Source organism: Roseovarius litoreus, assembly GCF_900142765.1.
GTDB classification, from domain to species: Bacteria; Pseudomonadota; Alphaproteobacteria; order Rhodobacterales; family Rhodobacteraceae; genus Roseovarius; species Roseovarius litoreus.
This window is the reverse complement of record NZ_FRCB01000006.1, coordinates 168,489-250,560: the sequence shown is the minus strand read 5'-3', so window position 1 is coordinate 250,560 and position 82,072 is coordinate 168,489. Positions and strand designations below refer to the sequence as shown.

Sequence of the window (82,072 nt, the reverse complement as noted above, 5' to 3'; positions counted from 1 at the left end):
CCGCCCCGTCAGACCGTCCAGCTGCCCAGCACCGCCTCAGCGCCGCTGGTGAAGGCGTATTTACGTCCAACAACCAAACCCTGCAACCCCTTTTTCGAACTTCTTTCGATTCTTTTTTCAGGGGGCCGGTTTCCAGCGAAATTCGGCCTGACGGACCGCCGGATCGCCCCCGTATGTCACCGGCCCGGAACGGTCCCGGCGCGCGTGATCCAAGCGGTTTTCCAGCAAAACAAGCTATATTCACAGATATGCGGTCAAGCATGGCCTGCGCATGGCGGCATCTGTGATCTCTGCGGATGGCCCGCCTCTTGGTCCTGATGGCGCCCGCGTCGCGCCGGGCCTGCCCCCCTTGCCCCTGCGTCAGCGTGCCAAAATGCGATTCGTCCGCGCGTCGGCGAGCGAATCCCGCGCCCTTGGGGCGACTCGATCCCGACTCACCATCACCTCATCGCGCGCATCATCCAGCTGGTGCCTGCGCACACTTACGCTCTGCGGTCCCGGCTCAGCCCTGCAGCACGCTTGGCCAGTTCTCGTCCGCGCTGCGAATCCGTCCGGGAATGTCTCTGGCCCAAAGGGCGCGGACCGCGCGATTGTAGTTCAGATAAAGCCGCCCCTCATGAATGGACCACGCGCGCGGATCGGTACTCGCGGTGTAGCCCTGCGAGACCGCATAGGCGCAATAGCCGCCATATTGCGGAGCATAGGCTTCGGGGTCCGCCTCGAAGGTGGCACGATTGGCCTCGCTCGAGAATCGCCACTCCACGTCTTTCCAGACGAGCGCATGCTCTGCCCGGCCCTCAACCGCCTTGCCTTCGGTGAAATAGGCCACCGGATCATGGCCATTGGCCGCAAGGCCGTCTCTCAGGAACACTTCGGGTTCTGCTGCATGAGCGGGCTGCCCCTTCAACAAAAGGGCGGCCGGCACGCCGGCGGCAAGCCCGGCAAGTAGCAAGCGTCTGGTCAACATGGTCTATCCTCCGCAACCACTGAACGATGCACATAACATGCCCCGCCCTGACCACCTGCAAAAGACCGCCCACGGCGAAGTGATCGCCCGTGACGCCGGCCCTTGGATCAGAAGCTCAGCGTCGCGGCGACGGCTCGTTGCCAGGCACCGTATTTGCGCGCCCGTTCCCCTGCGTCCATCGCCGGAGTGAACTGCCGCTCGAGCGCCCATGTCCGGGCGAAATCCTCGCAGCCGGGATAAAGCCCGATCTGCATGCCCGCCAGCCATGCCGCGCCAAGCGCCGTGGTTTCCAGAACCTCCGGGCGATCCACGGGCGCATCTATGATGTCCGACAGAAACTGCATCGCCCAGTCCGATGCGCTCATCCCGCCATCCACCCGCAAGGTGGCGACCTGCCCCTCGCCCGCCTGCGCGGCCCAATCGGCGCGCATCGCCTCGAGCAGGTCGCGCGTCTGGAAACCGACGCTTTCAAGCGCGGCGCGGGCGAACTCCTCGGGGCGCGAGTTGCGTGTCAGGCCGAACACGGCGCCTCGGCATTCGGCATTCCAGTAAGGCGCGCCAAGCCCGGTGAACGCCGGCACCAGCACCACGTTCTGCGCCGGATCCGCCTGTTCCGCCAGCGGCTGCGTTTCGCTGGCCTGCCGGATGACTTTCAACCCGTCGCGCAGCCATTGCACCACGGCCCCCGCAATGAAGATCGAGCCCTCCAGCGCATAGGTCGGCTGGCCATCCAGCTGATAGGCGATCGTCGTCAAAAGCCGGTTCTGCGAGGCGACGGGCACCTGCCCGGTATTGAGCAAGGCAAAACACCCCGTGCCATAGGTCGATTTCATCATGCCCGGCGTGAAACAGGCCTGCCCCACGGTCGCCGCCTGCTGATCGCCCGCGACGCCCCGGATAGGAATGTCGCAACCGAAAAGGTCGGCGCGTGCCACGCCGTAATCAGCGGCAGTGTCGCGCACCTCGGGCAGCATCTGCATCGGGATATCCAGCAGCTCGCAGATCGTGGCGCTCCAGCGTCCCTTGCGGATGTCATAAAGAAGCGTGCGCGCGGCATTCGTGGCGTCGGTCGCGTGCACGGCACCGCCGGTCAGTTTCCAGATCAGGAAACTGTCCACTGTGCCGAACAGAAGCTCGCCCTTCTCGGCCCGCGCGCGGGCGCCGTCCACGTTATCGAGAATCCATTTCAGCTTGGTGCCCGAAAAATACGGGTCCAGCAGCAGGCCGGTGCGATCGTTGACCATCGGCTCATGGCCTGCTTCTCGCAGCTCGCGGCAATATCCTGCGGTGCGCCGATCCTGCCAGACAATCGCATTATAGATGGGCACCCCTGTCTTGCGATCCCACACAAGGGTGGTTTCCCTTTGGTTGGTGATCCCGATGGCGGCGATATCCGTGCCGCGCAACCCGGCGCGTTCGATCACTTCGCGGCAGGTGCCGGCGGTGGTCGACCACAGATCATTGGGGTCATGCTCGACCCAGCCCGAATCCGGGTAATGCTGGCGAAATTCCTCCTGCGCGGTGGCAACCAGTTTCATATCACTGTCGAACAGGATCGCCCGGCTCGATGTGGTGCCTTGGTCGATGGCTAGGATATGCGTCATCTGTCTTGTCCTGCGCAGTCTGTCTTGTGAAAAAGCGGCCGCCACTCTTGTAGCGGCCGCAGTCTGGCCGGGCCAGTCTGTCATGCGTATCGCATGTCCGGCCAACAGGGAGTTGAAACGGGGCGACGTTGACCGTCGCCCCGTCAAGCAAGGAGCTTACTTCCAGCTTGCGATCAGCTCGTCATAGCTGACGGTGATCGGCTCTTCTTCCTCGTTTTCCAGCTTGGGCTTGGGCGAACCGGGCTGTGCCAGCCAATACTCCTCGCCCTGCTCGTCGTTCATGACCGGACCGATATCGCCCTGAACGCCGGCACGCTCGAGACGCGCCATGACGTTTTCCATGTCGCTGCACAGGCTGTCCAGCGCTTCCTTGGCGGTCTTGGCGCCCGACATGGCGTCACCGATATTCTGCCACCAGAGCTGTGCCAGCTTGGGATAGTCGGGGACGTTGGTGCCGGTGGGCGACCACTGGGTGCGCGCCGGGCTGCGGTAGAATTCCACCAGACCGCCCAGTTTCGGCGCCCGCTCGGTGAAGCTGTCGTGCTGGATCGTGCTTTCACGCACGAAGGTCAGGCCGACATGGCTTTTCTTCACGTCGATGGTCTTGGATGTCACGAACTGCGCATAAAGCCATGCGGCCTTGGCACGATCGACAGGTGTGGATTTCATCAGTGTCCAGCTGCCCACATCCTGATATCCGACCTTCATGCCGTCCTGCCAATAGGCGCCATGCGGGCTGGGGGCCATGCGCCACTTGGGCGTGCCGTCCTCGTTCATCACCGGAAGATCAGGCTCGACCGAGGCTGCGGTGAAGGCGGTGTACCAGAACATCTGCTGGGCCACATTGCCCTGAGCGGGGATCGGGCCAGCCTCCGAGAAGGTCATGCCCTGTGCCGCGGGGGGCGAGTATTTCTGCAGCCATTCGATCGCCTTTTCCACCGCATAGACAGCCGCCGGGCTGTTCGCGGCACCGCCGCGCGCAACGCAGGCACCCACGGGCTGGCTGTTCTCGTTCACCCGGATGCCCCATTCGTCGACCGGCAGGCCGTTGGGTTCACCCACGTCGCCCATGCCGGCCATCGACATCCACGCATCGGTATAGCGCCAGCCAAGGCTCGGGTCTTTCTTGCCGTAGTCCATGTTGCCGAAGACTTCGCCCTCGACCCCAAGATGGCTCAGATCGCGCCCGGTGAAGAACTCGGCGATATCCTCATAGGCCGACCAGTTGACCGGAACGCCCAGGTCATAGCCATAGGCGGCCTTGAAGTCGGCCTTGTTCTTTTCGTCGTTGAACCAGTCATACCGGAACCAGTAGAGGTTCGCGAACTGCTGGTCGGGCAGCTGATACAGCTTGCCATCAGGTGCTGTGGTGAATTCCGTGCCGATGAAATCGTCCAGATCGAGACCGGGGTTGGTCACGTCGCCACCTTCGCCGGCGATCCAGTCGGTCAGGTTGCGCACCTGCTGATAACGCCAATGCGTGCCGATCAGATCGCTGTCGTTGACATAGGCGTCATAGATGTTCTCGCCCGACTGCATCTGCGTCTGCAGCTTTTCCACCACGTCGCCTTCGCCGATCAGGTCATGGGTGACCTGGATGCCGGTGATCGCGGTAAAGGCCGGGGCCAGCACCTTGGATTCGTATTCATGCGTTGTGATGGTCTCGGACACCACCCGGATATCCATGCCCGCAAACGGCTGCGCGGCATCGACGAACCATTGCATCTCGGCTTCCTGCTCCTCACGGGTCAGAACCGACATGTCGCCGATCTCCGAGTCCAGGAAGGCGCGCGCCTCGTCCATTCCGGCAAAGGCCGGGCCGGACATCAGCGTCAGGGCAAGCCCCAGGGCCGTTGTTGATTTCAAGGTCAGGTTCATTGGTCTATTTCCTCCCTTTTGAACCGTTCAATCGTCTTTTGTCGAGGAACTGCGTGATAAGCGCGCCGGGTCTCCTCCCTCCCCGGCCCGCTGCCTGTTCCTAGACCCAGCGAAACACCGCAAAGGCATAGATCAGGCAAACCAGCAGCGCATATGGCTGATGCGCGCCGACGATCCCGAGCCAGCCCAGATTGATGAAGGCCGACCCCAGAAGTGTGATGAAAAGGCGATCTCCCCGCGTCGTCTCGATCCGCAGAATGCCCGTGCGCGGCGTTTCCGGGAACTTGATCGCAAGGATCGAAAAGATGATGAGAAGCCCCGCGATGCTCAGAAAGAAAATCGCTGTCGGCCATGTCCATGCCATCCAGTCCATGACGTCTCTCCTTTCCTAGACCCGGCCCAGGGCAAAGCCCTTGGCGATGTAATTGCGCACGAAGTAGATGACCAAGGCGCCCGGCACGATCGTCAGCACACCCGCCGCCGCCAGCACGCCCCAATCCAGCCCGCTGGCCGATACCGTGCGCGTCATCGTCGCCGCGATGGGCTTTGCGTCCACCGATGTCAGCGTCCGGCTCAGCAGCAGCTCCACCCATGAGAACATGAAACAGAAGAACGCCGCGACCCCGATGCCCGAGGCGATCAGCGGCATGAAGATCTTCACGAAGAACCGGCCGAAGCTGTAGCCGTCGATATAGGCGGTCTCGTCGATCTCCTTGGGCACGCCGCGCATGAATCCTTCGAGGATCCACACCGCCAGCGGCACGTTGAACAGGCAATGCGCCAGCGCCACGGCGATATGCGTATCGAACAGGCCCACCGACGAATAAAGCTGGAAGAACGGCAGCGCGAACACAGCAGGCGGCGCCATCCGGTTGGTCAGCAGCCAGAAGAACAGATGCTTGTCGCCCATGAAGTGATAGCGGCTGAACGCATAGGCGGCCGGCAGTGCCACCGCCACCGAAATCACCGTGTTCATCACCACATAGATCAGCGAATTGACATAGCCCATGTACCAGCTGGCATCGGTCAGGATCGTCACATAGTTCTGCAGCGTCAGATCCCGGGGCCAGAGCGAGAATTCGCCAAGGATCTCGGCATTCGTCTTCAGGCTCATGTTCACCAGCCAGTAGATCGGCAGCATCAGGAACACCAGATACAGCGTCATCACCACGGCGCGGCTGTTGATCTTCGGAAGGCTCAGACCGCGTGCGGGGGCTTGTGTGCTCAGATCGGCCATTTACTTGCCCTCCCGCCGGTCAAGATTGGTCATCACCGTGTAGAACACCCACGAGATCAGCAGGATCACGAGGAAATACATGATCGAGAACGCCGCCGCCGGGCCGAGGTCGAACTGCCCAAGCGCCATTTTCACAAGGTCGATCGACAGGAAGGTGGTGGCATTGCCCGGCCCGCCCCCGGTAACCACGAAAGGCTCGGTATAGATCATGAAACTGTCCATGAACCGCAGCAGGATCGCGATCATCAGAACCCCGGCCATCTTCGGCAGCTCGATATAGCGGAACACTTTCCAGCGGCTCGCCTGATCGATCTTGGCTGCCTGGTAATAGGCGTCGGGAATGGATTGCAGACCAGCATAGGCCAGCAGCGCCACAAGCGAGGTCCAGTGCCAGACATCCATCACGATCACCGTGGCCCAGGCCGAGATGAAATCCTGCGTGTAGTTGTAGGGAATGCCCAGCTTGTCCAGCGTGTGGCCCAGCAAGCCGATATCGACCCGGCCGAAGATCTGCCAGATCGTGCCGACCACGTTCCACGGGATCAACAGCGGCAGCGACATCACCACAAGACAGAAGCTGGCCCAGAACCCGCTTTTCGGCATGCTCAGCGCCACCAGAATGCCAAGCGGCACCTCGATCGCGAGGATGATCGCCGAGAAGGCCAGCTGACGGCCAAGCGCATTCCACATCCGCTCGGAATGCAGCAGATCGTCGAACCACTCCAGCCCCGCCCAGAAGAACTGGTTGCCGCCGAACGTGTCCTGAACCGAATAATTGACCACCGTCATCAGCGGAATGACCGCCGAGAAGGCCACCAGCACCAGAACCGGCAGCACAAGGAACCATGCCTTCTGATTGACCGTTTTTTCCTGCATCACGCGGCCTCCCCGGCAGATCCGTTTCCTGCACCCTCGGGCGACACGCGCCAGTCATTGGCGTAGACATTGACATGCGCGGGATCGAAGACCACCCGCGTCATGTCCGCGCCGATCCGGTCCCCCTCGCCGGCGATGATGTTGATATCGTTTCCGAAACACTCGGCCCGGACGATCTTGTGGCGGCCCACATCCTCGACGCGGCGCACTTTCACCGGCAAGCCGTCGCTATCGGACAGGCGGGCGAATTCCGGGCGCACGCCGATCTCCACCTTGCCATCGAGCGCGCCATATCCGCCACTCAGCTCCACCGATGATCCGTTGATATAGGCGTGCTTTCCTTCGACCTTGGCGGGGATCACGTTCATGCCCGGCGAGCCGATGAAATACCCCACGAATGTATGCTCGGGACGTTCGAACAGCTCCTGGGGCGTGCCGATCTGCACCACCCGCCCGTCATACATGACCACCACCTTGTCCGCGAAGGTCAGCGCCTCGGTCTGGTCGTGGGTCACATATATCATCGTGTGCCCGAATTCGTGATGCAGCGACTTGAGCTGCGTGCGCAGCTCCCATTTCATATGCGGGTCGATCACCGTCAGCGGCTCGTCGAACAAAAGCGCGTTCACATCCTTGCGCACCATGCCCCGGCCAAGGCTGATCTTCTGCTTGGCATCCGCCGTCAGACCCCGCGCCTTGCGGTTGAGATCGGCCTCCATGCCGATCATCCGGGCAACCTCCTGCACGCGTTCGGCCACATAGGCTTCGTCGCGCCCGCGATTGCGCAGCGGGAAGGCAAGATTGTCATGCACGGTCATCGTGTCATAGACGACCGGAAACTGGAACACCTGCGCGATGTTGCGCTCGGCGGTGGGCGCGCGCGTCACATCGCGTCCATCGAACAGAACCCGGCCCTGACTGGGATGCAGCAACCCCGAGATGATATTGAGCAGCGTGGATTTCCCGCATCCCGACGACCCGAGAAGCGCATAGGCCGCGCCATCCTCCCAATCGTGGTTCAACTCCTTGAGCGCGTAATCCTCCTCGCCCGCAGGTTTGGGCAGGTAGGAATGCGCAAGGTTATCGAGCGTGATCTTCGCCATTCTTCCCCTCCTCCTCAGGCCGCCAGCGCATAGGCCGCGGGCGCCACCAGTGCCCCGTCCTCGCCGAACACATAGACATGTCGCGGATCCAGAAAGACCTCCAGATCGGCACCAAGCGGCAGATCGTGGACCCCGTGGATCAGCCCGACCCAACGCTCGCCGTGGTGATCCAGATGCACGAAGGTTTCCGAGCCGGTCAATTCGGTCACCGTCAGGCGCGTGACGAATTTCATCGCATCGGCGGTATGCTTGCCGATCTCCAGATGGTTGGGCCGGAACCCGGCGGTATAGCGACCGTCGGGGATCTCGGCCAGCTTGCCCACGGCAGGCGCGCTTTGCCCGTCGCCGAACAGCAGCTTGTTGCCTGTCTTGCTGACCTGCAGGAAATTCATCGGCGGATCGCTGAACACCCGTGCGGTGATCGCATCCACCGGACGGCGATAAACATCGGGCGTCGGCCCGAACTGCGTGACCCGGCCTTCCCAAAGGGTCGCCGTGTTGCCGCCCAGCAAAAGCGCCTCCTCCGGCTCGGTCGTCGCATAGACGAAGATCGCGCCGGATTCCTCGAAGATCTTGGGGATTTCCACGCGCAATTCCTCGCGCAGCTTGTAATCCAGGTTGGCCAGCGGCTCGTCCAGCAGGACCAGCCCCGCGCCCTTGACCAGCGCGCGCGCCAGCGCGCAGCGCTGCTGCTGGCCACCCGACAACTCCAGCGGCTTGCGGCCCAGCATCGGGGTCAGCTTCATCAGCTCGGCGGTCTTGTGTACGGCTGCGTCGATCTCGGCCTTGGGCTTGCCCATCAGCCGCAAGGGCGACGCGATATTGTCATAGACGCTCATCGAGGGATAGTTGATGAACTGCTGATAGACCATCGCGACATTGCGGCTCTGCACACGGATGCCTGTCACATCGTCACCGTTCCACAGGATGCGCCCCGCGTTCGGCACATCGAGACCCGCCATCAGGCGCATCAACGATGTCTTGCCCGACAGGGTTGGCCCCAGAAGCACGTTCATCGTGCCCTTCTCAAGGCTCAGGTCGGTCGGGTGGATATGCACCTGCCCGTTCACCACCTTCGACACACCGTCCAGTTTCAGCGTCATCCGCGTCGTCCCTCCCTCATGCCCTAAGCGCCGCCGAACTCTTGGCCGGCGGTGTCGTGGCATCGTCTTGCGTTGCCGCCTCGACCATCCACGCCTCCAGCGCGGCGATCTGGTCGGCACTCAATCTCAGCCCAAGCCGCGTGCGCCGCCAGACCACATCCTCGGCGCTGCGCGCAAATTCATGACGCATCATCCACGCCACTTCCCGCCCAGTCAGCGTCGCGCCGAAATCCGGCCCCAGATCTTCGGGGGTTTTCGCGTCACCCAGCATCACCGCCGCCTCGGTCCCGTAGGCCCGGATCAACCGCCTTGCCCAGAATGCATCCAGAAACGGATACGCCCGGCGCAGATCGGCGGTCAACTGCTCCGCCCCGTCAACGGCGAAATCCCCTCCCGGCAAAGCCACGCCCGCCGTCCACTCGCGCTCGGCACCCTCGAAGAACGGCGCGATCCGGGCCATCGCCGCCTCCGCCAGCTTGCGATAGGTCGTGATCTTGCCGCCGAAGACATTCAACAGCGGCGCCCCGCCCATGTCATCCAGCGTCAGGACATAATCCCGCGTCGCCGCCGTGGCCGATTTGGCGCCGTCGTCATAAAGCGGCCGCACGCCCGAATAGGTCCAGACGATATCCTCCCGGCTGACCGGCGTGCGGAAATACTCCGACGCGAAGCGACACAGGTACTCGGCCTCTTCCGGGGTGCATTCCGGCGTCGCGGACACATCCTCGTGCTCGGCATCCGTGGTGCCGATCAACGTGAAATCCGTCTCATAGGGGATCGCAAAGATGATCCGCCCATCCGCGCCCTGAAAGAAATAGCATTTGTCGTGATCATACAGCTTGCGCGTCACGATATGGCTGCCGCGCACCAGCCGCACACCTTCGGAAGAATTCTGGCGCAGGGTATTCTGGATCACGTCCTTGACCCACGGCCCCCCCGCATTGACCAGCGCCCTTGCCCGCGTCTCGCGCGTCTCGCCCGTCTCGGTGTCTTCCGTCCGGATCAGCCACAGCCCGTCCTCGCCGCGCTGCGCCGAGACAACCCGCGTCCGGGTCCGGATCACCGCACCGCGGGCCTCAGCGTCGCGCGCGTTCAGGATCACCAGCCGGCTGTCCTCGATCCAGCAATCGGAATATTCGAACGCCCGGGTGAACTTGTCTTTCAAGGGCCGCCCCGCCGGATCGCTCGCCAGATCGACGCTGCGCGTGCCCGGCAGGATCTCGCGCCCCCCCAGATGATCGTAAAGAAACAGCCCCAGCCGGATCAGCCAGGCGGGTCTGCGCCCCTTCATCCACGGCATGACCAAGTTCAGCAACCGCGATGTCGGTGTCTCGCCCTCGAACCGCATGTCGCGATGATAAGGCAGCACGAAGCGCATCGGCCAGCTGATATGCGGCATCGCCCTCAGAAGCGTTTCGCGCTCGATCAGCGCCTCTCGCACCAGCCGTATCTCGAAATACTCAAGATACCGCAGCCCGCCATGAAACAGCTTGGTGGATGCCGAAGAGGTGGCCGAGGCCAGATCATTCATCTCGGCAAGCTCGACACTCAGCCCACGGCCCGCCGCATCGCGCGCGATCCCGCAGCCATTGATGCCGCCTCCGATCACGAACAGATCGATACTTTCATCGCCCTTGGCTGATGGCACCTGAGCCTCCCCCTCTCATGGCCGGATGTGAGCGCAAACGAAACACGGAAGCCACGATCAAGTCAATGACGAATGTTCGTTTATTTTCGCTTTGCAATTTCACCTTGTTATTGAATGGTTTTCTCCGCCATTTCGCACCTGCAGAAACCTTGAAAACCAGAAAATCGCATCCATAACGAAACGAATCGAACGCCAGACTTGAACGCCCGCCCAAAACGAACATAATCGAACAACACAGCAGGAGCCGCGCCGACGTGTCCCAATCCTTCCGCCATCCCGACATCCTCGAAATCGCTCGACTCGAGGGCAAGGTCATGGTCGAGGATCTGGCCGAACGCTTCGATGTCACCGTCCAGACGATCCGCCGTGACCTGACCGAACTGGCAAATGCCGGCAAACTCGAACGGGTGCATGGCGGCGCGATCCTGCCCTCGGGCGTGACAAACATCATCTACGAGGAACGCCGCCGCCTGAACGAAGACGCCAAGCAGGCCATCGGCCGTGCCTGCGCCGCAGCGATCCCCGCCAGCGCATCGGTCTTTCTGGATATCGGCACCACGACCGAGGCCGTGGCCCGCGAGCTTCTCGATCATGACAACCTGATGGTGGTCACCAACAACATGAACGTGGCCAATACCCTGCTGGCCAACAAAAGCTGCGAAATCGTGGTGGCCGGCGGCACCTTGCGCCGCGCCGATAACGGGCTGGTGGGAACCCTGACCGCCCGCACCATCGAGAATTTCAAATTCGACTACGCGATATTGGGCTGCTCGGCCATCGACGAAGATGGCGACCTGCTGGATTTCGACATTCAGGAGGTCGTCGTCGGACAGACGCTCCTCAAACGCTCCCGCGAGGTGTTTCTGGTGGCCGATCACTCGAAATTCAAACGCAGCGCGCCGGTGCGGATCGGCTCGCTGCGCGACATCGACCACGTGTTCACGGATCGCACCCTGCCCGGCAGCCTCTCGGAAAACTGTGCCGCCTGGGATACAGCCGTGACCGTTGCGGCCTGATGGACTGAAGCGTTCCGCCTTTGATCTGAGGCATCAGCAAAAGGCGGAACGGTTTAGCTGCCGTAGACCTCGCACCAGCGCTCGATCAGCTTTTGCTGCAATGTCTTCGACCTTGCATTCCAGCTGGCAGAGCCCGGCGGCCTCCCGGCCGCGCCCCGGTCGATGCGGGCGCGCTGTGCGGTATTGGCGGAAAAAATGGCGAATGCCATCTCGGTGCCGTCCGGCGCGGTGACATAGCCTGCCAGCGTGCTCACGAAATAAAGCGTGCCGGTCTTGGCCACCACCTTGATCGGATGGCGGGGATCCACCCGGCCATTGCCATCGCGCAGCGGAAAATCCTTGAGGATCGGGTTCAACTGCCCATCGCCGCGCACCCGCACCAGCGCGCGCGCCATGGCCTCCGCCGACAGCCGTGACCGCTCGCCAAGACCGGAATGATCCACCAGCGCGGCACCCTCCATGCCCAGATCGCTGCGCGCCCAACGGCTCATTTCCCGCGCCGAGGCCGACAGCGACTGCGCGCTCCCGACGCGCTTTGCCGTAGCCGCCATACCGACCAGCTCTGCCGTCAGGTTGTTGGAATATTTCAGCATGTCGCGCAGCACTTCGGTCAGCGGCGCACTGCGATGCACCACCAGCGCCTCGCCTTGCTGGGCGCGCGTCACGGCGCCGCCCGGCTTCAGGACGATCCCGTGCGAGCGCGCGAAGCTGGCGAAGACCTCGCCGGCATAGGCTTCGGGCTTGCGTACCGGCAGCCACCGCGCGCCGCCATTGCCCAGCGCGCCGCTCGCCACCGTCCATGCGTCGTGATCGCCGCCATCGCGATAGGTATAGACCGGCCCCTCGCGCCGCGCGATCGCCATGCGGGCGATGGTCACCGCCGGGCGGTGCGCGTTCGAGCGCGCGTCCATCGTCACGCTGTAACCGTTGCTGCCGCGTTTCCACTCGAAATGCACGCGGTTGAAATTCAGGCTCAGGCCAGACACCGACGGGTTATAGCCCACATGCTCGGGTTGGGTCGGGTCGATCACCCGCTCGAACGGCAGCGCGCCACCCCAGACCCGGAACGCACCGCGCACCTCGCGCACGCCCTTGCGTTTCAACTCCGCCGCCATCGCCGCCAGGGAATCCGTGTCCAGCGTGGGATCTCCGCCCCCCGCCAGAATGAGATCGCCCTTCAGCACACCATTCTCGATCGGCCCCGTCGCCAGCAGCCTCGTGCTGAAGCGGAAATCGCCGCCCAAGGTCTGCAGCGCATAGATCGCCGTGATGGCCTTCGTGACGCTGGCCGGCGGCTGCCCCTCATGGCCGCCCCGCCCCTCGAGGATAAGCCCGCTTTTCACATCCATCACGCTGAAGGTGACCCGCCCGCCCAGGTTGGCCGCATCGATCAGCGCCTCGGCGCCCGGCGCAACCCTTTGCCCGGCCCCTGTGGGCCGCGCCACGGGGCGCAGCGATGTCGCGGGCGCCTGCGAGCATGCAGCCGTTCCCAGCCCGCTCAGCGCGGCCCCAATGAAAAATCGTCGCGAGAAACGCTGTGTGCCCATGGCGCGAAACTAAGCCCCGGAACGCATCTGGACAATCGAATTTCTTGGCGCGGGCATCAATTTTCAGTCACCACGTGGCCAAGCGCCCCCGCTGCGCAGCCGCGTCGAAGACAGCGCCATCATCGGCACGTTCACAAAGCACCACGCCGGCGCCTCACGTCGGCCCAGACACCGGCTTGCCCGTCCCGGCAGCCGTGCGAAGTCATAGATCCGCGCCGCTTTGGACATGCGCGCCGAAATGCGCTGCCCGGGCCGCGCCAACACCCCCAACGGCACCCGTCCCACGATCTCGTGCCAGTCCTGCCACTTGTCCAGCTGCGCCAGGTTATCGGCCCCCATCAGCCACACGAACCGCACGCCGGGCCGCAGCGCCTGCAACCGCCGCAGCGTCTGCGCGGTATAGCGCGTGTTCAGCTGCGCCTCGATATCCGTCACCGCGATGCGCGGATGATCCAGCATCGCCCGGCACGCCGCCATCCGCCGCGCCAGCGGCGCCGGCCCATGCGCCTTGAGCGGGTTGCCAGGGCTGACCACCCACCACACCCGATCCAGCCCGAACCGCTTGAGCGCCTCGCGGCTGATATGCACATGCCCGGCATGAGGCGGATCGAACGACCCGCCCAACAGCCCGATCACCTGCCCCGGACGCGTCATCGGCATATCAATCTTCATGCCCCCCCTTTTGCCAGCCCCGCCTGCCGTGTCCAGAAGAAAAACCGACCACCCCAGCCGCGCGCGCACAGACGATTGCGGCGGGCGCCCGGATTGACTAGATACGGGGCCAACACATCTTCCAACCCATCCCGGAGCAGTCCCCATGGCAGCCTATCAATATGTCTATCACATGCAGGGCGTCTCCAAGACGTATCCCGGCGGCAAGAAATGTTTCGAGAACATCCATCTCAGCTTTCTGCCCGGCGTGAAGATCGGCGTGGTTGGCGCGAACGGCGCGGGCAAATCCACCCTGATGCGGATCATGGCCGGCATCGACACCGACTATTCCGGCGAGGCGTGGTCCGCCGAAGGCGCCAAGGTCGGCTACCTCCCGCAGGAGCCTGAACTCGACCCCGCGCTGACCGTGCGCGAAAACGTGATGCTCGGTGTCGCCGAAAAGAAGGCCAAGATGGACCGCTTCAACGAGCTCGCCATGAACTACTCGGACGAGACCGCCGACGAAATGGCCGCCCTTCAGGACGAGATCGACAGCCAGAACCTCTGGGATCTCGACGCGCAGATCGATGTCTCGATGGAGGCGCTGCGCTGCCCGCCGGACGATGCCGACGTGACCACGCTGTCGGGCGGTGAAAAACGCCGCGTCGCCCTGTGCAAACTGCTGCTCGAAGCGCCCGACATGCTGCTGCTGGACGAGCCGACCAACCATCTGGACGCCGAAACCATCGCCTGGCTGCAACAGCACCTCATCGACTACAAGGGCACGATCCTGATCGTCACCCATGACCGCTATTTCCTCGATGACATCACCGGCTGGATCCTCGAACTGGACCGCGGCCGGGGCATCCCCTACGAGGGCAATTACTCAAGCTGGCTCGAACAGAAGGCCAAGCGCCTCGAACAGGAATCCCGCGAGGACAAGTCCCGCCAGAAGACCCTGGAACGCGAACTGGAGTGGATGCGGCAGGGGCAGAAGGCACGGCAGGCCAAATCCAAGGCCCGGATCAACGCCTATAACGACCTGGCCAATCAATCCGAGCGTGAAAAACTCGGCCGCGCCCAGATCATCATCCCCAACGGTCCGCGTCTGGGTCAGAAGGTGATCGAGGTGAACGGCCTGAAAAAGCACATGGGCGACAAGCTGCTGATCGAAAATCTCAGCTTCTCGCTGCCGCCCGGCGGCATCGTCGGCGTGATCGGCCCCAACGGCGCGGGCAAGTCCACGCTCTTCAAGGTGCTCACCGGACAAGAGGCGCCTGATGAGGGCACCGTCGAATATGGCGACACCGTCTCGCTCAGCTATGTGGACCAGTCGCGCGACGACCTGAAGGATGGCGACAACGTCTGGGAGGCGATCACCGGCGGCGCCGAGATCATTCAGCTGGGCGATGCGCAGATGAATTCCCGCGCCTATTGCTCGGCTTTCAACTTCAAGGGCGGTGATCAGCAGAAAAAGGTCTCGCTCCTGTCGGGGGGTGAACGCAACCGCGTGCATATGGCGCGCCTGCTGAAATCCGGCGGCAACGTGCTTCTGCTCGACGAACCGACCAACGATCTCGATGTGGAAACCCTGCGCGCGCTCGAAGACGCGCTTGTGGATTTCGCCGGTTGCGCGGTGGTCATCAGCCACGACCGCTTCTTTCTCGACCGGATCTGCACCCATATCCTTGCCTTCGAAGGCGAGGCCCATGTGGAATGGTTCGAAGGCAATTTCGAGGATTACGAGGAAGACAAGAAACGCCGCCTCGGCCCCGACGCGCTGGAACCCAAGCGGATCAAGCACAAGAAATTCGCGCGCTGATCCGCGTCGCCGGCACAAGGGTCGCTGACACAAGGATCGGTCTTTCGCCCGCGCCGGACCGCCGCGTGAGACCGATCCCTACCCGTGCCTGACCTCTGCCCACTGACCGCTGCCCGAGATGACCCCGCATCGCCTCGGGCGCGCAACGTCTCGGCCCACATGGTCTCGGGCCACCGCGCAGCCTCGGGCCGCCGCCCGTGACGCAAGACAAGCCCGACACAAGACAAGGCTGCGATCACCCCGGCGGATCGGCCCGGCACCCTGCCCGCCTTGCCGTCTGGCAAAGACAGCCGCCATTTTCGCAAGCGCCGCATGATCCCTGCCCGGATCGCGCGCCAGTCTTGCGCGTCTGCCGTCCCGCGCGGGGCCAAGCCCGCCATGCCACAAGACATCTTGAACCCGACACCACGTTCAGCGCGCCCCGCAAGGCGCACCATGCGCCATGCGCCTGCCGGCATGACAATCGGCATGGCGGCCCGCGCCGCCAGCCATCTCACGAACAAAAGGACGGCCCCAAGGAACAGGGGTGGGAAATGACTCGACATGGCGGCATCTAACCAGAGATGCCTTAAGATCCGGTTACCGGGCGAAATCCCCGATTTTCCTTGCAATCATCGCCGTCACCTGTCATATGCGCCCCTGCTAAGTTATTCTTTTTCGACCCACTGTCTCCCTTCAAACGGCGCTCAGTCAATCGATCCAGACGACGACGCCGGGTTGCCGCAGTTCCGCGGGCAGCACAAATCCAAGGAGACGACGGATGGCCAATGGCACCGTGAAGTGGTTCAACTCAACCAAAGGCTTCGGCTTTATCGCACCTGAAACAGGTGGCAAGGACGTTTTCGTTCACATCAGCGCCGTCGAGCGTTCGGGCCTCACCGGCCTCGCAGACGACCAGAAAGTGACATACGACGTCGAAGCAGGCCGTGACGGCCGCGAAAGCGCGACCAACCTGCAGCTCGCATAAGCGACTGCTCCGGTCCCTTCCGGACCGTGTTCAAGACTTTGCGGGGGCGGGCCAATGGCTCGCCCCTCTATCTTTTCGGGGCGGCATCGTGGCCTCTCTGCGTCAAACACGAACTTCGTTACTCTCGTGTGTCTCGCGCCTTTTCACGCGCAAGGTCGCGCGCCTCGCGCTCCAATGCGCGGCGGCGATACCCCTCTTCCAGCGCATCCTGTTCGGCCTTGCGGCGGCGCTCGTCTTCCAGCCCGACACGTTCCCAGACGCTCATGCTGTTTCTTTCGCGCTCCTGCTCCTCGGCCTCGCGCGCTTCCTGCGCCAGCCGCTCTGCGCGGATTTCCGCAAAGGCGACTGCGATTTCGGGATAAATGAGCGGGCTGCCATCATCGTCATCGTCATCGTCATCACCGCTGACGGGTTTTCCTTCTTTTGCCGGGGTCACTGTGCTCTCGGGTGCTGATGTGCCGTCCTCGGCCGATCCCTCCTTGCCGGCCACAGGCGCCCTCACGCGCTTGTCCAGAAAGTCATCCAGCTTGATTTCCTGCGCGATCTTCATCTGCACCCATGTGGCCAGCAGCCGGTTGATCCGTGCCTGGTACCCGTTGCCCATCGCCCTGAAGACCCGCAGCACCGAGCGATCCAGATAGAGCGTCACCTTCTCTTTTTTCTCCTCGACATCCAGATCGGCCTCCAGCGTGTGCCAGGCGTCGGGGATCACGTCTTCGAGCATCGACGAGATCCAGCCGTCGCGGTTGAGATGTATGAGGTTCTTCATCAGCCCTTCGCGGGCGATCCGTTCGGTCTTGGTCATGCGGGCCATGTGCTCTCTCCATCTTGCCTCGCGAACATGCCTGGCAAAGGGTTAACAGGCGCCTGCCGGAGCGCGCGCTGCACCGACGTGATACCGACGTGATACCGATGCCATACCGCCGCGGATTTTCGCACCGTTCACCGGGTTTTGATTTTTTCGGCACGGGGTGGCATTCTATACGTCGGCGTGTGTTTTGAAGGGGACCTCATATGCTCAACCGTCGTCATTTCATCGCGACCGGCCTTGCCGCCACCGCACTGCCTGCCGCAGCTCAAGCCTTTGAACTGGAAGAGAAATTCAAGCCCACCACGGTGAGCATCTCGAGCCAATACGCGCCCGGGCAACTGCTCGTCCTGCCGCGCGCGCACTTCCTCTACTTCGTGACCGCCCCCAACGAGGCCATCCGCTACGGCGTCGGCGTCGGCAAAGCCGGCCTCCAATTCACCGGCACCGCCACCATAGACGTCAAGAAAAAATGGCCCACCTGGCGCCCCACCGACGAGATGATCGAGCGCGATCCGAGTGCATATGGACGTTTCAAAGGGAATGATTATGTCCAGCCCGGCGGACCGGAAAATCCCCTTGGAGCAAGAGCGCTGTACCTGTTCCAGAACGGGCGCGACACCTATTTCCGCATTCACGGCACCAACGCGCCGCGGTCCATCGGGCGATCTGTGTCGAACGGCTGCATCCGGATGCTCAACGAGCATGTCCAGGATCTCTACGAGCGAGTGCCGATCGGAACAGTCGTGACCGTCCTTTGAGCATTGGGTGATGGGCGCAAGGCCCCATCACTTTTTTTGGTTTATTTTCTCTTGAAGAGGGCCAAGGCCAGTTCCATATTGCCTACCGCGACGTTACCTCTATCGACCATCTGCTCCGACCACGGCGCTGTCACTCGATCTTGCTCTGACTGCGCCGGGCTGCCGCACTGAAGCGGGCAGCGACATCAAAAGGAGAAAACGGATGGCCAACGGCACCGTCAAATGGTTCAACACCACCAAAGGCTACGGCTTCATTGCGCCTGAAGGTGGCGGCAAGGACGTCTTCGTGCATATCTCGGCAGTGGAACGCGCTGGTCTGACTGGTCTTGCAGACAATCAGAAAGTGACCTTCGACATCGAAGCAGGCCGCGACGGCCGCGAATCCGCGGCGAACATCGCTCTGGCCTGAACCGCCGCGCGCACAAGAACATGGGACGGGCCCCCGGCAGGGCCCGTTTTTTTATGTCCGCAGTTCACTCAACCCGCTGGACCAGATCGACAACAGCAGGTCCAAGCACCTCCACGATCCGCTCGACACCTTCGGAATTTGGATGGATTCCATCGGGCTGGAAATAACGGCGGGCTTGCGCCGGATCATCCTGACCCAGACCGGCAAAGAAATTCTCGAAATAAAGCGTGCCGAATTCCTGCGCCAGATCGGGATAGATGCTGTCGAATGAGGTCTTGTACTCGGCGCCGTAATTGCCCGGTGCCTTCATGCCCACCAAAAGAACCTCGACATCACGAGAGCGAGCCGTCTCTAGTATCGCACGCAGGTTGCTCCGAGCATCTGAAGGATCCAGACCGCGCAGCAAATCATTGCCGCCGAGCGTCACGATCATCGCGTCCACTTCGGGCGTCAGACTCCAATCCACGCGCGCGGCCCCACCGGCGGTCGTATCCCCCGATACACCTGCATTGATCAGGTCAACCTGAACCCCGTTGGCCGCGAGCCAGGCATCAAGCTGCGGCACCAGCCCTTGCGCTTCGGGCAGGCCGTAGCCTTGTGTCAGGCTGTCGCCAAAGGCCAGCACCGTGACATCCTCGGCCATCACGGGTGTTGCGACCAAAAGAAACATGGTCGCAACCTTGCCGCGCATAGACCACACACCATATTCAAAAAAGTCGTTTGCAATCAGGCTGAAACCCATGACCGATCCTGTTATTTCCCTCAAGGATGCCACGCTGTCGCTGCAAGGCAACGCGGGGCTTGTCCAGATACTCCACGGGATCTCCCTGGATGTCCATAAGGGTGAGACACTGGGATTGGTGGGGCCATCGGGGTCCGGCAAATCTTCGCTGTTGATGCTGATGGGTGGGCTTGAACGGGCGAGTTCAGGGCGGATCACCGCACTTGGCCACGACCTGTCTAACATGAACGAGGATCAACTGGCCCGCCTGCGCCGGGATCATTTCGGAGTGGTGTTCCAGTCCTTTCACCTGATCCCGACGATGACGGCGCTGGAAAATGTGGCCGCCCCGCTGGAACTGGCCGGGCGGGCGGATGCCTATGAGCGCGCCGCCGAGGAATTGGCCGCTGTCGGGCTCGCCGGTCGTGCCGAGCATTACCCCTCGCAACTCTCTGGTGGCGAGCAGCAGCGCGTGGCGCTTGCCCGCGCCGCGGCCCCACGGCCCGATATCGTGCTTGCTGACGAGCCGACGGGCAATCTTGACGGGGCCACGGGTGCGTCAATCATTGAACTTTTGTTCGATCTAAGCCGCCGTCATGGTGCAACCATGATCCTTGTGACCCATGCCCCGGATCTGGCTGCGCGCTGTGACAGGGTTGTGGAGTTGGTGGATGGCAGGCTTTCGGAAAGCGCCGGAGTTCCCGCATGAGCCTTGTCACTGCGGCGCGATTTGCCCGGCGGGAGCTGCGCGGCGGCCTGCGGGGATTTCGCATTTTCCTGGGCTGCGTCATCCTTGGCGTTGCGGCGATTGCCGCTGTTGGAACAGTCCGCGAAAGCATCACCGTTGGACTTGGGCGGGAAGGCGCCACGCTTCTGGGCGGGGATGCGTCGATCGAGTTGACCTATCGTTTCGCCACCGACGCCGAACGCGCCTGGATGGACGAAACAGCCGATGCGGTGTCCGAGATCGCAGATTTCCGCTCGATGGCCATAGCACCGGATGGCGAACGCGGCCTTACCCAGATCAAATCCGTCGATGCGGCCTATCCTCTGCTTGGGAGCGTGGAATTGCAGCCCGACATGCCTCTCGCGCAGGCTTTGGATGGGCGCGACGGATTGCCCGGTGCGGTCATGCATCCCATTTTGACCAACAAGCTGGGGCTGGAACCGGGCGACATTTTCAAGCTCGGCACTCAGGATTTCATTCTATCCGCAGAAATCCTGCGCGAGCCGGATAACGCTGCCGGAGGCTTCACCCTTGGGCCACGGACCATCGTGCGCACCGAGGCACTTGGCGCCTCCGGGCTCTTGGCGCCGGGATCGCTTTTTTCGACCGAGTATCGTCTCGATCTGCCAGTCGGGGCAAATCTGGACGCCATCGGCGCCGAGGCGGAAGCGGCCTTTCCCGATAGCGGCCTGCGCTGGCGCGACGCGCGCAACGGCGCGCCGCGCGTGGAAGAGTTCGTCAATCGGCTTGGCGCGTTTCTGATCCTTGTGGGCCTGTCGGGCCTCGCGGTAGGTGGCGTCGGAATATCGGCAGCGCTCAGGGCGTATCTGGCCACGAAAACCGAAACCATCGCAACGCTGCGCACACTTGGCGCCGACCGGCAAACGATCTTTCTGACCTACTTTTTCCAGATCGGCGTTCTGGCCTGTCTTGGGCTGGCGGTTGGCCTGATGCTTGGTGTCGGCATTCCGGTCTTGCTGTCACCCCTGATCGAAGCCCGTCTGCCGGTGCCCGCCGTTTTCGGCGCCTACCCCGGACCTATCTCCGAGGCGGTGCTCTACAGTGCGCTGACGGTTTTGATCTTCACGCTCTGGCCGCTGGCCCGCGCGCAGGATATTCGGGCGGCCACGCTCTTTCGTGATGCTATGGAAACGGGGCGCATTCTGCCCCGATGGCCATATCTGGTGGCGATTGCCGTGTTGGTCATGGCCCTTCTTTCGGCAGCAATATGGTTTTCCGGGGATGCGCGGCTGTCGCTTTGGACAGCGGGCGGGATCGTGGGGTCACTGGCGCTTCTGAGCTTGGCGGCAATCGGGATCAAACAGCTTGCCCGACTGCTGAAACCGGTCATTCGCGGGCGGCCCTCGCTTGGCTGGGCACTGGCCGCGATCGGCGGACCGGGCACCACGGCAGGGCCGGTGGTGCTGTCCCTAGGCTTGGGCCTTTCGGTGCTGGCGGCTGTCGGACAGATCGACCAGAACCTGCGCAGCGCCATTTCGCGTGACCTGCCCGAGCGGGCGCCCTCCTATTTTTTCGTCGATATCCAAAAGGATCAGATGCCCGGCTTTCTGGAACGGCTGGAAAACGATCCCGAGGTCAGCCGGATCGACTCGGCCCCGATGCTGCGGGGCATCCTGACCCAGATCAATGGCCGTCCAGCCGAAGAGGTGGCGGGCGATCACTGGGTCGTGCAGGGCGATCGCGGCATCAGCTATGCCGCCGCTGTGCCGGACCGCACCACCATCACCGATGGCGAATGGTGGGGCGCGGATTATGACGGACCACCGCAGATCAGCTTTGCGGCAGAAGAGGCCGAGGAAATGGGGCTGGTTCTGGGCGACGTTCTGACGCTCAACATCCTGGGCCGGGACATCACCGCCACGATCACATCCCTTCGTGAAGTGGATTTCTCGACCGCCGGCATGGGCTTCGTCATGCTGCTCAACCCCGCAGCGATCGCCGGCGCACCGCATACCTTCATCTCAACGGTCTATGCCGAAGCGCCGGCCGAAGCTGCGATCCTCAATGACCTCTCGGGCAAATTTCCCAACATCACGGCGATCCGGGTGCGCGATGCGATCGATCAGGTGTCGGACCTTCTGGCGGGGCTGGCCTCGGCCACCGCATGGGGGGCAGCGGCCACCTTGTTGACCGGCTTTCTTGTGCTGATCGGCGCTGCCGCCGCAGACCAGACCGCTCGCACCCGAGAGGCGGCGATCCTGAAAATCATCGGCGCGTCCCGCGCGCAGATCTTGGCGAGCCTTGCCTTACGCGCGTCGCTTCTGGGGGCAGCAGCGGGGATCGTGGCACTTGCGGCGGGGATTACCGGAGGTTGGGCGGTGAGCCATTTCATCATGGATACCGATTTCGAGATTGCCTGGACCTCGGCCCTGCTGATCGTGACAGGGGGTGCGATGGTCAGCCTTCTGGCAGGTCTGGGCTTTGCGTGGGCCCCAATGCAGGCGCGTCCTGCGCGTATTCTTCGTTCACGCGAATAACGTCTTAACCGTCGTTCTGGGGCAGAGCACGATCAGCCCCGATCCAACCGCGGGATACAGTTCAAATTCAGGACTGATCAGTCGGCGGCCCTAACGGGCCACCGACATCGTCAGACACCGCTTATTCAGCGGCTTCGGCGTAACTTTCCACAGGGGGACAGGTGCACACGAGGTGCCGGTCGCCATAGACATTGTCCACCCGATTGACAGGCGGCCAATACTTGTCCACGCGGAAGGCACCGGGCGGGAAACATCCCTGCTCGCGGCTATAGGGCCTGTCCCAATCCCCCACGAGATCCTCGACCGTATGCGGCGCATTCTTGAGCGGATTGTTCTCGCGGTCGATGCGACCTTCTTCGATGTCGCGGATCTCCTGCCGGATGGCCAGCATCGCATCGCAGAACCGGTCCAGTTCGGCCTTGGTTTCGGATTCCGTCGGTTCGACCATCAAGGTTCCTGCGACGGGCCAGCTCATCGTCGGGGCGTGAAAGCCACAATCGACAAGGCGCTTGGCGATATCGTCCACAGTGACACCGGCGCTTTCGGCGAATGGGCGGGTGTCGATGATGCATTCATGCGCCACGCGCCCGTTGCGCCCTTTGTACAGCACCTCATAGGCGCCTTCGAGGCGCTTGGCGATATAGTTGGCGTTCAGGATGGCCACCCGCGTCGCCTGTGTCAGGCCCTCGCCCCCCATCATGAGGCAATAGGCCCAGCTGATCGGCAGAAGCGACGGAGACCCGAAAGGTGCAGCCGACACCGGACCCTGCGCGCCTCCGGTGACAGGATGCCCCGGAAGGAACGGCGCCAGATGCTCTTTCACACCGATCGGCCCCATACCCGGACCACCCCCGCCATGCGGGATGCAGAAGGTCTTGTGCAGGTTGAGATGGCTGACATCCCCACCCAGATCACCCGGACGGCTGAGCCCCACCATGGCGTTCATATTGGCCCCGTCGATATAGACCTGACCGCCATGCTGATGGGTGATCTCGCAGACCTCCTTGACCGTTTCCTCGAACACACCGTGCGTCGAGGGATAGGTGATCATGCAGCCCGCCAGATTGTCCGAATGCGCCTCGGCCTTGGCGCGGAAATCGGCCAGATCGATATCACCGTTCTCATCGGACTTGATGACCACCACATCCCAGCCGACCATCTGCGCGCTGGCCGGGTTTGTGCCATGCGCACTCATTGGAATGAGGCAGACCTTGCGATGGCCCTGACCGTTGGCGCGGTGATAGGCGGCAATGGTCAGGAGCCCGGCATATTCGCCCTGCGCGCCGGAATTGGGCTGCATCGAGATGGCGGCATAGCCGGTGATCTCGCACAGCTTGGAGTTCAGGTCTTCGATCAGGTCATGATACCCCTTGGCCTGATCCGCCGGTACAAAGGGATGGAGCAACGAGAATTCATTCCAGCTGACCGGCATCATCTCGGCCGCCGAATTCAGCTTCATCGTGCATGAACCAAGCGGGATCATCGCGCGATCAAGCGCCAGATCACGATCCGCCAGACGGCGCATGTAGCGCATCATCTCGGTTTCGGCGCGGTTCATGTGGAAGATCGGATGCGTGAGATATTCGGACCGCCGCAAAAGACCATCCGGCGTCCGGTATTCGGATGTGAAATCGCGGTCTTCCATGATGATACCGAAGGCACGCCACACCGCTTCGATGACGGCCGGGCGCGTGCGCTCGTCCAGCGTGATGCCGATCTTGGTCTCGCCCACGCGGCGCAGGTTCACCCCTTCACGGACCGCCGCCTGAAGAACGCCACGCTGCAAGAGGCCCACATCCACCGTGATCGTGTCGAAGAACTGATCCGGTTGCACCTTGAAGCCCGCCGCCTCCAGCCCCTTGGCCAGACGCACCGTCTTGCGGTGGATGCGTTGCGCGATGGCCTTGAGACCTTTAGGACCATGGAACACCGCATACATCGACGCCATAACCGCCAGCAGCGCCTGTGCGGTGCAGACATTCGAGGTCGCCTTTTCACGGCGGATATGCTGCTCGCGGGTCTGAAGGGCCAGCCGGTAGGCACGGTTTCCGTGACTGTCGACCGACACACCTACGAGGCGACCGGGAAGCGCGCGCTTGTAGCTGTCCTTGGTCGCGATATAGGCCGCGTGCGGCCCGCCAAAGCCCATCGGCACGCCAAATCGCTGCGTCGACCCCACAGCGATATCGGCCCCCATGGCGCCCGGCTCTTTCAGCAGGGTCAGAGCCATCGGATCGGCGATAACGATGCCAATCGCCCCAGCCCCGTGCAGAGCTGCCATTTCATCGGTGAAATCGCGCAGATGCCCATAGGTGCCGGGATACTGAAAGATCGCGCCGAACACTTGCTCGGGGTTCAGCGTCTCTGGGGACCCGACCACCAGTTCGATATCCAGCGGTTCCGCGCGGGTGCGCATCACGGCGATGTTCTGCGGATGGCAATTCTCATCGACGAAAAATGCCTTGGCCTTGGATTTGGCCACACGCTGAGCCATGGTCATTGCCTCTGCCGCAGCGGTCGCCTCGTCGAGCAACGAGGCATTGGCGATTTCGAGCCCTGTCAGATCGCTGACCATGGTCTGAAAGTTCAACAGCGCCTCGAGCCGTCCCTGGCTGATCTCGGGCTGATAGGGTGTATAGGCGGTATACCAAGCCGGATTTTCAAGGATATTGCGCTGAATTGCCGGAGGCGTGACTGTGCCATGATACCCTTGGCCGATCAGCGAGGTCAGCACCTTGTTGCGGTTGGCCACCTCGCGCATGTGGTGCAGCAGCTCGCTTTCGGACATCGGCTTGCCGAAATCCAGCGGCGTCTCCTGGCGGATCGATTTCGGTATGGTTTCATCGATCAGCGTCTGCAGGCTGTCCGTGCCCAGAACGTCCAGCATTTCGGCCATTTCCTGCGGCGAGGGGCCGATATGGCGACGGTTGGCGAAGTCATAGGGCAGATAATCGGTCGGTTCGAAAGGCATCATGTCCCTCGTGCTGTCACGGATAAAGGCCGGCCTGCCGCCTGTGCCTCACCCTGGTCGGAATGGTGCCGCCCGAAGGCGGCTGCGGTCAGCCGATGAACGACTGATAGGCGTCTTCGTCCATGTACTCGTCCATCTGGGACGGATCGGTGGCCTTGATCTTGAAGAACCACGCATCCCCAAGCGGATCGGAATTCACCTTGGCCGGATCGTCGATCAGCGCCTCGTTGATCTCGACGATCTCGCCATCGATCGGGGCAAGGATATCGCTGGCCGCCTTGACGCTTTCGATCACGACGATCTCATCGCCCTTGGCCACCATGGTGCCGATCTCGGGCAGTTCCACGAACACCACATCGCCCAACTGCTCGCTGGCATGTTCGGTGATGCCGACAACGATCACGTCATCCTCGTCGTTGCGCAACCATTCGTGTTCTTCGGTGAATTTCATCTCTCGCTCTCCCTGAGTTTCAGCGTTTGAAATTGGCGGGTGTGAAGGGCAGCTTGGCCACTGTCACCGGCATGTGTTTGCCCCTGACATCGCCATGCAGGCCGGTGCCGGGACTGGCCAGCGCCGCCGGCACGTATCCCATCGACATTGGCGCGCCGATGGTCGGACCGAAGGCACCCGATGTGACGCGGCCGACAGCTGTGCCAGCGCCCTGCGTTTCGAACAGCTCCGTCCCTTCGCGCATCGGTGCGCGGCCTTCGGGTCGCAGCCCCACCCTCTGTCGTGGCGCGCCGCTTTCCAATTGATCGAGAATCACAGCGGCGCCGGGGAACCCACCCTCGCGGGTCCCACCGCGGCGGCGCACCTTCTGGATGGCCCAGCCAAGAGCCGCCTCGATCGGGGTGGTCGTCTCGTCGATGTCGTGACCATAAAGGCAAAGCCCGGCTTCCAGCCGAAGGCTGTCACGCGCCCCAAGACCGATCGGCTCTACCGCGTCGTGGGCCAGCAAGGCACGCGCCAGTTCCTCGGCCCGCGCGGTCTCGACCGAAATCTCGAAACCGTCCTCTCCGGTATAGCCCGAGCGCGACACCCAAAGTGCCCCGAAAGAGCTTTCAAAAACGGCCACGTCCATGAAGCGCATATCCCGCACGCCGGGCAGAATGCCCGCCAGAACCTCTTCGGCCTGCGGCCCCTGCAGTGCCAGCAAGGCGCGGTCGGAAATCTCTTCGACCGTGCAGCCGGGCAGTCCGTTCTGCATATGAGCGATGTCAGCCGCCTTGCAGGCGGCGTTCACCACGACAAACAGATGGTCGCCGCGATTGGCCAGCATCAGGTCATCCAGAATGCCGCCCTGATCGTTGGTGAAAAAACCATATCGTTGCCGCCCCTCGGGCAAGCCGGCCAAATCCACCGGCACGAGCGTTTCAAGCGCAAGGGCCGCCTCGTCATAGCCTTGGGCGGAACGAACAATGACCTGCCCCATATGGCTGACGTCGAACAGGCCCGCGGCCGCACGTGTCTGAAGATGTTCCTTCATCACCCCGGCCGGAAACTGGACCGGCATCTCGTATCCCGCGAAGGGCACCATCTTGGCCCCCAATTCGACATGCAGGTCATAAAGCGGGGTCTTGCGCAGCGTATCGCTCATCGGGCCTCATCCAAATGGCGCCAGTTGAGTTCGGATGAATCCAGCCGGCATCTCTGCACGACCCTGTTGGTCGCGCCTTGATGCCCCCTCTGTCCTTTGGCCTGAGATCGCTATCCCTTCGGCGGGCGCCGCGAAGGCACCACTCTCCAGAGTTCTGAAATCGCATCGGTCCCTTGGGCCTGAGAGTTTCCGGGGCGGTTGCTCCTTCGGCACCGGACTGGCCGGTTCTCCCGATACGATATGGCGGCAAGCTAGTATACGAAATCGGCGACTTCAAGCCTGTTTCACGCAGCGCCCCGGCATGAAAATATCCAGCAGCGCGACGTTGTCACAAACCAGCACATCCAGCGTAATTTTGTCGAGATGCGCATAAAACGCCTCTGCCGCGTCAGCGATGGCGTGCCGCAAACGGCAGGCGGTGACCAGCGGACAGGTATTGTCCACATCGGCAAAGCACTCGGCGATAGGAACGTTCGATTCGAGCTGGCGGAACACATCCCCAATGATGATCTCGTCCATCGGACGGGCCAAGGCAATCCCGCCACTACGACCACGTTGGGTGTGCAGAAAATCAAGCTGCGCCAGACGATTGATGACTTGCGCCAAGTGACTTTCGGACGTGTTGCAGCGCGCCGCGATCTCGGATTTGGTGACCAGCCGGTCGATATTGGCGCCACAGAACATGAGAACGCGAATGGCGATATTCGTGCGTTTCGTGATGCGCATTCCGTTTGTGACCCTTTGCTTGAATTCAATCCATCCTGCGGTCAAACACGGCAGCAGGACATGATGCAGATCAAGCGGTACAGGAAAATATACATGGGACATGCATATTTCTTCGGATATGGCAGCCTGGTGAACCGCGACACGCATGACTTCAAAGAAGCGCATGCCGCACAGCTCAGCGGATGGCGCCGCGTGTGGCGGCATACCTCGCTCAGAAAGGTGGCCTATCTCACGGTCATCCCGGACGAGACATCCCGCATCGACGGGCTGATCGCCGCTGTTCCCGGACAGGATTGGGCGGCCCTCGACGCGCGCGAGCGGGCCTATGACAGGGTCGCCGCCGCGCATCAGGTCACCCATGCTCTTACCCACAGTCCCGATATCGCGGTCTACGCGATCCCCGAGGGCCGCCATGCCGTGCCGACCGAAACGCACCCTGCCCTCTTGAGCTATATCGATGTGGTCGTTCAGGGCTATCTGCGGGAATTCGGAGAAGACGGCGCCCGACGCTTTTTCGACACGACGGGAGGCTGGCAGCAAACCCCGGTTTTGGACGATCGCAGCGATCCCGTCTATCCACGTCACCGCCGCCTCAGCCTCGACGAATACGGCTTCGTCGACACTCAGTTGCGCGAGAGGGATATCCGCATTCTTCGCCGTTAGCCGCCGGCGGGCGGTGGACTGCGCGGTGGACTGTGGTCCGCGCATGGCGCATGATTTGCGTCTGAAAGGTCCAAAATGGCGAACACCAAGACAATCTCCAAGACGCTGCTTGTGATCCTGCGGATCAGCCGGATGCTGTGGGTCCGTGTGACCTTGATGGCCTGTCTTGCCGTGGTGGCCTCGATGGCGGCGATGCTGCTGGACAGCCTGATCCCCGAGGTGCTGCGCGAACGCTTCACGCCGGATGCGGTGATGCCGATCCTGACGATCCTTGCCTCGGGGATGCTGGCGGTCAGCACGTTTTCACTCAATGTGATGGTCACCGCGCATAACGCCGCCGCCGCACAGGCCACCCCGCGCGCGCATCGCATCCTTCTGGCCGATACGACCACGCAAACGGTGCTGGCGACGTTCATCGGCGCCTTCGTCTATGCGCTCAGCTCGATCATCCTGTTCAAGGCAAAACTTCACGCGCCCGGTGCGTCGGTCGCGGTTCTGGCCGTGACGGTCGTGGTGGTCATTCTGGTCATTCTGGCGATGCTGCGCTGGATCGACCATCTCAGCGATCTGGGCAGCATGGACAAGACCTTGCACGACACCGAACGCCAGGCGCGGGCCAGCCTGATGCTGGCACGGCAGACACCCGCGCTTCGCGCCAATGCGCTCACGCCCGAGACGGTCATGCCCCAAGACGTCGTGCCGGTCCCGGCGCCGCGCTCGGGCTATCTGCAATTCATCGACCTGCGCCGCATGAGCGCGATCCTGCAAGACAAGGATGCGCGGCTCTATGTCCATGCCCCGCCCGGCCGCTTCGTGCTGCAGGGAACTCCGGTCGCCTATGCCAGCGGCCTTTCGGGCAAGGCACTTGAAACCGTCAAGGAATGCCTGACGATCGGCGACTATCGGTCGTTCGAGCAGGATGCGGCCTACGGGCTGCTGGTGCTTTCGGAAATCGCCTCGCGCGCGCTGTCGCCCGGCATCAATGACCCGGGCACCGCCATTGACGTGATCGGGCGTCAGGAACGGCTTTTATGGGATTGGGGAAGAACTCCCATAGAAGACAAAGAGCCGATATTTCCCCGCATTTTCATACCCGACACCTCGCCCGAGCAACTGATCGAAGGCGCCTTTGCCAGCACCGCCCGCGACGGCGCCGCGCTGGTCGAGGTGGCCACCCGTCTGCAACAGGCGCTTCAGACGCTGGCAGAAGGGCCGGATGCCAATCTTGCCAGCGCCGCTGAAGATATGGCGGAGCGCGCGCGCGCCTATTCCGAACAGGCCATGGTTCTGGAAGAGGACAAGATCAAGCTTCGCGCGCGGCAAAGCGCGGGCGGGGTCAATCCCTAGCCTTGATCCTCTGCAAAAGCGGAAGCACCTGGCTCATGTCCGGGCCTTGGGCCTGTCCTGTCAACGCCTTGCGAAGCGGCATGAACAGGCCCTTGCCCTTGCGGCCTGTCGCGTCTTTGACGCGCGCGGTCCAGTCGCCCCAGGTGCTGTCGTCATAGGGTGCATCGGGCAGCAGCGTCATCGCCTCAGCCACGAACGCGCGATCCTCATCGTCGATCACCGGCTCGGCGCCATCGCGGAACATCGCCCACCATGCCGGCAGGTCCTGCAGCGTGGTGATATTGTCGCGTGTCACCGTCCAGAACCGTTCGGCCAGGTCATCGGGCACACCGATCGCCGCGATCTGATCACGGACCTCGTCATAGGCGCGGTCATGCAGCAGGCGTGCCGTCAAGGGAAACAGGTCCTGCACATCGAACTTGGTCGGCGCGGCGCCGAAGCGTGAGATGTCGAAGCCCTCGATCAACTCGTCGATGCTGGTGCGCAATTCGACCGGATCGGCGGACCCCAGACGCGCCATCAGGCTGAGCAGCGCCATCGGCTCGACCCCTTGGGCACGCAGATCGCGCAGTGAAAGGGTACCTAGACGTTTGGAGAGCGACTCGCCCTGCAGCCCGGTCAGAAGTGAGTGATGCGCAAAGCTGGGAACGGTTCCGCCAAGCGCCTCGATGATCTGGATCTGCGTGGCGGTGTTGGTGACGTGATCGCTGCCACGCACCACATGGGTCACACCCATTTCGGTGTCATCCACGACGGACGCAAGCGTATAGAGAACCTGCCCATCCCCCCGGATCAGCACCGGATCGCTGACACTGGCCGCGTCGATCGAAATATCGCCGAGGATGCCGTCATGCCACTCGATCCGCTCCTGATCCAGCTTGAAACGCCACACGCCGTTGCCGCGCTCGGCGCGCAGTTTGGCCTTCTCATCCTCAGACAACTTCAAAGCGGCACGGTCATAGACCGGCGGCTTACCCATGTTGAGCTGCTTCTTGCGCTTTAGATCAAGCTCGGTCGGGGTCTCGAAGGCCTCGTAAAAGCGGCCCATCTCGCGCAGCTTGTCGGCGGCCTCGGCATAGCGGTCCAGCCGCCCCGACTGCCGTTCCACCCGGTCCCAATGGAGACCCAACCACTCAAGATCCTCCTTGATCGCGTCGACATAGACCTGTTTGGAGCGTTCAGGATCGGTGTCGTCGATGCGCAGGATGAACGTGCCACCTGCCTTGCGCGCGATGAGAAAGTTCATCAGCGCAGTGCGCAGATTGCCCACATGGATGTAACCGGTGGGGGACGGGGCGAAGCGAGTGGTTGTCATGGGTCTCTCCTGATTGGCGTGGGCCATGTCACAGCCGCAAGCGATTGTCCAGATTTCACCGTCGTCAGCCTTGTGTCGGCCAGACGCGATGCTCGTCATCTATGACGAAAACATGGGCATGCCGTCTCTGCCCATGATGGGCGCGCAGATGCGGGTGATCCTGCGGCAGGTCCGGGTGCTCGTGCTCGAGCTCTCGGGTTGACTCCGCCGGCCACAAGAGACGGGCAAGCACCAGGCCCGTCAGGGCAATCGCGCCAAGCAGACCAAGCGCGACATCCATGCCAAACGCCTGTCCAACCCATCCCGCCAAGGGATAGGTCAACAGCCAGCACGCATGGCTGAGCGCAAATTGCGCCGCGAACACCGCCGGGCGATCCTCGGAATGGGCCGACCGGCGCAGCAGCCGTCCTGAGGGCGTCATGACGCAGGAATAAAAGAACCCCAGAACAGCCCAAAGCCCTAGAAAGCCAAGCCATTGCGGCAGCCCTGCGACCGTCAGAATAACGGCGGCCAAGATCGCAAACCCAGCCAAGAATGCCGCCCCCACCAGCATCACGGGCCTGTCGGGCAATCTGTCGAGCAAAGCAGGAAGAAGCAGTGCAGCCGTCATTGACCCCGCGCCGAAACAGGCCATGGCCCGTGCGAGGTCGGTCTCGGTTCCGCCATATCCCGCACGCACCAGAACGACCGTGTTGACCAGCACGAACGCCCCCACCGAGGCCGCGGCAAGGTTGAGCGCCAGAAGACCGCGCAAACGCGGCGTGGCAAGATAGATGCGCGTGCCGCGCGTCAGTCTTTCGCTGAAAGGACGGCTGATCTGATGCCCCCCAACCGGCGGCACGCAGACCGACCAGACCAGCGCCGCAGAGGCGGCAAAGCCCAGCACTGTTCCCAGAAACAACCAATTGTAGCTGAGGACTGTCAGCAACAGCGCCGCCGCCGCGGGACTGATCAGGTTTTCAAGATCATAGGCCAGACGCGACAGCGACAGCGCGCGGGTGTAATCCTGTTCGGCCGGCAGGACATCCGGGATCACCGCTTGAAACGCCGGCGTGAATGTAGCTGACGCGGATTGAAGCACGAAAACAAGCACATAGACCTGCCACACCTCGGTCACGAATGGCAAGCATAGCGCAACCGCCACACGGACAAGATCCGCACCAATCAGGACGGCCTTGCGCGGCAGGCGATGCACCAGGGCCTGTGCAATGGGCGACAGGCCCACATAGGCCACCATCTTGATCGTATAGGCCAATCCCAACACCAGCCCGGCCCGCTCACCGGCAAGATCGAAAGCCAGAAGGCCAAGCGCCACGGTCAAAAGCCCGGTGCCGATCAAGGCGATGACCTGTGCTGAAAAAAGCGCGGCATATGTGGTATTGCGAAGGATCGAGATCATCTGAAAAGGCCACCTTTGCCCGATCGGGCCAGTGCAGGGACGCGGCTCATCACATTGGCGTGAATTGCGCGCCGCTCCGCGATCTGCACACTATCCTTCAACATATAGCAACAGGAGATAAGTCATGTCAGCCACGCAATTTTCCCGCCGCACACTGCTTGCCGGGGCCGCAGCCATGCCATTCACGGTCGCTGCGGGCGGTGCCGCCCGAGCGGCAGCGCCGATGATGGGAATGGGTATGTCCAAGTTCAATCGCGTGGGCCTTGGCGACTTCGAGGTCACGACGATCCTCGCGGGCACCATGCCCCGCCCGGACCCTCATTCGATCTTCGGATTGAATGTCAGCGCCGAGACGTTCGAGACCGCCTCGAAGGCGGCACGTCTGCCCACCGATGTCGCACAGTTTTTCTTCACGCCGACGGTGGTCAATACCGGTAACGAATTGATTTTGTTCGATACCGGGTTGAATGCCGAAGGCACGACTGCGGCCCTGGCCGAAGCGGGATACACGCCCGATCAGGTCGATATCGTGGTGATCACCCATATGCATGGCGACCATATCGGCGGCTTGATGAATGGCGACGCGCCGACCTATCCGAATGCCCGCTACGTGACCGGGTCCGCGGAGTTCGATGCCTGGGCCAAGATGGAAAACGAGAATTTCGAAGCCAAGGTCCGGCCACTGGCCGAGCAGATGACGATGATCGGAGACGGTGACAGCGTGGCGTCGGGGGTGACCGCCATGGCGGCGTTCGGGCACACGCCGGGGCACATGACCTATATGCTGGAAAGCAACGGTCAACAACTTGTGGTGGCTGCGGACTTTGCCAACCACTATGTGTGGTCTCTCGGCTATCCCGATTGGGAAGTGAAGTTCGACATGGACAAAGCTGCCGCCGCGCAGACACGGCGGAGGATTCTCGGGATGCTGGCGGCGGATGGAATTCCGTTCATCGGGTATCACATGCCGTGGCCCGGAATGGGGTATGTCGAGGCGGCGGGAGACGGGTTCCGCTATGAGCCGACCAGTTACCAGCTGATGATTCAAGCCGGATAACAAAATGAAAGCATGGGCTTAGCGAAAAGCTGGCCCATGCGCCCAGACCGTCAGGGAATAGCGCATCCCGGAAGTGACCGGGGTGACGCGATGCAGGACGAAGCCGGGGAAGACTGTGGCGGCACCCTGCTCGGAGCGGGCCGGGATGATGCCCGCACCGGGCATGAGCTGTAGCTCTCCACCACTATATGTTGACGGGTCCGAAAGCTGTACGACCATCGTGAGCTTGCGCCGCGCCGCCAGGGGACCGGCACCGATGTCGCTGTGCCAGTCGAAATGACCCTCGCGCGCCGCATCATAGCACGCCACCTGAGGACTTTCCTCGAACGCGTTGATATCAAACATGAAAACACTCGCGTTGGCACGCCGCACAACTTCGATGATGCGGCCCATGACCCAATCCGCGCCGGGCACGTCATCCAGCCAGACAAGATCGGCGCGGCGCAGATTGTGATCGCGCTGCTGGCGCACCAGACCGGCATCCTGTGTGGGGGCCGAGGCAACAAGCCCAAGGATTTCAATGCATTCCGTGGCGCTGAACGCAAGCGGATCGGTGTGCACGGCGATCATGACGACAAAACCCCAGATGTTGTGTCGCGCATCCTTATCACGCAGCCAAGGCCCCCGCCCGCCGGTCTCCGACGCGGGCAGAGTCGTTTTTTCGCTGTCTTCTCAAAGGGATGTTGCAGGTCGCACATCACATGGGATATCGAAAAAACCATGGATATCAACGAGATGGAAACCATTGCCCGCGAGACGGTGGAGGCGCTGCCCGAACCGTTCGCAAAACTTGCGCGCGACGTGGCGCTGCGGGTGGTGGACTGGCCCGCGCAGGACATGCTCCGGGAGCTGGATATCGACGACCCTCTGGAGCTGACCGGGCTTTACGAAGGCATTCCCGTTACCGAAAAATCATATATGGATCAACCGCTTGCACCCGATACCGTCTGGCTGTTCCGGGAGCCGATCCTGGCCGAATGGCGCGACCGGGAGGATGTGGATCTGGACCGGCTGATCGCCCATGTGACGATCCACGAATTCGCCCATCATTTCGGCTGGTCGGACGAGGACATCGCGACGATCGACCGCTGGTGGGAATGACCGGCGGCCTTGTGTAGGATTTGTACGAAACCTACACGCGTTTGGGACCAAACTGACCGTGAACCTGGTGAGTTGTGTCCATCCCGTACACAAATCGCCCCCTCAGTCCCCGGCGCGCGCAGCCTTAAACCGAATCTTAACCCATGCGCTGTCTACTGCCCTTCATCGACTCACCAATCGAACCGAAGGATACGGGATGACTGCATGATGAATGACGCGACACGGGATGCTCCGGGCGCCCCCCTATTGCAGGGGCGGCAGGGTCACGTCCCATTCAATGGTGGCAGGTACAGGTGTCGTCCCAACGGCGACGCTGCGGTTCGGGGGATAGCCATCGAGCCGCAGGAACGTGCCCTCGATCTTGCCGGACACGACACTGTCCTCCAGTTCGAAGGAGACAAGCTCGCCCCGCCCGCCATCGCCGCCCATGACCAGTGGCGCCCCATAGCCCAGATCGTCGAGGAGTTCGGCAGACACAAGTGACATTTCGCCCTCGCGCTTCTGCAGCGTGACCTGAAGAATCGGACGGTCGGGTGTTCCATCCTGCGCCACCACATGGCCGAGGAAGTTGATCGTCAGGAAGGTCCCCATGATCGCTTTTTGTTCGGCATGAGGGCGGTTTCGGGCCACGTCATAGGGCACGACCATGCTGTAGGTCGTGTCGCCCACCCGGGCCTCTATCGTGCCCATCGTCTCGTAGCGCTCGGTCAGGGTGTGCGGCTCGGCGATCGCGAGGGTGCAAAACCAAGCGGACAGCGCGACAACCGCGCTTGCGAAACGGATCATGGACTTCTCCTGCCATCCGTCTGGCGAAAAAAATTCGGGAAACCGTTGGGTGAATCACTGAATAAGAAAACACATCTAAAAGTGGATATAAGTTGAAAACAGAGACATACAAGACCGAATGCCCGGGCGGATCAGCCTTTGTCGCGCCAGCGATTGGCGATCGGATAGCGCCGGTCCAGCCAGAACGCCCGCTTGCTCAGCCGGGTGCCGGGCGCGGACTGAAATCGTTTATATTCAGATATATAAAGCAGATGCTCCACGCGGCTGGCATCGGCGCGATCAAAGCCCGCCGCGACGCAATCGGCGATCGATCCGTCCTGATCGACGAGAATCTCAAGAATGCCATCCAGCACCGGATAGGCGGGCAGGCTGTCTTCGTCGCGCTGATCGGGGGCCAGTTCGGCGCTTGGCGGCCTGTCGATGATGCGCTGCGGGATGACCGCGCCCGCAGGACCCATCATCCAGTCGCGATGCGCCGTGTTCCGCCAGCGGCAGGTGTCGAAGACGCGGGTCTTGTACATGTCCTTGAGCGGGTTGTAGCCCCCGGCCATGTCGCCATAGATCGTGGCATATCCCACGGCCACTTCGGATTTGTTGCCCGTGGTCAAAAGCATCTCGGCGAACTTGTTGGACATCGCCATCAGCAACAGGCCCCGCAGACGGGACTGGATGTTTTCCTCGGTGATATCGGGCGCGGTGCCTTCGAAGAGCGGCGCAAGCGTGCGGGTGATGGCCTGCCGGCCCTCGGCGATCGGGACCGTGTCGTAGCGGCAGCCAAGGGTCCGGGCCAGCGTCTCGGCATCGTCCAGCGACGCCTGCGAGGTATATTCCGAAGGCAGCATCACGCAGCGCACATTCCCGGCGCCCAGCGCATCGACGGCGACACAGGCCACCAGCGCGCTGTCGATGCCCCCCGAAAGCCCCAGCAGAACCTTGCGAAAGCCGGTTTTGCGCAGGTAATCGCGCAGGCTGAGCACCATGGCGTGGTAATCCTGCTCCATCGCGTCCGGGACCGGCGCCAGATCCGACGGCGTGATCCGCCAGCCATCCTCGCCGCGGATGAGGTCCAGATGGGCGGTCGCCTCCTGCATCAGGGGCATCTGCAGGGCCAGCGCGCCGCCGGGATTGAGCGCGAAGCTGCCGCCATCGAACACCTGATCGTCCTGCCCTCCCACGAGGTTGAGATAGATCAGCGGCAGCCCCGTCTCGATCACCCGCGCGACCATGATCTGATGGCGGTTTGACAGCTTCTGGCGGTAATAGGGCGAGCCGTTGGGCACCAGAAGGATCTGCGCGCCCGTCTCGGCCAGGGTTTCGGCGACATCCTCGTACCAGCTGTCCTCGCAGATCGGGCTGCCGATGCGCAGACCGTCCACCGCATAAGGGCCTGTCACCGCGCCGGCGGCATAGATGCGCTTTTCATCGAATACGGTCTCGTTGGGCAGGTGATGCTTGAACACGCGCGTGGCGACGCGGCCCTCCTGCAGGATGTAATAGGCGTTATAAAGCACACCATCCTGCAGGGCCGGGCCGCCGATGGCCAGTGCCGGACCATCGGCGCAATCGCGCGCGAGGCTCTCGATCGCGGCGATGGCGGCGGTATGGAAGGCGGGCTTCATCACCAGGTCCTGGGTGTTGTAGCCGGTGATGAACATCTCGGGCAGCGCGACGAGATTGGCGCCTGCCTCGCGGCCCGTCCGCCACGCGCGCCGCGCCAGATCGGCATTGCCGTCCAGATCGCCCATCGTCGGGTTCCATTGCGCCAGCGTCAGGCGAAAGCTGTCGGCCATGCGGGTGCCTCGTGCTTGCATTCGGGGTTTGATTTAGCAGATCGGTGCGCGAGGGAAAGCCGATTTGGGCAAAAGCCGTTGTCAGCCCTGCGACGCTCCACTAGGTTTTGCGCGACCCCGCATGGCGCGGGCTTCGGGATCCGGGAAGTGACATGAGCTTTACACGCAAGGGCATCGTCTGTGCAGGCGCCATTCTGGCGGCCGGCACCGTGGCAGCACAGGACGGCGAGCTGCGCACGAAGCAATATGACGATGGCGGCATCTATGAGGGCACATTCCGCAACGGGCTGCAGCACGGCACCGGCACCTATACGCTGCCCAATGGCTATGAATATTCGGGCGAATGGGTGGATGGCGAGATTCGCGGTCAGGGCGTGGCGCGCTTTCCCAACGGCTCGGTCTACGAGGGGGAGTTCGCCAAGGGCAAACCCGAAGGCGTGGGCCGGATCGTCTTTGCCGATGGCGGCACCTATGAGGGCAGCTGGCTGGATGGCAAGATCACCGGTCAGGGCGTTGCGGTCTATGCCAACGGCGTGCGCTACGAAGGCGGGTTCCGCAACGCGATGCACCACGGCAAGGGCCGGATGGAAAGCCCCGGGGGCTATGTCTACGAGGGCGATTGGGTCAATGGCGTCAAGGACGGGCGCGCCACGATCACCTATCCCGACGGCGCGGTCTATGACGGCGAGGTCAGCCGCGGCGCCCGCGAGGGCCAGGGCAAGCTCACCATGCCCGACGGGCTGATCTATGAGGGCCTGTGGAAAGCCGGCCAGATCGATGGCGAGGGGCGGCTGACGCAGCCCAATGGCGATGTCTACGAAGGCACGCTGGTGGCGGGCCGCCGCGAGGGTCAGGGCAAGGTCACCTATGCCAATGGCGACATCTACGAGGGCAGCTTCCAGGACGACCGCCGCCATGGTCAGGGCGTGTTCACCGGCACCGACGGCTATCGCTACGAAGGGTCATGGGTTGCGGGCAATATCTCGGGCGAGGGGCAGGTCACCTACCCCGATGGCTCGATCTATATCGGCGAGTTTCGCGACGACCTGGCCAATGGCATGGGGCGGATCACCTATCCCGACGGCTCGACCTATGAGGGCGAATGGCGCGGCGGCGTGATCGACGGGCAAGGGCGCGCCACCTATCCCAACGGCGTCGTCTATGAAGGCGCCTTTGAAAACGCCCGCAATCACGGCTTCGGCGTGATGACCTATGCCGATGGCTACCGCTATGAAGGCCAGTGGGAAAACGGCCAGCGCCATGGTCAGGGGATCGCCACCTATCCCGATGGCACCGTCTATGAAGGCACCTTCCGCAACGGGCAGCGCCATGGTCAGGGCAAGATCACCATGCCCGACGGCTTCACCTATGACGGCGAATGGCAGGAGGGCGAAATCTCGGGTCAGGGTGTGGCCACCTATACCAATGGCGACATCTACGAAGGCACCTTCCTCAACGGCAAACGGCAGGGCAGCGGCACGATGCGCTATGCCTCGGGCGAAGAGGACAGCGGCACATGGGAGAACGGCGCGCTCACCTCCCAGACCCGCAGCGCAGAAGACGCCGCCACCACCACCCCCGCGCCGCCCGAGGCGGAGACGCCGGCGGCCGATCCTGAAACCGCCACCCCCGAGACACCCGCTGCCGACTGAAGCGTGCCGCCTTTGACCCGAGGCATCAGCCAAAGCCCGACTGTGGGAGACGATTGACCGGAGCACTGCATGTCGCGAAAGGCTTCAGGTACCGGCCAACAGCTCGTCCGACTGCGCGTTTCTTCTGGCCGAAAATATCCCGGGGGAGTCGTTGAAATCCCCAAGGATTTCAACGGCGGGGGCTGGCCCCCTGCCCGGCGCGACACGCAGCGAAACGTCAGACCGCCTCGCCCGCCTCGAGCCGTGCCAGAAACGCCGCCGCATCGGACAGCACCGTATCCCGGCGCGCCTCGTCCATCCGGTCCCATGTGCGATACATCTGCGCCATGCGCGGGTTGCGCGCGAAGCGGTCGCGGTGGCGGATCAGGAAATCCCAATAGAGCAGGTTGAACGGACAGGCGTGCGCGCCGGTCTTGTCCTTGACCGCATAGGCGCAGTCCGAGCAGTAATCGGACATCTTCGCGATGTAATTGCCCGAGGACACATAGGGTTTCGATCCGACGATCCCGCCATCGGCGAACTGGCTCATGCCGATGGTGTTGGGCGCCTCGACCCATTCATAGGCGTCGATATAGACGGCGAGATACCATTCATGCACCTGATGCGGGTCGATCCCCGCCAGAAGGGCGAAATTGCCGGTGACCATGAGCCGCTGGATGTGATGGGCATAGGCCTCGTCACGGGTCTGGGCCACGGCATGCGAGAGGCAATTCATCCGAGTCGGCGCGCCCCAATAGAGCGCGGGCAAGGCGCGGTCATGGCCCAGCGCGTTGCGCGCGGTATAGTCCGGGCCTTCGCGGAAATAGATGCCGCGCATGTATTCGCGCCAGCCGATCACCTGCCGGATATAGCCTTCGGCGGCATTGATCGGCACGCGGCCCGCCTGCCATTCGGCCTCGACGCGCTGGCAGATCTCGAGCGGGCCGAGCAGACCGAGATTGAGATAGGGCGACAGGATCGAATGATGCAGGAACGGGTCCTGCATCAGCATCGCGTCCTGAAAATCCCCAAACCCTGCCAATAGATGCGTCGCGAAATGATCGAGCGCGCGCAGCGCATCGGCGCGGGTTACGGCATAGTGAAACGGGCGCAGAGTGCCGAAATTGTCGCCAAAGCGCGTCTCGACCAGATCGAGCACCTCGGCGGTGATCGCATCGGGTGCGAAGCGAAGGGGTTTGGCACGCAAGAGATCGCCCGAGGCGGGTTTGCGGTTGTCATGGTCGAAATTCCATTTGCCGCCCGCGGGTTTGTCACCCTCCATCATCAGGCCGGTCTTGCGGCGCATCTCGCGGTAGAACCATTCCATGCGCAATTCCTTGCGCCCCTCGGCCCATGTGTCGAACGCCTCCAGCGAACAGACGAACCTGTCATCGGGCAGCATCGTCACCGACAGGGGCGCGTCTTGCAGCGCCGAGATCAGGCGCCATTCACCGGGGCGGGTGGCGATCACCTCGCTTGTGCCGTGCTCCTGGCCCCGGCGCATCAGCTCGCCCACGATCGAGCGCGACGCATCCGCGTCATCGAGCCTGGTATAGGCCACCTGCCAGCCATCGGCGATAAGCTCATCGGCGAAATGGCGCATGGCCGAAAAGACGAGCGCGATTTTCTTCGGATGGTGGGGGACATAGCCCGCCTCGTCCCCGACCTCGGCCATGACGATGAGGTCATGGGCCTTGTCGGCGGCGCGCAGCGCGGGCAGCGCATGGCTCAGCTGATCGCCCAGCACCAGAACAAGGCGTTTCACCATGGCACGGGTGTCCCGGCCCAGTCGAAGAAGCGCCCGGTATCGTCCGGGGTCAGCCTATCCAGCACCGACAACAGGTTGGCGGCGGCGGTGTCGGGTGTCACGGTGGGATGGCCACGGGCGTATCTGGCGGTGAGCGCGGTGTCCACGGTGCCGGGATGCAGCGTCACGCAGATCGACGCGCGATGCGAGCGGGCCAGTTCGATGGCGCCGGTATGGACCATCTGGTTGAGCGCCGCCTTGGCGGTGCGGTAGCCATACCAGCCGCCATAGCCATTGTCGCCGATCGAGCCCACCCGCGCCGACAGGGCGGCGAACACCGCGCGCCGGTCGCGCGGCAGAAGCCGGGGGGCGTGTTGCAGCACCAGAGACGGGCCGATGCAATTGAGCGCGAATTGATCCTGAAGGGATTGGGCGGTCACTTCCTTGAGGGATTTTTCCGGGCGCTGCCCGTTGATTTCAAGGCCCCCCGTGGCCACGAAGATCAGGTCGAACGGGCCGGTGAGCGGCGAGAGGGCCGCCTCGACCGAGGCCGGGTCGGTGATATCAAAGCCATGATCGCGGCGCGACAGGCCGGTGACGGCCGTGCCGCGCGCGGTGAGGGCCGTTGAGAGGGCCTGGCCGATGCCGCCCGACGCGCCGATGATGAGTGCTGTGTCCATGAGGCTGGCAGCTAGGCTGGCGGGGGCGCGGTTCAAGCCTTGCAAGCGGAGTATAATCGGGGGTTTTCATCGGGGCACGCGATGCATATACTTTGGCGCATGAAACCGCAGGATCATATCGCTTTCGCCAGCACGCCCGGGGCTTTGCCGCGCGCTGCGGGTTGCGTTTGCGCCCTGCTGATCCTAAGCCGCCTCTGAGCGTGCCATCCCGGCGCGACCGCTCAGAGGCTGTGCCGTTTCGCGCCAAGAGGCTTAGGACAACAAACGAGACCCGACATGACTGACAAGATCACAGAGCGTGCATCGCAGGATTCAGGCAAGGACCGTGTGCTGATTTTCGACACGACCCTGCGCGATGGCGAGCAGAGCCCCGGCGCGACCATGACCCACGAGGAAAAGCTGGAGATCGCGGGGCTGCTGGACGAGATGGGCGTGGATATCATCGAGGCCGGTTTCCCGATCGCCTCGGAGGGGGATTTCCGCGCGGTGAGCGAGATCGCCAAGCTGTCGAAGGACGCGACGATCTGCGGGCTGGCCCGCGCCAATCTCAAGGATATCGACCGGTGCTGGGAGGCGGTGAAACACGCCAATTCGCCACGCATCCACACATTCATCGGCACCTCACCGCTGCATCGCGCGATCCCGAACCTGACGCAGGACGAGATGGCCGACCGCATCCACGAGACGGTGACCCATGCGCGCAACCTGTGCGACAACGTGCAATGGTCGCCGATGGATGCGACGCGGACCGAGTGGGATTACCTGCGCCGCGTGGTGGAGATCGCGATCAAGGCGGGCGCCAGCACGATCAACATTCCCGACACGGTGGGCTATACCGCGCCGGTGGAAAGCGCCGATCTGATCCGCCGCCTGATCGAAGAGGTGCCGGGTGCGGACGAGGTGATCTTCGCCACCCATTGCCACAACGATCTTGGGCTGGCGACGGCCAATGCGCTGGCCGCGGTCGCAGGCGGAGCGCGGCAGATCGAATGCACGATCAACGGGCTGGGCGAGCGCGCGGGCAACACGGCACTCGAAGAGGTGGTGATGGCGCTGAAGGTGCGCGGGGACATCATGCCCTATGTCACCGGGGTCGACAGCCGCAAGATCATGAACATCTCGCGCCGGGTCGCCACGGTCAGCGGGTTTCCGGTGCAATACAACAAGGCGATCGTCGGCAAGAACGCCTTTGCCCACGAATCCGGCATCCATCAGGACGGGATGCTGAAGAACGCCGAGACCTTCGAGATCATGCGCCCCGAGGATGTGGGCCTGTCGGAGACCAATATCGTCCTCGGCAAGCATTCGGGGCGGGCGGCGCTGCGCGCGAAGCTGAAGGATCTGGGCTATGAGCTGGCCGAGAACCAGCTCAATGACATGTTCGTGCGGTTCAAGGATCTCGCCGATCGCAAGAAGGAAGTCTATGAAGAGGACCTGATTGCGCTGATGCGCGCGGGCGAGGACGAGGCGACCGACCGGCTGGTCATCAAGTCGCTGCGGGTCGTCTGTGGCACGGGAGGGCCTGCGGAGGCCGATCTGGTCATGACCATCGATGGCGTGGAAAAGAGCACCCGCCAGACCGGGGACGGCCCGGTGGATGCCACGTTCAAGGCAGTGCGCGACCTGCACCCGAACGAAGCGCATCTGTCGCTGTATCAGGTGCATGCCGTGACCGAAGGCACCGATGCGCAGGCGACCGTGTCGGTTCGGCTGGAGGAAGAGGGCAATATCGCCACCGGCCAGTCGGCGGATACCGATACGGTGGTGGCCAGCGCCAAAGCCTATGTCAACGCGCTGAACCGGCTTTTGGTGCGGCGCGGGCGCGTCGGCGAAAACCGCAAGGAAATCAACTACAAGGATGTGAGTTGATCGAAAACTGAAACCGCCGCCGCACCCATGCGAGGCGCGGCGGCGGGGTCAAAAGCCTGTGTCAGAGGCCAATTTCAGAGGCCGGTGTCAGGCGGCTTCGTCCTGAGCCGCGTCGGCCCATTCCCAAGGCCGGGTGAACTGCCCCAGCACATGCCCCACCTGCGCCTCATCGACATTGCCGGTGCGTTCGAGCCGGGCCACAAGGCCACGTTTCTTGGAATCGATCACCTCGGACACGCGGGCCTCGAGCCCCGCCTCGGCCAAGGCGGCATCATAGATGCGGGTGATGGCGCGCTTGCGCAGATCGGGCTTGAACACCTTGCCGACAGCCGTCTTGGGCAATTCATCGAGCACTTCGACATGGCGGGGCACAGCGGCGCGTTCATGCACATGGACCTTGCAATGTTCCAGCAGCTCTTCGGCTGTGGCGGTTGCTCCTTCGACAAGCTCGACATAGGCGCAGGGCAGCTCGCCGGAATGGGCGTCGGGCTGGCCGATGGCGCCTGCCATGGCGACATCGTGATGGGCCATCAGCGCCTCTTCGATATCGGCGGGGTCGATATTGTGGCCACCGCGAATGATGAGATCCTTGGCGCGCCCGGTGATCCACAGATAGCCATCGGCGTCGACGCGGCCCAGATCGCCGGTGCGCAGATAGGTGTCGTGGTGGTATAGATCGGCGTTCTTGGCGGCTTCGGTATAGGTGTTGCCGGCATAGACACCGGGATTCGAGATGCAGATCTCGCCCACTTCATCGATGGCGCATTCGACAGGCGCGCCCGAGGCGTCGGTCTTGTAGATCCGCACATCCGTGTAGGGGAAGGGCACGCCGACGGAGCCCACTTTCTTGGAGCCTTCGGGCGGGTTGCAGGAGACAAGGCAGGTGGCCTCGGTCAGGCCGTAGCCTTCGATCACGGTCATGCCGGTGGCGGATTCGAAACGCTTGAACAGCTCGAGCGGCATCGGGGCCGAGCCGGAAAACGCATTCTTGACCGATGAGACATCGGCATCGACCTTGCGCTGCATCAGCGCCGAGACGGCGGTGGGCACGGTGATGACGAAGGTGGTTTTCCAGCGCTCACAGAGTTTCCAGAAATTGTCGAACACCCCCTCGCCGCGATAACCCGCGGGCGTCGGGAAGACCACATGCGCGCCGGATTTGATCATCGCCATCAGGATGACGTGGCAGGCGAAGACATGAAACAGCGGCAGCGGGCACATCACGCTGTCCTGTTCGGTGAACAGGAGCCGATGCCCCAGCCAGCCGTTATAGACCATGCCTGCATAGCGGTGCTGCGCGACCTTGGGCATGCCGGTGGTGCCGCCGGTATGGAAATAGGCAGCGACACGGTCGGTGCCGGGATCGTCGAATTTCAGCGTGATGCTTTGGGCCGCCAGTTCACGGGTGAAGCATTTGACATCGGCATGGTGATTGCCGGGGTTCTTGGGCCGGATCAGAGGGACGATCCAGCTTTTCGGTGGGGTGAGGTAGCGGTTGAGATCGACCTCGAGCACGGTATGGACGCGCGGCGCATGGCGCACCGCCTCGGCGGTTTTCTGGGCGATGTCGGTCTTGGGGAAGGCCCGCAGGGTGACGACGACACGGGCGTCGGTTTCCCGCAGGATGGCGGCGATCTGTTCGGGTTCGAGCAGCGGGTTGATCGGGTTGACGATGCCCGCGATGGCCGCGCCGATGGTGGCGACCGCCGTTTCCAGCGTGTTGGGCATGATGAGGGCGACGACATCGCCTTCGTTGATCTTTAGACTGCGGAAAAGGTTGGCGGCGCGGCAGACCTGTTCGTGGAATTGCTGCCAGGTCATGGTCTGTGCCGGATCGGAGGCGCCGGACATCAGCTGATAGCTGATCGCGGGCCGGTCGGGGAAGGCATCCACCGTGGTGCGCAGCATCTGATAGAGCGAGCCGGGGCGATCCCGCTCGGCCCATGGCATTTCGTTCTGGATGTCGAGCGCATCCTGCCTTGAGGCAAAAGTCATTTACGATCCTCCCCTTTACACACGGCCTCTGACGGGCGTTGCATTCTCCTCGGGGGGAAGATGGTGAGGTTTGCGATTCAGCGCAAGATTGACGCTGCGTTTTTAGCGGGAGGGGCGGCGGGATGGGCCGCCCCATGGGAGCGGTTCAGCCCTGCGGCGACAGGCACTCGGTCATGGCGTCGGCCATGCCGCGCAGCATGGCGGGGTAAAGACCGGGACCGGCCGCGTGATCGATGCCGATCGGGTCGAGCTGACCGATGCGGAGCGCGTCGCCGAAGACCGATGCGAGGATCGCGGTGTTGAATTGCGGCTCGGCGAAGATGCAGGCGACATCCTGTTCCGAGACGAGCGCACGCAGATCGGCAAGCCGGGCGGGACCGGGTTCGGAGGCGTCGCTGATCGACACGGCACCGGCGGCGGTCACGCCGAAGCGGGCCTCGAAATACTGGTAGGCGTCGTGAAAGACCAGAAAGGGGCGATCGGCGAGCGGTGCCAGATCAACGGCGATCTGATCGGAAAGGGCGGTCAGTTCGGCCTGTGCGGCCTTGGCGTTGGCGGCATAGAGGTCGGCATTGTCGGGGTCGATCGCCGACAGGTCACGGGCGATGAGCCCGAGCCAGGCGACGGCGTTGACCGGATCGAGCCACGCATGGGCGTCGGGACCGGCATGGGCGTGATCATGGGTGTCGTGGCCCGCGTGATCTTCGTGCTTGTGGTCGTCGTGGTCGTGGCCTGCGTGATCGTCGTGCTTGTGGTCGTCGTGGCCGTGGCCTGCGTGGTCGTCATGCTTGTGGTCGTCGTGGTCGTGATCGTGGTCCGAATGCGCGGCCTTGTCGTGGTCATGGCCTGCGTGGTCGTGGCCATGGTCATGGGCGGCGAAGCGGGGATCGATGCGGCCCGGCAACACGAGGGTTTCAGGCGCGGTGAGCAGCGTCAGATGCGCCGCATCCCCGGCGAGGGTCTGGATCGCATCGGTCATCCAGGGCGTCAGCCCCGGCCCCATCCAGACCACCAGATCGGCCTGCTCGAGCGCACGCGCCTCGGAGGGGCGCATCGCATAGGCATGCGGCGAGGCATCGGGGCGGATCAGCAGCTCGGGCTCCCCTGCCCCGTCCATCACACGGGCGACAAGCGACTGGACCGGGGCGATATCGGCCACGACGCGCGGCGCGTCGGCATGGGCCGCCCCGGTGATCGCAAGACACAAGGCAGCAAGAACGGGGGACGCTAGGCGCATGAGGCTCTCCATGTGATAATATAACAATTGGATGGCTTGATAATGGTAATTTTATAACATATCAAGCCCTGACAGGCAGGAGGCCCGAATGGACGCCATAGGATTCGAAACACATGACCACAAAGGATGCATCCGGGATGGTCTGGTCGCGGTGGAAACCGCTTGTGCGGAACGGGGCCTGCAATTCACGCCGGTGCGGCGGCGGGTGCTTGAATTGCTGCTCGAGGGGCATCGGGCGATGGGCGCCTATGAAATCCTTGATGTGCTGCGGGAGGAGGGTATCGGGTCGCAACCGCCCGTGGCCTATCGCGCGTTGGATTTTCTGGTGAGCCACGGCTTTGCCCACAAGATCGAGCGGATGAACGCCTTTATCGCCTGCACCCATCCCAATGAGACCCATACCCCGGCTTTCCTGATCTGTCGCAAATGCGATGCCGTTGCCGAAACGCATGCGGACCCTGCAAGCGGCCTTTTGGGGCGTGCGCTGCAGGAAACGGGGTTCCGGATCGAACAGGCGGTGATCGAGGCTGTGGGCCTGTGCCCGGCCTGCGCAGAGGCTGAGGCGGCATGAGCCTGATCCGGACCGAGGGTCTGAGCGTCAGGATCGGGCGCACACAGATCCTGAGCGATGTGGATTTCGCCATCGACCGGGGCGAGATCGTCACCATCGTCGGCCCGAACGGATCGGGCAAATCAACATTGCTGCGCGCCCTGATCGGGGCGGTTGCGCCAAGCGCGGGCAAGGTTGAGCGCGCACAGGGGCTGAGGATCGGCTATGTGCCGCAAAAGCTGCATATCGACCCGACACTGCCGATGACGGTGGGGCGCTTCCTGAACCTGCCGCGCCGGCACGAGAAGGCGGCGGTGCGCATGGCGCTGGAGCAGGCGGGATTGCCCGATCTGGCGGAACGGCAAATGGGCGATCTGTCCGGGGGGCAGTTCCAGCGGGTGCTGCTGGCGCGGGCCTTGATGGAAATGCCGGATCTTCTGTTGCTGGACGAGGCGACGCAGGGGCTGGACCAGCCGGGATCAGCGGCGTTCTATCGCCGGATCGAGGAGGTGCGGCGCGATCTGGGCTGCGCGGTGCTGATGGTCAGTCACGAATTGCATGTGGTGATGAGCGCGAGCGACAGGGTGATCTGTCTGAACGGGCATGTGTGCTGCGAGGGCAAGCCCGAGATGGTGGCGCAGGCCGAGGAATACCGCGCGCTGTTCGGCACCGGCACACGGGGGGCGCTGGCGCTGTATCGGCACGACCACGATCACGAGCATGACCACGGCTGCACCCATGGGGACGGGCACGGCCATGACCATGTGCATGACCATGACCATGACCATGAGCACACTCACGAGGCCGCGCGATGATGCTGGACGATTTTCTGATTCGCGCCATGCTGGCGGGTCTGGGCGTAGCGCTGGCGGCGGCGCCGCTTGGCTGTTTCGTGGTCTGGCGGCGGATGGCGTATTTCGGAGACGCCACGGCCCATGCGTCGATCCTTGGCGTGGCGCTGGCGCTGGCCTTCGGGATATCGGTGTTCACCGGCGCGCTGGTGGTGGCGCTGATCATGGCGGCGGCGGTGTCGAGCCTGTCGGGGCGCGGCATGGCGATGGACACCCTTCTGGGGGTGATGGCCCATTCGGCACTGGCCTTCGGACTGGTGGCGGTGTCGTTCCTTCAGGGCGTGCGGATCGACCTGATGGGATATCTCTTTGGCGATATCCTGGCGGTGAGCAAGGTCGATCTGGCGGTGATCTGGGGCGGCGCGGTGGCGGTTGTGGCGCTGCTGGCATGGCGCTGGCAGGCGCTGTTGACCGCGACGCTGAGCCCCGATCTTGCAAAGGCCAGCGGGATCGATCCGCGCCGCGAGCAACTGGGGCTGACCCTGGCGCTGGCGGTGGTGGTGGCGGTGGCGATCAAGGTGGTGGGCGTGCTGCTGATCGCGGCGATGCTGATCGTGCCGGCCGCAGCCGCGCGCCCTCTGGCGGCCACGCCCGAGCGGATGGCGTTGATCGCGGTGGGGCTGGCGGCGCTGGCGGCGCTTGGCGGCGTGCAGGGGTCTTTCGTCCTTGATACCCCCACGGGGCCGACGATCGTCTGTTTGGCTGCGGTGATCTTTGCGCTGACAACGGGCGCCACGGCCCTTGGACGGCTGAGCGCAAAATCCTGATTTCAAAAGATAAATCAAACCCTTGGGAAAAGTTTTTCCCGAGGGCGGATTTTCTATTGACTGTTTTTGTCGGAAATAGATAGGAATGTCTTACAAATTCACTCAGTTATCTGAAGGGCAGAGACTCATGACACTATCCCCCTCCCGCAGCCTGATCGCAGCGATTGCGCTGTCGGCCACCGCATTTCCGGCGCTGGCGCAAGAGGTCAATGTGTATTCCAGCCGCCACTATGATACCGACGACGCGCTGTATCAGGAGTTCACCAACCGCACCGGCATCACGGTCAACCGCATCGAGGCCAAGGCCGACGAGCTGATCGCCCGGATGCAGGCCGAAGGGGACAACAGCCCCGCCGATGTGCTTCTGACCGTGGATGTGGGCCGTGCGAGCCGCGCCGAAGAGGCCGGCGTACTGCAGGCGTTCAGCTCGGACGTGATCGATGCGCGCATTCCACCGCATCTTCGGGATCCGGACAACATGTGGTTCGGCGTGTCGCAGCGCGCGCGGATCATCTTCTATGCCAAGGATCGCGTGGAAAACCCGCCGCGCACCTATGAGGAACTGGCCGATCCCAAGTGGAAGGACACGATCTGCATCCGCTCGGGTTCGAACATCTACAACCTGTCGCTGCTGGCGGGCCTGATCGATGTGCATGGCGAAGAGGCGGCCCGCGAATGGGCGAAGGGCGTTCTGGCGAACATGGCGCGCCCACCGCAGGGGGGCGACACCGACCAGCTGCGCGGCATCGTGTCGGGCGAATGCGATATCGCCGTGTCGAACCAGTATTACTATCTGCGCGGCTTCGAGGGCGAGGTCGAGGGCCTGACCTCGGGTCTGGATAATCTGGGCTTCATCTGGCCGAACCAGGGTGACCGGGGCGCGCATGTGAACCTGTCGACCGCGGCCAAGGCAGCGCACGCGCCGAACTCGGACGAGGCCGACAAGCTGCTGGAGTTCTTCACCAGCGATTTCGCGCAGGCGCATTTCGCCGGTCAGAACAACGAATACCCCGCCGTGAGCGGCGTGCCGCTGGACGAAGATACCGCGCGGATGGGCATCTTCATTCCCGACACGCAGACCAGCACGGCGGTCTATGGCGACAATGCCGCCAAGGCACAGGCCATTTTCAACGAGATCGGCTGGAACTGATCCGCATCGCGCTGCGACACGACCCCTGACCGCAGCCCTGCCCCGCGCCAGACCGGCGCGGGGTTTTTCGTTTGCGTGGCGGCGGGCGCAGGGGCGCGCGATTGGAGGCAGGCGGGACACGGCGGGAAAAAAATACATCGCGCGATGGCCTTTGACTTGGCGCGCTCGAGGGGATGTGATTCTGTGCCGGAGCGGAGCTTGGAGCGCGTCACGACGCGAGCCGATGTCCGGTGTTCATGAGGATGGCCTGTCGGGAGTATTTGGCAGTGCAAAGTTACGATGACGTGATCACATCGAAAGGCTTCCTGAGCGATCTGAAGGCGCTCAACAAGACCATAGCCCAATCGCTCACAAAGGCCGGGCTGCCCGTGATCATCAATGGCAATGTGTGCTATTCGGACAAGGACGAGGATTTCAACAAGGGGACCCTGTCGAGCCTGATGGAGCCCAAGCGCAAGGCGCTGGTGGCGATGGCGCAGAGGTCGCGCTGTTTCGTGGAAGTGGGCATCGCGGGCGGGCATGCGGTCTTGCTGGCGCTGCACGCCAACCCCGATCTGAAGGCGATAGGGATCGATCTTGCGGTGCAGGCCAAACCGTCATGGCCGCGTGTCGATATTTTCGTGCCGGCGGCGACGGAATGGTTGCTCAAGCGGTTTCCGGATCGGTTCAGCTTCGTCAAACAGGACGCCATCGACGGGCTGCGAGAGGTAGCGAGCGCGCCGGCATTCGGACCGGTCGACATGATCCATCTGGATGGTGGCAAGCTGAACCGGATGGACGAGCTGGCGGCCATCTGGCCCGCGCTGGCGGAGCGCGGTTACCTGATGCAGGGCGATTACAAGAACGGGAATGTCAGGGCGTCGACCCGCGCGATGATCCAGTGCGGGCTGGCCCGAGAGGTGCCCGAAGAGGATCTTCCGCCGATGCGGCACCGGACGTTCAAGGTTGTCGAGATCGGACCATCGGTGCTGGCTCAGAGCGTGCGGCTGCAGGATTTCAGGGGCAAGCGGGTTCTGCTGTGCACGGCGCATCAGGATGACGAGCTGTTGTTCGCGGGCGGGTTGCTGAGCAAGATCGCTCGAAAGGCGCAGGTCCATGTCACCTGTTTCTTCAGGCCCATGAAGGGGCGGGCGGACAGCGACACACGGATCGCCGCCATGCAGCGGCTTTGTGCGGAAGTGGGGGTGTCCTGCACCCAGTATCCGTTTGCGGTGGAAGCGCCATACCGGCGTCTGAGGCGGTATATCGCGCAGGACGATACGGATGGCGCGGCGCCTGTATCGCTGCTGCGCCCGCTGGAGAGCCACGGGCTTTATCCCACACTGCTTGAAACAGCGATTTCGACGCTGCGCCTTTATGAGCCGGACATCGTCATCACGCATAACCCGGTGGGCGAATACGGGCATCTGGAGCATATTTTCCTGCACCGGACGATGATGGAGGCCGCTCGCAGGGCCAATATCACCACGCTTCTGACCTTCGGCGCGGGACAGGAGCACCGGGCCGGGCTGAGCGTGACATATGACACGCGCCGCAAGAAGCGCCTGTTCAAGCATTACAGGCCGCAATGGGACGGGCTGAAGATGTACGATTTCGCGCTTGATCCGGAGCGGTTCGTTCGGGAGCCGCTGTTTCCCACGTAGCAGCGACGCGGGCGCAGCGGGCGGGCGCGAACGTTGCCAGAAACCGGATGCCCCCTGCCCTACTCGGCGGCGCGTTTGAGGCTGGCCATCAGGATGTGGAACTTTTCGCCCTGAACGGCGACATGCTTGCGAAGGGTGTCTTCGGCGCGCGCGGCGTCGCCATCTTCGAGTGCTGCAACGATCGCTTCGTGCTCGGCCATGGACTGCGCCATGCGGCCCCGGAAACGGAGCTGCTTACGGCGGAAGGGCTTGAGGCGTTTGTGCAGCTTGGAGGTTTCCTGCTCGAGAAAGCCGTTGCCGGACTGCTGGTAGATGATTCGATGAAAGCGCTCGTTCTCGGCGTAGTAGCTGTCGGAATCGCGCGCCTCGACCGCCGCGAGACATTTGGCATTGGCGGCGCGCAGATCCCCGAGGGCGCTGTCGGTGATGCGCATGGCGGCGAGGCGGCCGCAGGCGGCCTCGAGCTCGGCCATGACCTCGAACATCTCCATCAGCTGGACCGGTCCGGGCTGTTGGACGAAAGCGCCGCGGCGCGGGATCATCTCGACCATGCCGGAGAGCGCAAGCCGTTGAAGAGCTTCGCGAAGTGGGGTGCGGGAGACGCCGAAATGCTCGGCGAGGCGCACCTCGTCCAGCCGCTGGCCATCGACGAAGGTTCCGTCGAATATCAGCTCTTCGAGCTGCACTGCGATCTGATCTGCACGGCGCGTCTCCATGGAGAGGAAGTGTATCACCAGATGCCTGCGATGCAATATGATCCGGCTTGTATACAAAATTGTTGACTTGAAAAACACAGCACACGTAATCTGCGCCGACACCCCCGGTCGCGCCGGGGATATGTTTTGGGAGGAATACCATGAAAAAAATGCTTAAAACCGCCGTTGCGGCGGCGGCTCTGCTGTCGTCTGCGGCCTTGGCCAACGCAACCGAACTGCGCCTGTCGCATCAGTGGTCGAATCAGGATATCCGCCATCAGGTGGCACAGATCGTGGCCGATGAAGTGGCTGCCGCCGGTGTCGATCTGGATATCAAGATCTTCAGCTCGGGGTCGCTGTTCAAGGCGCGCGAACAGTATCAGCCGCTGAGCCGTGGCCAGCTGGACATGACGGTTCTGCCGCTGAGCTATGCGGGCGGCCAGCAACCGGCCTTCAACCTGACGCTGATGCCCGGCCTGGTGAAGAACCACGACCACGCCGCGCGCCTGTCCGACAGCCCCTTCATGGAGAAGCTGGAAGAGAAGATGGCGGAAGATGACGTCATGGTGCTGGTGCACGGCTATCTGGCGGGCGGTTTCGTCGGCAAGGACAAGTGCATCACCAAGCCCGAGGATGTCGCGGGCCTGCAGATGCGCGCCGCCGGCAAGGCGTTCGAGCAGATGCTGGCCGGTGCCGGCGCCTCGATCGCATCGATGGCCTCGTCGGAAATCTACAACGCCATGCAGAGCGGCGTTCTGGAAGCGGTCAACACCTCGTCCTCGTCCTTTGTCAGCTTCCGCATCTATGAGCAGGCCGCATGCTATACGCCCGCGGGCGATGTGGCGCTGTGGTTCATGTATCAGCCACTGCTGATGAACAAGAGCACCTTCGAGGGGCTGACCGAAGCGCAGCAGAACGCGCTGCTGGCGGCGGCGGAAAAGGCGGAAGCCTATTACCTCGAAGAGGCCAAGAAGGAAGACGCGGCGTCGGTCGAGGCGTTCCAGAAAGCCGGTGTCGAGATCCGCAACATGACGCCCGAGGATTTCGACGCATGGCGCAAGCTGGCGCAGGAGACGTCCTACAAGTCCTTCGTCGAAGAAGTGGCTGACGGGCAGGAGCTTCTGGACATGGCCCTGTCGGTCGAGTGATCCAAAGCGGGGCGGCCCGTTCGGGTCGCCCCAACTGTCCGCTCGGCGGACATCCGTAAAAGACCAGAATTTCAAGGGAGTCCAGCATGGCCGGTCAAAGTTCGGCTGCCGCAGCGCAGACCGGGAACAATCCTTTTCTGCGTGGTGTCGCGGCGATTTCCACCCTGGCAGGCTGGTGTTCGGCCGGGATGATCGTGGTGGCGGTGGCAATCACCTGTCAGATGATCTTCATCCGCTTCGTGCTGAACGGATCGACCGTGTGGCAGACCGAGGCGGTGATCTATCTCATGGTGGCGGCCACGCTGATCGGTCTGCCTTATGTGCAGCAATTGCGCGGCCATGTGAATGTGGACCTCTTCCCGCTCGCGCTGCCTCCGAGGGCGAGATACGTGCTGTGCATCATCACGCTGTCGGTCTCGATCCTGATCGTCGGGGTGATGCTGTTCTACGGATTTGAATACTGGCATTTCGCGTGGGATCGCGGCTGGCGCTCGGACACGGTCTGGGGTGTGCGGCTGTGGATACCCTATCTCGCCATTCCGGTCGGTTTCGCGCTGCTGATGCTGCAGCTGGTGGCCGATCTGGTGGCGGTCATCATCAAGGTCGACAAACCCTTTGGACTGGAGAACGTCTGATGGATCCTCTTCTGCTTGGGGCGCTTGTCGCCATCGCCACCGTCATGGTGCTGTTTTCAGGCGTGTCGGTGGCCATCGGGCTGCTGATCGTGTCGGCGGGATTCCTGATCGTGTTCGACGGGCTGCGCTCGTTGGAACTGATGCCCGAGATCCTGTTCGGAAAGCTGAACAATTTCGCCCTTCTATCGATCCCGATGTTCATCATCATGGGGGCGTCGATCGCCTCGACGAGGGCGGGGGCCGATCTTTACGAGGCGCTGGAGCGTTGGCTGACGCGCGTGCCCGGCGGGCTTGTGGTGTCGAACCTGGGCGCCTGCGCGCTGTTCTCGGCGATGTCGGGATCGAGCCCCGCCACCTGTGCCGCGATCGGCAAGATGGGCATCCCCGAGATGCGCAAGCGCGGCTATCCCGACGCGGTGGCGGCGGGATCGATCGCGGCGGGCGGCACGCTTGGCATCCTGATCCCGCCATCGGTGACGATGATCGTCTATGGCATCGCCACGGAAACGTCGGTCGGGCGGCTGTTTCTGGCCGGGGTCATTCCGGGGCTGCTGCTGGTGAGCCTGTTCATGGCGTGGTCGCTCTATTCCACATGGAAGTCCGGTTCGGCACAGGTGCTGATGGCCAGCAGCTATAGCTGGAAACAGAAATTCGAGATCCTGCCGCGTGTTTTGCCCTTCGTGGCGATCATCATCGGTGTTCTTTACGCCATGTATGGCGGCATCGCGACGCCGTCGGAAACCGCCGCCGTGGGTGCGCTGATGTGCCTGCTGATCGCGATGATCATCTACAAGCTGTGGGATCCGCGCCAATTGTGGGTGGTGCTGCGCGACAGCACCAAGGAATCGGTGATGATCCTGTTCATCATCGCCGCCGCAGGCGTGTTCAGCTACATGCTGTCGTCGCTCTTCATCACCCAGTCGATCGCCGAATGGATCGGCACGCTGGATGTGAACCGGTGGGTTCTGATGGGGGCGATCAACGTCTTTCTGCTGATCGCGGGCTTTTTCCTGCCGCCGGTCGCGGTGATCCTGATGGCGGCGCCGATCCTGTTGCCGATCATCACCACCGCCGGGTTCGATCCGATCTGGTTCGCGGTGATCCTGACGATCAACATGGAGATCGGCCTGATCTCGCCGCCGGTGGGGTTGAACCTTTATGTCATCAACGGCATCGCGCCTGATATCTCGCTCAAGACGATCCTCAAGGGGTCGCTGCCCTACGTGGCCTGCATGGTTGTCGCGATCATCCTGCTGTGCTTCTTTCCGGGGCTGGCAACGTGGTTGCCGGATGCGGTAATGGGTCCGGGACAATGACCTTGCTCGCCGATCTTCTCTCCACCGTCTTCGAGCGGCGCTACCGCCCCTTTGCGCAGCGCCGCCACGGGACACGTCCGATCACGGAACTGGCGGATGAGTTGGTCGGCAGCACCGGCGAGACGTCGGGGGCCAGCATGGCGGCCGAGATCCTGACGGGCTTCGCGATGATGAAGGACGAGGAGAAGCTGGGTTTTTTCGAGCATCTGGCGGGGGCGATGAATATCGATCCCGAAGCGGTGCGAAACGCGCTCGATGCTTATGAGGAAGAACCCTCCAAGTCCAGTTATCGCAGCTACATGGCCGCCGCCGAACCTCGGCGGCAGGAACTGATCCGCCGGCTGAACGGCGTACCGGGCGCCACGAGGGCGCTGGTGGGGATGCGCGCCGATCTGTTGCGGCTGGGGCGCGGCAGGCCGGAGCTGGAAGCGCTGGATCTGGATTTCAGGCACCTGTTCGCGTCGTGGTTCAATCGCGGCTTTCTGGTGCTGCGGCCGATCAACTGGGAAAGCCCTGCGCATATCCTTGAGAAGATCATCCAATACGAGGCGGTGCACGCCATCGACAGCTGGGACGATCTGCGCCGCAGGCTGGAGCCGGAGGACCGGCGCTGTTTCGCCTTTTTCCACCCCGCGATGCCCGACGAGCCGCTGATTTTCGTCGAGGTCGCGCTGACACGGGGCATTCCGGGATCGGTGCAAGCGTTGTTGGCGCCCGAGCGCGCCACGCTGCCCGAGGAAGAGGCCGATACGGCGGTGTTCTATTCGATCTCGAACTGTCAGGCGGGGTTGGCCAGTATTTCCTTCGGTAATTCGCTGATCAAGCAGGTGGCATCGGATCTGGCGGCGGAGCTGCCGGGGTTGAAAACCTTCGTGACGCTGTCGCCGATCCCCGGGCTCTGTGCCTGGCTGGACGCACAGGGCATCGCCTGGACCGAGGCCGCGCCAGAGCGGATGCGCGCGTTGGCGGCGCATTACCTGTTGCACGCCAAGCATGACACGGGCGCACCGGTCGATCCGGTCGCGCGCTTCCATCTGGGCAATGGCGCCATCGTCCATGCGGTGCACGCGGAGGCCGATACTTCTGCCAATGGGCGGGCGAGATCGGGCGGCACGATGGTCAATTACCTGTACGATCTGGCAAAGGTCGCGCAGAACCACGAACAATTCGCGGCCACCAACACCGTGGTCGCCACATCCGAGGTCAAATCGCTGGCCAATTCAGCACATCTCGAACCAGCCAAGGAAAAGTGAGCCATGGCAAACACGCTTTATGACAACCTGTTCGGAAAACATGCCGGCAACACGGCCACCTTCCTGCATCTGCCGAGTGGCGGCACGATCAGCTATGCCGCGTTTCTGGGCACCGCCGCCCGGATCGCCAACGCGGTCACCGCGATGGGTCTGCAGCCGGGAGACCGGGTCGCGGCACAGGTCGCCAAATCCCCCGAGGCACTGGCGCTTTACGCCGCTTGCGTGCAGGCGGGGCTGATCTTCTTGCCGCTCAACACGGCCTATACGGTGGATGAGCTGTCCTATTTCATCGAGAACAGCGGTGCGCGGCTGATCGTGTGTGACGGCGCCAAGACGGGTGAGATCGCGCCCATGGCCGAAGGTCTGTCGGCGCGGGTGGCGACACTGAACGCCGATGGCAGCGGCAGCCTGATGGAGCAGGCCGCAGACCAGCCCGAGACATTCGAGACGGTGGCGCGCGACAAGGATGATCTGGCGGCATTTCTTTATACTTCGGGCACGACCGGGCGCTCGAAGGGGGCGATGCTGACCCATGAGAACCTGCTGTCCAACACCCAAGTGCTGGTGGATCACTGGCGCTTTACCGGCGAAGACGTGTTGCTGCACGCGCTGCCGATCTTCCACACGCATGGTTTGTTCGTGGCGACAAACATCATTCTGTCAGTTGGCGGCGAGATGATTTTCCTGCCGAAATTCGATGCCGATGAGGTGATCGCATGGCTGCCGAAAGCCACGTCGATGATGGGCGTGCCGACCTTCTATACACGACTTCTGGATGATGAGCGGTTCACCGGCGATCTGGTGCGGCATATGCGGCTGTTCATCTCGGGGTCGGCGCCGTTGCTGGCGGAAACCCATGTGCAGTTCGAAGAGCGCACCGGCCACCGCATCCTTGAACGCTACGGGATGACGGAAACCAACATGAACACCTCGAACCCCTATGACGGGGAGCGGCGCGCAGGCACGGTGGGCTTTGCCCTGCCCGGCGTGGAGCTGAAGATTACCGATCCCGAGACCGGCGAGACGCTGCCCGATGGAGAGATCGGCCAGATCGAAGTGCGCGGGCCGAACGTGTTCAAGGGCTATTGGCAGATGCCGGAGAAGACCGCAGCCGAGCTGCGCGAGGACGGGTTCTTCATCACCGGCGATCTGGGGAAGATCGACGAGGACGGCTATATTCACATCGTCGGGCGCAACAAGGATCTGATCATTTCGGGCGGCTACAACATCTATCCCAAGGAAATCGAGCTGCTGCTGGACGAACAGCCCGGCGTTCTGGAAAGCGCCGTTGTGGGGGTGCCGCATCCCGATTTCGGGGAAACCGTGCTGGGGGTGATCGTGCCCGAAAAGAACGAGCAGCCCGATCTGGATGCGATCATGGAAGCGGCCAAGAAATCGCTGGCACGGTTCAAGCATCCCCGAAAGCTGGTGGTGATGGACGCCCTGCCCCGCAACACGATGGGCAAGGTGCAGAAGAACGTGTTGCGCGAAGACTTCAAGGAGATGTTCGCGCCAGCGTGACAAGACAACGCCCCGCCTGATCGCAGGCGGGGCGCTGGTGCCCGAGCGTGTTGCGCCTCAGGCGGGACGCAGGCTCAGGATCTGGCGGGCCTCGGTGGGGGTGGCGGGGCGGCGGTCATACTCACCCGCGATATCGACGATCTTCTGGACAAGCTCGGCGTTGCTGGTGGCGACGCGCGTCTTGTCATATTTGATGTTGTCCTCAAGCCCGGTGCGGCAATGCCCGCCCAACTCGAGACACCATTTGTTGACCTCGAACTGGTGACGCCCGATCCCTGCCGCGCCCCAAGTGGCGCCGGGCAGGACCTCGTGCAGCTCGGAAATCAGGAATTCGAGCAGGGGGCGGCGCGCGGGCATGGCGTTGGGAATGCCCATCACGAATTGCACATGGGCCGGAGCATCGATCAGCCCGCGCTTGATGAGCGTGGCGGTGTTGTAGAGCATGGCCGCGTCGAACACCTCGATCTCGGGCTTCACCTCATAGGTTTGCATCCGGCGCGCGAGGCCGTCGATGAACTCGGGCGGGTTTTCGTAGATCTGCTTGGGAAAGTTGACCGAGCCCGTGGTGAGCGACGCCATGTCGGGGCGGTGCTCGAGGGCCGCACCGCGGGCGTTCTGATCGCGCCCACGGCCGCCGGTGGAAAACTGGATGATCATGCCAGGGCAATGCTTGAGCACGCCCTCCTGCACTTCGGCGAATTTGTCGGGGTCGGAGCTGGGGCTTTCGTCGTCATTGCGCACATGGATATGCACGAGCGCCGATCCGGCCTCATAGGCTTCGTGGGTGGATTCGATCTGCTGCGAGGGCACGACCGGAAGGCCGGGACACTCCGAGGTGCGCGGGATGGCGCCGGTGATCGCGGTCGTGATGATGCAGGGTGTGGTCATGGTCTGTCCTGTGGTGCTTGGCGCGCCTGCATGGGCAAGCGCGGTCAGGGTTTGACGCTGAGATGGAAGCTCTTGATGTCGTCGCGCTTGGCGACTTCCTTGAGCAGGGTCAAAAGCGGCGTGCCGGCCAGCCGATACTCGGTGTCGATCGGACCCGCCTGTTTCAGGGCCTTGTATTGCGTGTCGTCATAGAAGGCCGCGAGCAGCAGATCGTCATCCGAGGCGAAGGGGCCACGCGATTTGCGCAGACGGGCGATGGCCGGTTCGATCAGGGCACCCGCACGCTGCGTAATGATCTCTTTGCCGCCGGTCAGCTTGTCATAGAGGTTGGCGTCGATTTCGCCCGCAATCTCGCCATAGCCGCCGCGGGCATAGAGACGGATTTCGTCAGGCACGCTGTCATAGCGCTGACCGCCCTTGTCCATCGAGGTGACGTTCAGAACGGCCTGGGTCACGATATATTGCGCGAAGGGGCTGACCACGATGGGATAGCCCAGATCGGCGCGCACGCGGCCCGCTTCTTCGAGGATTTCGGTGATCCGGTCGGCAAGGCCCACGGTTTCAAGCTGCACCCGCAGGTTCGAGATCATGCCGCCCGCGACCTGATGATGGAAATGGAACTCGTCATAGTCGAGCGGCTGGCCTGTGGGTTTGCCTTCGACCTTGGCGATGTAGTCCAGACGCTCGGCCACTTCGCGGATCGCGTCGAGATCGAGCGCGGCCGAATGACCGCGGCGGCGCAGGTTTTCCACCACACGCTCGGTGGGCGGGTGCGAGGCGCCATGCGCCAGAGTGGAGGTGGCGGTGTGCAGCACGTCGATGCCATGTTCGACCGCCTGCAGCGCCACATAGGGCGACAGGCCCGACAGGCAGTGGGAATGCAGTTGCAATGGCAGATCGCCGATGGCGGATTTGATCGCGGGCACCAGTGTGGCCACGCGTTCGGGCGTCAGAAGCCCGCTTGGATCCTTGATGAAGATGCCGTCCACACCGATTTCGACCAGTTCCAGGGCCTTCTTGCGGTAATACTCATCCGTGTGAACGGGGCTGTAGGTATAGACCAGACCGGGCACCGTATGGATGCCCAGCTTGCGCGCGGCCTGTACGGGAATCCGCAAGTTGCGGATGTCATTCAAGGGATCATAGGGCGTGTGATAGCGCATCCCGTTGGCGGCAAAACGCTCGGCGGCCAGTTCGACGATGTCGTCTGGGAAGAATTCGAAGGTGAACAGGCTCTGACCACGGGTGTGGATGATGAGCGGCGTCTCGGTGATCCAGGTGTTGAGGATGCGCATACGCTCCCAAGGGTCTTCGCGCAGGAAGCGGACGCAGACATCGAACACGGCGCCGCCGACCAGATCGATCGCCTCGAACCCGGCACGATCCAGAAACGGCGCGATGTCCTTCATCATGCCGGTGGTCATGCGGGTGGCCCAGAGGCATTGATGCGCGTCACGCAATGTGACGTCGATGAATTTGATGTCGCGGCTCATCACGCTCCTCCCAGAGACTCGAGTGACATGTCGTTCTCGATCCATCTTGTGTGCACACGGTCTTGCAGAAAATCCTCGTGGTCGATCAACCGCCGATGAAAGCCGATCGTGGTCTCGACCCCGTCGACGCGGCAGCCATCCAGCACGGCCCGCGACCGCGCGAGCGCCTCGTCACGGGTTTCGCCCCATATGATGAGCTTGGCGATCATCGAATCGTAGAACGGCGAAATCCGCTGACCGCGATAGACGGCTGTGTCGAGGCGGATGCCCTCACCCTGCGGAACCAGCCATTCGTTCAGCCGGCCCGGCGACGGCATGAAACCGTTTTTCCAGTTCTCGGCGTTGATGCGAAACTCGATCGCATGGCCGCGACCCACATGATCGGCCAGCGCCGGATCGAGCGGCGCGCCACCCGCGATATCAAGCTGCATCGCGATCAGGTCATGGCCGATGCGCATTTCGGTAACGGTATGTTCCACCTGGATGCGGGTGTTCATTTCGATGAAGAAGAACTCGCCGGTTTTCACATCGAGGATGAATTCGATGGTCCCGGCCCCTTCATAGGCGATACCTTGGGTGAGTTTCAGCGCCGCCTCTTTCAGCCGGGCGCGCAGATCGGGGCCGACGGCGGGGGATGGGGACTCCTCGATCAGTTTCTGGTGGCGGCGCTGCACGCTGCAATCGCGTTCGTCAAAGGCCACGGCACCGCCGCGCCCATCGCCCATCACCTGAATTTCGATATGGCGCACCGCGTCGAAGAACCGTTCGATATAGACGCCGCCATCGCCGAATGCGGCCTCGGCCTCGCGGCTGGCCTGAAGAAACTGGGCGCGGAAGGCGTCCGGTTCGCGGACGATCCGCATACCGCGACCGCCACCACCGGCTTTCGCCTTGAGTAGCATGGGAAAGCCCACATCGGCCGCCACTGCCTCGGCGGCGGCGGGATCGGTGAAGGCGCCCTCGGAGCCGGGCACCACCGGCACGCCAAGGCCGGAGGCTACCTCGCGGGCACGGGCCTTGTCACCCATGGTCCGGATGGCATCTGCCGAAGGACCGACGAATTTGAGGCCGTTCTGCGCGCAGAGATCCGCAAAATCGGCGTTTTCCGACAGAAACCCGTAGCCGGGATAGACCGCATCGCATCCCGTCATCTTGGCGACATGCACCAAAGCACCGGGCGACAGGTAGCTTTTGGTGGCCGCGGCAGGCCCGATGCAGACGCTGTGATCGGCGGCCCAGACATGCGGCGCGTCCGAATCAGCCTCGGAATAGACGGCAACGGATGACAGCCCCCGGTCGCGGCAGACGCGAATGGCCCGCAGAGCGATTTCGCCCCGATTTGCGATCAGCACACGCGCCAGCCCTGCTTCGGAGCCGCGTGCGCCTTGGAGCGTGGGATTAGGGCTTTGGTTCATTGGGAGTTTGTCCACCGGCTGCCTGTTTCTGTCTGACGTATCGTCTCGGAATAAAGCACGTATCGTTTCAAATTTAGTATAGGATGATTGATTTCCGTTCTGCAAGAGGTCATAGTATTGATCGATGGACGGGTCGTGCGCCGGCCCTCCATCGAACCAAACAAGGGTGAAACATGAAGAACGAGTCCAAGCGCGCACCTGTGGTCAACCTTTTCAACAACGACGATCTGGATGACCCGCTGATCGAGGATGCAATCGAGTCGACGCGTCGCGACCAGCTTGCCGAACTGGGCGTGACCGGAAAAGCCTTCATGATTCTTGAGCTGATCGCCCGCAGCACGCGGCCGATTTCAATTTCCGAAATGATTCGTATCACCGGGCTGACCAAGCCGACCACGCACCGGGTGGTGAACATGCTGGTCGAAATGGAATTTCTCGAGCGCGACGCCGCCGATAACGGCTTTACCGAAGGGCCGCGGCTCATCACGCTTTCGCAACGGGCTCTGGTGACATCCGCGCCCAGATCGCTGCGCCACTCGATCCTGCAGGAGATCGCGGCGGAAACCGGCGAGACCTGCAATTACGGCATCCTGTCCGGATCGGAGGTGATCTATCTGGACCGGGTCGAGTCGAAATGGCCGCTTGGTCTGCGCTTTGCGGCAGGCAGCCGGGTGCCGGCACATTGCACCGCCATCGGCAAGCTGATGCTGAGTTTTCAGTCGGAACGTGATCTGCGCGCCATTGTCGAAGCGCGGCCATTGACCGCTTATACGGATGCCACGATCACCGATCCCGGCAAGCTGACCGAGGCCATTCGCCGTGTGCGCATGGACGGGATCGGCACCGACAACCAGGAATTCATGCATGGCGTGGTCTGCGTGGCCGTGCCGGTGGTCGACCAATTGGGCAATTGCCTTGGCTGTATCGCCGTGTCCGCCCCAGAAGCGCGCATGACGCTGAACCAGATGCTGGGCTTCGTGCCACGCATGAAAGAAGCCGCGCAAAGTTTTGCCAAGACGTTCCACTCGGATCAAGACACCCCTGACAAGGAAGAATGAGGACCCCATGACGCTCAGCTACAGTGACGTTGCCGAAATCGTGAAGATCGTCGACAGCAGCAATTGCGACGAGGTTTCGCTTGAGCTTGAGGGCGCGAAGATCCTGATCCGCCGCAAGGGCGCCTCGGATCCGGCACCGGCGCAGGTCTCGGCGGCCCCTGCCCCGGCGGCGGCTCCTGCACCTGCTGCGGCGAGCCCGGCTCCGGAGAGTTCGGCCCCGGTGGACAGCGCCGCAGCGCCGGTTAGCGGCAATCAGGTGGTCGCCCCGATGGTGGGCACGTATTACAGCCGCCCCTCGCCCGAAGAGGCGGAATTCGTCACCGTGGGCACGCAAGTCGAGGTGGGAACGCCTCTGTGCATCATCGAGGTGATGAAGCTTTTCACCACGATCGAGTCGACACGCGCGGGAACGGTCAAGGCGATCCTTGCGACGGATGGCCAGATGGTCGAATACGGGCAACCCCTGTTCGTGATCGACTGAGCCGCGCGCTTACAAAATCGAGGCCACAAGCGTTCCGATTGCGGTCATGGCGAGGATGCCGAGGGCGATGGCGCGGTAATTGCGCCCGCCCGTCCTGCGAAAGAGCCAGGCCCCGAAGACCGTGGACAGCATATAGGCCGGGGCCATCATCACCCCGAGGATCACCACTTCACGATTGAAAAGATCGAACGCGTATTGCGCGGGGATCGATACGAGGATGATCAGCGCCATCATCACCAGCACATTGCCACGTGTTTCGCCCGCATCGTCACGGCGCGCCATGAGAGCGGCGGCAATGGGCGGGCCGCCCACCCCTGCGCTGCCCTGAAGGATGCCCCCGGCGGTGCCCCCGAGTATCCCGGCCCAGTTGCCCCGCGGCGGCGGCAGACGCACACCGGCCCACATGAATGTCACAAGGCCGAGCACCGCAATGGACATCGCAACGCGCATCACATCGGGCGGCAGGCTGACCAGAAGCAACATGCCCACCGGCACGGCGAGGATCAGGCCCAGCATCATCGGCAGCACCGTGGAGCGGCGCGCATGGCGCAGCCCGTCAGGCAGAAGCTGCAGTGCCGTGGGTATCTCGATCAGCGCGTGAAAGACCACCGCATCACGCGGCAAGGTCACCAGCGCCACCACGGGAATGATGACCATTGCGGCGCCGAAGCCGGTAAAGCCGCGCAACACGCCACCGACGATGGTGATCAGAAAGATCACCAGCAGCGACACGGGCGGGGGCAGCGGCTGCAGCCACTGGATGAGAGCGTCAAGCGACTGCATGGCGCCTGTCCGGTGCCAGATGCGCTTCGATCCAGCGGGCCGCTTGCAGAAGTGCCCGATCCCGGCCCGGCCGCGCGGCAAGCTGAAGGCCCATTGGCAGACCGTTGGGGCCAAGGCCTGCGGGCAGCGTGATCGAGGGCAGGCCAAGCAGGGTCCATGCGCGGCTGAGATCGGGACTGCCGGTGCCGGTCTCGAACCTGGGGGCTTCGTCCAGGGCGCTCGGCGCCAAGAGGATGTCCGCCCCGGCAAAGAGCGCATCAAGCTGCGCCAAGGCGCTGTCGCGCGCGGTGTAATCGGCCTCTTGCTGCTCAGGGGGCATGGCCTGCCCGGTGGAGATCAGCTCCTGCAAGGGCTCGCTGAGGCTATGGCGGTGAAAGCGCGCTTCGGTCGCAAGGTCGCGGGCGGCTTCGGCGGCCATCAGGCGGGTCTGCACCTGCGCAAGCGGAATGAAGGCGGCTGGCGCGGGCGCGCGTGTGATGGGCGCGCCAAGCGCGGCTAGTGATGCGGCGATGCTGTCGAGCGCGTCGCGCATCCAGGGTGCGGCCATGTCCCATTCGGGCGTGATGGCAAGATGCAGGGACGGCGCAGGCCCACCGGGTCCAGCCGGATCGCGCCAATCCGGGCGGCCTGCCAACACGCTGGCAAGGCTCGCCACATCCGCCACATCGCGCGCGAAGCACCCGGCGGTGTCCATCGAGCCCGCCAGCCCCTTGACGCCTGCAAGGCTGATCCGGTGCAGGCTGGGCTTGAAGCCCACGATGCCGCAATAGGCGGCGGGGCGGATCGTGGAGGCGGCGGTTTGCGAGCCGATGGCCAAGGGGACCATGCCCGCAGAAACAGCGGCGGCGGATCCCGCCGACGAGCCACCAGGGCTGTGATCCGGGTTGCGAGGATTGCGCGTCTTGCCGGCTTTCCAATAGGCAAATTCAGTGGTCACCGTCTTGCCCGGCAGGATCGCCCCTGCCGCGCGAAGAGCCGCAACCGCGGCCGCATCCGCCGCCGGACGGTTCCCGGCATAGATCGGCGAGCCATAGGCCGTCACGAAATCGGACGTGTCGAAAATATCCTTCACCCCGACGGCGACACCGGCCAGTGGCAGGTCCTGCCAATTCGGGCGCGTCATCAGTCGGCCCGCCTGTTCGACAATGGCGTCGCGGTCCAGCACCTCCCATGCTCCGATGCGGTCTTCGCCGGTCGAGGCGGCGGTGTGGATCTGCTCGGCCAGAGCCTCCGGGTCGGCGGCATGGGTCGCCGCGCGGCGCTGAGCGGCGAGGCCGCGATGGGATGCGCTGTCAGACAAGGGTACGTCCTCCGTCCACGTAGATGGTTTGCCCGGTGATGAACGCACCGCCAGGCCCAAAGAGCAGCAAAGCCGGCCCGATCAGATCCTCGGGCAGGCCGAGGCGACCCATGGGAATGTCGCCGATCGCCTTGGCGCGGAAGGCGGGATTCGAAAGATAGTTCCGGGTCAGATCCGTTTCGGTGAGAGCCGGGCCGATAGCATTGACCGTAATCGCATCAGCGGCCCATTCGCGGCCCAGCACGCGCACGACCTGCGCCAGACCGCCCTTGGAGCCTGCATAGGCGGCATAGGCGGGGTTCGAGACCGTGCTTGACACCGAGGCGATATGCAAGATCCGGCCGCCGCCTGCGGCACGCAAAGCGGGCGCCAAAGCCTGACTGAAGAGAAATGCGCCGGTGAGGTTCACATCTATGCAGCGGCGAAAAAGCTCGGCGTCCATCGTGTCGGAGGCCGCGATGGGCAACAATCCGGCGGCGTTCAGTCCGCCGTCGAGACGGCCAAAGCGGGTCTGGCCCAGATCGACGGCCGCATCCAGTGCGGCCTTGTCGGTGATGTCGCCTGTGAAGGAGAGCGCGTTTTCCGAACCATGGTCCGCGATCATAGCGTCGAGGCCCGCTTCATCCGTATCCATCAAAATGAGCCGCGCACCGCGCTTGAGAAGTGCCGCAACGATCGGCCTTGCCAATCCCCCTGCGGCACCGGCCACAAGATAGCACCGCCCCGCAACCTCGATCGGATTGTCCTGCACCAGCGCCATGGGCCGCCCCCCTTTGGGTAAAATTCTTCCTTCGAGCCTATCGCGTTGATGACAATTCGTCCAGCTAGTGATATAGATTGTCTTGCATAATGAGAACGCGTCAGTGGCCAACAGGTCCGAAACGCCAAATTGCACAGTCCTATGGGAGGAACATATGCCACGACTCAAAATGAAAACTCTGGCGCTGGCCGCCGTCACCAGCCTGACCGCGATCGCTGGCGGCGACCGCGCCGCACAGGCCGTAGAGGCCATCCCCGTTCTGCTTTGCCCCTTTGGATGCGGGCCGATGGCAGGCGACACGATCCTGATGAACCAGCTGATTCAGGCGCAATCCGAGGTCATGATCCTGCCGCAGGAGACTCCGGGCTACAATTACAACATTCGCGAAATGGCGTTGAACGAATCGAAACGAAAAACCTCGATTTTCGCGACCGAGGATACGCTGATTCAGGTCGCCTATCAGGGTGGTCAGGGCAGCATGGCGGAATTCCTGCCCGAGCCGGTGCAGATTCCGTGGAAGCTGCTTTACGGTGAGGCATGGTGGGGCCAGGGCAAATTCCTTGCGACCTTCGATTGCTCGCTCAAGACGATGGCCGATCTGAAGGGCAAGCGGATTTCGCTTGGTCTGCGCGGCCAGTCGGACTGGGGCGTGTTCAGCCGGCTGTTCCTGGAATACGGCTATGGCGTGACGCCGGAGAACACGGATATCCGTCACATGACTCCCGGCCAGCTGACACAGCAGCTGATCGACGGTGCGACGGATGCCGCCGTGACCCCGATCGGCGCCGAGCCGACGCTGACCAACTTCCTGATCCCCGGCCCGGTGCGCCAGCTTGAGGCGACAGGCAAGAAAATCTGCTACCTCGGCGTGACCAAGGAAATCGTCGACAAGCTCAACGAGCAGTTCGACGCCACCTGGATCCACGTGACCCTGCCGCCCAACACGCTGCCGCATCAGGACGAGCCTCTGGGTGTCGGCTTCAACCGCGCCTACAAGGCCGCGCACGAGGATTTCAGCGAAGAGACCGCCTATAAGCTGGTCAAGGCCGTGGCCGAGATCGGACCCAAGATGAAAGAGCTTCATGCGCTCTGGAACATCTGGAACCCCGAGCTGATGACCTGCGGTCTGTCCGAGGAAAACGCCCATCCCGGTGCGATCCGCGCGTTCAAAGAGCTTGGCTGGTGGGAGCTGACCGAGAAATGCGACCCGATGACCTATCCTGAGGTCAAGTGATCGCCTGCACCTGAAGGCGATATGTCGTGACGACATGGCCGACCGACCCTGCGGGATCGGTCGGCCCTTTCAAAGCGAGGCAGGCAGGGCCGCGGTTTCATACGTAGCGGCAACTCGCTTTTCAGCTTCAAACTTCAAGCAAACCGACTGGGATACGTTCCATGGCCTGGAAGACTCTGCGTAAAGCGACCGACATACCGTTCTTGCTGATCGGCTTGTTGATGACCATTTATATCGGCTTCGCCGCGTTCGGATTCACGAGCAACTCCTCGGAGCATTACTCCAATTTCATCCTTGGTATCGTGATGATGACCGGCCTTCTGGCGGTGCGTAACCTGTGTGACGAGAAGCTCGGCATTGCCGATCCGGAAACCGAGATGATCCGGCCGATCCGCCCTTTCTTCTGGCCGCGCATGGTGTTTGCGGTCGTGGGGCTTGTGATGGCCACGATCGCGATGGGCTATGTGCGTCTGAATGCCCAACAGCTTGAGGTTTCACAGCCGTTCTTCAACGAGACCGACATGATCTTCGGCTGGATGATGACCATCTCGATCCTGATGCTGACTTTCATTCACTGGGGATGGTTGCTGACCACGGTGGTGTCTATTGCGATCGCGTATTTCTTTCTCGGATACAAAATCGAAAATCCGCTTTTCGTGACGCCGCAATATTCGCCCGAATTCGTGATGAACTATATCGGCCTCGGAACAAATCAGGGCTTCTATTATCTGGCGCAGGTTGCCGCCGACGCGATCTATTTCCTGATCATCTATGCGGCGATCCTGCTTGGCGTCGGCATGTTGGACATGGTGCTTGAGGTCGGCAAGTCGACGGGCCGCAGGCTTCCGGGTGGCGCGGCGGGCCCCGCGCTGATCGGGTCGGGCATCGTAAGCTCGATCATGGGACAGGCGGTGTCAAACGTGGTGCTGACGGGGCGTCTGACCATTCCGATGATGAAACGCTACGGCTATAGCGGGCAGATGGCGGGTGCGATCGAGGCGACCGCTTCGACCGCGGGGCAGATCATGCCACCGATCCTCGGGCTTGCGGCCTTTATCATCGCCAGTTTCCTGAACCTGCCCTATATCGACGTGGCGCTGTCGGCGATGATCCCAGGCCTGCTCTATCTGGTGGGCGTCGGCATCGCGATCGTCATCTATGCGCGCCGTCACGAATTGCCGAGGCTGACCGAGAAGGTCGACCGCGAGATGATCATCCGACTGTTGCCGACCTTCGTGATCTCGTTCGGTGTGGTGCTGTGGCTGCTGCTTGGCTATCGCTCACCGGCGATCGCGGGGCTTTGGGGCATCATCATCGCGCTCGGGCTTGCGATGTTCCAGGGCAAATACCGCCCGAAATGGGCGCGGCTCTACAGTGCGATGGAAGAAGGCTTCTATCTGGTCGCCATCCTGTCGCTTCTGTTGATCGCCGTCGGGCCTTTGGGGCAGGTCATGCTGACCACCAACCTGTCGGGCCGTCTTGGCGCGGTTCTGGTGCAGTATCTGCCGGACAGCCAGCTTCTGCTGCTGTTGGGTGCGATGTGCGTGTCGCTGGTGCTTGGCATGGGTCTGCCGACCCCGGTGGCCTATCTGATCGTGGCGCTGGCGCTGGTGCCGTTCATGCAGCAAATCGGCGTGCCACCGCTTCAGGCGCATTTCTTCGTGTTCTACTTCGCGGTGTTCTCGACCCTGACGCCACCAATCGCGGTGAGTGTGCTGGCGGCGGCGAAACTGGCGGATGCGTCTTTCCTCAAGACGGCGGGGGAATCGATGAAGATCGCGCTGACCACCTTCATCATTCCGTTCGCCTTCGTCTTCTCGCCGGAGTTGATGAGCTTTCCGAACCTGACATGGGCTGTGGTGCCCCCTCTGCTGGAGGTGCTGCTGATCCAGCTGACGGTGTCGATCGCGTGCTATGGTCACGTGTTCCGAAACCTGAGCGGATGGGAACGCTGGACCATCGGTCTGGCAGCCTTTGCGGGGTTCCTTGGTATGACGGATCAGGGAAACATATTCTTCCTGGCGCAAGCCGCCCTGTTCGTGCCGATATGTGCCTATGCCTTCGTGACGCGCCAGAAAAAGGTGCCCGAGGCGGCGGCATGATCGCGGAAACGACCGGCGCGGCCGCCCCTTGCGGGCGGTCGCGTCCAAGCCACAGGACCGGGGCCGACGGTGCATGACAGGCAGAGGGACGGAATATGATTACATCGTAATCGGCGCCGGATCGGCGGGCTGCGTGCTGGCCAACCGGCTGAGCGCCGATCCCGGCAATCGGGTGCTGCTGGTCGAAGCCGGTGGCCCCGACACCAACCCCTGGATTCATATCCCGGTGGGATATTTCAAGACCATGCATAACCCGACGGTCGACTGGTGTTATCACACCGAAGAGGACGACGGGCTGGCCGGACGAGCGCTGGCTTGGCCGCGCGGCAAGGTGCTGGGCGGCTCATCATCGCTGAACGGTTTGTTGTATGTCCGGGGGCAACCACAGGATTATGACGGCTGGGCGCAGGCGGGGAATACCGGCTGGGGCTGGGACGATGTGCTGCCGCTGTTCAAACGCTCGCAGGATCAGGAGCGCGGGGACGGTCCTGCACATGGCACGGGCGGGCCATTGGCGGTCAGCGACATTCGGATGTCGCGCCCCATTTGCGATGCCTGGATCGAGGCCGCGCAGACAGCAGGCTACCCGTTCAACCCGGATTGCAACGATGGCGCGCAAGAGGGGGTGGGATATTTCCAACTGACCGCCAGAAACGGGCGGCGCTGCTCGGCGGCGGCCGCGTTCCTGACGCGCGACGTGAAGGCCAGACCCAACCTGACCATCCTCACGCGCACCCTGACCGAGGCCGTGCTGATCGATGGCGGGCACGCCTATGGCGTGCGGCTGCGGGATGCGCGCGGCACGCGGTCCGAGATGCGGGCGCGGCGCGAGGTCATCCTGTCGGCAGGCGCAATCGGATCACCGCAGATCCTGATGCTGTCAGGGATCGGCGATGGCGCGCATCTCGAGGCGCTTGGGATAAAGGTGCATCTGGAGCGCGACCAGGTGGGCCGCAACCTGCAGGATCATCTACAGGCACGGTTGGTCTTTCGCTGCAAGGAACCGACCCTGAATGACGAGGTGCGGTCGCTCTTTCGCAAAGGGTTGATTGCGCTGGAATATGCCACGCGGCGCAGCGGGCCGATGGCGATGGCGGCCAGTCTGGCCTTCGGGTTTCTGCGCACCCGGCCCGATCTGGAAACGCCGGACATCCAGTTCCACATTCAACCCTGGTCCGCCGACAGCCCCGGCGAGGGGGTGCACCCGTTCTCGGCCTTCACGATGTCGGTGTGCCAACTGCGCCCCGAAAGCACCGGGGAGATCCGCCTGCGCAGCGCCGATCCGGAGAGGCATCCCGCGATCAGGCCGAATTACCTGGCGACGGAAACCGACAGGCGCACGATGATCGACGGGGTCAATATCGCGCGCAGCATCGCCAGCCACAGCCCGCTTGCCGAGAAAATCGCCACGAGTCACAACCCCGCCCCCGGCACCGCCGAGGATGACGCGGGCACACTGGACTGGATCAGGCGCAACTCGACCACGATCTATCATCCGACAGGCACCTGCCGCATGGGTGTGGATGACGCAGCGGTGGTCGATCCCCGGCTTCGGGTGCGCGGCATAGACGGGCTGCGGGTTGCCGATTGCGCGATCATGCCGCGCATCGTGTCGGGAAACACCAATGCACCGGCGATCATGATCGGAGAGAAGGCCAGCGACATGATCCTGCAGGATCACGCCTGATCCGGCATGGGCCGAACCGGCCCGCGCCAGACCATTCAAACAAGAATTCATGATGATCTGCATGATCGGTTTGGCCAAAGGCCACTCCGGCGGACAGAGACATGTGCCGAGAGAATTCGGAGAAAATTACAATATGAATATAATTGTTTATTTTTATATGCTTGGCAATTTCTTTATCATTATATGATAAACTTTTACCACAAATTGATAACTTTTGACTGGACTTCAACATCCCTCTCCCCGAGGTTTGCCCGCACATGCCGTATCAGGCGGGCTTGAACTGGAGGGGGAGCCGGTGTCCGACGAGAACGACATCACCGACCGGCGCGCAGAAACATCGCTGGCCAAGGCGATACGTCTTTTGCCGATCGTTGCAGAGCGCAATGCCACGGGCGTCACCCTGTCGACGGTGGCACGCAAGGCCAACCTCACGACCGCGACGGCGCGCAGGCTTCTGCAAGGGCTGGTGGATGGTGGGCTGCTGAGTTTCGACCCCTATTCAAAAATATACACGCTCGGCATCGGGCTGTTCGATCTGGCCGGCGCGTCGGGTTCACCCCGGCAATTCGACGCCGTGCGCATGGAACTGCGGCCTGCGCTGGCCGAAACGGCCGCCATCACCGGGGAAACCGCCTATGTGACGGTCCCGTTCGGGGATGAGGCTTTGTGCATCGACACGGCCACCGGCTCGTATCCGCTGAGTGCCAATACCCTCAAGGTGGGCTCAAGGCGTCCGCTTGGCGTGGGCGCTGGAAGTGCGGCAATCCTCGCCGCCCTGCCGGATGACGCGTGCGATCATCTCATTGCCTCCAACAGCGAGGTCTATGGCCGCTATGGCGATCTGACCGTCGCCGAAGTGCGCCGCATGGTCCGCCATTGGCGTGAGCACCGGTATCTCGTGAACAATTCGATCATCATTCCCGATGTCAGCGCCATCGCGGTGGCGGTGTTCGACCGTTCGGACCGCTTGAAGGCCGGATTGTCCGTATCGGCCCTGAAATCGCGCCTTGGATCGGCACGCCGCAAGGAAATCGTAGAAGTAATGACCCATGCGCTGAACCGCGTGGGCCTCAAGACGTGAGGCACGACAAGAATGTATCCAATCCATTTCTTTGATCGCGCGGTCCGGCTTTGGCCAGATCATATCGCTGTCGAGCATGGCGACCGGAACCTGAGCTACAAGGCGCTTCATGACCGCGTTCAGGCGCTGGCCGTGGGTCTGCAAAAGCTTGATCCGGAGTTCGGCTCAAGGGTCGGGATCTGCTGCTACAACTCGATCGACCACCTGGTGAGCTGGCTTGCCGTTCTGGCAGCGGGCAAGGTCTGGGTTCCGCTACAGCCGATGAACGCCAAATCCGAACTGGTGCGCGCCATCGAATTCACCCAGGCCTCAATCGTCATCGCGCAGCCTGATACGGTCGGCAAACTCGATGGTGCGGACACGCGGTTCCTTATCTGCGACCCCGAAGGCGGTCCGGACACCACGGCCCAACTCGGGAAGGATCACGCCGGGCAGACACCCGCCATCGCGGACATGCCGCTATCGGCCACGCAGGCGATCAAGTTCACGGGCGGCACAACCGGTCTTCCCAAGGGCGTCATGCAGCCCTACCGCGCATGGAACACGAATATCGCGATCCAGGTTTCGGCCTGGTCGCTTGGCGTGGGGCAGCGCTATCTGGCGGCGGCACCGATCACGCATGGAACCTCCACCTATATTCTTCCGACCCTCGCCACGGGCGGCACCCTTGTTCTGCTGGATCGGCCCCGGCCCGAGGAAACTCTGCATTTCCTGCAGAATGCCGGGATAACCACCACCTTCGTGCCGCCGACCGTTCTCTATATGCTGATGGAGCTCGATGCTGTCGGTGCTTCGGATTACGCGCATCTGAAAAACCTGATCTACGGGGCAGGCCCCATGCGGCCCGATGCGATCGAGCGCGCGCAGAAGATTTTCGGCCCCTGTCTTGCCTCGACCTATGGTCAGACCGAGGCGCCACAGATCGCGACCATGATCTCGGCGCAAGAACTGCTTGACCCGGCCAAGCGCGCGTCGGTCGGACGAGAGACATTCCTCAGCCAGGTCGAGATCATGGACACGCAGGGCAAGATCCTGCCGGCGGGCGAAACCGGTGAGATCGTCATTCGCGGCGACTTGTTGATGACCGGCTACTGGAACCAGCCGGATGTCACCGCACGAACCCTCGTGGATGGCTGGCTGCATACCGGCGATCTGGGTCTGAAGGACGAGGATGGCTACGTGTTCATCCGGGGGCGCGCCAAGGAGATGATCATCACAGGCGGCTTCAACGTCTATCCCGCCGATGTCGAGACGGTGATGGGCGAGCATCCAGAAATCATCGATTGCGCCGTTTATGGCGTGCCGGACGAAAAATGGGGCGAGGCCGTCCATGCCGCCGTGCAGGTCCGCGACGCCAAGGCCGCAAGCGCAGAGGATATCATCGCCTTCATCCGGGAACGGCTTGGCCCGGTGCAGACCCCCAAATCCATTCGCTTCCTGGAAGCCTTGCCGCGCAACGCGATCGGCAAACTCCAGAAGATGCAACTCGCAGAAGAGCATCTGGCGCAAAATGCCGAAACACTCAAGGAAGGCTAACCATGTCCAAAACCGCACCGACAACATCCCTTTGCCGGTATAACGATACCGAGATCTTCTATCGGGACCGAAATCTTGTCGATGAACTGCTCGCGAAGGACAGCGATTTCGTCACCGTGATGATGCAGCACATTCTGGGCCGTGACGTGACGCCCAGCCAGATGCGCATCATGAACGCGATCCTCATCACCATGATGGAGCACGGCCTGACGCCCAGCGCCATCGCCACAAGGTCGATCTATATGTCCGCGCCCGAAAACCTGCAGGGTGCGGTTGCGGCGGGCCTTCTGGCTGTCGGCAGCCAGTTTGTCGGCACGATCGAGAACAATGCCCGTCTGCTGGCCGAGCTGGTCGATCTTGAGCCGGAGACGCAGGCCAAGCGGGCTGCCGAAATCGTGCGCGAGCATCGCGCGCGAAAGGCGCATCTGCCCGGCTTTGGCCACCATCTGCACAAGCCCGATGATCCGCGCGCTCTCAAACTTTTGGAGATCGGCGAGGCGGAATGCCCAAACCCACGCCATCTGAAGGCGCTGCGCGCGTTGTCGGCGGCGGTGGATGCCGAGTTCCAGCGCCACATCACCATCAACGCGACAGGTGCCACGGCGGCCCTGCTCGGAGACATGGACATCCCGGTCGAGCTGATGCGCGGCTTTGCGGTTATCTCGCGCGCGGCCGGTCTGGTCGCCCATATCGCCGAGGAACAGCGCAAACCGTCCGGTCGTTTCATCTGGGAAACGATCGACAAAGCCATTCCGTTCGAAGACTGACCCGATGGAGGATTTCGCAATCGTCACGGGGGGCGCCAGAGGGATCGGGGCGGCTGTTGCCAAAAGGCTGAAGGCGGATGGTCTGCGGGTCGCCGTGGTTGACCGCATCCCGCCCGAGCATGACAGCGCCGACGAGGTGATCGAGCTTGATCTGTCGGATGTCGAGGCGACACAGGCGGCACTTGGCGCATTCTGCAAGGGCCGACCGGTCACACGGCTGGTCAACAATGCCGGCATCGTGGAGCCTGCAGATGTGATCTCGACCGATCCTTTCTCGATCGATCGGGTGGCTGCGGTCAACTTGCGCGCGCCGCTTGTGTGCCTGCAAGCCGCCTTGCCGTCGATGATCAAGGCCCGATCAGGCCGCGTGGTGAACATCTCGAGCCGCGTTGCTTTGGGCAAGGAGCTGCGCACGGCCTATTCGGCGACAAAGGCGGGTCTGCATGGCATGACCAAGACCTGGGCCCTGGAGCTGGGACAGCACGGGATCACCGTGAATGCCATCGGCCCCGGCCCGATCGCGACGGAGCTTTTCAACAAGGTCAACCCGCCAGGGGACCCGCGCACGGAGAAGATCATCGCCTCCGTGCCGGTCAAACGCACCGGAACACCCGAAGACGTGGCGGATGCCGTGTCGTTCTTCTGTTCGGAGAGATCGGGATTCGTAACGGGGCAGGTTCTTTTCGTCTGTGGAGGCATGACGATCGGATCTGCATGAACATCATCCGAACACCCAGAAAGACATCTACACCCAATGGAGGAGAAGAAGATGAAAATTTCCAGAAGAACGATCGTCGGTGCTCTTGGAGCCGCGTCGATGCTGGCCTTCGGCACCTCGGCCATGGCGCAGGACTATCCCACCAAGCGTATCACCATCATCGTTCCCTACAGCGCCGGTGGCGCGACCGACATCCTGGCGCGTCAGGTGGCGGACGGTCTGAGCAAGGTTCTGGATGAAACCGTGACGGTCGAGAACCGTCCCGGCGCGGGGGCAACGCTTGGCACCACGCAAGCGGCGAATGCCCGTCCCGATGGCTATACACTGTTCATGGGCCAGGTGTCGTCGCACGGGATCGCACCTGCGGTCTACAAGAACCTGCAATATGATCCGGTCGCGGATTTCGCACCGATCAAGCTGTTGATGTCCATTCCCAACGTGATGGTCGTCAACAAGGACAGCCCGTTCCAGACCGCCGGTGAATTCCTCGAAGCGGCCAAGGCAGAAGGCAAGACCTTCGGATCGTCCGGTGTGGGCAGCTCGATCCACCTGTCGGGTGAGATGTTCAAGTCCCGCACAGGTGCGAACATGACCCATGTTCCGTTCCGTGGCAGCGGCGAGGCCGTGCCCGCATTGCTGGCCGGTGACGTGGACGTGATGTTCGACAACCTGCCCTCGGCCATGCCGCATATCGAGTCGGGCGCCTTGCGCGCGCTGGCCGTGACGACGCCGGAACGGTCACCGAAGCTTGATGGCGTCCCCACGCTGGACGAGCTTGATATCCCGGAACTCGACGGGTTCGCGGCGCGCTCGTGGTTCGGTCTGCTGGCACCGTCGGGGACGGATGCGGCAGTGATCGCCACCCTGTCCGAGGCGCTGGACCAGGTCATCGCAAGCGAAGCCTTCGTCAATTTCGCCGATACCCGCGGCGCCGATATCGAGGGCGGCAGCCCCGAAGAGTTCAGCGCGTTCATCGCAAGCGAATTGGCAAGCTGGAAAACCGTGGTCGACGACGCCGGCGTCACGGTCGAGTAAATCCACGACATCTTCGGTGGCGGTCCGCAAGGGCCGCCGCCGAAACCGGGCGGCATGGGAGGAGCAGCCATGAGCGAGACCACCACTCAAACCAATGCCCGCAAGGGGCGGCGCCGCGAAATCCTGTTCGCGGCCCTGACGCTTGCGGCCTCGGTCCTGTTTGGACTTTTCGTCATTCCGGGCGGCGTCGCGACTCCGGCTTCGGTCAAGCATCTGCCGCTTTCGCCTGCTTTCCTGCCTTATCTTCTGACGGGTGCTATCGGCATCTTTGCGTTGATCCACCTGCTCGAAGCCATCTTTGCCCCGCATATCCCCGCAGATGAGGAAGCGGGCGCGCTCGACGCACATCCCAAGTGGAAGAGCCGCGTTCTCATGCTCATCGCTCTGCTGCTGGTCTATTTGCTGCTGCCCGATCAAGTGGGGATGCTGGTGACCTCCATGGTGGTGACCATAGCGCTTCTTGCCATGGGCGGCGAACGCAGGCCCGTCATCCTGATTGGTGTCGGGATCAGCGTGCCGCTGCTGGTTTATCTGTTTTTCACCCAAGTCGCGCAGGTCCCGATGCCGCTCGGCTTTTTCGAAGACTGGATGTGATCCATGTTTGAAAACATCGCGACCGGTTTCGAACTTTTCTTCACCCTTGGCAATATCCTGGCGATCACAGCCGGGGTCTGTCTTGGCGTCGTCGTGGGAGCGATCCCGGGCCTGACGGCCACAATGGCCGTGGCGCTCGCGCTGCCCTTTACCTTCAACCTCGATCCCGTTACCGGCATCCTGTTGCTCGTCGGGGTCTACAAGGGCGGTGTGTTCGGCGGGTCAATCACGGCAATCCTGATCCGCGCCCCTGGTACACCGGCGGCCGCCTGCACCGTGCTGGATGGCTACCCGCTGGCCCAGAAGGGACAGGCGGGCAAGGCGCTCAACATGGCGCTTTATGCCTCCTGCATCGCGGATTTCCTGTCCAACCTGTCGCTGATCTTCTTTGCCAGCCTGATCGCGGGTCTGGCGCTGGCCTTCGGGCCACCGGAATATTTCTGGCTGATCTGCTTCTCTCTGACTGTGGTGATCTCGATCTCGGGGTCTTCATTGACCAAGGGTTTGATCTCGGGGCTTCTGGGTCTGCTGACCTCGACCATCGGGCTTGATCTGGTCTATGGCACGCAACGCTTCACCTATGGCAATTTCAATTTGATGGGTGGCGTGAGCTATATCCCCCTGCTCATCGGTTTGTTCGCCTTGCCCGAAGTGATCGACTTCTATGTGCGCAAGGTCGCTCCCTTCACGGTCAAGGCCGCGGATCGGAGCCGCGTGACGCTTGCGGAATTCAAGGGCAGCCTGCTGTCCATCATCCGCGGCAGTTTCATCGGCGTCATCATCGGCACCATCCCCGGCGCCGGCGCCACCGCTGCGGCCTTCCTGTCCTATGGCGAGGCGCGCCGGACGGCCAAATCGCCCGAAACCTTCGGCAAGGGCAATGTCGAAGGCGTTGCCGCCTCGGAGGCGGGCAATAACGGCGTGGCGGGAGCGACGCTCATACCGCTTCTTGCGCTTGGTATACCAGGCGATGTCGTCACGGCGGTGATCCTTGGCGCCTTCATGCTTCAGGGCCTGACGCCGGGTCCGTTGATGTTCCAGGACAATATCACGATCATCTACGCGATCTTCATCGGGATCATGCTCAGTTCCATCGTGCTTCTGGGCTCGGGCAAGCTTGCGATCCGGTATTTCGCGCGCATCGCGGACATTCCGCGCCATATCCTGCTGCCGATCGTGCTGATGTTCTGCGTCTTCGGCAGCTATGCGGTTCAAAGCCAGATGTTCGATGTAGGTGTGATGCTGGCCTTTGGCGTTCTGGGCTTCATCATGATGAAGATCAACATGGCGGCCGCTCCGTTCCTGATGGGCTTCATCCTCGGCCCGCTCTTCGAGGATAACCTGCGCCGCTCGTTCCTGATCTCCGAGGATATCCTGATCTTCTTCCGCAGCCCGATCTGCTGGATCTTCATCACGATAACAGTGTTCTCGCTCTTCGTGGGCATCCGGCGCGAGTTGCGCGCGACACGCGCCAAACGGGACGCGATACGCGCCTCCGGTGCGTCATGAGCCAGGAGCTTGCAAACCGCATCGCGCTTGTGATCGGCGCGGGATCGATTGCCGAAGGCATCGGTATCGGCCGGGCGATCGCCATCTGCATGGCGCATGCGGGCGCGCATGTCATCGCGGCGGATGCCGATCCGGCATCCGCAGCCGACACGGTGCGACTGATCCATGACGAGGGCGGCAAGGCCGAAGCCCGCACGGTCGACGTTCTGAAGGATTCCAGCGTCACGGACCTGATCGGCGATATCGAGGAGCGCCATGGACGGCTTGATATCCTGCATTGCAATGTGGGGCTTGGCAAAAGCGGCCCATCGCAGAATACCAGCCCCGCGGACTGGCGGCGCATCAGCGACGCCAACCTGACCTCGCTGCATGTGGCGGCACAGGCCGCGCTGCCGATGATGCGCGCTCAGGGGCGCGGTGTCATCACCGTCACATCGTCGATCGCGTCGATCCGGCATGTGGGTTATCCGCATCTTGCCTATTCCGCCACCAAAGCCGGCGCCAACCAGTTCGCCCGTGCCCTCGCCGTTGAGCTGGCCCCGGAGGGCATCCGCGTCAATGCGATCATCGCCGGTCTGATCGACACGCCCCGGATCGGTATCACCCTGGCGAAAAGTTACGGTGACAAGACCGAAGCCCAGATGCGCGAGGCGCGCGCCCGGCAATGTCCACTTGGCCGGATGGGCAGCGCATGGGATATCGCCGAGGCGGCGGTTTTTCTGGCCTCTGACCGGGCAGGCTATATCACGGGGACCGAATTGGTCGTCGATGGAGGCCTGTCCGCGAGCATCCGCCAGGCCGTGGATGGCTGACAGGCCCGCCATGGCACATCCCTCGAAGGCAAGGCTCAACACCTTATTGGCGTTTTTTCTGCTGGGCGCAGGAGCCGTGTCAATCATGCATCCCGTTCCCGAGAGTACCGTGGTATGCGCGTTGATCGCCCTTGCCGTTTTGAACCACCGCCGTCTTAACCGACCCGCAAGGATCATCGGAAGCATCGTGACCGTGCTGTTCTTCTTGGTCTGGATCACCGGCTGGCTTGAAGCCTCGGACGCCATGTCGCGCGTAACATTCCTGGGCGCCTTCCTGATCGCGCTCGGCATGCTGAGCCGCGCCGCCTCGCGGGCGCCCGATATCCGAAGCGCTGCCACGGTGGTCGCGAGCAGACCGCGCGGGACACGGTATCTTTTCGTGACCTTCGGCACGCATATTTTCGCGATCTTTCTGAATTTCGGGGCCGCCAGCCTGATGGCGACGCTGCTGGCCCAAAGCAGGGAAACGCTTGCGCGTCAGAATGCCATCGAAGACCTGACCCTGGCCATGCTGCGCGGGTTCGCGGCGATGCCGATGTGGTCACCGCTTGCGCTGTCGACGATCATCACCTTGTCGATCCTGCCGGAGGTCGATTATTTTCAGATCCTGCCCTTCGGCATCGCCGCCGGCCTGATTTACGTAACCGCCGGTTATCTTCTGTCGAAGAGCGCGCCGGCACAAACGGATCTCGCGCGTGCCCTGCCCCCGCTTCACGAGAAGAAGGTGCTGGCGCGGGTCGTGCTGAGGGTTGCGCTGCTGGTCACAGTCGCGTTCGGCCTCAATCAGTTGGCCGGTCTTTCGATGCCCGAGTCCGTGCTTGTCGCCGTTCTGGGGTTTTCGTTGTCCTGGTGGGCGTTGCAGACATGGGCGGGCAGCGCGCCGGGATTGCCCGAAGAACTGGCGGTCACGGCCGAAACGGGCGTCAATGAGATCGTGATCGTATCCGGAGCCGGTTTTCTGGGCGCCATCATCGCCAAGGCAATCGCCTCATTCGACGGCGCCTTGTCCGCCCCGCCGGATATCGTGATCCCCGCGCTCATCGCTCTGGTACCAGTCGGGATGGTCATCGGAGGTCTTTGGGCGATAAACCCGATCGTTTCGGCCAGTATCCTGCTGGGCGTGTTGCACCCGCTTGTTCCAGAAGCCGCGCTGATCTGGCTGGCGCTGGCAGCGATCATCGGATGGGGCATTACCGCTGCCTCTTCGCCCTTCACCGCGAATGTTCTGATCACAAGTCGGGTGATGGGGCTCGAGGCAGGACCGCTCGTGCGGTCGGGCAACATCAAACTCACCTGCCTGGCGCTTCTGGCGACCGGGCTTTTCTGCGCCATTGCCGCATTCATTTCATTGCAAAGGTAGATCATCCATGAACCACATGATGCAAGCCATCTTCGCCACCAGCCCCGGCGGCCCCGAGGTTCTTCAACCGCGCGGGATCGCCGTTCCCGCACCGGCCGCGGGCGAGGTGCTGATCCGGGTCGCAGCGGCAGGGGTCAACCGCCCTGATCTGCGTCAGCGCCAGGGCGGATATCCGCCGCCTCCCGGCATCACCGAAGTGCTCGGGCTGGAAGTCGCAGGCGAGATCGTGTCCTGCGGCCAAGGCGTCAGGCGGTTTTCGCATGGCGACAAGGTCTGCGCCCTGGTGGCAGGCGGCGGATATGCCGAATATTGCGTCGCGCCCGAAGAGCAGGTACTGCCCTGGCCCTCGGGCCTGACGGCGATCGAGGCCGCAGCCATTCCCGAAACCTTCTTCACCGTCTGGACCAACCTCTTCCAGATCGGGCGGTTGGCCGAGAGGGACACTGTCCTGATCCATGGCGGCGCAAGCGGCATCGGCACCGCGGCGATCCAGCTGGCCCGCGCCTTCGGTGCGAAGGTCTATGCCACCGCGGGTACGGATGAGAAATGTCGGGCATGCCGGGATCTGGGCGCCACCGAGGCGATCAACTACAAAACGGAGCGTTTCGAGGAAGAGATCCTGCGCCTGACCGAAGGGCGCGGCGTCGATGTCATTCTTGACATGATCTGCGCCGAGTATCTGGAGCGCAATCTTGCGTCACTGGCGGTTGCAGGGCGGCTTGTCATCATCGCCTTTCTGGGCGGCGGGCAGGCGGAGGTGAATATCGAAGGGATGATCCGCAAGCGCCAGAGCCTGTGCGGCAGCACCCTGCGCCCGCAAACGCCGCAAGAAAAGGGCCTGATCGCCGCAGATCTGCAGCGCAAGGTCTGGCCGCTTCTGGAAAATGGCACCGTCAAGCCGGTGATCCATTCGGTCCAACCGCTTGACCGGGCCTGCGACGCCCATGCCGAACTGGAAGCGGGCGGGCATGTCGGAAAAATCGTCTTGTCCGTGGGATAGGGCTTGGGGGCCGAGGGCGCAGACGCCTTGGGACCGGCAAGATGAGACCGTGGGACTGCACGTATCCTTGGCGTCGGATCAAAACCCGCCTGCCCCGGCACTGAAGCTATTTCATCTTGTTCAGGCGCCATTCGGATCGGCCTGCCGTCATTTGAAGGCATTTTCTGTCAACACGTCTTGTCGGGCCTGCATGCGTCTGCCTGATGCGTCTCGGCAGTACCACGGGGGGTCCTTGGTGAGTATTTGGGGAACGATGAAAGCGAGGGCCGGGAAGAAGCGCAGCGGCTGCATTATCGCGCGGTTTGCACGCCATGAGTCTGGCCCCGGCAGGATGGTCACCGATGGCCCAAGGCAGAGCGGAGAGACGCGTTGCCGCCGCTGGTCGGGCTTGTTCGATATCGGGCGCATGGACGGCACCCGGCTCTGCCGCTGTCAAGGGCGCGATGCTGCCGTCCGGTTACGGCATAAAAAGACGAAGGGGTGCCGCCACCGTCTCAGCGAGGTAGCGACGCTCCTGTCTTTTTTTGCCGGCATCAACCGCATGCGTCCTGTCACGGACCTGTCTGTCGCAGCGTGAAACCAATCACCGGCCCTGCCAAGGCAAGGCCGGGAAGGTCGTCAGTTGACCTGACGCAGGGAACTGTCATCCGATTGCATAGAGCCATTTCGCTGCGG

At 62.7% G+C, this 82,072-nt stretch carries 72 protein-coding genes and 1 riboswitch (1 of these 73 running past the window's edge); of the genes, 38 read left to right on the top strand and 34 right to left on the bottom strand.

Going from position 1 to position 82,072, the window contains the following annotated elements:
* Positions 1-502 precede the first annotated feature (502 nt).
* The 9 genes from F3H35_RS13375 to glpD all read right to left on the bottom strand — a co-directional run bounded on the left by F3H35_RS13375 (position 503) and on the right by glpD (position 10,416).
* A complete protein-coding gene (locus F3H35_RS13375) occupies positions 503-967 on the bottom strand; it encodes a YHS domain-containing (seleno)protein (RefSeq protein ID WP_149780052.1) in 465 nt (154 codons plus the stop codon).
* Between the two features lie 107 nt (positions 968-1,074).
* Positions 1,075-2,571, bottom strand: coding sequence for a glycerol kinase GlpK (glpK, locus tag F3H35_RS13370; RefSeq protein WP_149780051.1), 1,497 nt, complete (start codon positions 2,569-2,571; stop codon positions 1,075-1,077).
* Between the two features lie 156 nt (positions 2,572-2,727).
* Complete coding sequence (locus F3H35_RS13365; protein WP_149780050.1) at positions 2,728-4,449, bottom strand: ABC transporter substrate-binding protein; 1,722 nt, start codon at positions 4,447-4,449, stop codon at positions 2,728-2,730.
* A 100-nt stretch (positions 4,450-4,549) separates the two neighbouring features.
* The gene (locus F3H35_RS13360; protein WP_007817003.1) at positions 4,550-4,822 is read right to left on the bottom strand and encodes a DUF2160 domain-containing protein; all 273 of its coding nucleotides are present in this window, start codon (positions 4,820-4,822) and stop codon (positions 4,550-4,552) included.
* A 15-nt stretch (positions 4,823-4,837) separates the two neighbouring features.
* Positions 4,838-5,686: a carbohydrate ABC transporter permease gene (locus F3H35_RS13355; protein WP_149780049.1), complete on the bottom strand. Its 849-nt coding sequence runs from the start codon at positions 5,684-5,686 to the stop codon at positions 4,838-4,840.
* Complete coding sequence (locus tag F3H35_RS13350) at positions 5,687-6,562, bottom strand: carbohydrate ABC transporter permease (protein WP_007817000.1); 876 nt, start codon at positions 6,560-6,562, stop codon at positions 5,687-5,689.
* Complete coding sequence (locus F3H35_RS13345; protein WP_149780048.1) at positions 6,562-7,665, bottom strand: ABC transporter ATP-binding protein; 1,104 nt, start codon at positions 7,663-7,665, stop codon at positions 6,562-6,564. Before F3H35_RS13345 ends, F3H35_RS13350 begins: the two co-directional genes overlap by 1 nt.
* A gap of 14 nt (positions 7,666-7,679) precedes the next feature.
* The gene (locus F3H35_RS13340; RefSeq protein ID WP_149780047.1) at positions 7,680-8,768 is read right to left on the bottom strand and encodes an ABC transporter ATP-binding protein; all 1,089 of its coding nucleotides are present in this window, start codon (positions 8,766-8,768) and stop codon (positions 7,680-7,682) included.
* Between the two features lie 16 nt (positions 8,769-8,784).
* Positions 8,785-10,416: a glycerol-3-phosphate dehydrogenase gene (gene glpD / locus F3H35_RS13335; RefSeq protein ID WP_149780046.1), complete on the bottom strand. Its 1,632-nt coding sequence runs from the start codon at positions 10,414-10,416 to the stop codon at positions 8,785-8,787.
* Between the two features lie 254 nt (positions 10,417-10,670).
* Between glpD and F3H35_RS13330 the strand changes: the two genes are divergently transcribed.
* Positions 10,671-11,432 (top strand): DeoR/GlpR family DNA-binding transcription regulator, encoded by a 762-nt coding sequence (locus F3H35_RS13330; protein WP_149780045.1) that lies wholly within the window; start codon positions 10,671-10,673, stop codon positions 11,430-11,432.
* A 53-nt stretch (positions 11,433-11,485) separates the two neighbouring features.
* Here the strand turns inward: F3H35_RS13330 and dacB are convergent, their stop codons facing one another.
* Together dacB and F3H35_RS13320 are read right to left on the bottom strand one after the other, a co-directional pair.
* A complete protein-coding gene (dacB, locus tag F3H35_RS13325) occupies positions 11,486-12,979 on the bottom strand; it encodes a D-alanyl-D-alanine carboxypeptidase/D-alanyl-D-alanine endopeptidase (protein ID WP_149780044.1) in 1,494 nt (497 codons plus the stop codon).
* 63 nt (positions 12,980-13,042) lie between these two features.
* Positions 13,043-13,651 carry a nicotinate-nucleotide adenylyltransferase gene (locus F3H35_RS13320; protein WP_149780043.1) on the bottom strand — a complete coding sequence of 203 codons (609 nt, stop codon included), beginning with the start codon at positions 13,649-13,651 and terminating at the stop codon, positions 13,043-13,045.
* A gap of 145 nt (positions 13,652-13,796) precedes the next feature.
* On the opposite strand from F3H35_RS13320, the gene ettA reads away from it, so the two are divergent.
* Both ettA and F3H35_RS13310 read left to right on the top strand, forming a co-directional pair.
* The gene (ettA, locus tag F3H35_RS13315; protein ID WP_149780042.1) at positions 13,797-15,452 is read left to right on the top strand and encodes an energy-dependent translational throttle protein EttA; all 1,656 of its coding nucleotides are present in this window, start codon (positions 13,797-13,799) and stop codon (positions 15,450-15,452) included.
* 760 nt (positions 15,453-16,212) lie between these two features.
* A complete protein-coding gene (locus tag F3H35_RS13310) occupies positions 16,213-16,419 on the top strand; it encodes a cold-shock protein (RefSeq protein WP_007816986.1) in 207 nt (68 codons plus the stop codon).
* A gap of 118 nt (positions 16,420-16,537) precedes the next feature.
* On the opposite strand, the gene F3H35_RS13305 is transcribed toward F3H35_RS13310, so the two are convergent.
* The gene (locus tag F3H35_RS13305) at positions 16,538-17,233 is read right to left on the bottom strand and encodes a BrnA antitoxin family protein (protein WP_149780041.1); all 696 of its coding nucleotides are present in this window, start codon (positions 17,231-17,233) and stop codon (positions 16,538-16,540) included.
* A 200-nt stretch (positions 17,234-17,433) separates the two neighbouring features.
* Between F3H35_RS13305 and F3H35_RS13300 the strand changes: the two genes are divergently transcribed.
* Both F3H35_RS13300 and F3H35_RS13295 read left to right on the top strand, forming a co-directional pair.
* Positions 17,434-17,988, top strand: a complete 555-nt coding sequence (locus F3H35_RS13300; protein ID WP_149780040.1) for a L,D-transpeptidase — start codon at positions 17,434-17,436, stop codon at positions 17,986-17,988.
* Between the two features lie 202 nt (positions 17,989-18,190).
* Entirely contained in the window at positions 18,191-18,397 is a 207-nt protein-coding gene (locus F3H35_RS13295; protein WP_007816981.1) for a cold-shock protein, read from the top strand.
* A 64-nt stretch (positions 18,398-18,461) separates the two neighbouring features.
* Here the strand turns inward: F3H35_RS13295 and F3H35_RS13290 are convergent, their stop codons facing one another.
* Positions 18,462-19,088 (bottom strand): arylesterase, encoded by a 627-nt coding sequence (locus tag F3H35_RS13290; RefSeq protein ID WP_223228409.1) that lies wholly within the window; start codon positions 19,086-19,088, stop codon positions 18,462-18,464.
* A gap of 49 nt (positions 19,089-19,137) precedes the next feature.
* Between F3H35_RS13290 and F3H35_RS13285 the strand changes: the two genes are divergently transcribed.
* Both F3H35_RS13285 and F3H35_RS13280 read left to right on the top strand, forming a co-directional pair.
* Positions 19,138-19,827, top strand: a complete 690-nt coding sequence (locus F3H35_RS13285) for an ABC transporter ATP-binding protein (protein ID WP_149780038.1) — start codon at positions 19,138-19,140, stop codon at positions 19,825-19,827.
* A complete protein-coding gene (locus F3H35_RS13280) occupies positions 19,824-22,343 on the top strand; it encodes an ABC transporter permease (protein ID WP_149780037.1) in 2,520 nt (839 codons plus the stop codon). Before F3H35_RS13285 ends, F3H35_RS13280 begins: the two co-directional genes overlap by 4 nt.
* Before the next feature lie 121 nt (positions 22,344-22,464).
* Here the strand turns inward: F3H35_RS13280 and gcvP are convergent, their stop codons facing one another.
* The 4 genes from gcvP to F3H35_RS13260 all read right to left on the bottom strand — a co-directional run bounded on the left by gcvP (position 22,465) and on the right by F3H35_RS13260 (position 27,638).
* Positions 22,465-25,314: an aminomethyl-transferring glycine dehydrogenase gene (gcvP, locus tag F3H35_RS13275; RefSeq protein WP_149780069.1), complete on the bottom strand. Its 2,850-nt coding sequence runs from the start codon at positions 25,312-25,314 to the stop codon at positions 22,465-22,467.
* A gap of 88 nt (positions 25,315-25,402) precedes the next feature.
* Positions 25,403-25,765 carry a glycine cleavage system protein GcvH gene (gene gcvH, locus F3H35_RS13270; protein ID WP_149780036.1) on the bottom strand — a complete coding sequence of 121 codons (363 nt, stop codon included), beginning with the start codon at positions 25,763-25,765 and terminating at the stop codon, positions 25,403-25,405.
* A gap of 19 nt (positions 25,766-25,784) precedes the next feature.
* Entirely contained in the window at positions 25,785-26,912 is a 1,128-nt protein-coding gene (gcvT, locus tag F3H35_RS13265; protein WP_149780035.1) for a glycine cleavage system aminomethyltransferase GcvT, read from the bottom strand.
* Between the two features lie 156 nt (positions 26,913-27,068).
* Positions 27,069-27,155: riboswitch (glycine riboswitch) on the bottom strand.
* A 30-nt stretch (positions 27,156-27,185) separates the two neighbouring features.
* Positions 27,186-27,638 (bottom strand): RrF2 family transcriptional regulator, encoded by a 453-nt coding sequence (locus F3H35_RS13260; RefSeq protein WP_007816969.1) that lies wholly within the window; start codon positions 27,636-27,638, stop codon positions 27,186-27,188.
* A gap of 93 nt (positions 27,639-27,731) precedes the next feature.
* On the opposite strand from F3H35_RS13260, the gene F3H35_RS13255 reads away from it, so the two are divergent.
* On the top strand, positions 27,732-28,301 hold the full coding sequence (locus F3H35_RS13255) for a gamma-glutamylcyclotransferase family protein (protein ID WP_149780034.1): 570 nt from the start codon (positions 27,732-27,734) through the stop codon (positions 28,299-28,301).
* Between the two features lie 75 nt (positions 28,302-28,376).
* The gene (locus tag F3H35_RS13250) at positions 28,377-29,648 is read left to right on the top strand and encodes a DUF2254 domain-containing protein (RefSeq protein WP_149780033.1); all 1,272 of its coding nucleotides are present in this window, start codon (positions 28,377-28,379) and stop codon (positions 29,646-29,648) included.
* Here F3H35_RS13250 and gltX read toward each other — a convergent pair.
* Positions 29,638-30,963: a glutamate--tRNA ligase gene (gltX, locus tag F3H35_RS13245; RefSeq protein WP_149780032.1), complete on the bottom strand. Its 1,326-nt coding sequence runs from the start codon at positions 30,961-30,963 to the stop codon at positions 29,638-29,640. The two genes, F3H35_RS13250 and gltX, sit on opposite strands and share 11 nt — an antisense overlap.
* Positions 30,964-31,027: 64 nt before the next feature.
* A complete protein-coding gene (locus tag F3H35_RS13240) occupies positions 31,028-32,362 on the bottom strand; it encodes an MFS transporter (RefSeq protein WP_149780031.1) in 1,335 nt (444 codons plus the stop codon).
* Positions 32,363-32,486: 124 nt separating this feature from the next.
* On the opposite strand from F3H35_RS13240, the gene F3H35_RS13235 reads away from it, so the two are divergent.
* On the top strand, positions 32,487-33,419 hold the full coding sequence (locus F3H35_RS13235; RefSeq protein WP_188129969.1) for an MBL fold metallo-hydrolase: 933 nt from the start codon (positions 32,487-32,489) through the stop codon (positions 33,417-33,419).
* An 18-nt stretch (positions 33,420-33,437) separates the two neighbouring features.
* On the opposite strand, the gene F3H35_RS13230 is transcribed toward F3H35_RS13235, so the two are convergent.
* On the bottom strand, positions 33,438-33,989 hold the full coding sequence (locus F3H35_RS13230; RefSeq protein WP_037296113.1) for a 2OG-Fe(II) oxygenase: 552 nt from the start codon (positions 33,987-33,989) through the stop codon (positions 33,438-33,440).
* Positions 33,990-34,139: 150 nt separating this feature from the next.
* On the opposite strand from F3H35_RS13230, the gene F3H35_RS13225 reads away from it, so the two are divergent.
* Positions 34,140-34,520 carry a metallopeptidase family protein gene (locus tag F3H35_RS13225; RefSeq protein WP_149780030.1) on the top strand — a complete coding sequence of 127 codons (381 nt, stop codon included), beginning with the start codon at positions 34,140-34,142 and terminating at the stop codon, positions 34,518-34,520.
* 243 nt (positions 34,521-34,763) lie between these two features.
* Here the strand turns inward: F3H35_RS13225 and F3H35_RS13220 are convergent, their stop codons facing one another.
* Both F3H35_RS13220 and F3H35_RS13215 read right to left on the bottom strand, forming a co-directional pair.
* Positions 34,764-35,306 (bottom strand): hypothetical protein, encoded by a 543-nt coding sequence (locus tag F3H35_RS13220; RefSeq protein WP_149780029.1) that lies wholly within the window; start codon positions 35,304-35,306, stop codon positions 34,764-34,766.
* 131 nt (positions 35,307-35,437) lie between these two features.
* Positions 35,438-37,096: an NAD+ synthase gene (locus F3H35_RS13215; RefSeq protein WP_149780028.1), complete on the bottom strand. Its 1,659-nt coding sequence runs from the start codon at positions 37,094-37,096 to the stop codon at positions 35,438-35,440.
* A 152-nt stretch (positions 37,097-37,248) separates the two neighbouring features.
* On the opposite strand from F3H35_RS13215, the gene F3H35_RS13210 reads away from it, so the two are divergent.
* Positions 37,249-38,748, top strand: a complete 1,500-nt coding sequence (locus F3H35_RS13210; protein WP_149780027.1) for an MORN repeat-containing protein — start codon at positions 37,249-37,251, stop codon at positions 38,746-38,748.
* A gap of 217 nt (positions 38,749-38,965) precedes the next feature.
* Here F3H35_RS13210 and F3H35_RS13200 read toward each other — a convergent pair whose 3' ends face one another.
* Both F3H35_RS13200 and F3H35_RS13195 read right to left on the bottom strand, forming a co-directional pair.
* A complete protein-coding gene (locus F3H35_RS13200; protein WP_149780025.1) occupies positions 38,966-40,495 on the bottom strand; it encodes a cryptochrome/photolyase family protein in 1,530 nt (509 codons plus the stop codon).
* Positions 40,489-41,154, bottom strand: a complete 666-nt coding sequence (locus F3H35_RS13195; protein ID WP_149780024.1) for an SDR family NAD(P)-dependent oxidoreductase — start codon at positions 41,152-41,154, stop codon at positions 40,489-40,491. The genes F3H35_RS13200 and F3H35_RS13195 overlap by 7 nt, the downstream gene beginning before the upstream one ends.
* Positions 41,155-41,430: 276 nt before the next feature.
* Between F3H35_RS13195 and F3H35_RS13190 the strand changes: the two genes are divergently transcribed.
* Positions 41,431-43,023, top strand: a complete 1,593-nt coding sequence (locus tag F3H35_RS13190; protein ID WP_149780023.1) for a 2-isopropylmalate synthase — start codon at positions 41,431-41,433, stop codon at positions 43,021-43,023.
* 87 nt (positions 43,024-43,110) lie between these two features.
* Here F3H35_RS13190 and F3H35_RS13185 read toward each other — a convergent pair whose 3' ends face one another.
* Both F3H35_RS13185 and F3H35_RS13180 read right to left on the bottom strand, forming a co-directional pair.
* Entirely contained in the window at positions 43,111-45,018 is a 1,908-nt protein-coding gene (locus tag F3H35_RS13185; RefSeq protein ID WP_149780022.1) for an acyl-CoA synthetase, read from the bottom strand.
* Positions 45,019-45,163: 145 nt separating this feature from the next.
* A complete protein-coding gene (locus F3H35_RS13180) occupies positions 45,164-46,255 on the bottom strand; it encodes a zinc ABC transporter substrate-binding protein (RefSeq protein ID WP_149780021.1) in 1,092 nt (363 codons plus the stop codon).
* An 88-nt stretch (positions 46,256-46,343) separates the two neighbouring features.
* Between F3H35_RS13180 and F3H35_RS13175 the strand changes: the two genes are divergently transcribed.
* The 5 genes from F3H35_RS13175 (at position 46,344) to F3H35_RS13155 (ending at position 51,216) form a co-directional block, all read left to right on the top strand.
* Positions 46,344-46,826 carry a transcriptional repressor gene (locus tag F3H35_RS13175; protein ID WP_149780020.1) on the top strand — a complete coding sequence of 161 codons (483 nt, stop codon included), beginning with the start codon at positions 46,344-46,346 and terminating at the stop codon, positions 46,824-46,826.
* Complete coding sequence (locus F3H35_RS13170; RefSeq protein ID WP_149780019.1) at positions 46,823-47,620, top strand: metal ABC transporter ATP-binding protein; 798 nt, start codon at positions 46,823-46,825, stop codon at positions 47,618-47,620. Before F3H35_RS13175 ends, F3H35_RS13170 begins: the two co-directional genes overlap by 4 nt.
* The gene (locus F3H35_RS13165; RefSeq protein ID WP_149780018.1) at positions 47,617-48,423 is read left to right on the top strand and encodes a metal ABC transporter permease; all 807 of its coding nucleotides are present in this window, start codon (positions 47,617-47,619) and stop codon (positions 48,421-48,423) included. The genes F3H35_RS13170 and F3H35_RS13165 overlap by 4 nt, the downstream gene beginning before the upstream one ends.
* A gap of 127 nt (positions 48,424-48,550) precedes the next feature.
* Positions 48,551-49,573 (top strand): extracellular solute-binding protein, encoded by a 1,023-nt coding sequence (locus tag F3H35_RS13160; protein ID WP_149780017.1) that lies wholly within the window; start codon positions 48,551-48,553, stop codon positions 49,571-49,573.
* 266 nt (positions 49,574-49,839) lie between these two features.
* Positions 49,840-51,216, top strand: a complete 1,377-nt coding sequence (locus F3H35_RS13155; protein ID WP_188129968.1) for a PIG-L family deacetylase — start codon at positions 49,840-49,842, stop codon at positions 51,214-51,216.
* 59 nt (positions 51,217-51,275) lie between these two features.
* Here the strand turns inward: F3H35_RS13155 and F3H35_RS13150 are convergent, their stop codons facing one another.
* Positions 51,276-51,932, bottom strand: a complete 657-nt coding sequence (locus tag F3H35_RS13150; protein ID WP_149780015.1) for a GntR family transcriptional regulator — start codon at positions 51,930-51,932, stop codon at positions 51,276-51,278.
* A gap of 140 nt (positions 51,933-52,072) precedes the next feature.
* On the opposite strand from F3H35_RS13150, the gene dctP reads away from it, so the two are divergent.
* The 5 genes from dctP to F3H35_RS13125 all read left to right on the top strand — a co-directional run bounded on the left by dctP (position 52,073) and on the right by F3H35_RS13125 (position 57,784).
* Positions 52,073-53,059, top strand: coding sequence for a TRAP transporter substrate-binding protein DctP (gene dctP, locus F3H35_RS13145; protein WP_188129967.1), 987 nt, complete (start codon positions 52,073-52,075; stop codon positions 53,057-53,059).
* Between the two features lie 86 nt (positions 53,060-53,145).
* On the top strand, positions 53,146-53,694 hold the full coding sequence (locus tag F3H35_RS13140; RefSeq protein ID WP_149780014.1) for a TRAP transporter small permease subunit: 549 nt from the start codon (positions 53,146-53,148) through the stop codon (positions 53,692-53,694).
* Complete coding sequence (locus tag F3H35_RS13135) at positions 53,694-55,010, top strand: TRAP transporter large permease (RefSeq protein WP_149780013.1); 1,317 nt, start codon at positions 53,694-53,696, stop codon at positions 55,008-55,010. Before F3H35_RS13140 ends, F3H35_RS13135 begins: the two co-directional genes overlap by 1 nt.
* The gene (locus F3H35_RS13130) at positions 55,007-56,263 is read left to right on the top strand and encodes a malonyl-CoA decarboxylase (protein ID WP_149780012.1); all 1,257 of its coding nucleotides are present in this window, start codon (positions 55,007-55,009) and stop codon (positions 56,261-56,263) included. The genes F3H35_RS13135 and F3H35_RS13130 overlap by 4 nt, the downstream gene beginning before the upstream one ends.
* Before the next feature lie 3 nt (positions 56,264-56,266).
* Complete coding sequence (locus tag F3H35_RS13125) at positions 56,267-57,784, top strand: malonate--CoA ligase (RefSeq protein WP_149780011.1); 1,518 nt, start codon at positions 56,267-56,269, stop codon at positions 57,782-57,784.
* 57 nt (positions 57,785-57,841) lie between these two features.
* Here the strand turns inward: F3H35_RS13125 and F3H35_RS13120 are convergent, their stop codons facing one another.
* Genes F3H35_RS13120 through F3H35_RS13110 form a run of 3 tightly spaced genes read right to left on the bottom strand, consistent with a single transcriptional unit; the run spans position 57,842 to position 61,580 of the window.
* On the bottom strand, positions 57,842-58,672 hold the full coding sequence (locus F3H35_RS13120) for a BKACE family enzyme (protein ID WP_149780010.1): 831 nt from the start codon (positions 58,670-58,672) through the stop codon (positions 57,842-57,844).
* A 44-nt stretch (positions 58,673-58,716) separates the two neighbouring features.
* On the bottom strand, positions 58,717-60,165 hold the full coding sequence (locus F3H35_RS13115; RefSeq protein WP_149780009.1) for a pyruvate carboxylase subunit B: 1,449 nt from the start codon (positions 60,163-60,165) through the stop codon (positions 58,717-58,719).
* On the bottom strand, positions 60,165-61,580 hold the full coding sequence (locus F3H35_RS13110) for an acetyl-CoA carboxylase biotin carboxylase subunit (RefSeq protein ID WP_149780008.1): 1,416 nt from the start codon (positions 61,578-61,580) through the stop codon (positions 60,165-60,167). Before F3H35_RS13110 ends, F3H35_RS13115 begins: the two co-directional genes overlap by 1 nt.
* A 173-nt stretch (positions 61,581-61,753) precedes the next feature.
* Between F3H35_RS13110 and F3H35_RS13105 the strand changes: the two genes are divergently transcribed.
* Entirely contained in the window at positions 61,754-62,638 is an 885-nt protein-coding gene (locus tag F3H35_RS13105) for an IclR family transcriptional regulator (protein ID WP_149780007.1), read from the top strand.
* A gap of 7 nt (positions 62,639-62,645) precedes the next feature.
* Positions 62,646-63,119, top strand: a complete 474-nt coding sequence (accB, locus tag F3H35_RS13100; protein ID WP_149780006.1) for an acetyl-CoA carboxylase biotin carboxyl carrier protein — start codon at positions 62,646-62,648, stop codon at positions 63,117-63,119.
* A 9-nt stretch (positions 63,120-63,128) separates the two neighbouring features.
* Here accB and F3H35_RS13095 read toward each other — a convergent pair whose 3' ends face one another.
* From F3H35_RS13095 to F3H35_RS13085, 3 genes are read right to left on the bottom strand one after another with little or no spacing between them, the layout of a single operon-like run.
* Positions 63,129-63,902: a sulfite exporter TauE/SafE family protein gene (locus tag F3H35_RS13095; RefSeq protein WP_007816908.1), complete on the bottom strand. Its 774-nt coding sequence runs from the start codon at positions 63,900-63,902 to the stop codon at positions 63,129-63,131.
* Positions 63,889-65,202 (bottom strand): amidase, encoded by a 1,314-nt coding sequence (locus tag F3H35_RS13090; protein ID WP_188129966.1) that lies wholly within the window; start codon positions 65,200-65,202, stop codon positions 63,889-63,891. The genes F3H35_RS13095 and F3H35_RS13090 overlap by 14 nt, the downstream gene beginning before the upstream one ends.
* The gene (locus tag F3H35_RS13085; protein WP_188129965.1) at positions 65,195-65,962 is read right to left on the bottom strand and encodes an SDR family NAD(P)-dependent oxidoreductase; all 768 of its coding nucleotides are present in this window, start codon (positions 65,960-65,962) and stop codon (positions 65,195-65,197) included. Before F3H35_RS13085 ends, F3H35_RS13090 begins: the two co-directional genes overlap by 8 nt.
* Positions 65,963-66,116: 154 nt before the next feature.
* Between F3H35_RS13085 and F3H35_RS13080 the strand changes: the two genes are divergently transcribed.
* The 13 genes from F3H35_RS13080 (at position 66,117) to F3H35_RS13020 (ending at position 81,397) form a co-directional block, all read left to right on the top strand.
* A complete protein-coding gene (locus F3H35_RS13080) occupies positions 66,117-67,196 on the top strand; it encodes a TAXI family TRAP transporter solute-binding subunit (protein ID WP_149780003.1) in 1,080 nt (359 codons plus the stop codon).
* 161 nt (positions 67,197-67,357) lie between these two features.
* Positions 67,358-69,298: a TRAP transporter permease gene (locus F3H35_RS13075; RefSeq protein ID WP_149780002.1), complete on the top strand. Its 1,941-nt coding sequence runs from the start codon at positions 67,358-67,360 to the stop codon at positions 69,296-69,298.
* 73 nt (positions 69,299-69,371) lie between these two features.
* Positions 69,372-70,985 (top strand): GMC family oxidoreductase, encoded by a 1,614-nt coding sequence (locus F3H35_RS13070; protein WP_149780001.1) that lies wholly within the window; start codon positions 69,372-69,374, stop codon positions 70,983-70,985.
* 295 nt (positions 70,986-71,280) lie between these two features.
* Complete coding sequence (locus tag F3H35_RS13065) at positions 71,281-72,066, top strand: IclR family transcriptional regulator (RefSeq protein WP_149780000.1); 786 nt, start codon at positions 71,281-71,283, stop codon at positions 72,064-72,066.
* A 12-nt stretch (positions 72,067-72,078) separates the two neighbouring features.
* A complete protein-coding gene (locus F3H35_RS13060; RefSeq protein WP_149779999.1) occupies positions 72,079-73,602 on the top strand; it encodes a class I adenylate-forming enzyme family protein in 1,524 nt (507 codons plus the stop codon).
* Positions 73,603-73,604: 2 nt separating this feature from the next.
* A complete protein-coding gene (locus F3H35_RS13055) occupies positions 73,605-74,369 on the top strand; it encodes a citryl-CoA lyase (protein ID WP_149779998.1) in 765 nt (254 codons plus the stop codon).
* 4 nt (positions 74,370-74,373) lie between these two features.
* On the top strand, positions 74,374-75,087 hold the full coding sequence (locus F3H35_RS13050) for an SDR family NAD(P)-dependent oxidoreductase (protein ID WP_149779997.1): 714 nt from the start codon (positions 74,374-74,376) through the stop codon (positions 75,085-75,087).
* 51 nt (positions 75,088-75,138) lie between these two features.
* Entirely contained in the window at positions 75,139-76,122 is a 984-nt protein-coding gene (locus F3H35_RS13045; RefSeq protein ID WP_223228408.1) for a Bug family tripartite tricarboxylate transporter substrate binding protein, read from the top strand.
* A 69-nt stretch (positions 76,123-76,191) separates the two neighbouring features.
* A complete protein-coding gene (locus tag F3H35_RS13040; protein ID WP_149779995.1) occupies positions 76,192-76,716 on the top strand; it encodes a tripartite tricarboxylate transporter TctB family protein in 525 nt (174 codons plus the stop codon).
* A gap of 3 nt (positions 76,717-76,719) precedes the next feature.
* Complete coding sequence (locus F3H35_RS13035; RefSeq protein ID WP_149779994.1) at positions 76,720-78,225, top strand: tripartite tricarboxylate transporter permease; 1,506 nt, start codon at positions 76,720-76,722, stop codon at positions 78,223-78,225.
* The gene (locus F3H35_RS13030; protein WP_149779993.1) at positions 78,222-79,037 is read left to right on the top strand and encodes an SDR family NAD(P)-dependent oxidoreductase; all 816 of its coding nucleotides are present in this window, start codon (positions 78,222-78,224) and stop codon (positions 79,035-79,037) included. Before F3H35_RS13035 ends, F3H35_RS13030 begins: the two co-directional genes overlap by 4 nt.
* Before the next feature lie 85 nt (positions 79,038-79,122).
* Positions 79,123-80,397 (top strand): hypothetical protein, encoded by a 1,275-nt coding sequence (locus F3H35_RS13025; protein WP_149779992.1) that lies wholly within the window; start codon positions 79,123-79,125, stop codon positions 80,395-80,397.
* Between the two features lie 7 nt (positions 80,398-80,404).
* Positions 80,405-81,397, top strand: a complete 993-nt coding sequence (locus F3H35_RS13020) for an NAD(P)H-quinone oxidoreductase (RefSeq protein ID WP_149779991.1) — start codon at positions 80,405-80,407, stop codon at positions 81,395-81,397.
* Between the two features lie 618 nt (positions 81,398-82,015).
* Here the strand turns inward: F3H35_RS13020 and F3H35_RS13015 are convergent.
* On the bottom strand, positions 82,016-82,072 hold the 3' end of the coding sequence (locus F3H35_RS13015) for a PepSY domain-containing protein (protein ID WP_149779990.1). It continues 333 nt past the right edge of the window; 57 of the gene's 390 nt are visible here — the last part of the coding sequence; its start codon lies beyond the right edge, outside the window; the stop codon is at positions 82,016-82,018.

Excerpts from the sequence above, each read along its gene's own strand:
- F3H35_RS13375 (WP_149780052.1), bottom strand. The coding sequence starts at position 967 with ATGTTGACCAGACGCTTGCTACTTGCCGGGCTTGCCGCCGGCGTGCCG.
- glpK (WP_149780051.1), bottom strand. The coding sequence starts at position 2,571 with ATGACGCATATCCTAGCCATCGACCAAGGCACCACATCGAGCCGGGCG.
- F3H35_RS13365 (WP_149780050.1), bottom strand. The coding sequence starts at position 4,449 with ATGAACCTGACCTTGAAATCAACAACGGCCCTGGGGCTTGCCCTGACG.
- F3H35_RS13360 (WP_007817003.1), bottom strand. The coding sequence starts at position 4,822 with ATGGACTGGATGGCATGGACATGGCCGACAGCGATTTTCTTTCTGAGC.
- F3H35_RS13355 (WP_149780049.1), bottom strand. The coding sequence starts at position 5,686 with ATGGCCGATCTGAGCACACAAGCCCCCGCACGCGGTCTGAGCCTTCCG.
- F3H35_RS13350 (WP_007817000.1), bottom strand. The coding sequence starts at position 6,562 with ATGCAGGAAAAAACGGTCAATCAGAAGGCATGGTTCCTTGTGCTGCCG.
- F3H35_RS13345 (WP_149780048.1), bottom strand. The coding sequence starts at position 7,665 with ATGGCGAAGATCACGCTCGATAACCTTGCGCATTCCTACCTGCCCAAA.
- F3H35_RS13340 (WP_149780047.1), bottom strand. The coding sequence starts at position 8,768 with ATGACGCTGAAACTGGACGGTGTGTCGAAGGTGGTGAACGGGCAGGTG.
- dacB (WP_149780044.1), bottom strand. The coding sequence starts at position 12,979 with ATGGGCACACAGCGTTTCTCGCGACGATTTTTCATTGGGGCCGCGCTG.
- F3H35_RS13320 (WP_149780043.1), bottom strand. The coding sequence starts at position 13,651 with ATGAAGATTGATATGCCGATGACGCGTCCGGGGCAGGTGATCGGGCTG.
- ettA (WP_149780042.1), top strand. The coding sequence starts at position 13,797 with ATGGCAGCCTATCAATATGTCTATCACATGCAGGGCGTCTCCAAGACG.
- F3H35_RS13310 (WP_007816986.1), top strand. The coding sequence starts at position 16,213 with ATGGCCAATGGCACCGTGAAGTGGTTCAACTCAACCAAAGGCTTCGGC.
- F3H35_RS13305 (WP_149780041.1), bottom strand. The coding sequence starts at position 17,233 with ATGGCCCGCATGACCAAGACCGAACGGATCGCCCGCGAAGGGCTGATG.
- F3H35_RS13300 (WP_149780040.1), top strand. The coding sequence starts at position 17,434 with ATGCTCAACCGTCGTCATTTCATCGCGACCGGCCTTGCCGCCACCGCA.
- F3H35_RS13295 (WP_007816981.1), top strand. The coding sequence starts at position 18,191 with ATGGCCAACGGCACCGTCAAATGGTTCAACACCACCAAAGGCTACGGC.
- F3H35_RS13290 (WP_223228409.1), bottom strand. The coding sequence starts at position 19,088 with ATGCGCGGCAAGGTTGCGACCATGTTTCTTTTGGTCGCAACACCCGTG.
- F3H35_RS13285 (WP_149780038.1), top strand. The coding sequence starts at position 19,138 with ATGACCGATCCTGTTATTTCCCTCAAGGATGCCACGCTGTCGCTGCAA.
- F3H35_RS13280 (WP_149780037.1), top strand. The coding sequence starts at position 19,824 with ATGAGCCTTGTCACTGCGGCGCGATTTGCCCGGCGGGAGCTGCGCGGC.
- gcvP (WP_149780069.1), bottom strand. The coding sequence starts at position 25,314 with ATGCCTTTCGAACCGACCGATTATCTGCCCTATGACTTCGCCAACCGT.
- gcvH (WP_149780036.1), bottom strand. The coding sequence starts at position 25,765 with ATGAAATTCACCGAAGAACACGAATGGTTGCGCAACGACGAGGATGAC.
- gcvT (WP_149780035.1), bottom strand. The coding sequence starts at position 26,912 with ATGAGCGATACGCTGCGCAAGACCCCGCTTTATGACCTGCATGTCGAA.
- F3H35_RS13260 (WP_007816969.1), bottom strand. The coding sequence starts at position 27,638 with ATGCGCATCACGAAACGCACGAATATCGCCATTCGCGTTCTCATGTTC.
- F3H35_RS13255 (WP_149780034.1), top strand. The coding sequence starts at position 27,732 with ATGGGACATGCATATTTCTTCGGATATGGCAGCCTGGTGAACCGCGAC.
- F3H35_RS13250 (WP_149780033.1), top strand. The coding sequence starts at position 28,377 with ATGGCGAACACCAAGACAATCTCCAAGACGCTGCTTGTGATCCTGCGG.
- gltX (WP_149780032.1), bottom strand. The coding sequence starts at position 30,963 with ATGACAACCACTCGCTTCGCCCCGTCCCCCACCGGTTACATCCATGTG.
- F3H35_RS13240 (WP_149780031.1), bottom strand. The coding sequence starts at position 32,362 with ATGATCTCGATCCTTCGCAATACCACATATGCCGCGCTTTTTTCAGCA.
- F3H35_RS13235 (WP_188129969.1), top strand. The coding sequence starts at position 32,487 with ATGTCAGCCACGCAATTTTCCCGCCGCACACTGCTTGCCGGGGCCGCA.
- F3H35_RS13230 (WP_037296113.1), bottom strand. The coding sequence starts at position 33,989 with ATGATCGCCGTGCACACCGATCCGCTTGCGTTCAGCGCCACGGAATGC.
- F3H35_RS13225 (WP_149780030.1), top strand. The coding sequence starts at position 34,140 with ATGGATATCAACGAGATGGAAACCATTGCCCGCGAGACGGTGGAGGCG.
- F3H35_RS13220 (WP_149780029.1), bottom strand. The coding sequence starts at position 35,306 with ATGATCCGTTTCGCAAGCGCGGTTGTCGCGCTGTCCGCTTGGTTTTGC.
- F3H35_RS13215 (WP_149780028.1), bottom strand. The coding sequence starts at position 37,096 with ATGGCCGACAGCTTTCGCCTGACGCTGGCGCAATGGAACCCGACGATG.
- F3H35_RS13210 (WP_149780027.1), top strand. The coding sequence starts at position 37,249 with ATGAGCTTTACACGCAAGGGCATCGTCTGTGCAGGCGCCATTCTGGCG.
- F3H35_RS13200 (WP_149780025.1), bottom strand. The coding sequence starts at position 40,495 with ATGGTGAAACGCCTTGTTCTGGTGCTGGGCGATCAGCTGAGCCATGCG.
- F3H35_RS13195 (WP_149780024.1), bottom strand. The coding sequence starts at position 41,154 with ATGGACACAGCACTCATCATCGGCGCGTCGGGCGGCATCGGCCAGGCC.
- F3H35_RS13190 (WP_149780023.1), top strand. The coding sequence starts at position 41,431 with ATGACTGACAAGATCACAGAGCGTGCATCGCAGGATTCAGGCAAGGAC.
- F3H35_RS13185 (WP_149780022.1), bottom strand. The coding sequence starts at position 45,018 with ATGACTTTTGCCTCAAGGCAGGATGCGCTCGACATCCAGAACGAAATG.
- F3H35_RS13180 (WP_149780021.1), bottom strand. The coding sequence starts at position 46,255 with ATGCGCCTAGCGTCCCCCGTTCTTGCTGCCTTGTGTCTTGCGATCACC.
- F3H35_RS13175 (WP_149780020.1), top strand. The coding sequence starts at position 46,344 with ATGGACGCCATAGGATTCGAAACACATGACCACAAAGGATGCATCCGG.
- F3H35_RS13170 (WP_149780019.1), top strand. The coding sequence starts at position 46,823 with ATGAGCCTGATCCGGACCGAGGGTCTGAGCGTCAGGATCGGGCGCACA.
- F3H35_RS13165 (WP_149780018.1), top strand. The coding sequence starts at position 47,617 with ATGATGCTGGACGATTTTCTGATTCGCGCCATGCTGGCGGGTCTGGGC.
- F3H35_RS13160 (WP_149780017.1), top strand. The coding sequence starts at position 48,551 with ATGACACTATCCCCCTCCCGCAGCCTGATCGCAGCGATTGCGCTGTCG.
- F3H35_RS13150 (WP_149780015.1), bottom strand. The coding sequence starts at position 51,932 with ATGGAGACGCGCCGTGCAGATCAGATCGCAGTGCAGCTCGAAGAGCTG.
- dctP (WP_188129967.1), top strand. The coding sequence starts at position 52,073 with ATGAAAAAAATGCTTAAAACCGCCGTTGCGGCGGCGGCTCTGCTGTCG.
- F3H35_RS13140 (WP_149780014.1), top strand. The coding sequence starts at position 53,146 with ATGGCCGGTCAAAGTTCGGCTGCCGCAGCGCAGACCGGGAACAATCCT.
- F3H35_RS13135 (WP_149780013.1), top strand. The coding sequence starts at position 53,694 with ATGGATCCTCTTCTGCTTGGGGCGCTTGTCGCCATCGCCACCGTCATG.
- F3H35_RS13130 (WP_149780012.1), top strand. The coding sequence starts at position 55,007 with ATGACCTTGCTCGCCGATCTTCTCTCCACCGTCTTCGAGCGGCGCTAC.
- F3H35_RS13125 (WP_149780011.1), top strand. The coding sequence starts at position 56,267 with ATGGCAAACACGCTTTATGACAACCTGTTCGGAAAACATGCCGGCAAC.
- F3H35_RS13120 (WP_149780010.1), bottom strand. The coding sequence starts at position 58,672 with ATGACCACACCCTGCATCATCACGACCGCGATCACCGGCGCCATCCCG.
- F3H35_RS13115 (WP_149780009.1), bottom strand. The coding sequence starts at position 60,165 with ATGAGCCGCGACATCAAATTCATCGACGTCACATTGCGTGACGCGCAT.
- F3H35_RS13110 (WP_149780008.1), bottom strand. The coding sequence starts at position 61,580 with ATGAACCAAAGCCCTAATCCCACGCTCCAAGGCGCACGCGGCTCCGAA.
- F3H35_RS13105 (WP_149780007.1), top strand. The coding sequence starts at position 61,754 with ATGAAGAACGAGTCCAAGCGCGCACCTGTGGTCAACCTTTTCAACAAC.
- accB (WP_149780006.1), top strand. The coding sequence starts at position 62,646 with ATGACGCTCAGCTACAGTGACGTTGCCGAAATCGTGAAGATCGTCGAC.
- F3H35_RS13095 (WP_007816908.1), bottom strand. The coding sequence starts at position 63,902 with ATGCAGTCGCTTGACGCTCTCATCCAGTGGCTGCAGCCGCTGCCCCCG.
- F3H35_RS13085 (WP_188129965.1), bottom strand. The coding sequence starts at position 65,962 with ATGGCGCTGGTGCAGGACAATCCGATCGAGGTTGCGGGGCGGTGCTAT.
- F3H35_RS13080 (WP_149780003.1), top strand. The coding sequence starts at position 66,117 with ATGCCACGACTCAAAATGAAAACTCTGGCGCTGGCCGCCGTCACCAGC.
- F3H35_RS13075 (WP_149780002.1), top strand. The coding sequence starts at position 67,358 with ATGGCCTGGAAGACTCTGCGTAAAGCGACCGACATACCGTTCTTGCTG.
- F3H35_RS13070 (WP_149780001.1), top strand. The coding sequence starts at position 69,372 with ATGACAGGCAGAGGGACGGAATATGATTACATCGTAATCGGCGCCGGA.
- F3H35_RS13060 (WP_149779999.1), top strand. The coding sequence starts at position 72,079 with ATGTATCCAATCCATTTCTTTGATCGCGCGGTCCGGCTTTGGCCAGAT.
- F3H35_RS13055 (WP_149779998.1), top strand. The coding sequence starts at position 73,605 with ATGTCCAAAACCGCACCGACAACATCCCTTTGCCGGTATAACGATACC.
- F3H35_RS13050 (WP_149779997.1), top strand. The coding sequence starts at position 74,374 with ATGGAGGATTTCGCAATCGTCACGGGGGGCGCCAGAGGGATCGGGGCG.
- F3H35_RS13045 (WP_223228408.1), top strand. The coding sequence starts at position 75,139 with ATGAAAATTTCCAGAAGAACGATCGTCGGTGCTCTTGGAGCCGCGTCG.
- F3H35_RS13040 (WP_149779995.1), top strand. The coding sequence starts at position 76,192 with ATGAGCGAGACCACCACTCAAACCAATGCCCGCAAGGGGCGGCGCCGC.
- F3H35_RS13035 (WP_149779994.1), top strand. The coding sequence starts at position 76,720 with ATGTTTGAAAACATCGCGACCGGTTTCGAACTTTTCTTCACCCTTGGC.
- F3H35_RS13030 (WP_149779993.1), top strand. The coding sequence starts at position 78,222 with ATGAGCCAGGAGCTTGCAAACCGCATCGCGCTTGTGATCGGCGCGGGA.
- F3H35_RS13025 (WP_149779992.1), top strand. The coding sequence starts at position 79,123 with ATGCATCCCGTTCCCGAGAGTACCGTGGTATGCGCGTTGATCGCCCTT.
- F3H35_RS13020 (WP_149779991.1), top strand. The coding sequence starts at position 80,405 with ATGAACCACATGATGCAAGCCATCTTCGCCACCAGCCCCGGCGGCCCC.